The organism is Pseudomonas sp. PB105, assembly GCF_009764655.1.
Lineage (GTDB): Bacteria > Pseudomonadota > Gammaproteobacteria > Pseudomonadales > Pseudomonadaceae > Aquipseudomonas > Aquipseudomonas cyclaminis.
Genome location: NZ_RWIO01000084.1, coordinates 1 through 80843 on the forward strand (window position 1 = coordinate 1; position 80843 = coordinate 80843).

At 61.1% G+C, this 80843-nt stretch carries 75 protein-coding genes and 2 pseudogenes; 39 read left to right on the forward strand and 38 right to left on the reverse strand.

The genetic code is table 11. From position 1 onward, the window contains the following. Positions 1-209: 209 nt before the first annotated feature. Positions 210-1709, reverse strand: coding sequence for a CoA-acylating methylmalonate-semialdehyde dehydrogenase (locus EJD88_RS20030; RefSeq protein WP_099584553.1), 1500 nt, complete (start codon positions 1707-1709; stop codon positions 210-212). A gap of 108 nt (positions 1710-1817) precedes the next feature. Between EJD88_RS20030 and EJD88_RS20035 the strand changes: the two genes are divergently transcribed. The 4 genes from EJD88_RS20035 to EJD88_RS20050 all read left to right on the forward strand — a co-directional run bounded on the left by EJD88_RS20035 (position 1818) and on the right by EJD88_RS20050 (position 5513). Further along, complete coding sequence (locus EJD88_RS20035; protein WP_099584552.1) at positions 1818-2756, forward strand: LysR family transcriptional regulator; 939 nt, start codon at positions 1818-1820, stop codon at positions 2754-2756. A gap of 68 nt (positions 2757-2824) precedes the next feature. Beyond that, complete coding sequence (locus EJD88_RS20040; RefSeq protein ID WP_099584551.1) at positions 2825-3757, forward strand: ornithine cyclodeaminase family protein; 933 nt, start codon at positions 2825-2827, stop codon at positions 3755-3757. Continuing rightward, complete coding sequence (locus EJD88_RS20045; RefSeq protein ID WP_158878829.1) at positions 3754-4887, forward strand: FAD-binding oxidoreductase; 1134 nt, start codon at positions 3754-3756, stop codon at positions 4885-4887. Before EJD88_RS20040 ends, EJD88_RS20045 begins: the two co-directional genes overlap by 4 nt. Next, the gene (locus EJD88_RS20050; RefSeq protein ID WP_099584549.1) at positions 4887-5513 is read left to right on the forward strand and encodes a transcriptional regulator; all 627 of its coding nucleotides are present in this window, start codon (positions 4887-4889) and stop codon (positions 5511-5513) included. Before EJD88_RS20045 ends, EJD88_RS20050 begins: the two co-directional genes overlap by 1 nt. A 43-nt stretch (positions 5514-5556) precedes the next feature. On the opposite strand, the gene EJD88_RS20055 is transcribed toward EJD88_RS20050, so the two are convergent. Beyond that, complete coding sequence (locus EJD88_RS20055) at positions 5557-6327, reverse strand: ABC transporter substrate-binding protein (RefSeq protein ID WP_099584548.1); 771 nt, start codon at positions 6325-6327, stop codon at positions 5557-5559. A gap of 250 nt (positions 6328-6577) precedes the next feature. On the opposite strand from EJD88_RS20055, the gene EJD88_RS20060 reads away from it, so the two are divergent. Then, positions 6578-8260, forward strand: a complete 1683-nt coding sequence (locus tag EJD88_RS20060; protein WP_158878830.1) for an AMP-binding protein — start codon at positions 6578-6580, stop codon at positions 8258-8260. Positions 8261-8286: 26 nt separating this feature from the next. Here the strand turns inward: EJD88_RS20060 and EJD88_RS20065 are convergent, their stop codons facing one another. From EJD88_RS20065 to EJD88_RS20080, 4 genes are all read right to left on the reverse strand, one after another. Then, the gene (locus tag EJD88_RS20065) at positions 8287-8646 is read right to left on the reverse strand and encodes a hypothetical protein (protein WP_099584545.1); all 360 of its coding nucleotides are present in this window, start codon (positions 8644-8646) and stop codon (positions 8287-8289) included. A 2-nt stretch (positions 8647-8648) separates the two neighbouring features. Further along, positions 8649-9638 carry a hypothetical protein gene (locus EJD88_RS20070; protein ID WP_158878831.1) on the reverse strand — a complete coding sequence of 330 codons (990 nt, stop codon included), beginning with the start codon at positions 9636-9638 and terminating at the stop codon, positions 8649-8651. A 243-nt stretch (positions 9639-9881) separates the two neighbouring features. Continuing rightward, on the reverse strand, positions 9882-11936 hold the full coding sequence (locus EJD88_RS20075) for a TonB-dependent receptor (RefSeq protein WP_158878832.1): 2055 nt from the start codon (positions 11934-11936) through the stop codon (positions 9882-9884). Positions 11937-12155: 219 nt separating this feature from the next. Beyond that, complete coding sequence (locus tag EJD88_RS20080; protein WP_158878833.1) at positions 12156-14321, reverse strand: TonB-dependent siderophore receptor; 2166 nt, start codon at positions 14319-14321, stop codon at positions 12156-12158. Positions 14322-14429: 108 nt separating this feature from the next. Here EJD88_RS20080 and EJD88_RS20085 point away from each other — a divergent pair, with 108 nt between their 5' ends. The 14 genes from EJD88_RS20085 to EJD88_RS20150 all read left to right on the forward strand — a co-directional run bounded on the left by EJD88_RS20085 (position 14430) and on the right by EJD88_RS20150 (position 30604). After that, on the forward strand, positions 14430-15602 hold the full coding sequence (locus EJD88_RS20085; RefSeq protein WP_158878834.1) for an MFS transporter: 1173 nt from the start codon (positions 14430-14432) through the stop codon (positions 15600-15602). A 36-nt stretch (positions 15603-15638) separates the two neighbouring features. Next, positions 15639-16154, forward strand: coding sequence for a sigma-70 family RNA polymerase sigma factor (locus EJD88_RS20090; protein ID WP_112194695.1), 516 nt, complete (start codon positions 15639-15641; stop codon positions 16152-16154). Then, positions 16155-17123 carry a FecR domain-containing protein gene (locus EJD88_RS20095; protein WP_158878835.1) on the forward strand — a complete coding sequence of 323 codons (969 nt, stop codon included), beginning with the start codon at positions 16155-16157 and terminating at the stop codon, positions 17121-17123. Positions 17124-17224: 101 nt separating this feature from the next. Next, positions 17225-19588 carry a TonB-dependent receptor gene (locus tag EJD88_RS20100; RefSeq protein WP_158878836.1) on the forward strand — a complete coding sequence of 788 codons (2364 nt, stop codon included), beginning with the start codon at positions 17225-17227 and terminating at the stop codon, positions 19586-19588. A gap of 20 nt (positions 19589-19608) precedes the next feature. Further along, a complete protein-coding gene (locus EJD88_RS20105; RefSeq protein WP_158878837.1) occupies positions 19609-20748 on the forward strand; it encodes an ABC transporter substrate-binding protein in 1140 nt (379 codons plus the stop codon). Then, positions 20745-21779, forward strand: coding sequence for an iron ABC transporter permease (locus EJD88_RS20110; protein ID WP_158878838.1), 1035 nt, complete (start codon positions 20745-20747; stop codon positions 21777-21779). The genes EJD88_RS20105 and EJD88_RS20110 overlap by 4 nt, the downstream gene beginning before the upstream one ends. After that, positions 21773-22537, forward strand: a complete 765-nt coding sequence (locus EJD88_RS20115) for an ABC transporter ATP-binding protein (RefSeq protein ID WP_158878839.1) — start codon at positions 21773-21775, stop codon at positions 22535-22537. Before EJD88_RS20110 ends, EJD88_RS20115 begins: the two co-directional genes overlap by 7 nt. Positions 22538-22789: 252 nt before the next feature. After that, complete coding sequence (locus tag EJD88_RS20120) at positions 22790-24328, forward strand: AAA family ATPase (protein WP_158878840.1); 1539 nt, start codon at positions 22790-22792, stop codon at positions 24326-24328. Further along, entirely contained in the window at positions 24325-25194 is an 870-nt protein-coding gene (locus tag EJD88_RS20125; RefSeq protein ID WP_158878841.1) for an HNH endonuclease, read from the forward strand. Before EJD88_RS20120 ends, EJD88_RS20125 begins: the two co-directional genes overlap by 4 nt. A 397-nt stretch (positions 25195-25591) precedes the next feature. Then, a complete protein-coding gene (locus tag EJD88_RS20130; RefSeq protein WP_099584532.1) occupies positions 25592-26050 on the forward strand; it encodes a (2Fe-2S)-binding protein in 459 nt (152 codons plus the stop codon). Then, a complete protein-coding gene (locus EJD88_RS20135) occupies positions 26050-28275 on the forward strand; it encodes a molybdopterin cofactor-binding domain-containing protein (RefSeq protein ID WP_158878842.1) in 2226 nt (741 codons plus the stop codon). The genes EJD88_RS20130 and EJD88_RS20135 overlap by 1 nt, the downstream gene beginning before the upstream one ends. Positions 28276-28291: 16 nt before the next feature. Beyond that, positions 28292-29632: a cytochrome c gene (locus EJD88_RS20140; protein WP_158878843.1), complete on the forward strand. Its 1341-nt coding sequence runs from the start codon at positions 28292-28294 to the stop codon at positions 29630-29632. A 339-nt stretch (positions 29633-29971) separates the two neighbouring features. After that, a complete protein-coding gene (locus tag EJD88_RS20145; protein ID WP_112194680.1) occupies positions 29972-30253 on the forward strand; it encodes a BrnT family toxin in 282 nt (93 codons plus the stop codon). 3 nt (positions 30254-30256) lie between these two features. Continuing rightward, positions 30257-30604, forward strand: coding sequence for a BrnA antitoxin family protein (locus EJD88_RS20150; RefSeq protein WP_099584528.1), 348 nt, complete (start codon positions 30257-30259; stop codon positions 30602-30604). Positions 30605-30644: 40 nt separating this feature from the next. On the opposite strand, the gene EJD88_RS20155 is transcribed toward EJD88_RS20150, so the two are convergent. From EJD88_RS20155 to EJD88_RS20225, 16 genes are all read right to left on the reverse strand, one after another. Then, positions 30645-31268, reverse strand: a complete 624-nt coding sequence (locus EJD88_RS20155) for a hypothetical protein (RefSeq protein WP_099584527.1) — start codon at positions 31266-31268, stop codon at positions 30645-30647. Beyond that, positions 31268-31966: a hypothetical protein gene (locus tag EJD88_RS20160; RefSeq protein WP_099584526.1), complete on the reverse strand. Its 699-nt coding sequence runs from the start codon at positions 31964-31966 to the stop codon at positions 31268-31270. Before EJD88_RS20160 ends, EJD88_RS20155 begins: the two co-directional genes overlap by 1 nt. After that, the gene (gene pstB / locus EJD88_RS20165) at positions 31966-32727 is read right to left on the reverse strand and encodes a phosphate ABC transporter ATP-binding protein PstB (protein ID WP_217284518.1); all 762 of its coding nucleotides are present in this window, start codon (positions 32725-32727) and stop codon (positions 31966-31968) included. The genes EJD88_RS20160 and pstB overlap by 1 nt, the downstream gene beginning before the upstream one ends. Before the next feature lie 76 nt (positions 32728-32803). After that, entirely contained in the window at positions 32804-33715 is a 912-nt protein-coding gene (gene pstA / locus EJD88_RS20170; RefSeq protein WP_099584524.1) for a phosphate ABC transporter permease PstA, read from the reverse strand. Beyond that, the gene (gene pstC / locus EJD88_RS20175) at positions 33715-34680 is read right to left on the reverse strand and encodes a phosphate ABC transporter permease subunit PstC (RefSeq protein ID WP_099584523.1); all 966 of its coding nucleotides are present in this window, start codon (positions 34678-34680) and stop codon (positions 33715-33717) included. The genes pstA and pstC overlap by 1 nt, the downstream gene beginning before the upstream one ends. Positions 34681-34754: 74 nt before the next feature. Beyond that, entirely contained in the window at positions 34755-35783 is a 1029-nt protein-coding gene (gene pstS, locus EJD88_RS20180; RefSeq protein ID WP_158878844.1) for a phosphate ABC transporter substrate-binding protein PstS, read from the reverse strand. A gap of 124 nt (positions 35784-35907) precedes the next feature. Further along, the gene (locus tag EJD88_RS27270; protein ID WP_371926573.1) at positions 35908-36195 is read right to left on the reverse strand and encodes a hypothetical protein; all 288 of its coding nucleotides are present in this window, start codon (positions 36193-36195) and stop codon (positions 35908-35910) included. A 281-nt stretch (positions 36196-36476) separates the two neighbouring features. Beyond that, positions 36477-38264 (reverse strand): glycosyl hydrolase family 28 protein, encoded by a 1788-nt coding sequence (locus EJD88_RS20185; protein WP_158878845.1) that lies wholly within the window; start codon positions 38262-38264, stop codon positions 36477-36479. Positions 38265-38504: 240 nt separating this feature from the next. After that, positions 38505-39416, reverse strand: a complete 912-nt coding sequence (gene kdgD, locus EJD88_RS20190; RefSeq protein WP_099584520.1) for a 5-dehydro-4-deoxyglucarate dehydratase — start codon at positions 39414-39416, stop codon at positions 38505-38507. A gap of 190 nt (positions 39417-39606) precedes the next feature. After that, positions 39607-40383 (reverse strand): ABC transporter ATP-binding protein, encoded by a 777-nt coding sequence (locus EJD88_RS20195; RefSeq protein WP_158878846.1) that lies wholly within the window; start codon positions 40381-40383, stop codon positions 39607-39609. A gap of 11 nt (positions 40384-40394) precedes the next feature. Next, complete coding sequence (locus EJD88_RS20200) at positions 40395-41234, reverse strand: ABC transporter ATP-binding protein (protein WP_099584518.1); 840 nt, start codon at positions 41232-41234, stop codon at positions 40395-40397. 15 nt (positions 41235-41249) lie between these two features. Further along, positions 41250-42167 (reverse strand): ABC transporter permease, encoded by a 918-nt coding sequence (locus tag EJD88_RS20205; protein WP_160385064.1) that lies wholly within the window; start codon positions 42165-42167, stop codon positions 41250-41252. 32 nt (positions 42168-42199) lie between these two features. After that, positions 42200-43810: an ABC transporter substrate-binding protein gene (locus tag EJD88_RS20210; RefSeq protein ID WP_158878847.1), complete on the reverse strand. Its 1611-nt coding sequence runs from the start codon at positions 43808-43810 to the stop codon at positions 42200-42202. Between the two features lie 39 nt (positions 43811-43849). Beyond that, complete coding sequence (locus EJD88_RS20215) at positions 43850-44863, reverse strand: ABC transporter permease (protein ID WP_371926574.1); 1014 nt, start codon at positions 44861-44863, stop codon at positions 43850-43852. A gap of 45 nt (positions 44864-44908) precedes the next feature. Continuing rightward, entirely contained in the window at positions 44909-46519 is a 1611-nt protein-coding gene (locus tag EJD88_RS20220; RefSeq protein WP_158878849.1) for an ABC transporter substrate-binding protein, read from the reverse strand. Positions 46520-46591: 72 nt separating this feature from the next. Continuing rightward, on the reverse strand, positions 46592-47746 hold the full coding sequence (locus EJD88_RS20225; RefSeq protein WP_099584514.1) for a mandelate racemase family protein: 1155 nt from the start codon (positions 47744-47746) through the stop codon (positions 46592-46594). A gap of 360 nt (positions 47747-48106) precedes the next feature. On the opposite strand from EJD88_RS20225, the gene EJD88_RS20230 reads away from it, so the two are divergent. Then, entirely contained in the window at positions 48107-48832 is a 726-nt protein-coding gene (locus EJD88_RS20230) for an oligogalacturonate-specific porin KdgM family protein (protein ID WP_099584513.1), read from the forward strand. Positions 48833-48918: 86 nt separating this feature from the next. After that, positions 48919-49752 carry an NAD(P)-dependent oxidoreductase gene (locus EJD88_RS20235; protein ID WP_158878850.1) on the forward strand — a complete coding sequence of 278 codons (834 nt, stop codon included), beginning with the start codon at positions 48919-48921 and terminating at the stop codon, positions 49750-49752. On the opposite strand, the gene EJD88_RS20240 is transcribed toward EJD88_RS20235, so the two are convergent. Genes EJD88_RS20240 through EJD88_RS20250 form a run of 3 tightly spaced genes read right to left on the reverse strand, consistent with a single transcriptional unit; the run spans position 49692 to position 52340 of the window. After that, on the reverse strand, positions 49692-50471 hold the full coding sequence (locus tag EJD88_RS20240) for a FadR/GntR family transcriptional regulator (RefSeq protein ID WP_158878851.1): 780 nt from the start codon (positions 50469-50471) through the stop codon (positions 49692-49694). The genes EJD88_RS20235 and EJD88_RS20240 overlap by 61 nt on opposite strands. Before the next feature lie 36 nt (positions 50472-50507). Continuing rightward, positions 50508-51509, reverse strand: a complete 1002-nt coding sequence (locus tag EJD88_RS20245; protein WP_099584510.1) for an NADP-dependent oxidoreductase — start codon at positions 51507-51509, stop codon at positions 50508-50510. 45 nt (positions 51510-51554) lie between these two features. Further along, entirely contained in the window at positions 51555-52340 is a 786-nt protein-coding gene (locus EJD88_RS20250) for an SDR family oxidoreductase (protein WP_099584509.1), read from the reverse strand. A 145-nt stretch (positions 52341-52485) separates the two neighbouring features. Between EJD88_RS20250 and EJD88_RS20255 the strand changes: the two genes are divergently transcribed. Further along, on the forward strand, positions 52486-53052 hold the full coding sequence (locus tag EJD88_RS20255) for a TetR/AcrR family transcriptional regulator (protein ID WP_099584595.1): 567 nt from the start codon (positions 52486-52488) through the stop codon (positions 53050-53052). Here the strand turns inward: EJD88_RS20255 and hpaR (EJD88_RS20260) are convergent. Continuing rightward, complete coding sequence (hpaR, locus tag EJD88_RS20260) at positions 53042-53464, reverse strand: homoprotocatechuate degradation operon regulator HpaR (RefSeq protein WP_099584508.1); 423 nt, start codon at positions 53462-53464, stop codon at positions 53042-53044. The two genes, EJD88_RS20255 and hpaR (EJD88_RS20260), sit on opposite strands and share 11 nt — an antisense overlap. A gap of 172 nt (positions 53465-53636) precedes the next feature. Continuing rightward, entirely contained in the window at positions 53637-54542 is a 906-nt protein-coding gene (hpaA, locus tag EJD88_RS20265; protein WP_158878852.1) for a 4-hydroxyphenylacetate catabolism regulatory protein HpaA, read from the reverse strand. Positions 54543-54719: 177 nt separating this feature from the next. On the opposite strand from hpaA, the gene EJD88_RS20270 reads away from it, so the two are divergent. The 8 genes from EJD88_RS20270 to hpaI all read left to right on the forward strand — a co-directional run bounded on the left by EJD88_RS20270 (position 54720) and on the right by hpaI (position 61990). Next, positions 54720-55379 (forward strand): fumarylacetoacetate hydrolase family protein, encoded by a 660-nt coding sequence (locus tag EJD88_RS20270; protein WP_158878853.1) that lies wholly within the window; start codon positions 54720-54722, stop codon positions 55377-55379. Positions 55380-55391: 12 nt separating this feature from the next. Continuing rightward, positions 55392-56162 carry a fumarylacetoacetate hydrolase family protein gene (locus tag EJD88_RS20275; protein ID WP_112194660.1) on the forward strand — a complete coding sequence of 257 codons (771 nt, stop codon included), beginning with the start codon at positions 55392-55394 and terminating at the stop codon, positions 56160-56162. A 5-nt stretch (positions 56163-56167) separates the two neighbouring features. Further along, positions 56168-57628 (forward strand): 5-carboxymethyl-2-hydroxymuconate semialdehyde dehydrogenase, encoded by a 1461-nt coding sequence (gene hpaE / locus EJD88_RS20280; protein ID WP_158878854.1) that lies wholly within the window; start codon positions 56168-56170, stop codon positions 57626-57628. Positions 57629-57703: 75 nt separating this feature from the next. Then, the gene (gene hpaD / locus EJD88_RS20285; protein WP_112194656.1) at positions 57704-58561 is read left to right on the forward strand and encodes a 3,4-dihydroxyphenylacetate 2,3-dioxygenase; all 858 of its coding nucleotides are present in this window, start codon (positions 57704-57706) and stop codon (positions 58559-58561) included. 45 nt (positions 58562-58606) lie between these two features. Continuing rightward, positions 58607-58999, forward strand: coding sequence for a 5-carboxymethyl-2-hydroxymuconate Delta-isomerase (locus EJD88_RS20290; protein WP_099584502.1), 393 nt, complete (start codon positions 58607-58609; stop codon positions 58997-58999). Between the two features lie 52 nt (positions 59000-59051). Further along, entirely contained in the window at positions 59052-60356 is a 1305-nt protein-coding gene (locus tag EJD88_RS20295) for an MFS transporter (protein ID WP_158878855.1), read from the forward strand. 12 nt (positions 60357-60368) lie between these two features. Beyond that, complete coding sequence (hpaH, locus tag EJD88_RS20300; protein WP_112194652.1) at positions 60369-61172, forward strand: 2-oxo-hept-4-ene-1,7-dioate hydratase; 804 nt, start codon at positions 60369-60371, stop codon at positions 61170-61172. A gap of 14 nt (positions 61173-61186) precedes the next feature. Continuing rightward, entirely contained in the window at positions 61187-61990 is an 804-nt protein-coding gene (gene hpaI / locus EJD88_RS20305) for a 4-hydroxy-2-oxoheptanedioate aldolase (RefSeq protein ID WP_112194650.1), read from the forward strand. An 87-nt stretch (positions 61991-62077) separates the two neighbouring features. Here hpaI and hpaR (EJD88_RS20310) read toward each other — a convergent pair whose 3' ends face one another. Continuing rightward, complete coding sequence (gene hpaR, locus EJD88_RS20310) at positions 62078-62500, reverse strand: homoprotocatechuate degradation operon regulator HpaR (protein WP_099584498.1); 423 nt, start codon at positions 62498-62500, stop codon at positions 62078-62080. Between the two features lie 237 nt (positions 62501-62737). Here hpaR (EJD88_RS20310) and EJD88_RS20315 point away from each other — a divergent pair, with 237 nt between their 5' ends. The 6 genes from EJD88_RS20315 (at position 62738) to EJD88_RS20340 (ending at position 67612) form a co-directional block, all read left to right on the forward strand. Next, complete coding sequence (locus EJD88_RS20315) at positions 62738-64036, forward strand: FAD-binding oxidoreductase (RefSeq protein WP_158878856.1); 1299 nt, start codon at positions 62738-62740, stop codon at positions 64034-64036. A gap of 32 nt (positions 64037-64068) precedes the next feature. Beyond that, positions 64069-64434, forward strand: a complete 366-nt coding sequence (locus EJD88_RS20320; protein ID WP_158878857.1) for a cupin domain-containing protein — start codon at positions 64069-64071, stop codon at positions 64432-64434. A 56-nt stretch (positions 64435-64490) separates the two neighbouring features. Further along, on the forward strand, positions 64491-65150 hold the full coding sequence (locus tag EJD88_RS20325; RefSeq protein WP_158878858.1) for a helix-turn-helix transcriptional regulator: 660 nt from the start codon (positions 64491-64493) through the stop codon (positions 65148-65150). Positions 65151-65234: 84 nt separating this feature from the next. After that, a complete protein-coding gene (locus EJD88_RS20330) occupies positions 65235-66056 on the forward strand; it encodes a molybdenum cofactor biosynthesis F family protein (protein ID WP_099584494.1) in 822 nt (273 codons plus the stop codon). Next, positions 66049-66849, forward strand: a complete 801-nt coding sequence (locus tag EJD88_RS20335; protein WP_158878859.1) for an SDR family NAD(P)-dependent oxidoreductase — start codon at positions 66049-66051, stop codon at positions 66847-66849. Before EJD88_RS20330 ends, EJD88_RS20335 begins: the two co-directional genes overlap by 8 nt. Further along, entirely contained in the window at positions 66842-67612 is a 771-nt protein-coding gene (locus EJD88_RS20340) for an SDR family oxidoreductase (protein ID WP_158878860.1), read from the forward strand. Before EJD88_RS20335 ends, EJD88_RS20340 begins: the two co-directional genes overlap by 8 nt. 50 nt (positions 67613-67662) lie before the next feature. Here EJD88_RS20340 and EJD88_RS20345 read toward each other — a convergent pair whose 3' ends face one another. The 8 genes and pseudogenes from EJD88_RS20345 to EJD88_RS20375 form a co-directional block, all read right to left on the reverse strand. Then, positions 67663-68280: a TetR/AcrR family transcriptional regulator gene (locus EJD88_RS20345; RefSeq protein ID WP_099584491.1), complete on the reverse strand. Its 618-nt coding sequence runs from the start codon at positions 68278-68280 to the stop codon at positions 67663-67665. 15 nt (positions 68281-68295) lie between these two features. Beyond that, the gene (gene feaR, locus EJD88_RS20350; RefSeq protein ID WP_112194634.1) at positions 68296-69258 is read right to left on the reverse strand and encodes a transcriptional regulator FeaR; all 963 of its coding nucleotides are present in this window, start codon (positions 69256-69258) and stop codon (positions 68296-68298) included. A gap of 118 nt (positions 69259-69376) precedes the next feature. After that, positions 69377-69961: a DUF3156 family protein gene (locus EJD88_RS20355; protein ID WP_158878869.1), complete on the reverse strand. Its 585-nt coding sequence runs from the start codon at positions 69959-69961 to the stop codon at positions 69377-69379. Further along, the gene (locus EJD88_RS20360) at positions 69942-71441 is read right to left on the reverse strand and encodes an APC family permease (RefSeq protein WP_158878861.1); all 1500 of its coding nucleotides are present in this window, start codon (positions 71439-71441) and stop codon (positions 69942-69944) included. Before EJD88_RS20360 ends, EJD88_RS20355 begins: the two co-directional genes overlap by 20 nt. A 252-nt stretch (positions 71442-71693) precedes the next feature. Continuing rightward, positions 71694-72005, reverse strand: a pseudogene (locus tag EJD88_RS27600) (methyl-accepting chemotaxis protein); the annotation flags it as partial. Continuing rightward, positions 71991-72584: pseudogene (locus tag EJD88_RS27395) on the reverse strand (PAS domain-containing protein); the annotation flags it as partial. The pseudogenes EJD88_RS27600 and EJD88_RS27395, both read right to left, overlap by 15 nt. A 179-nt stretch (positions 72585-72763) precedes the next feature. Next, positions 72764-73696 (reverse strand): p-hydroxyphenylacetate 3-hydroxylase reductase component, encoded by a 933-nt coding sequence (locus EJD88_RS20370; RefSeq protein WP_158878863.1) that lies wholly within the window; start codon positions 73694-73696, stop codon positions 72764-72766. A 56-nt stretch (positions 73697-73752) separates the two neighbouring features. Beyond that, positions 73753-74922, reverse strand: coding sequence for a p-hydroxyphenylacetate 3-hydroxylase oxygenase component (locus EJD88_RS20375; RefSeq protein WP_158878864.1), 1170 nt, complete (start codon positions 74920-74922; stop codon positions 73753-73755). Between the two features lie 236 nt (positions 74923-75158). Between EJD88_RS20375 and EJD88_RS20380 the strand changes: the two genes are divergently transcribed. The 3 genes from EJD88_RS20380 to EJD88_RS20390 all read left to right on the forward strand — a co-directional run bounded on the left by EJD88_RS20380 (position 75159) and on the right by EJD88_RS20390 (position 79129). Next, a complete protein-coding gene (locus EJD88_RS20380; RefSeq protein ID WP_158878865.1) occupies positions 75159-76646 on the forward strand; it encodes an aldehyde dehydrogenase family protein in 1488 nt (495 codons plus the stop codon). 238 nt (positions 76647-76884) lie between these two features. Further along, complete coding sequence (locus tag EJD88_RS20385) at positions 76885-77748, forward strand: sensor domain-containing diguanylate cyclase (protein WP_158878866.1); 864 nt, start codon at positions 76885-76887, stop codon at positions 77746-77748. A 238-nt stretch (positions 77749-77986) separates the two neighbouring features. Further along, entirely contained in the window at positions 77987-79129 is a 1143-nt protein-coding gene (locus EJD88_RS20390) for a polysaccharide lyase family 1 protein (RefSeq protein ID WP_158878867.1), read from the forward strand. 58 nt (positions 79130-79187) lie between these two features. Here EJD88_RS20390 and gspF read toward each other — a convergent pair whose 3' ends face one another. Both gspF and EJD88_RS20400 read right to left on the reverse strand, forming a co-directional pair. Then, positions 79188-80393, reverse strand: coding sequence for a type II secretion system inner membrane protein GspF (gene gspF, locus EJD88_RS20395; protein ID WP_158878868.1), 1206 nt, complete (start codon positions 80391-80393; stop codon positions 79188-79190). Next, positions 80393-80843 (reverse strand): ATPase, T2SS/T4P/T4SS family (locus EJD88_RS20400; RefSeq protein ID WP_160385065.1); only part of this gene is annotated, 451 nt, incomplete at its 5' end. The genes gspF and EJD88_RS20400, both read right to left, overlap by 1 nt.

Here is an 80843-nt window from a genome sequence, read left to right on the forward strand (position 1 = left end):
GGTCGATCAGCTCTTGGGGAATGGATGGAAGGTCTCGCGGGGCCTCACGGGCCGGTTTCTTTTTGGTCGGCATACATGCACCTCTATCAACATGTTATGCCCGAACACAAAATTTATGACAGTCCCGGTGGGTCAGCCACACATCCATTGACTGACACTCCGCTTTCGCGAGCAAGCCCCCTCCCACACTGGATTTCTACAACCCTGGATTACTTGGACACCGGCATCGCAAACTCCGCGCCCTGCTCGATGCTCTCCGACCAGCGCTGCATGATCGATTTTTGCTTGGTGTAGAAACGCACACCCTCGGTGCCATAGGCGTGCATGTCGCCAAACAGGCTCTTCTTCCAGCCACCAAACCCGTGCCAGGCCATCGGCACCGGGATCGGCACGTTGATGCCGACCATGCCCACCTGGATACGCCGCGCAAATTCGCGGGCAATGTTGCCGTCGCGGGTGAAGCAGCTGACGCCGTTGCCGAACTCGTGATCGTTGACCAGCTTGATCGCCTCGCCAAAGTCGTTGACCCGCACACAGGCCAGGACCGGGCCGAAGATTTCTTCGCGGTAGATGCTCATTTCCTGGGTCACATGGTCGAACAGGGTCGCGCCGAGCCAGAAGCCGTTTTCCAGACCCGCTTCGGTGGGCACGTAGTCACGCCCGTCCAGCAGCAATTGCGCGCCGGACTGTACGCCCTGTTCGATGTAGCCGCTGATGCGTTCCAGCGCGGCGCGGGACACAATCGGGCCCATCTCGGCCTTGAGGTCGCGACCGTCAGTGATGCGCAGCTGCTTGGCGCGTTCGGTCAAGGCTGCAATGACTTTGTCACCGACATCGCCGACCAGCACGGCGACGGAGATTGCCATGCAGCGCTCGCCAGCACTGCCATAAGCAGCGCCCATCAGCGCGTCGACGGTTTTTTCGATGTCGGCGTCGGGCATCACCACCATATGGTTTTTCGCGCCGCCCAGGCCCTGTACACGCTTGCCGTTGCGCGCGCCGGTTTCGTAGATGTATTGGGCAATCGGTGTGGAGCCGACGAAGCTCACGGCCTTGACGTCAGGGTGTTCGATCAGTGCATCCACCGATTCCTTGTCGCCCTGCACCACGTTGAACACGCCTTTGGGCAGGCCGGCTTCACGCAGCAGCTCAGCCATGAACAGCGAGGCGCTTGGATCAGTCGGGCTTGGCTTGAGGATGAAGGTGTTGCCCGCCGCGATGGCGATCGGGTACATCCACATCGGCACCATCACCGGGAAGTTGAACGGCGTGACGCCGGCCACGACGCCCAACGGTTGGCGCATTGTCCAGTTGTCCATGCCTCGGGAGACCTGGTCGGAGTGCTCGCCCTTGAGCAGGTTGGGAATGCCGCAGGCGAATTCCAGAATATCGATGCCACGGTCCACTTCGCCTTGGGCGTCGGTGAAGACCTTGCCGTGCTCGGCGACGATGATGCGCGCCAGGTCGTCCTTGCGCTCACGCAGCAGGTGCAGGTACTGGAACAGCACACGGGCGCGGCGGATGGGCGGGGTGTCGGCCCAGCCGTCGAAGGCGGCTTGGGCGGCGGCAACGGCTTCGGACACGGTCTGGCGGCTGGCCAGCGCAACGCGAGCGGTTTTTTCGCCGGTGGCCGGGTTGAAGACGTCCTGGTAGCGATCATCGCGAGACACGCGCTGGTCGTTGATGTAGTGCTCGATAGTAGTGGTCATGGCAGTCGATCCCGGTGGGTAGCGTTGGGACACACGATAGGCTTTCGCTTTGTTCCAAACCAGAGCAGAATCCTGAACTTATTGTCCACATATGCGAACAATACACCCATGGAAAAATCTGAGATCGAAGGGCTGTGGACCCATATCCACTGGCTTTCCATATTGGAAGAGCAAGGCACTTACACCGCAGCCGCCGCACGCCTGGGGGTGAGCAAGTCGGCGGTCAGCCAGCGGATTGCCGATCTGGAAAAGGCCACCGGCACCCAGTTGGTCACCCGCACCACGCGCAGTGTGCGGCTGACCGATGCGGGGCTGTCGCTGACCCGTGAAGTGCGTAGCGCCTATGCGCAAATCGCCCGCAGTTTCTCGTCGGTGCGTGACTCGGTGGGGGAGATTCGCGGGCTGGTGCGCCTTACCGCGCCAGTGGCATTTGCCCGACAGCAGCTGGTGCCGCATCTGTCGGAATTCCTGCAACGATACCCGCAAGTACGTATCCAGCTGGATGTGTCCGATGCGCTGAGTTCCCTGGCCGCCGAAGGCTACGACCTGGCCGTGCGCCACGGTTTCCAGGTGCCGGAAACCCACGTCGCCTGGAAACTCTGCGACACCGGCTCGGTGCTGGTGGCCACCCGCGACTACCTGCAACACCACGGCGAACCTCGCGAACCCGGCGACCTCTCGACCCACAACTGCCTGTTCTACCCTCGGGGCACCGACCAGCCTGCCTGGACCTTCGAGCGCGGCAGTAAAAACGTCGAACGCCTCACCGTGCCCATCGCCGGCAGCTTTGCCACCAATAACAGTGAGGCGCTGCGCGACTCGGCCCTCAACCACTTGGGCATTGCCCTGCTGCCGGACTTCAGCGCCCATGCCGCGCTGGCCAGCGGCAAGCTGGTGCAGGTGCTCAAGGACTGGACGCTCAAGGGCGCGTTTGCCAATGAGATCTACCTGATTCGGCCGTATTCGCCCCATGTGCCGAAGTCGGTGAGTGCGTTGGTCAGCTATTTGAAGGAGAAGCTGGCGGATGGGTTTCGCTTCGCGGGTTGAGGTTTATCGCTTGATCAACAGGACTAAAAGTCCATAATGGACAAAATAGTTTAGTCGCGGAGATTTTCATGTCCAGCACGCCTCAAGTGATTAACCAGCTCCAGGCTCGCGAATTACTCGCGCAGGTCGATGTAACGCAGATCCTGCGCAAGCTGTTTCGAGACCTGGCGGCCGGGCAAGCGGTGCAGCCGGCGCAACAGTGGGTCGAGTTCCCCCAGGGTGCCGGCGACTTTATCAACTACCTGGGCGTGCTGGCGGAGGAAGGCGTCTATGGGGTGAAAACCTCGCCGTACATCGTGCGTGAGCAAGGCCCGCTGGTCACCGCATGGACGCTGTTGATGTCGATGCAGACCGGCCAGCCGCTGCTGTTGTGTGATGCCGCTGAGTTGACCACCGCACGCACGGCCGCGACCACGGCATTGGCGGTGGATGCACTGGCGCCACAGTCGGCGCAACGGCTGGCGATTATCGGCAGCGGCAAGGTGGCCCAGGCTCACCTGCATTACGTGAAAACCCTGCGGGACTGGCAAAGCATCAAGGTTTTTTCGCCCAGCTTGGCCGGTAAAAGCTCCGCGTTTGAACGCCTGGACCCACGCGCAAGCATCGCCCCCACCTGCGATGCGGCCCTGGAAGATGCCGACGTGATCCTGCTGTGCACTTCATCGGCAGGCCCGGTGATCGACCCTTCGCGCTTGAACAAGCCTGCACTGATCACCTCCATCAGCACCAACGCCCCGCGTGCCCACGAAGTACCGCCGCAATGCCTCAATGATATGGACGTGTTCTGCGACTATCGTCAGACCACCCCAGGTTCGGCCGGCGAGATGCTGATCGCCGCCGAACAGCACGGCTGGAACCCGAGTGCAGTCATGGGCGACCTGGCCGAACTGCTCAGTGACCAGGTACAGCCCCCGTCCTACGACCGCCATGTATTTTTCCGCTCCATCGGCCTGGGCCTGGAAGACATCGCACTGGCCAACGCCCTCTGGAGACGCCTATGAACCACGCAGATTTCATCATCATCGGCGGCGGTATTGCCGGCGCATCCACGGGTTTCTGGTTGTCGCAACACGGCAAGGTGCTGGTGCTGGAGCGAGAATCCCACCCGGCCTATCACTCCACGGGGCGTTCGGCAGCGCTCTACACTGCCGCCTACGGCACCCCGCAGGTGCGGGCGTTGACCCTCGCCAGCCGTGAGTTTTTCGACCAGCCGCCAACAGGGTTCTGCGAGCATCCTTTGCTGACGCCACGCGGCGAGATGACGGTGGACTTCACCGGCGACCCGGCCGAGTTGAACGCGCAATACCTCAGCGCCAAAGCCACTGTGCCGCAGGTCGTACAGTTGAGCATCGACGAGGCCTGTGCGAAGTTGCCGATCCTGCGTCGGGAAAAGGTCCACGGGGCGATCTATGACCCGACCGCCAGCGACATCGACACGGATGCCCTGCACCAAGGGTATTTGCGCGGGATCCGGCGCAACGGCGGTGACGTGCGTACCGACCGCCACGTGCTGGGCTTGAGCCGTGACAGTGCCGGTCTCTGGCACGTCAACACCCAGCACGACACCTTCACCGCCCCGATTATCATCAATGCCGCCGGTGCCTGGGCCGACCACATCGGGGGGCTGGCCGGTGCCGCCTCCATCGGCCTGCAACCCAAGCGCCGCTCGGCGTTTATCTTCGCCGGCCCCGAAGGCGTGGACAGCCACGGGTGGCCAATGCTGGTGGCCCTCGACGAAGCGTTCTACATGAAGCCCGACGCCGGCATGTTCCTTGGCTCACCGGCCAACGCCGACGCGGTCGAGCCCCAGGATATCCAGCCCGAAGAGCTGGACATCGCCATGGGCATCTACCAGATCGAAGAGGCCACCACCCTGACCATCCGCCGCCCGACCCGTACCTGGGCCGGCCTGCGCAGTTTTGTGCACGACGGGGATTTGCTCTCGGGCTTCGACCCGCAGGTGCCGGGGCTGTTCTGGGTGGCAGCGCAAGGCGGTTATGGCATCCAGACTTCACCGGCCATGGGCCAGGCCAGCGCGGCACTGGTGCGCGGCGCGCCGCTGCCGGAGGCATTGGCGCGGTTCGGGCTGGACGCTGGTATGCTCTCCCCCGCCCGCCTGGAGCCCCATTGATGAACAGCGTCGAACCCGACAACGCCTTGCAGAACTTTCGTGCGATTGCCGATGCAATCGCCACCCTGTTTTTCCCCCACGCCGAAGTGGTGCTGCATGACCTGCGCTCGCAAAAGGTCGATTACATCGCCAATAACCTGTCGAAACGCGCGATTGGCGACGACTCGGCGCTGGAGGACATGCTCAGCGATGACGTCAGCGAAGTGAATATCGGCCCGTACGAAAAGCTTAACTGGGACGGCCAGAAAATTCGCAGCCTGAGCACCGTGCTGCGCGACACCAGCGGTCGGCCCCTGGCGGTGCTATGCATCAACCTGAATATTTCACTGTTCGAAAACGCCAAGGCGGCGCTGGACCTGTTCCTGTCGCCCAGCAAGTTGATCCCACAGCCGGATGCGCTGTTTCGCGATGACTGGCAGGAACGCATCAACACCTTCCTGCATGCCTGGATGCGCGAGCGCCAGTTGAGCCTGAACCTGCTGACCCGCGACCACAAACGCGAACTGGTGCTGGCGCTGCATGCCGAAGGCGCGTTCAAGGGCAAGAGCGCTTCGAACTACGTGGCGAACGTGCTGGGCATGGGGCGGGCGACGGTCTACAAGCATCTGAAGGAATTGAAGGGCTGAACCTTCAGCCCTGTTTGGGTTTGGTGGTGAGCGGGCCCGTGCATCAATCGCCGTAGATATCGGCCTTGAAGTATTGCTGCGAAATCTTCTGGTATTCGCCACTGGCGCGAATGCCATCAATCGCCGTATTCAACTCGCTGACCAGCGCCTCGTTGCCCTTGCGCACCGCAATCCCCGCGCCTTCACCCACATATTTCGGGTCCTTGAGTTCCGGCCCGACAAAGGCATAGCCCTTGCCCCGTGGCATTTGCAGGAAGTCATTCAAGGGGATGGTGTCGGCAAAGATCGCATCCAGGCGCCCTGACGCCAGGTCCATGTAGATCTCTTCGTTATTGCTGTAGCGCTTGACGATGATGCCCTTGGGCTCGAACACCTCGGTGGCGTAGCGGTCAGTGGTGGTCGCACGCTGCACGCCGACGGTCTTGCCCTTGAGACTGGCGTACTGGTCATCGACCACGGCGCCGTCCTTCATCACCAGGCGTGACGAGGTGAAATAGTACTTGTGGGTGAAGTCCACCGACTTCTTGCGGTCTTCGTTGATGGTCATGGACGACAACGCCATGTCGATTTTCTTCACCTTGAGGGAAGGAATCAGTCCATCGAACTCACCTTCAACCCACACGCACTTGACCTTCATCTGCGCGCACAGCGCATTGCCAATGTCGTAGTCGAAGCCGACGATCGTGCCTTCCTGGGTCTTGGAGGCAAACGGCGGATAGGCCGCCTCGATGCCGATGCGCAGGGTTTTCTCGGCGGCCAGTACGTGGCTGGAAGCGATCAAGGCCAGCGCGGTGATAAGCAAACGTTTCTTCATGGGTGATCTCGCAGGTTGTTGTTGGTTTGGCAAGAGAGAAGAAAAAATGCAGCAGAAATATTTGTACTTATAATTCCATCCTGGACTTTTATGTATTAATCGTCAATCCAGCCTGCATACACATGACTTTTTTGCACAACGCACCGGTGTTTTTGAGCGTTCATCTCCGGATTTATGCATGCCTATACTCGGTCCAGCCTGCCGGTTTAGCCGCAGGCCGTCCCTACAACAATAATCAAGGACACCGACCATGACGCATCCCTTCCTGGCCGCCCGGGATTTCCTGCTCGCCCATCGCACCGACTACGCCATCGCCGCCCGCGACTTCCGCTGGCCGCAGTTGGATGCGTTCAACTGGGCCCTGGACTATTTCGATGTGATGGCCGAGGGCAATTCGGCCAACGCGCTGTGGATCGTAGAAGAAGACGGCAGCGAGCAGCGCTACAGCTTCCAGCAGTTGGCTGCGCGCTCCAACCAGGTGGCCAACCATCTGCGCGCCGTGGGCGTGCGGCGTGGCGATCGGGTGCTGTTGATGCTCGGCAACGACGTGGCGCTGTGGGAAACCATGCTCGCTGCCTTCAAGCTCGGCGCGGTGGTCATCCCCGCCACCGCCCTGCTCAACCCGGATGATCTGCGCGACCGCATCGAGCGCGGCCAGGTGCGCCATCTGGTGGTCGGTGAGGCGCATGTGGGCAAATTCGACGGCCTGGGCGATGGCTGCAGTCGCATCTGTGTGGGCACGGCACCCGCTGGCTGGGTTGCGCACAACGCTGCGTTTGAATACCCCGAGCAGTTCGACGCCGAAGGCCGCACGTTGGCAATCGACCCGATGCTGCTGTATTTCACCTCCGGCACCACCTCCAAACCGAAGATGGTGCTGCACAGCCACCAGAGCTACCCGGTGGGTCACCTGTCGACGATGTACTGGATCGGCCTGCAACCGGGCGACCTGCACCTGAATATCTCGTCTCCAGGCTGGGCCAAGCACGCCTGGAGCTGCCTGTTCGCGCCGTGGAACGCCGGCGCGTGCATCTTTATCCATAACGTCGCGCGGTTCAGCGCGCCGGCCTTGCTGACGGCGCTGGAACAGTATCGCGTGACCAGCCTGTGCGCGCCGCCCACGGTGTGGCGCATGCTGATCCAGGAAGACCTGGCCAGTCACAAGACGCGCCTGAACCTGCGTGAATTGGTCGGCGCGGGCGAACCGCTGAACCCGGAGATCCTCGAGCAGATCCAGCAGGCCTGGGGTTTGCCGCTGCGCGATGGCTTCGGCCAATCGGAAACCACCGCACTGGTCGGTAACACGCCCGGCCAGTTGCTCAAGCCGGGCTCCATGGGCCGCCCGTTGCCGGGTTACCGCGTTGCGCTGCTCGACCCCGACGGCGTGCCTGCCACCGAGGGCGAAGTCGCCCTGCCCCTGGATGTGCGCCCTCTCGGTTTGATGATGGGCTACGAAGACAGCCCGGAAAAAACCGCTGAAGTGATGCGCGACGGTTACTACCGCACCGGTGACACCGCGCAGATCGACAGCGACGGCTACATCACTTTCGTCGGCCGCGCCGATGATGTATTCAAAGCCTCCGACTACCGCATCAGCCCGTTCGAGCTGGAAAGCGCGCTGATCGAACACCCGGCCGTGATGGAAGTCGCCGTAGTCCCCAGCCCCGACCCGCTGCGCCTGGCCGTGCCCAAAGCCTTCCTGATCCTGGCCCATGACGCCCCCGGCAGTGCCGAGCTGGCCAGGCATATCCTGGCCTTCGCCCGCGAACACCTGGCGCCGTACAAGCGCGTGCGGCGCATCGAGTTTGTCAGTGAACTGCCCAAGACCATTTCCGGCAAGATTCGCCGGGTGGAATTACGGCAGATGGAAGTGCTGCGTCGCCAAGGGGCGACACGGGGTGAACAGGAGCATTTCGAGGAGGATTTTTCCTGAGCCGATACCCGGTATTGAGCGGGCTGTCAGCGGTACCAGACGTTCCAGATAATTAAGCTGGTAAACCATATGAAGCCGAAATTGATCGGCCACAACGCCCAGCGCTTGAGGGATAAGGGGATGGCGGCCAGTTCGGCTTCGGTCACGTCCCCTCGCTTGATATGGGTCTTGGGCATTGCCAACAATTGACTGATCAAGATCATGCGATGAACCCTGTCGAGATGCGTATTTCGGCCCCAAAAACGTTTGTTATCGCAGACCACTTTGTTCTCGCTGAAGTAGCTTTCCAACGCTTCGAGCTTTGTGTATTCGACGTAGAAAGACAGTCCTGAACCAATCAGCGCCCCTGCAAATATAAAGATCGTAAAGACGAGATAAAAATCCATGATTAGGCGCCTTCTGGTTGAAAGATCAAATCACCGTCGATCTCTAGGATTTGGCCGCCAAGAAACGAACCGCGAGCGCCAACTACATCGCCCCCTACATACCCTCCCGCAGCACCGCCAATAACAGCACAAGCCAGCTCACCGTTTCCTTTAGCGGCAACGCCCAAAAAGAGCGTACAGGCGCGACGGGCTAATTTTGCACCGAGCGGCCCGCCCCAATAAGAGCCCGCCACGCCGCCCACCAACTTCCCCGACTCCACATATTTTGCCCGCCGACACTGCATCTCCCGCCCGTCCACACACGCCTCCTTGATCTCCAAACCTGCCACGCCCACATCCAGCGCCAACCCCACATACGTCCCCTTCCCCAACCACTTCGACGTCTGCGCAATCGCCCGCATCCGCTGCGCATACCCGGCGATCTCGCCCTTGCGCAAATAGCTTTTGGTTGAAATCCCGAGCACCGTCTTCAACGCGTGATTGCCCCGCAACCCCGTGCCAAATCGTGCAGCGCCCTGCAACTGCGTTTCCAGCAGCCCAAACAGCACCTGGCGCTGGCGAAAAAACGCTTGCCGGTCCAGGCCGCCGTCCCGCAAACGCTGATGCAATCGCTCGATCTCCTCCAGGGTATGCACCACCTCGTTCAGATGCCGCGACCACGCCGATGTGGCGCTGCCTATCCCCAACGAGCTGTAGCCCAGAAGGCTCTGCAGCAAGTCATAGTCATTGACCACCCGGGCTCCGGCAGCACTCTCCAGTTCTCGGCGAATCGTCTCAGCCTGACGCACCAACCAGGCTTCCTCCAGCGAACAGGTGACGCTGTAAGCATCGGGAATAACGATCAACTGCCCAGGCGTCACCAGCCCATGGCGCAGATGATGATTCAACACATCGAAATGGGCCGAACGTTCCCGGCTTATGCCGCCGCCCATCAAGCGGGATTTCAGGCTGTGATAGTCCGTGGTGCGGTCGTTGATATAGCCCTGCGCCATGCTTTACATCCCTGGATGCAATGAAGATGGCGTCAAAATATAAGCAAGCGAATGCTCCCCGGACACAAGCCCAGAGGGGCTGAATTACATTTGGGAAGTTGCCTACATCGCAGGAACGAGTCACCTACGGAAATGCCGCACTTGGGGCTTAGCGGACAACTGCCCGATCATTCGGGCAGTGCCGCCAAGCTACTTTGCGAGTGCGCGAAACCGGTCACGCGCAAGCAGTGAACACGGTGCCGCCTACAGGTCGTAACGCAGCGCCATACCGAAGGTGCGCGGCGCGCCGGCGTCGATGATTTCGTCATCGCGGTTGTTGGTGACGTAGCGCTTGTCGAAGGCGTTTTTCACGAAGCCCGACACGGCTACGTTCTTGGTGACTTTGAATTCGCTGCTGAAGTTCGCCAGCACGTAGTTGTCGCTCCTGCGCTCGCCGTTGACCTTGCCCGCTGCATCGAATTCGTAGGCGGAAGGTGCACTGCTCTGGTACGTCACATCAGTGTTGAAGGTCAGGCGGTCGTTGACGCGATAAATGCCGCCCACCGAGGCCTTGTACTTGGGCGAGTAGTAGAACGCCTCGCCGCTGCGGTCCTGGCCATTGCCGACGACAAAATCCTTGTACTTGCCATCGGTGATGGCGCCGCCGACGGTCAGCGTCAGTTGCTCGCTGAGGTCTTTCTCGATGAACACTTCCAGGCCCTTGATATCACTGCGACCGGCGTTGTACACGTTGATAATGTTGCTGCCGGCTTGGCGCACGCTGACCTGCTGGTCTTTCCAGTCGGTGTAATACAGGTTGGCGCGGGCGCGCAGGGTATCTTCGAGGAATGAACCGCGGTACGACAGCTCATAGTTGGTGGTGTATTCCGGGTCATACGCCTCGTGACCGCTGCCGGAGCGCACGTTCACGCCGCCGCCGCGATAACCTTTCTGCACCATGAAGCCCAAGTACTGGCCGGTGGCGAGTTCGTAGTTGATACCCAGTTTTGGCAGTACGGCCGCGAACGATTTCTTGACCTTGGCGGCCTCGGACAGGTCGTCCTGCTTGATGTCGGTGTCGTTGGTTTCGTGGTCGTAGCGCAGGCCGGTGACCAGGGTCCAACGCGGGGCGAAGGTCCAGTCGACCTCACCGAACAGCGCCTTGTTTTCGATGACCGTGTCGCCTTTGACCGTGACCGCCAGCACGTTATCGAACAGCAGTCGGTCATGGAAGTTGTTGGAGTTGTGGCCGTAATAGGCGCCGAGGAAACTCTTCACCGTGTCCGAGTTGTAGTTCAGGCGCAACTCCTGGCCGAACAGGTTGCCATCCTGCTGGCGTCGGATGACTTCATTGGCGTCGGCGGTCTGGTCGAAGTCCAGGCGGTTGGTATAGTCGGACCGGGTGTTGGTGGTCAGGCTGGTCAGCGACCATTGGTCATCGAGGCGGTAGTCAACCTTGGCGCTGACGGTGTCCTGGTTGAGGTTGTCGAACGCCTGGGTATCGGAGGAAACCTTGTAGTAGCGGACCTTGTCCGGGGTGCGGATGACCGAGTTGTCACCCTGGCGGTGCTCGTTGTGGGCGTAGGTGAGCAGGACGTCGAGATCGTCGCTGGGCAGGATCAACAGCTTTCCGCGAGCATTGCTGGTGCGGTGCGGGTTGGCGTCTTTACCGAGGGCGATGTTGTCGATGTAGCCATCGCCGTCCTGATAATCCAAGGCGATACGCCCGGCGATCTTGTCATCGACGATGCTGCCACCGCCGGCCACCGCTGCGCCTTTTTCACCGTAGTTGCCCACGTTGGTTTGCGCCGAGAAGGTCGGCTGGAACGTCGGGTTGCGCGTTTGGATCACCACGGCGCCAGCCAGGGAGTTACGCCCCTGGGTGGTGGATTGCGGGCCGAGGAAGACTTCGACCTGTTCCACATCCCACAAGCCGGTCGGGCTCAAGGTCAGGGTACGGTTGGGCTGCACCGCGCCATCGACATACACCGAAACGGCACCGTTGAGGGTGGCCGGGCCCTGGTCGTCGAAACCGGATACCGGTACACCGCGAATACCCCAGTTTTCGTTGCCGGCCTGGCTGTACACACCCGGCGTGCGCGCAAACACGTCGACCAGGCTGTGGTCGGCCTTGTCCCGCAGTTGTTGTTCGGTCACCACCACGACGCTGGATTGGGTCTGTTCAAGGGAGCGGTTGATTTTCTCGCCGCTCACTGTGATCGGGGCGATTTCCATTGTGTTCGGCTCAGCCGCCCAGGCACCGCCAGCCAAGCACACCGACCCGACCGCCAACGCAATTGTGTTCTGTTTGAAATTCACACCCTGCTCCCCTGCCATCCATCGTTATTGTTTTTTGCGGCGGGCTGAAGGCAGCCAAACGCCAGCGGGGCGGAGTCTAAGGGATAAGAATTCCAAAGTGAACATAATTGATAAGTGATCTCATTTGAGATAACTACGCATTCACGTATCAGCTTGAATACATTAGCGTAACGCTGACCGCCCGCTAAAAGGCGGCCCCGACACGCCCTTTACGCCGCCCTAGAAATCCACCGTGGCCGACACCTGCAACGTACGCGGATAACCCGGCGAAAACGCGCCATACGAGGCCACGCCAGACCAATACTCACGGTCGAACACGTTCTGCACCGTGGCGCGGAACGTGGTCGGCCGCCCTTCTATCTTCGTCGCATAGCGCGCGCCGGCATCAATGCGCGTCCAGGAATCCAGCGCCTGGGTGTTGGCCTGGTTGACGTATTGGCTGTCGGTGTAGATTGCCCCGCTGGTGAGGGTAAAGCCTTCCAGCCACGGCGTGTCGTACTCGGCCCACAGGTTGGCCTGGATCTGCGGCACGCCGACCGGTTTGTTGCCCTGGTTGGCCGCCGTGGCGGATTTTGTCAGCTCGCCATCGAGAAAGGTCACGCCGCCCATCAGGCGGGTACCCGGCGCCACTTCACCGTAAACACTCAGCTCGACGCCACGGTTGCGCTGTTCGGCCTGCACTGAATACACACCGTTGGCCCCCAATTCACCGCTGGGCTTTTCGATCTGGAACAACGCCACGGTGGTCATGAAGGTGCCGTGTTCGTACTTCACGCCCAGCTCGTGTTGCCTGGATTCATACGGCGCAAAGGTTTCGCCCGCGTTGCTCGCCGTGCCGGGCGCGATATCGCCCTTGCTCAGGCCTTCGACGTAGTTGTAGTAGAGCGACACGTCGTCCCAAGGCTTGACCACCACACCCACCAAGGGCGTGGTCGCGTTGTCCTTGTAGCGGGAACTGACCGCGCCTGCGGCGTTGTAGTTGCGCGACTCAATGGCCTGGCGACGCAGGCCCAGTGTCAGTTGGATACGGTCATCCAGAACGCCCAGGGTATCGGTCAGCGCTACGCCAGACAGCTCGGATTCGGAAATGCGCAGCACCTTGGGCGTATTGATGGTTTGCTCGGGCCTGTCCACCGGATGGTAGATGTTCGAGCGAATGATCGTGCCGTTGTTGATGCCCCTGGACAGCTCGTCCTGGTAACGGGTCGCCATCAACGTGGTGGTGTGGGTCACCGGGCCGGTGGCGAACAGTGCGCGCAGGCCGACGTCGGCGGTGGAGCGGTCGACGTTGAATTTGTAATAGCCCGGAATGTTTTCGGTGTCACCGGCGTCGTTGAGGATACGCGGCACCTGGTCGGACATGCGCTTCACATCCGAGCGGCCACCACCGGCATGGGCGAACACGGTGAGCGAGTCATTCAGATCATATTCGCCGCCGAGCAACACCGACTGCTCCTTGGTGTCTGACCAACCCCACTTCTGCGGCAGGCTGGTGCGACCGTTCGGCGCAGAGGGCACGTCCACGCCCGGCGCGATGGTGAACGGCCGCGAGGCGCCCTCCCAGCTTTCTTTCTGACTGATGTAGTCAAGGTTCAGGCGCAGCCGTTCGCCGCGATAATCCAGGGCGATGGCGCCGATGCCGACGTCGCGGTGCTGGTCGTCGACGGCGGTGTCGCCGCCCTGGAGGCTGCCGTTGAAGCGCAGGCCAAACTGGTTTTCCTCACCGAAACGCCGGCTGATATCGAGGTGGCCGCCCACTTGGGTATCGGAGGCGTAGCTGCCGGTGAAGCGCGTCAGGTCTTGATCCAGCGGGCGCTTGGGCACAATGTTGATCACCCCGCCGACGCCGCTGTTGGGTGAGATGCCGTACATCAACGCACCCGGGCCCTTGAGCACTTCGACGCGTTCGGCGTACTCGGTAAACGCCCGATAGTTGGGCGCCACGCCATACACGCCGTCATAGGCCAGCTCGCCCAGATTGCCCTCACCAATGGCAAAGCCGCGCACAAAGAACGAGTCGACAATCCCGCCGGTTTGCCCGGTCGAGCGCACCGACGGATCGCGTTCCAGGGCGTCGGCCACGGTCACGGTCTGCAGGTCGGCGAGGGTCTTGGCGGTGTAGCTGGTGACGCTGAATGGCGTGTCCATCACATCCTTGTTGCCCAGCATGCCCAGGCGTGCGCCACGGGCCACCTGGCCACCGGCGAGCACCTCAGGCAAGTCGGTGGGGCCGCTGTAGCGGGCGTTGACGTTGGTCGCGTCAAGGGTCAGGCTCTGCGCGCTGTCGTCAGTCGAGCCGGCGGTGGCGGCCCAGGCGTTGCCGCTGGCAGCGGCGACAATCAGGGCGGTACGAATGGCGAGGGTTAACCGGCTGGCAACAAGCATGGCGTCGGGGTCCTTTGATCAAGAGAAAATGAGAATTACTCCTGATGCCAGCCGACGCGCGAAAAAGTATCAGCCCCTGCGCATTTTTTTGAACACTGAGAGTGATGCATGCCACCGACCCGCGTCCTGATAGCCCTGCTGTTCGCGATCCAGCTTGTGTCCATGGGCGCCATGGAAATGAGCGGGCCGTTCTGGCCCGTGCACCTGCGCGGGTTGACTACCTCCGACAGCCTGTTCAGCTTCGCCAGCGTCGCGGTGTACGTGGGCCCGATGCTTGGCATCCTGCTGACCAGCGCATTCTGGGGTCGCATCGGCGATCGTTATGGCCACAAGCTGATGATGATCCGTGCGCTGGCTGGACTGACCCTGACCCAGTTGGGCCTGGCGCTGTTCAGCGACCTGTGGGCAATCCTGATCCTGCGTTTTTTGCAGGGTGCGTTTGCCGGGTATATCGCCCCGGCCCAAGCCTACGGAGTGAGCATCGAGGTGCCTGCGCGGCGGGCGCGGCTGTTCGCGATCCTGCAGATTTCCACTAACGTCGGCTCACTATTGGGCGCGGTGGTCGGTGGCTTGATCCTCGATCACGCGACGTTCTTCTGGATCAACCTCAGCGCCGCAGCGCTCTGCGCGGTGTGCACGCTGATCGCAGCGGTGACCTTGCCGGATGTGCCGCCGCTGAAAAAATCCGCGCCCGCGCCAAAGAGCGATGCCTGGCAGGCATCTGCCCTGCTGCCGTTGCTGACGGTGATGGGCATTCTGCTCTTGGCGCGGATGCTGCCGCAGACCTCATTCGCGCTGTACGTGAGCACAACGTTCACGCTCAGCAACGCCCTGGTCGGGCTGTGCTACGGCTTGCTGGCACTGGGGTTCATCCTGTCGGCGACGGCGTGGGCGCGCCACTTCGAAGGCCGGACTCAGGCCGACACCTTGCGGCGCCTCACCTGGGTCGTAATCGGTTGCATTGTGCTGACTGCAGCGGCCGGCCTCACCCGCAACCCGCTGGTGTTTGTCATCGGCTACTTCCTGTGGGGCGTGCTGCTGGGCGCCACCACGCCGGTGCTGATGGCCTTGATTTCAAAGACTGCCGACAGCGCACAACAGGGCCACGTACTGGGAATCGCCCAAGGCACCGCGCAGTTCGCCTCGATTGCCGGGATAGCGGCCGGCGGCCTGCTCAGCCAGGCCTATGGCTTGGCGTATACCTACCTGTATGTGTGCCTGGCCTACGCCGCGGCGTTGATTGCGATTCTCGCGTTGCGCTCACGGCAGGTTTCCCCTTAGCATTGGGAATACTTCTCAATTGCACGGTTGCGCGCCATGAGCGAAAGCCTTCCCGCCGATAACTACAATCACCTGCGCGCAATCGAAGCCCTGTACAGCGGGCATCACGGCTGGCTGTACGCCACGCTCAAACGCAAACTCGGCAACGCCATGGACGCGGCGGATCTGGCCCAGGACACCTTCACCCGCATCCTGGCCTCCCAGGTCACGGTCATCGACCAGCCACGGGCCTACCTGACCTGCGTGGCCAAGGGCATCCTGGTCAATTGGTACCAGCGTAAGGCCCTCGAACGCGCCTATCTGGAGGCGCTCGCCCTCGTACCGCAGCAGGAAGCGCCCTCGCCGCAAGCCCATTTCATGGTCATGGAGACCCTGCACGAAATCGACGCAATGCTCGACTCGCTGCCACCGCTGGTGAAGCGGGCGTTCCTGCTGTCACAACTCAACGGCCTCAAGTACGACACCATCGCCGAGCAACTGGGCGTGTCGCTGATTACCGTCAAGCGCTACATGAAGCAGGCGTTCGTGCAATGCCTGATGCTGGTGGAATGAATGCTCAGCCTGCGCAAAGAGCCACCGCTGCCCACGGAAGTCCTTGAAGAAGCCGCCGAATGGCTGATGCGCCTGAGCGAAAACAACCTCAGCGACAGCGAACGCGCCGAGTGGCAACGCTGGAAGGTCAGCACCCCCGAGCGTGATCGCGCCTGGGCGCGGGCGCAATTGCTGCAAAGCAAGCTCGGTGGCCTGCCGCCGTCCCTGGCGATGTCGGCATTGGATCGCCCAAGCCACCCGGAACGCCGCGCCGCCCTGGGCAAACTCGCGCTGTTGCTGGCGTTGATGCCGGTGGGCTGGGGCAGCTGGAAACTCGCGCAATCCCAGCAATGGGCCGCCGACTACCGCACCCGCGTCGGCGAGCGCCGCGAGCTGACCCTGGCCGATGGCTCACACATCACCCTCAACACCGCTACCGCTATCGATGTGCGGTTCGACAGCCAGCAGCGCCGGGTGCACCTGCGCGAAGGTGAAATCCTGGTGCAGACGGCACAGGACGCGTCCCGCCCGTTTCTGGTCAGCACCCGCCAAGGCCGTATGCAGGCGCTGGGCACGCGGTTTACCGTGCGCGAACTGAGCGCGCGCACGCACCTGGCCGTGCTCGAAGGGGCCGTCCAAGTGGTGCTGGCCGACAACCGCCAGACCGCGCCGATAATCGTCAACGCCGGGCAACGCACGGAGTTTTCCGCGCAACAGTTCGGTGCGCTCACCGCCACCGACCGCAATGTCGGCGCCTGGACCCAAGGCATGCTGATGGCCGACAACATGCGCCTGGCGGACTTCGTCGCGGAACTGACGCGCTATCGCCACGGCTTCGTGCGCTACGACCCGGCGATTGCCGACCTGCGCATCTCCGGCGCGTTCCCCATCAGCGACACCCAGCGCACCTTGAACATGTTGGTGCAGACCTATCCGGTGCTCGCCAACGGTCTTTTGAACGGGTATTGGGTCACCCTCTCGCCGGCCTGAGCAGCTGCGAAAAATAAAACCCGCGGCGGCTGATACTTTTTCCGATCTCGGCTGGCAAACACACAGACCCCTTTTACCTCCCGTCCATAGGGCCGCCCTCCATGCTTGTAATTCGCAGCGCGCTGCTCAGCCTGGCCCTGGCCAGCACCGCCCTCGCGGCCGTGCCAGCGCAGCTGGATACGGTGGCGGTGCGCGCCTACCACATTGCCCCGGGCCCACTTGGCGCCACGCTGTCGAGTTTTGCCGTGGACGCCAGCATTGCCCTGTCGTTCCTCCCGGCCCTCACCGAAGGCCTGACCAGCCCTGGCCTGTCTGGCACCTACTCTACCCAGCAAGCCGCTACACGGCTGTTGGCCGGGAGCGGCCTGGAAATGGCGCTGCGCAGCGATGGCAGCTACACCCTGGTGCTGCGCCGGATCACGCTGTCGGACACCACGGTCAGTGCCGCCGAACAACGCGCCAGCAGCCTGCCGCCGCTGTACTCCGGCGGCCAGGTGGCCACGGGCGGACGCCTGGGCATGCTGGGCAATACCGACGTGATGGATGCGCCGTTCAGCGTCAGCACCTACAGCGCAGCGCTGATCAAGGACCAACAGGCAACCACCGTGGGCGATGTGCTGGAGCGTGACTCCTCGGTGCGCTCCACCGGGCAGACCGGCGGGATTGTCGACTCGTTTTTTATCCGTGGTTTCCCGGTGGGCGAAGGCAATCTCGGCGAGCTGGCGTTCGACGGCGTCTACGGTGTGGCGTCCAACTACCGCGTCTTCACCGAATACGCCGAGCGTATCGAAGTGGTCAAGGGCCCCGGCGCGCTGCTGTACGGCATGTCCCCCAACAGTGCCGTGGGCGGCGTGATCAACGTGGTGCCCAAGCGCTCTCTGGACGAAGACCTGACCCGCTACACCGCCAGTTATGCCCAGGATGCCCAGTTCGGTAATCACTTGGATATCAGCCGACGCTTCGGTGAAGAGCGCCGCTTTGGTGTGCGCCTCAATGGCAGCGTGCAGCGCGGCGACACGGTGATCGACGAGCAATCGCGCGAAGTCGGCCTGGGCGCCCTGTCCCTGGACTATCAGGGCGAACGCCTGCGCACCAGCCTGGACCTGATCTCCCAGGAAGAAGCATTTGGCGCTGCGTCGCGGCCGTTCCTGATCGAACCCGGCGTGGCCATCCCCTCTGCCGCCAATGGCCGTACCAACGTGAGCCAGGATTGGGGCTGGTCAAGAACCCGCGATAAGTCCGCCTTGCTCAGCGCTGAATACGACCTCAACGACAACCTGAGCGTATTCGCCCACGCCGGTGGCGGTCAGTCGGCGGTCGCGCGCATGTCCGACCAGACACCGAAAATCGTCAATGCCGCCGGGGACACCTCATCAACCCCCGGCTACTACCGCTTCGAAGTGCAACGCTACACCGTCGACATAGGCGCACGCCTGCGCTTCGACACAGGTCCCATCAGCCACAACGGCACCGTGCAGACCAGCCGTTACCGCGATCAACTGTCACGCGGGATTATTTCCGGGCCACCGGTGCTGTCGAATATCTACCACCCGACCGACCGTCCCGAACCGTCGATCGCCAAGCCCGATGCGCCCAAAGTCTCTGCCAGCGAATTGTCCGGCGTGGCCATCGCCGACACCCTGTCGGTGCTCGATGAGCGCGTCCAGGTCACCGTGGGCCTGCGCCAACAGCGCATCCAATCCAACAACTACAACAGCGCCGGCGCCGTGACGACGGCCTATGACGACGGCAAGACCACCCCGCTGTTCGGCGCGGTGCTCAAGCCGTGGGAGCATGTGGCGTTCTACTACAACTACCTGGAAGGCCTGAGCAAGGGTGACGTGGCACCGTCCAACGCGGCGAATGCCGGCGAAGTCTTTGCGCCCTACGTTTCAAAACAGCATGAGATCGGGGTCAAGCTCGACTACGGCACCTTCATGTCGACCCTTGCCCTGTTCCAGATCCAGAAGCCCAGCGGCGAACTGGCCTCGGGGACGTTCTCCGTGCAGGGCGAGCAGCGCAACCGTGGCCTGGAGCTGAGTGTGTTCGGTGAGGTCGCCCCAGGCACACGCCTGCTCGGTGGCGTGACCCTGCTGGATGCGCAGTTGATCAAGACCAGCGTCGCCGCCCACCAGGGCAATACCCCGGTGGGCGTGCCCGAGGTGCAAGCCAACCTCTGGGCCGAATGGGACACCCCGTGGCTCGAAGGCCTGACGCTGACCAGCGGCGCGATCTACACCGCCAGCCAGTACGTCAACCAGGCCAACACCCAGCAGCTCGATCCCTGGACGCGCTTTGATATCGGCGCGCGCTACAGCACGCGCATCGCCGAGCGGCCGACCACGTTCCGCGCCACGGTACAGAACCTGTTCGACCGCGAATACTGGTCGGGGGTCGCCTCCTACGGCGCGTTTTCCCAAGGCTCGCCGCGCACCCTCCTCCTCTCGGCCACGGTCGATTTCTGACACCTGCAAGGGCTTAATTCATGGTTTCCATTGTTCGACGCTGCCAGGTTTTTGCGGCGCTGCTCTTTACCGGCATGCTGGGGTTGGCCAGCGCCACAATGGCGGCGCCGACCACCGTCACCGATCTGCTGGGACGCAAGGTCCAGGTAAACCTGCCGGTGCAGCGGGTGATTCTCGGCGAAGGCCGCCAGCTGTACCTGCTGGCCGCACTGGACACGCAAAACCCCATCGAACGCATCGTCGGCTGGCGCAAGGACCTGATCCAGTCCGACCCGGACACCTACAACGCCTACCTGCGTAAATTTCCCGGGATCGCCAACATTCCCACCTTCGGCGGCTTTGAGGACGGCACCTTCGATATTGAGCAAGCCGTTTCCCAGCGCCCCGATGTGATCATCCTCAATATCGAGGCGCAACATGCAACTGAAGATGCGCGCTATATCGAGAAGCTCGGCGCCCTGGGCATCCCGGTGGTGTACGTGGATTTTCGCAACCAGCCGATGACCAACACCGAACCGACCATGCGCCTGTTCGGCCAGTTGTTCGGCAAGGAGCAGCGGGCCGAGGATTTTATTGCGTTTCGCAACCAGCAGATCCGCCGCGTCACTGACGTGATTGCGGCGCAACAACCGGCGCGGCCGACGGTGTTCATCGAGCGGATCGGCGGCTACACCGACGATTGCTGCCTGAGTTTCGGCAATGAAAACTTCGGTCTGTTCGTGGAGATGGCCGGCGGCAACAACATCGCCAAAGGCATCATCCCAAGCACCTTCGGCCAATTGAACCCCGAGCAGGTGATCGTGGCCAACCCCGACCAGGTGGTGGTCACCAGCGCCAACTGGGAGGCTTTCGCCCCAGGCGGGCATTGGGTCGGCGTAGGCCCCGACGCGGACATGGCCCAGGCGCGACGCAAACTTTCGTGGTACACCCAACGCCCGGCGTATGCCGGCATCAAGGCCCAGCAAACCCAGGCCTTCCACGCCATCTGGCATCAGTTCTACAACAGCCCTTACCAGTTCGTGGCGATCCAGCAACTGGCCAAGTGGTTTCACCCGGACCTGTTCACCGACCTGGACCCCGAGGCGTCGTTTCGTGAACTGCACGAACGCTTTTTGCCGGTGCCTTACGCACCCGGTTATGCCGTGAGCCTCAAGCCATGAGCGCCGTGACCTACCGCAGCCTGGTGCTGCGCAAACGCCTGATCCTCGCTGCGTTGTTCGTATTATTGCTGTGCAGCGTGCTGCTCGACCTGGCGTCGGGCCCGGCGCGCTATAGCCTCAGTGAAGTGATGGGCGCCCTGCTCTCACCCGACAGCGCGGCGCCGCAAGTGCGCGTGGTGATGTGGGATATCCGCCTGCCCGTCGCGTTGATGGCCGTCGCGGTGGGCGCGGCATTATCCCTGGCCGGGGCGCAGATGCAGACCATCCTCAACAACCCGCTGGCCAGCCCCTTCACCCTGGGCCTGTCCGCCGCCGCCAGTTTTGGCGCGGCCATGGGCCTGGCGTTCGGCGTGGCGCTGTTTCCGTTGGCGGCGCAGTACATGGTGCCGGTCAATGCGTTCATCATGGCGATGCTCTGCGCCTTGCTGATTCATTTCCTCAGCCTGCGCCGCGGGGTCAGCGCCGAGACCCTCGTGCTGCTGGGCATTGCGCTGGTGTTCACCTTCAACGCGCTGCTGGCGCTGGTGCAGTTTTTTGCCACCGAGCAAGCCGTGGCCGCCGTGGTGTTCTGGACCATGGGCAGCCTGACCAAAGCCACCTGGCCCAAACTTGGAGTGATCTGCCTGATCATCCTGCTCACCGCGCCCGTGTTCGCCCGGCGCGCCTGGGCCATGACCGCCCTGCGCCTGGGCGATGAAAAGGCCGCCAGCTTCGGCATTAACGTGCGCAGCCTGCGCTTTCAGACGCTGATCATGGTCAGCCTGCTCGCCGCGTTCCCGGTGGCGTTTGTCGGCACCATCGGCTTTATCGGCCTGGTGGGACCGCACATTGCGCGGATGTTGATTGGTGAAGACCAGCGCTTTTTCCTGCCGGCCTCGCTGCTCACCGGCGCGTTGATTTTGTCGGCCAGTTCGGTGGTCAGTAAAACCCTGATTCCGGGCGCGATCTTTCCCATCGGCGTGGTGACTTCGCTGATCGGCGTACCGTTCTTCATTTCCCTGATCCTGAGCGGGAAGAAACATTCATGGTAACCCTGCAACTGGAACATCTGGGCGCCCGCTACGGCCAGCGCAACATCATCAGCGGCGTGACCACGGCCGCCTTTACCGGCGGCCAGGTGGTGGCGGTGGTCGGCCCCAACGCTGCGGGCAAATCCACGCTGTTCAAGCGCATCGCCGGGCTGATCGACGGGCCGGGCCGGGTGATTTTGCAGGGCTCGCAACAAGGCGCCCAGGCCATCAGCTACATGCCCCAGGGCCTGAATGGCAGCGCCCGGTTGACGGTTTACGAATCAGTGCTGCTGGCGCGCAAACAACTGTCGCCAGGTTGGGTGGTACAAGACGCAGAGCTGCATCTCGTCGACGAGATGCTCGACGCCCTCGGCATCACCGACCTGGCCTTTCGTAACCTGGGCGAACTCAGCGGCGGGCAACAACAGCTGGTGTCCATCGCCCAGACCCTGGTGCGCGAGCCCGAAGTGCTGCTGATGGACGAACCCACCAGCGCCCTCGATATGCACCGCCAGGTGCAGGTGCTGAGCTTCATGCGCGCCCTGGCACGCCAGCGCGAGGTCATCGTGTTTATCGCCCTGCACGACCTCAACCAGGCCCTGCGCTTTGCCGACCAGGTGCTGGTGATCGCAGACGGCACTGCCCAAGGCAGCGGGCCGAGCCATGAAGTGATCAACGAAGGAATGCTGCGGGCGGTGTACAAGGTCGAGGCGCGCATCGAGCGTTGCAGCCGTGATCAGCTGCATATTTTGATCGATGACATCGTGTGCCAAATCTAAGCGGAAGGACTGAGTCTGAAAAAAGCAGTTTGACTTTACAATCCATTGGCTTTCGTAAAAATACTCCTTGGAACGCCCTCCCGACAGCAGTTCAATAGTCAAGAGAAAACCGTATAGCAAAAACCTAAGAACTCCAAAAACAGGAAGTTGCTGGCGGGAACAACGCGTCTAAAGCTTGCAGATGGGGAAAACACAAGCATCGACTCGTTGATAGCGTTTTGATACCATGCCTTCAATTCAAAAGGAGTTGAAATGAAAAATTTTTTTGTTATCAGTGAAATCCAAAAACAAAGATTCAATCAAGTTGCTCTTATACCCAACAGCTGGGACGACTTCAGTTACAAGACACAATTCTATGTACGCTACTATGACAACAATGGAAAAACTCACGACATTGGAAATGTAAAAATAGGATTCAAAGGTCAAACAGAGGGATGGACCAGCGATCATTTAGAAAAACAATTTAACACACTAGACGATAGTTTTTTCTCACTAGGTCAAGATACAGATTACTACTTAAACGCTAGAAATCTACCTAAAGAGTTACGCAAGGATATTCTTGAGGGGTTGCGAGACATCGTGAGCAGCAGTGAACAGCTCCCCCTAATACTTAATGAATCGGTATTCTCGACTTCACTCTTACGCCATACCAGCTTATCCGCAATACACCATCAATATAAACGCATCCTGAACGGCGGCGACGTCCTCACAGATTTTGACTTTTCTTATCAACAAAAAGACACCAAAGACATCTCGGGCTTCAGCTTAAATTTCTCGATATCTCCCGACTCCAAACCCCCTACTAACATGCATGTACTCATCGGTAGAAATGGCGTTGGAAAAACAACATTACTGAATGGCATGGTAACTTCAGTAACTAACAACACATCATCCTCACAGACTCCCGGCGAATTCCAAGACACGTCAGTTCGACGTGCACGCCCCATAGACAAAGATTACTTCAGTAGCGTCATATCTGTATCTTTCAGTGCTTTTGATCCTTTTACGCCTCCAGCAGACCAACCTGACCGTTCCAAAGGAGTACGTTATTTCTATATAGGCCTGAAAGCTACAGACACCAAAATCTCATCACTCAAAGAACCGAAAGATTTATGCGCTGATTTTATCGATAGCTTTGACGCTTGCTTCGCGCAAGAACGAAAAAGACGCCTATGGGAAAACGCTGTCGAAAAATTGAACTCTGACATAAACTTCAAAGAAATAGGCTTACTAAACCTAATTCGTTACGTAGAAGAAGAAAAATTCAAAGAACGACTTATAAAAGTATTCCAACGAATGAGCTCAGGGCATGCAATTGTACTTTTGACCCTCACCAAGTTGATCGCAAACATTGAAGAAAAATCTCTAATATTAATTGACGAACCTGAGAGCCACCTACACCCACCTTTATTATCAGCTTTCACTCGGACGTTGTCGGATTTACTGATTGAGCGAAATGGCGTCGCAATCGTAGCTACGCATTCACCTGTTGTGCTACAAGAGGTACCTAAGTCCTGCGTATGGAAACTCCATAGAATTCGGCTTGAATCCAAAGCTAAAAGACCTCTGAACGAGACGTTCGGTGAAAACGTCGGAACATTAACTAGCGAGGTTTTTGGACTTGAGGTTTCAACTTCAGGCTTCCACGCAATGCTACGACAGTCAGTCGAGGAGGGAAAAACATACAAACAAATCACTGAAGAGTATGGGGGACAGTTAGGATTCGAAGCAAAATCAATAGTCAGGGCGCTAATTTCTGCCAACTCAGATTCAATTGGAGACTCTCAATGAGAATCCTGCCACTGCCTAACCTTGACAACTCCGAAATCTTTCTAGAATGTGTCAAAGGCGTAAGTAACGCAGCACTACGCCAACGATACATGGATGCCGAAGACCTAATCAAAATATGGGCGATTAAATACTCCACAAACGCTCAAACCGCCAAGTTATTCAAATTCGCACCCCATACAGGAAAGAGAAATGAAATCGCCGTACAGACACTTACAAAACTAGAATGCTACAAACTATATGAACAATATTTTAGAGGCAGCACAAAGTCCGCCAGGCGACACTACGACTCGCTACTGCTAAGTATACCAACGCAACTATGTCCTTACTGCGGTTTTGGCCACATATACACCATTGACCACTATCTACCAAAAGCAAAATACCCTCAATTCTCAGTTACCATTCCAAACTTAATACCGGCATGCAGAGATTGCAATGAAGGATGCAAGAACGCGCTATACTCTGTGACTGAAGGTGAGCAGCCACTTCACCCTTACTATGATGGTGGGCAATTCATAAAGGAGCAGTGGCTTTTTGCAAAAGTTGTTGAAACTTCACCTGCTACAGTTCAGTTTTATGTGTCATGTCCTCATCATTGGAGCGACTCAGCAAAAACTCGCACTAGACACCACTTTAAGAGCTTCAGCCTCAAAAGCAGATTTGCTGTGGAGGCGGGAAAAGAGCTTTCCGGATTGAGTCCGAGCCTAGCTAGATATCATGCTAACGACACGCCAAAAAAAATTCGAGACAGGCTACACGAAACCCTTGATGTCGAAATTGAAAATCATATGAACTCGTGGAAAACCGCCTTATATGATGCGCTTATAAAGAGCAACTGGTACTGCAATGGCGGATTCAAAAACAAATAATAGAAACATTCACCAAGGCATTTAAATACAGTAAGATATTCCTAGTTCAATCACCGCCCTTCTTTATTACTCTGATGCCTGAGGGCCTAGCGTTCTTAAGCGGCCATGACTGACTGGGCGGTCACCTCACTCATGTGCTCGGTTTTCTTGCATTGTCCTTCACCGGTCACGCCTTGGTCATCCCAAAAGCAGCACACTCCATAGGAGTGTCTAGTGTTGCCGAAAAAGAAACTATGACCCAATCCTGTTGAATCCTTGCCTGATCCTCTGAACATCACAGCTATGGCATAGATCCGCCCCGCGCAGTGGTCTAGAGTTCGACGATGGGCGACTTGCAGTCGCACCACTCCTATAAGAAATCAGCACCACCAACCGATGATCAGCAGGTGAGCCAGCCATGGAATTACGTATCAACCAAAAGGCCTATCAGGTCGATGCCGAAGCCGACACGCCCCTGCTGTGGGTGATCCGCGACAATCTGGGCATGACCGGCACCAAATACGGCTGCGGCCTGGCCCAGTGCGGCGCCTGTTCGGTGCTGGTGGACGGCAATGTGGTGCGTTCGTGCGTCACCCCGGTGGCCGGGGTCGTTGGTCGCGAAATCACAACCATCGAGGCCATCGAAGCCGATGACGTGGGCAAGCGCGTGGTCAGCGCCTGGGTCGAGCACCAGGTCGCGCAATGCGGTTATTGCCAGTCCGGGCAAGTGATGGCCGCCACCGCGCTGCTCAAGCACACGCCCGCACCCACCAAGGAGCAGATCGACGCGGCGATGGTCAACCTGTGCCGGTGCGGCACCTACAACGCCATCCATGCAGCCATGGATCACTTGGCCACCGGGAAGGAGACTGCCTGATGAATACGCCAGCATTCATCCCGGGTGAGCCTGTCAACCTGTCGCGTCGGCGCTTCCTGGCGAGTACCGCCGTGGGTGCGTTGGTCATCGGTTTCGGCCTGCCACTCGGCTCGGGCCGGGTGCAGGCGGCCACCGGCGCCGCAGCCGAACGCGGTACGCAGGTGCCGGCATTTCTGGAGATTCGCCCGGACGGCACTGTGCGTTTGCTCAGCCCCTTTATGGAAGGCGGTCAAGGCACCCACACCGCCATGGCGCAGATTGTCGGCGAAGAACTCGACGCCGACCCGGCTACCTTCATCGTCGAAGCCGCGCCACCCGGCGAAGCCTATGTGGTGATGGACAACGGCATGCGCATCACCGGCGGCAGCATGTCGGTGCGCATGAGCTACCCGACCATGCGCCGCCTCGGCGCCCTCGCCCGCGCCATGTTGCTGCAGGCCGGTGCCGAGCAACTCGGTGTGCCCGTGGGTGAGCTGACCACCCAACCCGGCCGCGTGATTCACGCTGCATCCGGCCGTTCCCTGGGCTACGGCGAGTTGGCCAGCCGCGCCCTGGACATGCCAGTGCCTGACGCCGCGAGCATCACCTTGCGCGATCCAAGCCAATTCCGCTGGATCGGTAAACCGGTCAAGCGTGTAGACGCCTACGACAAATCCACCGGCAAAGCGCTGTACAGCATCGACCTGAAAGTCGACGACATGCTCCACGCCGCCGTGCAGCACGCGCCACGCCTGGGCATGACCGTGGGCAGCCTGCGCAACCAGGCGCAGGTCGAAGCCATGCCCGGCGTGCACTCGGTGCATCAACTGCCCGGCGCCGTGGCAGTCGTCGCCGAACGCTGGTGGCATGCCAAGCGTGCGGTGGAAGCCATCCAGGTCGACTGGCTGGAACCGACTGCCGACTCCAAAGTCCGTGCCATGCCCGCTGACTTTTCCAGCGATGGTTTTCGCGACTTCCTCGCGGCCCAGCAAGGCCCGGCCCGTGACGACGAAAACGAAGGCGATGTGGCCGGCGCACTGAAAAACGCCAAGACCCAGGTCGAGGCCACCTACCACAACCAGTACGTCAACCACGCCCAGTTGGAGCCGCCTTCAGCCCTGGCGCGTTTCAACCCCGACGGCACCCTGGACATCTGGCTGCCTAACCAGGCGCCGGACATGTTCCGTGCCGACATCGCCAAGCGCACCGGCCTGGCGCCCGAGCAGATCAACCTGCATTCGCCGCTGCTGGGCGGTTTTTTCGGTCGGCACTTCCTGTATGACTCGGCCAGCCCTTACCCGCAGGCCATTGCCCTGGCCAAGGCGGTGGGCCGTCCGGTCAAGCTGATCTGGAGCCGTGAAGAAGAGTTCCTGCGCGATGTGCTGCGCCCGGTTGCGGTGGTCAAGTTCCGCGCCGCGCTGGATGCCGACGGCCTGCCCGTCGCCATCGAAGCGGTCAGCGCCACCGAAGGCCCCAGCGAAGCCATCGCCGGCAAACAGGGCGAAAAACTCGACCCCACCGCCCTCGAAGGTTTGTCGGGCAAGAGCTACGCCATCCCCAACAAACGCATCGCGCAGATTTACGTCAAAGGCCCGGCCATGCTCGGCTACTGGCGCTCGGTGGGTAACTCGCTGAATGACTTCTTCTACGAAGCGTTCCTCGATGAACTGGCGGACCAGGGCAAGCGCGACCCCTATGAGTTGCGCCTGCATCTGCTGCGTGACAACCCCCGGCTGACCACCTTGCTCAAGGCCGTGGGCGAGTTGTCCGGCGGCTGGAAACGCGGCCCCTACACCGCCGAAGACGGCACACGACGGGCGCGTGGCGTGGCCATGGCCTCGCCGTTCGGCTCCCACGCTGCGGTGATTGCCGAGGTGTCGATTGAACACGGCCAGGTAAAAGTGCACCACATCTGGGAAGCCATCGACCCTGGCAGCATCGTCAACCCGGCAATTGTCCAGGCGCAGGTCAACGGCGCGGTGGCCCTGGGCCTGTCGCAAACCTTGCTGGAGGAAGCGGTGTACGTGGACGGCAAGCCACGGGCGCGCAATTACGACCTTTACCCGATCCTGCCGCCGTCCCGCATGGCGCAGGTGCATGTAAAGATCATCGAGAGTGGTGAAAAGATGGGCGGCATCGGTGAGCCTCCGCTCCCCGCTGTGGCGCCGGCCGTGGTCAACGCGGTGGCGCAATTGACCGGCCAGCGCGTGCGCAGCCTGCCATTAAGCCGACACACCTTCAGCTAACCGAGCGAGACCGCCCATGAACAACCGTCGATTCGCAAGAACCGTAGGCTGGCTCGCGCTGCCCTGCGTCGTCGCCGCCGGCCTGCTGGCCTGGTATGTCAGCCGCCAACCCGCTACACCGTTTGAAGCGCCACAGGCAGCCAGTGCCGACCCGGCCCTGGTCAGTCGTGGCGAGTACGTCGCCCGCGTCAGCGACTGCGTGGCCTGCCACAGCCTGGCCGGCAAGGCACCGTTCGCCGGTGGCCTGGAAATGGCCACGCCGTTGGGAGCGATTCACGCCACCAACATCACCCCGGACCGCACCCACGGGATCGGCACTTACAGCCTGGCCGATTTTGATCGCGCAGTGCGTCACGGCGTGGCACCGGGCGGCCGCCGGCTCTATCCGGCCATGCCCTATCCGTCGTATGCCAAGCTCAGCGACGACGATATCCAGGCGCTGTACGCGTTTTTCATGAAAGGCGTGCAACCGGCCAACCAGCCGAATATCCCCAGCGATATTCCCTGGCCGCTGAACATGCGCTGGCCCATCGCCCTGTGGAACGGCGTGTTTGCACCGACCGCCACCTACGCCGCCAACCCCAACCAGGACGCGCTGTGGAATCGCGGCGCCTATATCGTCCAAGGCCCAGGCCACTGCGGCAGTTGCCACACACCGCGTGGCCTGGCGTTCAACGAAAAGGCTTTGGATGAATCCGGCAAGCCGTTCCTCGCCGGCGCCCTGCTCGATGGCTGGTACGCACCCAGCCTGCGCCAGGACCCCAACAGCGGTTTGGGTCGCTGGAGCGAGCCGCAGATCGTGCAGTTCCTCAAGACCGGCCGCAACCAGCACGCGGTGGTCTATGGCTCGATGACCGAAGCGTTCAACAACTCCACGCAGTTCATGGCCGACGACGACCTGGCCGCCATCGCCCGTTACCTCAAGTCGCTGCCCGGCGACCCGCAGCGCGACGGCACGCCTTGGCAGTACGTAACCGCCGCCGTGCGCCAGGACGTCCCCGGCGCCCACACCTACGCCACCCGCTGCGCCTCGTGCCATGGCGCAGACGGCAAAGGCCAGCCCGAGTGGATGCCACCTCTCGCGGGCGCCACTTCGGCCTTGGTCAAGGAGACGGCGTCAGCGATCAACATCACCCTCAATGGCGCACAACGCGTGGTCGCCGCCGGCGTGCCGGATGCCTACCGCATGCCGGCGTTTCGCGAGCAATTGTCCGACCAGGAAATCGCCGAGGTGCTGACGTTTGTGCGCGGCACGTGGGGCAACCAGGGCGGCGCGGTGGACGTCAAGGCGGTGGGCAAACTACGCGGGCATACAGACCCGGCGAGCAGCAGTCCGATTATTTTGCATATGCGTTGAAGGTCGCTCTTGCGACCCTTTCCACGGCGTGGTCATTAACCTGAGCATGCCGCGGAATAAAGGGCAATGTGCACAAACTTGGTATTGACCCGGCCCCGTGCACGCTGACCTATCTGACTACTCGCCGGCTCAAGTTCGCCTCTTCTGACAATCAAAACAGAATCCTTCTACGTAACGGATTGGCCATTACGCGCGCAAATATGTTGGCAATTTCAGCAAGATCGAGACCCAACTGACCGAGCGGAACATGGCAAATTCACACTACCGCTATTTATAGCTGGCCATCTTCCTGACTGACGGTTTCTTCAACTGCTTTTTAATACATATAAAGTATGCATAATGAAGAGATTCAGGATTCAATACGACGAGGCAAAAAACATCGCAAATCAGCAAAAGCACAAGGGCATAACCCTGGCCGACGCAGAACCGGTGTTCAACGATGAGATGGCCCTGACCATACAAGACCCCGATCACGATGAAGAGCGCTGGGTGACCATGGGCAGCGACGCGAGGGGACGAATTCTGGTAGTAACGTACACTTATCGCGATCCAAATTTCGTACGCGTTATCAGCGCCAGGCTCGCATCAAGAAATGAACGGCGTCGTTATCTGGAGGCTTGAACAATGAAAGACGAATACGATTTCACCCATGGCAAACGTGGTGCTGTCGCCAGCAACAAGGGCAAGACCCGCATCACCATCATGCTTGACGACGCGGTAATCGAAGCCGCCCGTGAACGCGCCGAGAGCGCCGGTACGGGCTATCAGACCGTGATCAACAATCTGTTGCGTCAGGCGTTGATTTCGCAACAAGCACACAATCTGGCTCCCGCCCCCAAGAAGCGGGCTAAAACCCTGCACGTTATCAACAATGGCATCAGCCTCTCTGAGGTTGAAGCGCTTGAACAGCAGCTCATCGCTGTCGCTGGCGAGCTGAATCGAGTGCTGGGAACATCCAGATCGGTCGATTGACCAAGGCTTATACCGAGGTCGACCAGGGCATACCTGGCGGTCAAAGCGCCTCAGGCAGAAAAAGCCCGCGTGCGCTCTGCGGGGTTGGTGTGTGCCGGTGCGGTTGCTGACGGGCAAGCTGTGCCTGAAGCTGTGCGACGGCATCCAATACCCGCTGCGCCCACTGCTCATCCTGGGGGTCCACCACGACTACGCGAAAACCGTGGTCCTGGCCTTCACTGTGCACGCCTTCGGAGTCATCCACGTGCAGGTCGATGTCGAAGGCCGGTGGGAATTTCGACGGTGCGTTCGACAGCCCGTGCGCCGTCAGCGCCTGGTTGTGCAGCACGCTGTTGACCACGCCGTCGACGCGGATGCCGTACAGCATCAGCCAGCGCCGGATATAGGACGGCGTACGCCCGGACGAGGTGTAGACCCAGACGCTGCAACCCTGGCGGCGCAGTTCGCGGGTCAGGGAGCGTGTGCCGATGCGCAGCGGCTCACCCAGCCAGCGGTGCACGCAGGCTGGCAGCCGGCTCGGCTCGACGTCGCAGTGGTGGAGCTGGCAGGCCAGGGTGTCGTCTATGTCGAATGAAATACGGATGCGCGGGCGCTTGAGCAACTGCGTCGGGAGGAGGCGCTGCATGGCCTGCCCCGCCCTGGCGAACAGGCGAGAACCGCTCATCAATGGCCCCCTTGATAGGCGGGCACGGGCGTGTCCTGGAGAAAAAACCTCATTGGATCCGGTGCCTGTTCTTCCAGGAAGGCGGCGTATTTTTTCTTGATCTTGGGCAATTCGTACAACGCCTTGACTCCATGTTTGGCTGAGTTGCGGATGACCGACGACGGGTTGAAGTAACCCTCGGCGTTCTCCAGCGACAGCACGAACGGCGGCAAACCCGCACGCATCAGCAGATAGCTGACGATCAGCGAGCCGCTGCGGTGGTTGCCTTCAATAAACAACTGCGGCTTGCTGAGGATGCGCACATACACCCCGGCTGCGCGCTTCCACACCGATTCACTGCGATACGCGCAGTACCAGTTGTACAAGTCCTTGATGCCGCCCTCGACGTTGTTGAAGAAGTGTTCTTCGGTCGCCGCCAGGTGCTGGGCGTATTCCAGGCGACGGCTCGGGTCGCTGCCACAAAGTACGGTGGCGTTGATCTCCAGCATCAGGTTCAGTTGCTGAAGGTCAAACAGGTCGACGCCCCGCGCCACATAATCGTCAATCAGCGCATAGCCTTCAAGCACGTTGTGCAGCACTTCGTCCGTCAGTGGGTCGCGTGGCTCGGTGAAGTCCTGGCTGAGCGCGGCAAAGCGCTGCTGCACCTCACGCAGTGCGCGTTCAATCGCAGGCAGATCAAGGCGTCGCGTTGCAGGCATCAGCTGAACTTACCCGTGATGTAGTCCCCGGTCATTTGCTCGCGCGGGTTCTCGAAAATCTGCGCCGTTGGGCCCATCTCAACCAGATAGCCGGTGCGCGTGCCCTGGGAAATATCCACCGAGAAAAACGCCGTGGTGTCGGCCACACGGATGGCCTGCTGCATGTTGTGGGTCACCAGGGCGATGGTGTAGTCCTTTTTCAGCTCGACCATCAACTCTTCGACCCGGCGCGTGGCAATCGGGTCAAGCGCCGAGCAGGGTTCGTCGAGCAACAGCACTTCCGGCTCGGTGGCGATGGCGCGGGCAATGCACAAGCGCTGCTGCTGGCCACCGGACAGCGACAGGCCGCTGACCTTGAGCTTGTCCTTGACCTCATCCCACAGCGCGGCGCCTTGCAGGGCGTGCTTGACGCGGTCGCCCAGGTCGCCTTTGTAGCGGTTCAGGCGCAGGCCAAAGGCCACGTTATCGAAGATGCTCATGGAGAACGGGTTCGGCTGCTGGAACACCATGCCGATATAGCGGCGCACCACCACCGGGTCTACGCCCTTGCCGTAGACGTCCTGCCCGAGGAAGTGCACATGGCCCTCGAAGCGGAAGCCTTTGACCAGGTCGTTCATGCGGTTGAGGCTGCGCAGCACGGTACTTTTACCGCAGCCGGACGGCCCGATGAAGCCGGTGATCTTGTTCTTTTCAATCGGCACATGGCTGTCACGCACGGCCATGAAGTTGCCGTAGAAGATCTTGTCCAGCTTGCAGTCCATGACCACAGGCGCCTGGGTGACAAACGGAGCGGCTATTTGCGCAGTTGATACGTTCAAGATTCAGGTGCTCCCGTTTTCAATACTTTGGCTTGCCGAAAATACGGCTCACGATGTTCACGACCAGCACGATCATTACCAGTACCAGCGACGCCGCCCAGGCGAGTTCAAGCTGGTTGTCGAAGGGCATGCCGGAGAAGTTGTAGATCAGCACGGCCAGCGAAGCCGTCGGGTTCATCACCGCCAGGCTGCCGTCGTGGTAGATCCAGTAGTTGCTGAACAGCGCGGTAAACAACAGCGGCGCGGTTTCGCCTGCGGCGCGGGCCACGGCGAGCATCACGCCGGTGAGGATGGCCGGCAGGCCGGTGGGCAAGACGATTTTCCAGATCACCTGGGAGCGGGTGCAGCCCATGCCGTAGGCGGCGTCCTTCATGATCTTGGGCACCATGCGCATCGACTCTTCAGCGGTCAGCACCACGATGGGCAGCATCAGCACCGCCAGCGCTACACCACCGGCCGGGGCCGAGTAGGTGCCGGTGGTCATCACCACCAGGGCGTAGGCAAACACACCGGCCAGGATCGAAGGCAGGCCGGTGAGCATCTTCGCGGCGAAGCGCGCGGCGTTCGCCAGTTTGCTCTCCGGGCCCAGTTCGGCGAGGAAGATCGCCGCCATGATGCCAACCGGCACCGCAATGGCTGCGGCGATGCCAACCATCACGAAGGTACCCGCCATGGCGTTGCCGAAACCGCCGCCGGTCTCGAAACCGGTGGGCGGCAGTTCGGTGAACACTTCAAGGCTCAGGCGTGCCCCGCCGCGCATGATCAGCATGTAGAGCACGGAAATCAGCGGCACGCTGGCCAGCAGCGCGCCGGTCCACACCAGGGTCGTCAACACCAGGCTGCGCAGGGCACGGCCTTCGAACCGGCGTTGCAGGCTGGGCAGCGCACCGGCGGGAGACGTCAGGTCGGTTGCAGCAGAAAGATCAGTCATCACTTATTACCCCGTTGGGCGTACATCATGATCATGGAGCCGAAGATGTTGACGATCAGCGTGATCAACATCAGCACCAGTGCGGCGTACATCAGCACCTCGATCTCGTTCGGCCCGGCTTCGGGGAAGTTCAGCGCCAGCAACGCCGCCAGGGTGTTGGCCGGCGCGAACAGCGAAAGCGAGATGTTGTTGGCGTTGCCCACCAGCATGGCCAGCGCCATGGTTTCACCGAGGGCGCGGCCCAGGCCCAACACCAGGGAACCGAAGATGCCGGTAGCGGCGGACGGCACCATCACTTTGAGAATCGCTTCCCAGTGGGTGGTGCCCATGCCGTAGGCGGCCTGCTTGGTTTTCATGGGGACGGCGGTGAGGGCGTCCTGGGACACGGCCGCGATGGTCGGCAGAATCATGATCGCCAGCACCAGCGCGGCTGGGAGCAGCCCCGGCCCGCTCAAGGAGGTGCCGAAAAAAGGGATCCAGCCCAGTTCGCTGTTCAACCATGCGGTCAGCGGCCGAATCGCCGGGATGACCACGTAAATGCCCCACAGGCCGTAAACGACGCTGGGGATGGCCGCGAGCAGTTCGACGATGGTACGAAACACCGCCGCCAGCTTCGCCGGCAAGAAATCCTGAGTGAGAAAAATCGCCATGCTGACGCCAAAAACACCGGCGATCAGCAACGCGATAAAGGCACTGTAGAGCGTGCCCCAGATGGCCGGCAGGATGCCGTACTTGCCTTGATTGACATCCCAGACGCTGCCGAACAGCACGTCAAAGCCGTGCTTCTCCATGCCTGGGAGGGCCTTGCGCCCCACTTCAAACACCAGCGCAAACACCAGCGCCAGCACCAGCACCACGCCTATCCGCGCAAGCGCACGGAAGGTGCGATCAACCAGGAAATCCTTCGTCGAAGGTGGCTGGCAGGCAGAGTCCGGGTTACCCGGTACGACAAACGGTGTGTTCATTGGCTGATTCCGGAACAAGGGGGTAACTCTCCCGGCGGGGCTCACAGCGCCCGCCAAGAGAGGCCACACGAGCGTTACTGAATGTTGGCGGACGCTTTGCGAACCTGATCAACCACCGATTGCGGCAGCGGGATATAGCCCATCGAGTCGGCGATTTTCTGCCCTTCGGTCAGGCTGTATTCGACCATGTCACGCATGGCTTTGGCCTTGGCCGGGTTGCCGTTGTCCTTGCGGAAGATCATCCAGGTGTAGGACGTGATCGGGTAGGACTTGGCACCGTCCGGATCCGGCAGCCAGGCCACCAGGCTTTCCGGCATCTTCACTGCGGCCAGCGCTTCGGCACCGCTTTCGGCGTTAGGGACCACGTACTTGCCGGCCTTGTTCTGCAGCTGGGCAAAGTCAACCTTGGCCAGTTTGGCGAAGCCGTATTCGATGTAGCCAATCGCGCCCGGAGTCTGGCGTACGGTGGCGGTCACACCGTCGTTCTTCGGCGATTTGATGAATTTGTCGCTGGCGGGCCAGTTAACGGTGTTGCCTTCACCCAGGTCCTTCTGGAACTGCGGATTGATGGCCGCCAAGTGCTTGGTGAATACCGCAGTGGTGCCGCTGGAATCTGCGCGCACGACCACGGTGATCGGCATATCCGGCAGCTTCAGGCCAGGGTTGGCGGCGACGATCTGCGGATCGCTCCACTTGGTGATCTTGCCCAGGAAGATGTTGGAGTACACATCGCGGGGCAACTTCAGCTCTTTGGGATTGCCTGGCAGGTTGAACGCCAGCACGATCTCGCCCGCGGTCATCGGCAGAAGCTGCACGCCTTCGGCGACCTTGGCGATGTCTTCATCTTTCATGGCCGAGTCACTGGCGGCGAAGTCCACGGTTTTGTTCAGGAAGTCCTGGACACCCGCCCCGCTCCCCTTGGATTGGTAGTCAACCGTGACACCAGCGGTCTTCTTGCTGAAATCCTTGAACCAGGTGAGGTAGATTGGCGCAGGGAAGCTGGCGCCAGAACCTGTCAGACGGACGTTTTCGGCAGCAAATACCGAGGTGGCACTGAGAGAAACCGCAACGGCGAGTGCAGCAGACTTCATCAGACGTTTCATTCAGGGAAATCCTTGTGATTACGGGCTCCCGGAACTTTGCAGCAGCATTGTTACGCTTTTATGAAAATTGAATGGCAAACCGCTATTTCGTCCCTCATTTCCGCCACAGCCAACTATTTAGCGGTCAGTGGCGCCGGTAACTTTTCTGTCCGGAGGGCGTGAGGCAGAACACCCCGCCCCGTGGCCCGGTGCAGTACGTACCGCTACCGCAGCTGCAACTCTCTGAACGACCTTGCAGCGGTTGCACAGCGGGGCGTGCCAAGCGGTTGCCGGTATAGGCGGTGCAACTTCTTTTCGAGGCGCTGATGGAGCCGTCGTTGCAGAGGAAGACATCGCCATCACACCCGGCAATGCCCCCCTTGCGACCGGAGCAAGGGGTATTGGCCGCCAGGGCGGACAGGCTCGACAGCATCAACACGAGGCCCAGGACAAGTACGCGGATATGGCCAGGAAGCATAAGGAATACTCGAGATAAGTGGCCCAATGCTATCAATCTTTATACGTAACTGCTGGCTAATGTCACACAACCCTGTAGTGAGCGGGCTTGCCCCGCGCTGGGCTGCGCAGCAGCCCCAACAAGGCCACCGCAGAGTGCCAGAATTAAGCGAGGTGAAGGTTTTGGGGCTGCTACGCAGCCCAGCGCGGGGCAAGCCCGCTCACCACAAAAGCCGCTCACCACAAGAATATGGTGGTTCAGGGCGTCGGTTGCACGTCCTTGAAGACCAGCCCTTGGCTACCGCTCACTTGCCACGGGTTGGCGCCGCCGGTCTGGCTGAACACCACGTGCTCGAAGCGTGAGTCTTTCAACCCATCGATACGCGCCTTGGCCGCGCCGCTGAAACGTACGCGCTCAAACACCAAGCCCTCATGGTAGGCGCTGTGCGCAGCATCGCCCTTGACTTCGATCGCCGCGCCTTGGGCGTTTTCCACGCTGACATCGCTCACGCGGATGTCCTTGAACTGCCCGGCAATTGTTGAGCGCTCGTAGTCGAGTTTGGCGTTGGGGTCGTTGTAGTCAAGGGTGAAGATGAAGGCCTGCTTGACCGTGTTGCGAATCGCCGAATCACGGAAGGTGACGTTGCGCGCACCACCGCCCATGAAGTTGGTGCTTTTCATGCGCAGCCCGGCGTCGGTGCCGTCGGAGACGTTGTCTTCAGCCAGGATGTTCTGGATCCATGCGCCTGTATGACTGCCAGCCACCACCATGCCGTGGCCCTTGCGGAAGTAGTTGTTGAAAATCCACGCATCTTCCTGAGGCGGCTGGTGCACGGCATTCGCACCGGTGCCGGCGGCGAAGTTGACGCAGTCGTCGCCGGTGTCGAAGAAGTTGTTGAAGACCATCGCGCCCTTGCTGTTGGCGAATTCGATGCCGTCCCCGTTGTTGGCGTCGTAGGTCTTGTGGGTGGTGTTGGCCAGCACCACGTTTTCAGTCTCCAGGTTCATGATGCCGTGGAACGCCGGGTTGAGTACGGTGAAGCCGCCGTAGAACACGTTCTTGACGTTGCGCAGGGTGATCAACGAGGAACGCATCTGCCCATAGGCGTCCTTGACGTTCATGCCCCGTGCCACGGCTTGCTCGACCTGGGCCTTGGCGAGGATGCCGTCCTGGGCATAGCGGGTGTTGTCGCTGGGCAGGTAGAACGGCAGCGCCTGGCCGCGCTCGTCGATGACGTCGGCGTTGCGCTTCCAGCCATTGCCGTCGAGGGTGCCCTTGCCGACGATGCGGATGTTTTCGAACGTTTGATGCTGGCGCGGATCGCGGGGCAACGCGTTGATCAGCGAGGCTGGGCGCACGGTGGTGGAATACGGGTACTGGATATAACCGGCCAACGGGTAATCTTCAGCGCGTTCGGAACCGAGCAGGGTCGCGCCTTCGGCGATCTCCAGGGTCATGTTGCTCTTGAGGTAAAGCGCGCCGCTTTTATAGGTACCTTTGGGCAGCAGGACTTTGCAGCCTGGGGTGCAGGCATCGATGGCGTTCTGGATCGCCAGGGTATCAAGGTGGCTGCCGTCGCCTTTGGCGCCGTATTTCTTCACGTCAAACAGCGCCGCAACCTGGGTGGTGCGTTGCTGTACGGGGGCGCTGTCTGCCGACTCCTTGCCGTTTGCGTCCACCGAACGCACGGTGAAACGGTAGGCCGTGTCGGGCTTCAAGCCTTGGGCGGTGTAGCTGTGAATGCCGATGCGATGGTGGAAGTTGGCCGTGTCCTGGCGGTAGAACTGGTCGATATAGGGCTTGGCCGGTGACACCTGATCGTTGTTGGCGTTGGCACTGCCCAACAACACGCCGTTGGCGTACACGTGGTAATCCTGGATGCCGCCATGATCGGCAGGCTTCTCCCAGACCAGGATGATCTGCTGATCGTCATAGGCCAGGGTGGGTACTTGCAGTTTTGACGGTGCTTGCAGCGCCCAGGACAGCGGGCTGCAACCGAGGGCGATAAGGGCAAGCGCGCAATGCGCTGAGGGTTTATACGGCATGTTGTTCTCCTTGTTTTTGCCGGTATTCACGTTGAAGGGCTGCATCTGTTGCGTGGAAGCTTCGAGGTATTGGCTGCGGTTGAGGAAGGTTGAATCTATTCCCCCAGCAATCCCCGTAGGAGCTGTCGAGCTTTAGCGAGGCTGCGATGCAGGCGACTCGGTTTTACCGACACACCGCAGCGATCCCATCGCAGCCTCGCTGGGGCTCGACAGCTCCTACATTGGAGGTTCGTACGCGCCTTATTGGGCGCCGAGGGCCTCGATCAGCACCGCCAGTTGCTCCACTTCATCGGGCAGCAAGTCGGTCAGCGGCGCACGTACCGGGCCGGCGTCATGGCCAACCAAACGCGCACCGGCCTTGACGATGCTCACGCCATAACCTTCACAGCGGTTGCGAATCGCCAGGTACGGCAGGAAGAAATCATCAATCAAACGGCCCACGGTCGCGTGGTCGTCGGCAGCCACGGCGCGGTAGAAGTCCATCGCGGTTTTCGGGATGAAGTTGAACACCGCCGAGGAATAGACCGGCACGCCTAGGGCTTTGTAGGCAGCTGCGTAGACTTCGGCAGTCGGCAGGCCGCCGAGGTAGGTCAGGCGGTCGCCCAGGCGACGGCGGATGCTGACCATGGATTCGACCTCACCAATGCCATCCTTGAAGCCGATCAGGTTCGGGCAGCGCTCGGCCAGCTGTTCCAGGCTGTCGGCGTTGAGGCGGCACAGGTTGCGGTTGTACACCACCACGCCGAAATCCACCGAGTTGCACACCTGCTCAACGTGCGCCACCAAGCCCTTCTGGCTGGCTTCGGTGAGGTAATGGGGCATCAGCAAAATACCCGCGGCGCCCAGGCGCTCGGCTTCCTGGGCGTAAGCGATGGCTTGGCGCGTCGGGCCACCGGCACCGGCGAGGATCGGCACCTGACCTTTGCAGGTGTCCACGGCAGTCTTGATGATCTGCGTGTATTCCTTGGACTCCAGGGAAAAGAATTCCCCGGTGCCCCCTGCCGCGAACAACGCACTGGCGCCATAAGGCGCCAGCCATTCCAGGCGGCGAGCGTAGGTGTCGGCGCGGAAGTCGCCGGCGGCATCAAAGTCGGTGACCGGGAACGAGAGCAAGCCGGAAGACAGGACTGTTTTTAGTTCTTGTGGCGTCATGTTCGCAAACCTTTATTCGAAATTTGAATGGAATACCTTAAGAGGTATGTCATCGTACAACTACAAAAATAGTAATGCCACCCTCTAAACGCCTTTCATGGTTTAAATGCCATTAAACCCAATGAAATAAGCGTTTATTCACACCAATAAATAAATCAACTAAAGCCAAGTCATACGATGACTAGTGCTTTTAGCCCACACGTCGCCGCTCCGACTCCTGACTGAAGTCACGGCTGGCCTGCACCAGCATGCGCGTGTAATCGTGCCCCGCCTGGTCCTGGCTCAGGGCCTGACAGTCGAGCAGTTCGACGATCTTGCCGTGCTGCATCACCGCCACCCGGTCGCACAAGTGAGTCACCACGCCCAGGTCATGGGTCACCAGCAAGTAGGTGAGTTTCTCGCGCTGACGCAGGTCCGCCAGCAGGTTGAGAATCTCGGCCTGGACCGACACATCCAGCGCCGAGGTCGGTTCATCCAGCAACAGCACCCGTGGCTCCAGGATCAAGGCCCGCGCAATTGCCACGCGCTGGCGCTGCCCGCCGGACAGTTGGTGCGGGTAGCGAAAACGGAAACTGTCGTTCAGGCCAACCTTGAGCAGGATCTCGTTGATGCGGTCGTCCTTGTCCGCTACCCCGTGGATAATCAGCGGCTCGCGCAATGCGGTGTCGATGGTGTGCCGAGGGTGCAGGGAGCCGTAAGGATCCTGGAAGACCATTTGCACCTTGCGAAAGTGCTCCTTGGAAATTTTGTGATGCAACGGCGCGCCGGCAATGCTCAGCTCGCCGTTCCAGTGCCGGTATTGCCCGGCCAGGCAGCGCAGCACGGTGGTCTTGCCCGAGCCGGACTCCCCCACCAGGCCGAACGATTCTCCGTCGGCGACACTCAGGCTCACATCGTGCAGCACTTGGTTGATGGCAGCGCCTGTGCCGAAGCTCAGGTTCAAGGCGTGCGCTTGGATCATGGGCATGGTCGGGTTCCTTATTGGGTCAGCCAGAGAGGATCGCGCTTGAGCACCGGCAGGTGCGCACGGCGGTTATCCATGCTCGGCAGCGCGGCCAGCAGGCCACGGGTGTAGGGGTGCTCGGCGTAGTGCAGGTCGCAGGCGGCCAGGGATTCGACGACGCGCCCGGCATACATCACCAGCACGCGGTCGCAGTAGTTGCGCACCAGGTTGAGGTCGTGGCTGACGAAGATCAGCCCCATCTGCTGCTGGTCCACCAACTCTTCCAGCACGTTGAGCACTTGTTGGCGCACCGAGACATCCAGGGCCGAGGTGGGCTCGTCGGCGATGATCACTTCCGGACGAGTGATCACCATCATCGCGATCATGATGCGCTGCCCCATGCCGCCGGAGACTTCGTGGGGGTACAGGTTATAGACGCGCTGCGGGTCGCGGATGTGCACCTGCTCCAGCATCTGCAGCACGCGCTCGCGGGCATCGCTGCGGCTGGCCTTGTGGTGGGCCAGGTAGGCTTCGGCGATCTGGTCGCCGACCTTGACCACTGGGTTCAGCGAATACTTGGGGTCCTGCATGATCATCGAGATGCGCTGGCCGCGAATCTTCTGCATGGCTTTTTCACTGGCCGACAGCAGGTCGACCTCGCCAAACGCCATGGCCTTGGCGGTGATCCTGGCGCTGGGCGGATGCAGCTTGAGCAGGCTGCGGCCCACGGTGGATTTACCGGAGCCGGACTCACCGACAATCGCCAGTTTTTCACGGCCCAAAGTGAAGGACACATCGCGCACGGCGTGGGTTTCTTTCTGGCCACTGACGAAGCGCACGTTAAGCCCTTCGACATTCAGTTTGATGGCGGACATCAGGTGTTCCTCCGATTATTCGCTGCGCGGATCAAGGATGTCCCGCAGGCCATCGCCCAACAGGTTGAAAGCCAGGCTGACCAGCATGATCGCCGCCCCTGGCACCGCCACCAGCCACCAGCATTCGAGCATGTAGCGGCGGCCAGTGGAGATCATTGCGCCCCACTCCGGCAGCGGCGCCTGGGCGCCCAGGCCGAGAAAGCCCAGTGCCGCAGCGGTGAGGATGATCCCCGCCATGTTCATGGTCAGGCGGATGATCACCGAGGACAGGCACATCGGCACGATATGGCGCAGGATAATCCGCGCCGGCGAGGCGCCTTGCAGCTCCACCGCGACGACGAAATCAGCGTTACGCAAGGACAGGGTTTCAGCCCGCGCCAGCCGCGCAATCGGCGGCCAGGAGGTCAAGGCTATCGCCACCACCGCATGTTCCAGGCCAGGGCCGAGCGCCGCGATAAAGGCCAGGGCCAGGACCAGGCTGGGGAAGGAGATGAAGATGTCGGTCAGGCGCATGAACACGGTGTCGACCGCGCCACCGAAGTAGCCCGATACGGTGCCGATAAACAACCCGATCGGCCCCACAATCACCGTCACCAGACCAATGATGTACAGCGTGATCCGCGAGCCGTAGACCAGCCGGCTGAAGATGTCCCGGCCATATTCATCGGTGCCGAACCAATGCGCCGAGCCCGGTGCCTGCAAGGCATTGGCAAGATTCTGCGCCACCGGATCGTGGGTGGCGATCCACGGCGCAAAGGCCGCGACGACCACCAACAGCAGCGCCACCAGCAGGCCTGCCAGGGTCATGGGGTTGCGCAAAAGGTGACGCAACACCCGCAGGCCACTCTTGCAAAAAGCATCGAAGCTGGAGCCTGGCGAGCGATCCACCGGGCGCTTCGTCGCCGATTCGATGGAAGACAGATTGGCATTCATAAGCATCTTCTCTGTGTGAATTCTGGAAGCACTCAACGCTGCTTGTAGACACCCAGGTAACGGGTGGCCTCGGCATCGTCACCGGTGAAGCCCTTGACGTCGGCAGCGCTGACCACGGTGTCGGTCATCTGCGAAATCATCAGGATCGGCCCCACTTGCTGGTCGTAGAGGTTCTGCGCCTGGTGGTACAGGCTGACCCGCTGCGCCGAATCACGCGTCACGCCGGCCTGGTCGATCAGGCTGTTGATCTGCGGATTGAAAAACGAAGCGCGCCAGCCCTGGAAGTTCGGCAGGCCGGCGTCATCGCTGTTGTTGGGGTTGTAGGCAAAGGTGCGCAGGCTGAAATACGGGTGCGGGTAACGCTCGGCGCCACGGGCCACGATGATCTCGAAATTGCGCGCGCGCATCGCGCCGTACACCTGGTTGCCGGTACCGGTGACGATACTGGCCTTGATCCCGCCTTCGGCCAGCGTGGCTTGCAAGCGCGCAGCGATATCAATGAACGGCGGCTCCGACAGCGTGCGAATGGTGGTGTTGAAGCCCTCGGGGTAACCGGCCTCTGCCAGCAGGGCTTTCGCCTTGGCCACGTCCATGTGATAGCCGGGATCCGGCAGCCGCGCTTCCAGGCCCAACTGCATCGGCTGCTGGTTGAGCTTGCCGTAATACGGCATCACTTGTTGGTCCAGGCCTTTGTAGTCGATCAGGTTGCGCACCGCTTCGCGCACCTTGGGCTTGGCGAATTCCGGCTGCTTCATGCTCATGGCGACGTAGTACATGGTACCGCGTGGCAGCGACTGCACCTGGATCTTGTCCGAGCCGTCGATGGCGCGAATGTCCGGTGCGGCCATGCCGTAGGCCAGGTCCAGATCGCCGCGTTCGAGCATCAGGCGCAGGGACTGGGATTCGGTCATGTGCCGCACCACCACGCGCTTGAGCTTGGCCGCGCCGCCCCAGTAGCCATCGAAACGGGTCAGCAGCAGCGAGTCGTTGGCGCTCCATTTGGTCAGCACGAAGGGGCCGCTGCCCGCCTCGTTCGTCACCAGCCAACCGGCGCCGAGGTCACCGTTTTTTTCATGGGCCAGGGCGGTCTTGCGGTCCACGATCACGGCGCTGGGCGAGATCGCTAGGGAGTCCACCAACAACAAGGGGTCCATGGTCTGCGGCAGGTCGACCACCAGGGTGTGGGCATCCGTGGCGCGGATCAGCGCCTGAATGTTGTCGACGCTGTAGCCGTAGGCTTTCCAGGTGGTCGCCAGGCCGAAGTTGAGCTTCATCACGCGGTACAGCGACCACGCCACATCTTCGGCGGTCAGCGGGTTGCCCGAATGGAATTTCACGTCCTGGCGCAGATGAAACGTCACCTGCTTGCCGTCCTCGCTGATGTCCCAGCGTTCGGCCAGTTGCGGCAGGTGTTTTTCCGGGCTGCCCTGGTCACGCTTGATCAGCGTGTCGTAAAGGTTGGCATTGACGCCGGACGCATCCAGGCCGGGCGCGTTGGCCGGGTCGATGGAGAACAGGTTGACCATGCTCATGCCGACAATCAGTTGATCGGCCGGGGTCTTGGCGCTGGCCAGGGTCATCGGGCCGATGGCGAGGATGGCGGTCAGCAGGCCGAGGTGCAGTTTCGAAAATACAGTCGTCATTAAAGAATCCTTCTTTTTATAGTTTTTTTGCGTAGCGCCTTAACGAGTGCGCGGATCGAACACCTTGTACAAGGCATCGCTGATCAGGTTGAGCGCGACGAAAATCAGGCCGATCACCAGCACGCAGCCCATCACCGCGTTCATGTCACCGAGCATCAGGCTGCTGGTGAGGTATTGGCCGAACCCCGGCCAGGCGAACACGGTTTCGATCAGCACCGCACCTTCGAGCAGCGAGCCGTAGGCCAGCGCAACCACGGTGAGCAACTGCACGAGGATGTTGCGAAATGCATGCCCCCACACCACTTGGCGCCGGGACAAACCCTTGACCCGTGCCGTGATGATGTACTCCTGGGACAACTGCTCCAGCATGAAACTGCGGGTCATGCGGCTGATGTACGCCACCGAGTTCAGGCCCAGGATCAGCGCCGGTAACACGATATGCCGCAGAGCGCTGGCGAAGGCATCCCAGTCGCGGGCGAGTGAGGTGTCGATCAGCAACAGGCCGGTAACCTCGGGCACCATGCCGTCGTAGGCCAGGTCGATGCGCCCCGCGCCGCCAGCCCAGCCGAGCCAGGCGTAGAACACCAGCAGGCCCATCATGCCCAGCCAGAAAATCGGTGTGGAATAACCGAACAGGGTGATCACCCGCGCCACGTGGTCGCCGAGCCGACCTTGATTGCTCGCCGCACACACGCCCAGCGGCAAGCCGATCAGCACGCCGAACAGGATCGCCAACGTGGCCAGTTCGATGGTCGCCGGGAACACGCGCAGGATGTCATCCAGCACTGGGTGGCCGGTGAGCAGCGCATTGCCGAAATCACCGTGGAGCAAATCAATGAGGTAAAGGCCGAACTGGGTCCAGATCGGCTTGTCGAGGCCCATCGACCGGTACACCTGGTCGTAGGTGGAGCTGTCGGCGTCCGGCCCGACTACCGCCAGCACGGGGTCAAGCGGCATGACCCGGCCGATGATAAAGGTCAGCGCCAACAGGCCGAGCAGCGTCACCAACACGGTGCTGGCGCGCCGTAGGGTATTGGAAGCGCGAGCGCCCATGACAGAGGCAGTCATAACAAACATAGTGAGCTCCTGGTAAATCGATCAGCGCTTTTTGTAGACGTCTTTGTAGCGCGTGGTCGCAGCGGTATGGCCCTGGAAGTCGGCCACGTCGGTGTACACCACCACGGTGTCGGTCATCTGCGAGACCGGCAAAATGGCCCCGACCTGCTGATCGACCTGCGCCTGGATCTCGCGGTACTGCGTCAGCTGTTTGTCGGCATCCGGTTCAACTTCTGCATGCTCAATCAACTGGTTCAGTTCAGGGCTGTAGAACGAGGTGCGCCAGCCCTGGAAGTTGGTCAGTTTGGCTTCATCGCGGTTATCCGGGTTGTACACCAGGGTGCGCAGGCTGGAATGGGGATGACGCTCCGCCCCGCCACCGCCGCGACCGACGATGATGTCGAAGGTGCGCTCGCGCATGGCGCCGTAGATCTGGTTACCGGTGCCGGTAATGATGCTGGCTTCGATGCCGGCCTGGGCCAGGGTCGATTGCAGGTTGGAGGCAATGTTGATGAAGGGCGGTTCGGCCAGCACGCGAATGGTGGTCTTGAAGCCGTTCGGGTAACCGGCCTCAGCCAGCCAGGCCTTGGCCTGCTCGACGTTGAGTTTGTAGCCGGGATCCGGCAGGCGCGCCGCCAGACCCAACGGCATCGGCCGCTGGTTGATCACGCCGTAATGAGGCATGACCGTCTGGTTGATGCCCTGGTAGTCGATCAGCGAACGCACGGCCTTGCGCACACGCGCATCGGCGAACATCGGCTGCTTCACACTCAGGGCCACGTAATACAAGGTGCCACGTTGCAGGGTCTGGGTGCGCACCTTGTCACTTTTTTGCAGGGCTTCGATGTCCGGCGCCGACATACCTTTGGCAATGTCCAGGTCGCCGCGCTCGATCATCAGGCGCAACGACTGCGACTCGGTCATGTTGCGCATCACGATGCGCTTGAGCTTGGCCGGGCCGCCCCAGTAACCGTCGAAGCGGGTCATCAGGATGACGTCGTTGGCGCGCCAGTCATTGAGCACAAATGCACCGCTGCCGGCGGCGTGGGTCACCAGCCAGGCGGCGCCCATGTCGCTGCCTTTCTGGTGTTCGAGGACTTTTTTGCGGTCGAGGATGAACGCACTCGGCGAGGTCGCCAGGGTGTTGAGCACCAGCAGCGGATCGGTCGGCCGTGGCAGTTCGATCACGAACGTATTGGCATCCGTGGCGCGCATGTAGCGCTCGACGTTTTCGGCGGTGAACCCGTAGGCCTTCCAGGTGGAGGCCAGCGCGAGGTTGAGCTTGAGCACCCGGTGCAGCGACCAGGCGACGTCTTCGGCGCTCAAGTCATTGCCGGACTGGAACTTCACCCCACTGCGCAGGTTGAAGGTCAGGATCTTGCGGTCTTCACTGACCTGCCAGCGCTCGGCCAGCGCCGGTACCAGGCGATCTGGCTGGGCGACGTCCTGCACCAGCAACATGTCATACAGGTTGGCGTTGATTTCCGACACGTCCAGGCCGGTGGCGGCCGCTGGGTCGAGGGACAGCAGATTGATCATGCTCATGCCGACGATCAGTTGATCGGCCGGGGTTTTGGCAAAGCTTGCAGGTACGGCGGTAACGGCCAGGGCGGCAACGAATACCCGCGCCCACAGCGAAGGGAATATGTTCATAGCGAGAGTGCCTTTTTTATATTTATAGGGCTCTCGGCCAGCTCAACCTATGCCGAACTGACCGTTTACACGTCAGAAGCTCTTGAGCGTATTGGTCTCGATGTAGTTGAAATTGATGTCCTCGCCCAGGCCCGGCGCGTCGGACAGGTGCACAAACCCATCGTTGTCCATCGGGTCCACCAGGCGGTTGAGGTAGGCCGGTACTTCGTCGTAGTCCAGGTACGGGTGCAACAGGCCACGCTCATACCAGGTGCAGTTCTTGATCGCGCCGACCACCGCCAGGTTGGCAGCGCCGTTGCCGTGGATTTCGCAGTCCATGCCAAACGATTCGGCCAGGTGCGCGACCTTCAGGCACGGCGCAATGCCGCCGACGCCCGCAACACCGGCACGCAAGATATCGCACACATCGTGCTTGACCCAACTGGCGCGGGCGAGGTGTTTGCCGGACAGGGTTTCCGGGCCAAGCACCGGAATATCCAGCTGCCCTGCGAGCCAGGCATAGGACTCGGCGGACTCTTCCATCATCGGTTCTTCGAACCAGGCGAAGTCGAGTTTCTCCAGCTCGCGACCGATGTACAGCGCCTCGGTGCGGCTGTACCAGTGGTAACCGTCGAGCATCAGCGCGATGTCCGGGCCAACCGCTTCACGCACGGCCGCGCAGGCTTTGACGTCGATGCGCGGGCTCGGCGCGAAGGACACCGGCGGCATCCAGGTGTGCAGCTTGATGGCCTTGTAGCCGCGCTGCACCAGGGTCTCGGCGAAGCGCCCGTAATCTTCGGGGGTAGCGAGGCCGCCCGGCAGCTCGTCGCCACACATGGTCGAGCCGTAGGCCGGCACCTTGTCGCGGAAACCACCAATCAACTTGTGCACCGGCACGCCGAGTTTGCGCCCTGCCCAATCCCACAGCGCCTGCTCAACCAGAGCCAAGGCGCGGTCGGTCAGTTGGCTGGCACTGCCACGCTGCCAATGGGCGAGGTCCTGCCAGATCTTTTCGCGATCAAAGGCGTTCTGCCCCACCAGCACTTTGCGCACGAACCCATCCAGCACATACGGGCGGATCAATTCAGGGGCGCCGAACGCAAAACCTTCCTGGCCGTCTTCAGTCTGGATGCGCAGCAAAGCCATCTGCGCCTGGGTGACATCACCGGGGTGGGCATGGCCGGCGCTGTCGACTGCGCGGCGGGTCGGGTAGGAAAACACCTGGACGTTGACTGCTGTGATTCTCATGGACGTCTTAAGCCTTCTTATTGGATTTGAGACAGGAATGTCGTCTGTTGCGACCGATCATAGGTCATCGTACAACACTTGAAAAGACCCAATAACCTGCCCCACCTCAACGTGAATTTCCCGCAAAACACCGTAAAACCCCTATTTTTAAAGACAACCAAGGAATAACAGCGGTTGCTGTAAAGACCTATTCATAGGGCACATATGTTTCAAAGTGTTTCAAAACGACCGATAACCGCTAGACGAGTCATCTTGTCGTACGATAACGTATATCGGTACCTTAGATGAGAGCCACACGCAACAACGCATCGCCGTAGCAACCGTCAAACGACCCTAACAAAAACAAAAAAAGAAGACCGTATGAACACCACCCTACGCACGCTCGTTACTGCCCTGGCCCTCGGCCTGCCGCTGTATGTCAGCGCTGACTCTGCCAGCATCAACTACCGCCACCAGTTCACTGAGGAAGACAGCGCCCACGCTGACCGAATCAAGCTCAACTACCGCCTGGACAGTGGCCTGGGTTTTGAAGCGGAAATGAAATACCGCACGGCCGGGGACCGTGAAGATGTGGCCTACGACAACATGGTCAACAACGGGCATGAGTTCACTGTGAGCTACAACTACAAGCTCAGCCCGCAATCGACGTTGACCCCGGCGTTCCAGATGGACAGCTCGAAGGACTCGACCACCTACAAGCTGGGTCTCAAGTACAACTACAAGATCAACGATGCCTTCTACGCCGCCACGCGCTATCGCCTGGACACCAAGAAACTGGACCGCGACCAGGTCAATGAAGACCTGCCTGACCACATCAAGGATGACCAGACCACCCATCGTTTCGAAGGCTGGCTCGGCTACACGCCGGCCAGTAAGTGGGCGTACGAATATCAGTTCATCTACTTCAAGACTGACTACATCCGCTACGACAACAAGAAGAGCGACTACGAACAGAACCTGATCGTCAAATACAAGCTCACCAAGGAATGGGCCCCATTCATGGAGATTGGTGATGTGAAGGTCAATTCCACCACTGAGGACCGCCAGGCGCGGTGGCGCCTGGGCATCCAATACAACTTCATGTAACGCCCCCTCCCCGCGACTTGCCTGGCGAACGCGCATCGCTCGCCAGGCAACGCCTATGCCTTCAGCGCTCAAAGGAAGACCTGACCATGACCACACAGCCCAAACCCTTCACCCGCATTCTGCTCACCGGCGCCGCCGGCGGCCTGGGGCAGATCCTGCGCGAAACCCTGCAGGCCCACGCCCACATCGTGCGCGCCTCGGACATCAGCGCCATGGCGCCCAGCGCGGGCGCACACGACGAAGTGATCCAGTGCAACCTGGCCGACAAGGCTGCCGTGGCGGCGCTGGTCGATGGCGTTGACGCGATCGTGCACCTGGGCGGGATTTCAGTGGAGCGGCAGTTCGAGGAGATTCTCGACGCCAATATTCGCGGCACCTTCCATATTTACGAGGCGGCGCGGCAACAGGGGGTCAAGCGGATTGTGTTCGCCAGCTCCAACCACGTCACCGGTTTTTACCCCCAGGACGTGGAACTGGATGTGCACGCACAGCGCCGCCCGGATGGTTACTACGCGCTCTCCAAGGCTTACGGCGAAGACCTGGCGGCGTTCTATTTCCATCGCTACGGGATTGAAACCGTGAGCTTGCGCATCGGCTCGTCGTTCCCCGAACCGCGTAACCGACGGATGCTGCACACCTGGCTGAGCTATGCGGACCTCGATCATCTGGTAGCGCGCGCCCTGCTGGCCAAGGACGTAGGGCACAGTGTGGTGTATGGCGTTTCAGCCAATAAGGAGCGCTGGTGGAGCAATCGGCATGCCGAGCACCTGGGCTTTGCGCCGCAGGACAGCTCGGAGCAGTTTCGCGCCAAGGTCGAGCAGCAACCGCAACCGGCGGCGGATGAACCCGGCGCCGGGCTTCAAGGCGGCGCGTTCACCGCAGCGGGGCCGTTCGACAATTCGGCGGCCGCCGCTTCATAGGCCCGGCGCATACGTTCGCGACTGTTGGACAGATGCAGGCGCATAGCGGCGCGAGCGGCGTCTGCGTCGCGGCGCAAAATGGCTTTGTAGATGTCCTCGTGCTCGCGGCTCAGACGCTCCAGGTAGGGCTCTTTATTGGCGTTGGCCAAGCGCTTTGAGTGCAAGCGTGTACGCGGCAGGATGTTGACCCCGAGGTGCAACATGATGTCGGTGAAATAGCGATTGCCGGTGGCCAATGCGATCTGCTGGTGAAACTGGAAGTCTGCCGTCACCGCGTAATCGGCACTCACCGCCCGCGAATTCAGCGCATCCAGTGAGTCGCGCATCACCTGCAATTGCTGGTCGGTGCGGCCCACACAGGCCAGGCCGGCCGCCTCCACTTCCAGGCAGATGCGCAGCTCCAGCACCGCCAGCACGTCCTGCAGGGTGACGATGGTGTCCGGGTCGATCCGAAACCCGCTGGGGCTGGGAATATCCTTCACAAACGTGCCGACGCCGTGCCGGGTTTCCACCAGGCCAGAAGCTTGCAGACGCGAGATGGCCTCACGCACCACGGTGCGACTCACGCCGTGTTCGGCCATCACTTCGGATTCGGTAGGCAGTTTGGTTGCGCGCGCAAGTTCCCCGGTGCAGATGCGCCGGGAAAGCTCGGTGACCAGTTCTTCAGCCAGGCTGCGGTGCCGGCGGCGAACGGTGGGCTGGACGTTCGGGTTGTCCATCAAGAACGGGTATCTCGGTTGGCGAATGAATGCCCATCATAGCGCATTCAGTTGTACGACAACCTTCCCTTTAGCCCGCCCCGTCTCCACATAGGCCAACGCCTCCGCTGTCGACTCAAACGCGAAGGTGCGGTCCACCACCGGCTTGATCGCACCCGACTCCACCAGTGCGGTGATCTCACGCAGTTGCTCGCCATTGGCCCGCATGAACACGAATGAGTAGCTGACCCCGCATTGACGCGCTTTGCGTCGAATGCCGTAGCTCAATAGACCCATGACGCGCTTCAAGACCCAGGACAAGCCTTGCTCCTGGGCAAACTGCGGTGTCGGCGGGCCAGCGATGGAAATGAGCCGTCCGCCGGGCTTGAGGACTTTGAGCGATTTCGCCAGTACGTCTGCGCCCAGGCTGTTGAGGACCACGTCATAGCCTTGCAGGACACTATCGAATGCCTGCTTCTGGTAATCGATGACCAGGTCCGCCCCCAAAGCCTTGACCCATTCGACATTGCGCGTACTGGTGGTCGTCGCCACAAACGCGCCCAAGTGCTTGGCCAGTTGAATCGCGATCGTGCCCACACCACCCGAGCCTGCGTGAATCAGCACCTTCTGGCCTTTTTTGAGCTGGGCGGTTTCCACCAGCACCTGCCACGCCGTCAAGCTGACCAGCGGTAGCGCTGCCGCCTGCGTCATGTCGAGGTTGCCGGGCTTGAATGCCAACGCATCTTCCCTCACGCAGACCCGCTCGGCGAAGGTGCCGATGCGCTCGTCATGAGGCCGCGCATAGACCTCGTCGCCCGGCTTGAAGCGCTTGACCTTGGCCCCTGTCCGCACGACAACACCCGCCAAGTCATTGCCCAGCACCAGCGGGAACCGATACGGCAGGATCAGCTTGAACTCGCCCTTTCTGATCTTGGCATCCAACAGGTTGATGCTGGCGGCATGCACCTGCACCAGCACCTCGTTATCCCGCACTTCAGGCTCGGGCAACTGGCCGATCCGACCAGGGTCTTTGTAGCGTTCGATGAAAAATGCCTTCATGGGATCAGCTCTGTACGGAGTAAGTCGGCGGTACGCGATTGCACATTATTGAGGACGATAGCGCTCGGCGGCGTGGGCCTGACGCAGTTCCGACAGCAACCCCTGACGCGCAGACTGGAGGCTGTCCCAGCGCGCCGCGTCATGCAGCGGCGGTATGGTCACGAGTTCGCGGCGGTCGAAGCCGATCAGTGCGGCATCCACCAGCTCGCCCACCTCCATGACCTCCGGCAGCGTGTTGATGTCGATGCCCGAGCGTTCCCAGATTTCCGTGCGAGTGGCTGCCGGCAGTACTGCCTGTACATAAACGCCCTTGCCGGAAAGTTCCAGACTCATGCCCTGGGACAGGAATTGCACGAACGCCTTGGTCGCGCCATACAGCGTCATTCCCAACTCCGGTGCCAGGCCGACCACCGAGCCGATATTCACGATGGCGCCTTCGCCGGCCTCTGCCAATCTCGGGGCAATTGCCCGGGCGAGCCGCGTCAGCGAGGTGACGTTCAGCGCGATCAGTTGCTCGATGCTTTCGCCTGTCTGTGCCATGAAGTCTCCCGTTTGGGCGGCGCCTGCGTTGTTTATCAGCACGCCGATGCGCGTGTCATCGCGCAGGCGTGCTTCAACAACAGCCAGGTCCGCTTGCTGAGTGAGATCGGCCTGCAGCACATCCACCGCCACGCCATGTTCCTGACGCAAGCGCGCAGCCAGGGTGTCCAGCCGCGCCTTGTCGCGGGCAACCAGCACCAGGTCGTGGCCGCGCTGGGCAAAGCGCTCGGCGTAGGTGGCGCCAATACCGCTGGACGCGCCGGTGATCAGGATAGAAGAAGCGTTCGTCATGGCTGTGCTCTCTAGGTTAACAACGATTAGGTGGGACGGCCTTTATGATGTCGATCATAATCTTATTCGTCAATGGTTTTGATGCTGATCGACATCAATGTATAGTAAGGCGCAGAAAACAGTGGTCAGCAGCGAGGGTCAGGGTATGAGGGTCAGCAAGGCACAAGTGCAGTTAAACCGGGCGCACATCGTCGAAACGGCCTCCCGGTTATTCCGCGAGCGCGGTTATGACGGCGTCGGCGTGGCCGACCTGATGGCCGAAGCCGGATTCACCCATGGCGGGTTCTACAAGCACTTCGGGTCAAAGGCCGACTTGATGGCTGAAGCTGCCGCCAGCGGGCTGTGCCAATCGCTGACCGACAGCGCGGGGCTTGGCGCCGATGAGTTCTTCAATCGTTACGTGTCCAGGGAGCACCGGGATGCGCCCGGCCAGGGTTGCACGATGTCAGCCCTGTGCGGGGATGCCGCGCGCCAGTCAGAAACGGTCAAGGCGACGTTCGCCGAAGGCATCGACAACGCGCTGGCCGCCCTTCAACAGGACGCTGGCGGGCAGGATGAGGACGTTCGGGCACAGATGATCAACCGGTTCGCCCATGCCATCGGCGCCATTGTGTTATCCCGCGCCTGCCCTGACGACTCGCCATTGGCGGATGAAATCCTGGAGGTTTGCCGCAGGGCGTTGCTCGCTGACGAATCAGCCCTCAAGGCTTGATATTTTTCAGCTCATTGAGCAAGCCCAGCAATTGCTCCATTTTCTCCGCGCCAAACTGCGCCTCGATTTTCTGGTAGTTGCTTTCCATGCCCGCACTCATGGAGACGAAGCACTGCTGGCCGCGTTCGGTCAGGTCGACAAACACACGGCGCTGATCCTGGCTGGACTTCTGCCGACGCACCAGGCCATCACGTTCCAGGCGGCTGAGCACGCCGGTCATGCTCGGCTTGAGAATGCACGCCTGCTGGGCCAGTTGATGGCTTTCGAGTTCACCCTGCTGGTGCAGTATGCGAATGACTCGCCACTGTTGTTCGGTCAGTTCGTGCTGGTTCAGCGCGGGTCGGAAAAAAGCCATTGCGGCTTCACGCGCTTGCAGCAGGGTCAGGGTCAGCGACGGTCGGGGGTTGGCCATATCGGCACCAGTTGGAGGGGCGAGTCGGCAGCTTAGTGTCGCGGGCCAGCAGGTGCAAGCCTGTGAAAAGTGCAATCGGTTCCGTGTAAAAGCCATTCTGTCCCACCGCTGAGCTGGTCATGCTGATCCGTACAAGATCAACAAGACCAAGGCGCACTCCCCCATGCCTGGCTCAACGCAAACCCAATTGCCGCTGGCGGTACTCCCCCGGAGTGAGCTGTGCGTAGCGCTGGAAAAACCGACTGAAATAGGCCGGGTCCTTGAAGCCGAGCCGGTAGCAGATTTCATTGGCGGAGCTGCCCGTGAACATCAGCAGCCGCTTGGCCTCCTGCATGAGCCGCTCCAGAATCAGGCGCTTGGACGGCAAGTCGGCGATACGCCGGCACACATCGTTGAGCCGTGCCTCGGTCACCCCGATGCCTTGCGCATACCGCGACAACGGCCAGTGCTGCTGGTAGTGCGCTTCAATCAACTCGTTGAAACGGTGGAAAATCCTCAAGTCTTCATGCCGCGCCGGCGTGGCTTTGAGCGAGTGGGAGCACAGCCGCAACAGGCTGATCATGATCAAGCGCGTCAGGCTGTCCAGGGCCGCACTGTGCCCTGGACGCGGGGCCTCGACCTCTTCGCTGAGTGCCTCGAACAAAAAATCCAGGCGGCGGATTTCACTCGTGTAGTGCGGCCCCAACTGCGCCAGCGCCACACACGCGGCCGGCAGTTGCGCGCCGGCTGGCGCGAGGCTGGGGTCGGCATCAATCAGTTGCCAGACCAGTTGCTGACGCACCGTCAACACATGCCCGTCGCTGTCGGCCTCAGTCACAAAGGCGTGCGGCACGGTAGGCGGCGTGAGAAAGAACATCGGCCCCGACTCGACGTACTGCTGGTCATCCAGATAGACGCGCACCGTGCCGCTTTTCACGTAGTGCACCTGGAAGAACCGGTCGTGGCGGTGGACCGGCATATTGCGCCCGAAAAACCCCGCCAGGTTGGCCAGCCGGTCGTAATGGACCTGCGCGTCGCTGTAGCGCTGGTCGTACACCTGGCCAATGTTGATGTTCGGGATGGGTTGCCGGTCGGTCATCGCACGCTACTCGTTTTTATTCTGATTGGCGGGGTGCTGCCACGCTCATCCTGCATCGATTCGGGCCGCACAACCACCGCATCGAGAGTGTGCCACGCTTGACGATAGTTAACATCTTAATTATAACTGTTAACACATTAACGAAATACAGGGCCCATGGCTCTGCCAGGAGAACGCATGAGCCGCGCCTTGCATGACGTCGCGACGGGCACCCTTTTTGGGGTCGCGCTGAACTACCAGGGGTTGCTGAAACAGCACCTCGCCGAATTCGAACAACCGCCGTACCAGAAGCCTCCGGTCAAGCCGGTGCTGTTTATCAAGACGCCCAATACGCGCAACCAGCACGGCGCCAACGTTGTGCACCCAGGCCAGGGCGAACGCTTGCAACCCGGCCCGGCCTTGGGGGTGGTGATGGCCAAGAGTGCCAGCCGCGTCAGCCAGGCCGACGCGCTCGATTACGTCGCCGGATTCACCATTATCAATGAATTCAGCCTGCCGGAAGACAGCTACTACCGCCCCGCCGTCAAAGCCAAATGCCGGGATGGTTTCTGCGCCATCGGGCCAGAGTTGGTACCCACCGCCCAGGTCGCCGACCCGCACAGCCTGGCAATCACGCTGTACGTCAACGGCGAGATTCGCCAGCACAACACCACGGCAAACTTCGTGCGCAGCATTGCGTTGCTGATCGCCGAAATCAGCGAGTTCATGACCCTGCACGCCGGCGACGTGCTGATCACCGGCACACCGGAAGGTCGCGTCGATGTGCAGCCGGGTGACACCGTCGAAGTCGAAATCAGCGGTTTGGGCCGCCTCGTCAACCACGTCGTGGCCGAGTAAACAGGAGCTTCCATGAAACACGCCCGTATCCAGTTTGAAGGCCAGATCCACCTCGCCCACGTCGAAGACCACAACGCCGTGCGCCTGGCCGATGGTCGCCTGCTGGCCGAAGACCAAGTGCAATGGCTGCCACCGGCCACCGGCAGCATGTTTGCCCTGGGCTTGAACTACGCCGATCACGCCGCCGAGTTGGCGTTCAAGCCACCGACCGAGCCGCTGGCTTTCATCAAGTCGCCAGGCACCTACACCGGCCACAACCAGGTGACCTGGCGCCCGGACAACGTCGCCTACATGCACTACGAGTGCGAACTGGTGGCCGTCATCGGCAAGCCGGCACGCAACGTCAAACGCGCGGACGCGCTGGACTACGTGGCGGGCTACACGGTGTGCAACGACTACGCGATCCGCGACTACCTGGAAAACTACTACCGCCCCAACCTGCGCGTGAAAAACCGCGACGCCACCACGCCGGTCGGTCCGTGGATCGTCGACGTGGCCGACGTGCCAGACCCGAGCAACCTGACCCTGCGCACCTGGATCAACGGTGAACTGCGCCAGGAAGGCAGCACCAAGGACATGATTTTCGACATCCCTTACCTGATCGAATACCTGTCCAGCTTCATGACCTTGCAGCCCGGCGACATGATCGCCACCGGCACGCCGGAAGGCCTGGCAGACGTGGTGCCCGGTGATGAAGTGGTGGTGGAAGTCGAAGGCGTCGGCCGCCTGGTCAATCGAATTGTCAGCGAAGCGGCGTTCTTCAGCGCCCGTAAAGAGGCTTGAGCAGCATGATCAAACACTGGATCAACGGCCGTGAGGTCGAAAGCAAAGACGTGTTCGTCAACTACAACCCGGCCACCGGCGACGCCATCGGTGAAGTCGCCAGCGGCGGCGCCGAAGAAGTGGCGCAGGCCGTAGCCGCCGCCAAGGAAGCCTTTCCGAAGTGGGCAGGCACGCCGGCCAGAGAACGTGCGCGCCTGATGCGCAAGCTGGGTGAACTGATCGAACAGAACGTGCCGCACCTGGCCGAGCTGGAAACCCTCGACACCGGCCTGCCAATCCACCAGACCAAAAACGTGTTGATCCCCCGCGCTTCGCACAACTTCGATTTCTTCGCCGAAGTCTGCACGCGCATGGACGGCCACAGCTACCCGGTCGACGACCAGATGCTCAACTACACCCTGTACCAACCGGTGGGTGTCTGCGCGCTGGTGTCGCCGTGGAATGTGCCGTTCATGACGGCCACCTGGAAGACCGCGCCATGCCTGGCGCTGGGCAATACCGCCGTGCTGAAAATGTCCGAACTGTCGCCATTGACCGCCAACGAACTGGGGCGCCTGGCTGTGGAAGCCGGCATTCCCAACGGCGTGCTGAACGTGATCCAGGGCTACGGCGCCACGGCCGGTGATGCGTTGGTGCGTCACCCGGATGTGCGTGCGATTTCCTTCACCGGCGGTACCGCCACCGGCAAGAAGATCATGCAGACCGCCGGCCTGAAAAAGTACTCCATGGAACTGGGCGGCAAGTCGCCGGTGCTGATCTTTGAAGACGCCGACCTGGAACGCGCACTCGACGCGGCACTGTTCACGATCTTCTCGCTCAATGGCGAACGCTGCACCGCCGGCAGCCGGATCTTTATCCAGGAAAGCGTGTACCCGCAGTTCGTCGCCGAGTTTGCCGCCCGCGCCAAACGCTTGATCGTCGGCGACCCGCAAGACCCGAAAACCCAAGTCGGCTCGATGATCACCCAAGCCCACTACGACAAGGTCACCGGCTACATCAAGATCGGCCTTGAAGAAGGCGCCACCCTCCTCGCCGGCGGCCTGGAACGCCCGGCCAACTTGCCGGCGCACTTGAGCAAAGGCCAGTTTATCCAGCCGACGGTGTTCGCTGACGTGAGCAACAGCATGCGCATTGCCCAGGAAGAAATCTTCGGCCCGGTGGTGTGCCTGATTCCCTTCAAGGACGAAGCCGAAGCCCTCAAGCTGGCCAACGAAACCGAGTATGGCCTGGCGTCGTACATCTGGACCCAGGACATCGGCAAGGCGCATCGTCTGGCCTACGGCATCGAAGCCGGCATGGTGTTCATCAACAGCCAGAACGTACGCGACCTGCGCCAGCCGTTCGGTGGCGTGAAAGGCTCCGGCACCGGCCGTGAAGGCGGCCAATACAGCTTCGAGGTGTTCGCCGAGATCAAGAACGTGTGCATCTCGATGGGCAGCCATCACATTCCACGCTGGGGCGTCTGATTAAGACCGGCGAGGGAGCTTGCTCCCTCATCACCCGAAGCCCCCAAGACAAGAATAATATTCAGGAGAATCATCATGGGCGAAGTCGTCCTGGCTGCGAAAATCTGCCACGTACCCTCGATGTATTTGTCGGAGCTGCCCGGCAAGCACCACGGCTGCCGTGAAGCGGCGATTGCCGGCCACAAGGAGATCGGGCGCCGCGCCCGCGAACTGGGCGCCGATACCGCCGTGGTGTTCGATGTGCACTGGCTGGTCAATAGCGCCTATCACGTCAACAGCGGCGAGCACTTCAAGGGCACCTACACCAGCAACGAGCTGCCGCACTTCATCAAAAACATGGACTACGAATACCCAGGCTGCCCGGAGCTGGGCGAACTGATCGCCGCCGAAGCCAACGCCGCCGACGTGCGCACCCTGGCCCACAACATCCCCAGCCTGGAGCTGGAATACGGCACGCTGGTGCCGATGCGCTACATGCACATGGGCGTGCCTGAAGATCAGAAATTCAATGTCGTGTCGATCGCCGCCTGGTGCGCCTGGCATCGCCTGCAAGACAGCTTCACCTTTGGCGCCGCCGTGCGCCGGGCCATCGAAAAGAGCGACCGCAAAGTCGTGGTGCTGGCCTCGGGTTCTCTGTCGCACCGGTTCTCCGACGACCGCAATGCCGAAGCCAATATCCATAACTGGACGCGGGAATTCGACAAACAGGTCGACCTGCATGTGGTGGAACTCTGGCGCCAGGGCCGCTGGAAAGAGTTCTGCGCCATGCTGCCGGACTATGCCGAACACTGCTTTGGCGAAGGCAAGATGCACGACACCGCAATGCTCCTCGGGCTGCTTGGCGGGCCGGATTATGACAAGCCTGCCGAGATCATCACCGCGCCGTTTGGCAGCTCGGGCACCGGGCAGATCAACGCTGTTTTCCCTGTTTGACCGTATGGCCGCACGGTGTCGCCGTGTGGCCTGAAGGAGCCATTCATGCCCCATTTCATCGCTGAATACACCGACAACATCGAACAGCAGGCGGACTTGCCCGGCCTGTTTGAAAAAGTCCACGCCACCCTGGGCGACAGCGGCGTATTCCCGCTGGGCGGCATCCGCAGCCGTGGCGTGCGTCTGGACACCTGGCGCATGGCCGATGGCAAGCACGACTACGCCTTCGTGCACATGACTCTCAAAGTCGGCCACGGTCGCGACCTGGCAACCCGGCAGAAGGTCGCCGAACAGCTCTTCGAGGTGATCACCGGGCACTTTGCCGCGCTTCAGGCCCAACGCCTGCTGGCCTTGTCGTTTGAAATGATCGAACTGCACGAGCAGCTCAACTTCAAGCAGAACAACGTGCACGCCTTCCTCAAGGCGCAGGTGGGCTAGCACGCCCCGCCTGCTCACGCCATCGGCCTTCTCAGACAAAAAGTATAAAACCATGAGCACAGCCAATACCGCCGACAGCCTCGGCAGCGTCGTCCGCGACCGCACCCACGGCACCATCACCTGGCGGCTGATGCCGCTGTTGCTGATCTGCTACCTCTTCGCCCACCTCGACCGCATCAATATCGGCTTTGCCAAGATGCAAATGAGCGCCGACCTGAATTTCAGCGACACGGTCTACGGCTTCGGCGCCGGTCTGTTTTTCGTCGCCTACGCGCTGTTCGGCGTGCCGAGCAACATGGCCTTGGACCGTGTCGGCCCGAGGCGCTGGATCGCCACACTGATGGTGGTGTGGGGCGCATTGTCGACCTGCATGTTCATGGTCGACAGCGCCACGGGCTTCTATGTGCTGCGCTTCTTGCTCGGGGTGGCCGAGGCGGGTTTCTTCCCTGGCATTCTGGTGTTCTTGAACCGCTGGTATCCCGCCGGTCGACGTGCGCAAGTCACCGCGCTGTTTGCGATTGCCGTGCCCATGGCCGGGGTGATTGGCGGGCCGCTGTCGGGCGGCATCCTTGAGCATTTTCATGACCTGGGCGGCCTGCGCGGCTGGCAGTGGATGTTTGTCATCGAGGGCGCGCCGGTCATCCTGCTCGGGCTGGTGGTACTCAAGTGCCTGCCGGACAGTTTCGAAACCGTCACCTGGCTGACGCCTGGGCAAAAACAACAATTGCGCGAGCAACTGCACACCGAGGAACAGCGCAAATCCATCACCTCGTTTTCCGCGATTCTGCGCAACCCGCAAGTGTGGCTGCTGGTGGCGGTGTATTTCGCGGTGATGCTGGCGGTCAACACCCTGGCGTTCTGGATGCCGACGCTGATCCACGGCGCCGGCGTCGGCAGCGACGGCAAGGTCGGGCTGCTCAGCGCGGTGCCCTACCTGGCGGGCTGCTTTTTCATGATCGGCTGCGGGCGCTCGTCGGATCGCCAGCGTGAACGCCGCTGGCACCTGTGCGTGCCCTTGCTGATGGCGGCCGCCGGCATTGCCATCGCCGGGCTCGCCCCCGCCAATCCGGTCCTGGTGCTGGGCGGCCTGATCCTCGCCGGCATGGGCGCCAGCGCCGCGTTGCCGATGTTCTGGCAGTTGCCGCCGGCGTTCCTGTCCAACACCACCCAGGCCGCCGGCATTGCCTTGATCAGCTCCTTCGGCAGCATCGCGTCCTTTTTCGCGCCCTACCTGATCGGCTGGGTGCGCGACACCACCCACAGCGCCAGCCTGGCCCTTTACGCCCTGGCGCTGCTGATTGCACTCGGTGGTTTGCTGGTGCTGCGCACCCAGGCCGCCATCGTCAACCCTCACTGAGAGACCCTTGTCATGCTTGATCAACAGCTTATCCAGCAAGCCGCCGCCCGCCTCGACCAGGCCGAACGGTCACGGGAACAGGTGCGCCAGTTTTCCCTGGAGCACCCGGCGATCACCATCGAAGACGCCTACGCGATCCAGCGCGCCTGGGTCGCCCAGAAGATCAAGGACGGGCGCAAGCTGGTCGGCCACAAGATCGGCCTGACTTCCCGCGCCATGCAGGTGTCATCCAACATCACCGAGCCGGATTACGGCGCGCTACTCGATGACATGTTCTTCGATGAGGGCACCGATATTCCCTTCGAGCGTTTTATCGTGCCGCGGGTCGAAGTGGAATTGGCGTTCATCCTGGGCAAACCGCTCAAAGGGCCGAACGTGACGGTGTTTGATGTACTGGACGCCACCGAGTGGGTGATCCCGGCGCTGGAAATCATCGACGCCCGCATCCAGCAGATCGACCCGCATACCAATGCCACGCGCAAGGTGTTCGACACCATCTCCGACAACGCTGCCAACGCTGGCGTGGTCATGGGCGGACGCGCCGTGCGCCCCACCGAAATCGACCTGCGCAAAGTGCCCGCAGTGCTCTACCGCAATGGCGTGATCGAAGAATCCGGCGTGTCGGCCGCTGTGCTCAATCACCCCGCCAAAGGCGTGGCCTGGCTCGCCAATAAACTCGCCGCCTATGACGTGACCCTGCAACCTGGGCAAATCATCCTCGGCGGCTCCTTCACCCGGCCGGTGGCGGCCAACCCTGGCGATACCTTCCATGTCGACTACGACATGCTGGGCTCGATCGCCTGCCGTTTCGTTTAACCGGAGATTGCTCGATGGATATGCCTATCAACACCTTCAAGCAACGCCTGCACAGCGGCGAACCGCAGATTGGCCTGTGGCTGGGATTGTCCGATGCCTACTGCGCGGAACTGGCCGCCAACGCCGGCTTCGACTGGCTGTTGATCGACGGCGAACACGCCCCCAACGACCTGCGCGGCATGCTCGGTCAGCTCCAGGCCGTGGCACCCTACCCCAGCCATCCGGTGATTCGCCCGGTCATCGGCGACACCGCGCTGATCAAGCAAGTGCTCGACATCGGCGTACAGACGTTGCTGGTGCCGATGGTGGAAAGCGCCACGCAGGCCCGGGAACTGGTCAAAGCGATCCACTACCCGCCCAACGGCGTGCGCGGCGTCGGCAGCGCTCTGGCCAGGGCTTCACGCTGGAACAGCATCGCCGGTTACCTCGACAAAGCCGACGAGCAGATGTGCCTGCTGGTGCAGATCGAAAGCCGCGAAGGCCTGGCCAACCTGGATGCGATTGCGGCGGTAGAGGGTGTGGATGGGGTGTTTATTGGCCCTGCTGACCTCAGCGCCTCAATGGGTTATCGCGGCAACCCCGGTCACCCTGAAGTGCAGGCGGCGATTGAAGATGCCATCGCCCGTATCCGCCAAGCGGGGAAAGCCGCCGGTATTCTCAGCGCCGATCAGGCATTGGCCCGGCGTTACATCGAACTGGGTGCCGCGTTTGTGGCGGTAGGCGTGGACACTACGGTGCTGATGCGTGGGCTGCAAAGCCTGGCGGCGGCGTTCAAAGATGCACCGGCGCCCGCAAGCACCGCCGGTGCTATCTATTGACGATGCGAAGGTCACCGAGGCCTTAGAGCCGAATATCAGTCCAAATGTGGGAGGGGCTTGCCCCCTCCCACATAGGGAGATCGGTTATCAGCGCTTCAGGGTTTTGAGCTCATTGAGCAACGTCAGCAGCGTCTGCAACTTCTCCTCGCCGAACCCGGCCTGCAAACGCTGATAATTGGCCTCCATACATTGGCTCATCGAAGCGAAACAGGCCTGCCCCTTCTCGGCCAACCGCACCAGCACCCGCCGCTGATCCTGCTGCGCCTTGCGCCGCTCAACCATCCCTGCCGCCTCCATGCGCACCAGCACACCCGTCATGCTTGGTTTGAGGATGCACGCCAGCTCTGCCAGGCGATTGATCTCCAGCTCATCGTGCTGGCTCAGGATGCGAATGACCCGCCATTGCTGCTCGGTCAAACCGTGCTGGTTAAGGGACGGACGAAAAAAACCCATGGCGGCTTCACGCGCATGGAGCAAAGTAAGGGTCAAGGATTGGCGCGGTTTGGGCATGGGCACTGGCGTCGCAATTAGTTAACAGATTAACAACATTCTAGCATTGGCCATCAGTCGCCGTGTGCAGCTTTACCGCCGTGCGGGATCCATGGGTGACATTGGCAGCCACGGTCAAGACCGGCGGCACACAGAATCAAGACACCTACCGCTCGGAAGGCAGTTAATACACCCCAACAGGCACAGAGCTGTTTATCGGCTCTGCGGTGAGTTCCCCTTCACTTTCCAGGCTGCGCCATGATCAATATCGAAACGCCGACCTACTACTCGGCAACCAAGAAATACAACCTCAGCTTCCCGACCCTTGAACAGGACGTGGAAGCCGACGTGGTAGTGATTGGTGGCGGTTTCTCCGGCATCAACACCGCCCTGGAACTTGCTGAAAAAGGCATCACCAACATTGTGGTGCTCGAAGCGCGCTACCTGGGCTTTGGCGGCACGGGCCGCAACGGCGGGCAGATCATGGCGGGGATCGGCCATGACCTGGAAAAGATCAAGCAACAAGTGGGCGATGAAGGCCTGCGCCAGATCTTTGAAATCAGCGAGCTGGGCGCCGGCATCATCAAGGACCGCATCGCCAAATACGCGATCGACGCCGACTTCTGCCACGGCTACGGCTACATGGGCTTCAACGCCCGCCAGGAAAAAACCCTGCGCGCCTGGGAGAAAGACTTCAAGTCGATCAATACCCAGGATGAAATCCGCTTTCTGGGCGGCTCCGAGGTCAAGCAGATCATTGGTTCCGACGCCTATACCAGCGCGTTGCTGCACATGGGCGGCGGGCATGTGCACTCGCTCAACCTGCTGCTGGGCGAAGCCAAGGCGCTGGCCAGCCATGGCGTGCGCATCTATGAGCACAGCCCGGCGCTGGAAGTAAGTTATGGCGAGCGCATCACTGTGCGCACCGGGCGCGGCTCGGTCAAGGCGTCCAAATTGCTGTGGGCCTGTGACAGTTTCCTCAACAAACTCGAACCCGAGCTGCACAAGACCACCGTCAACACCTACGCCTTCCAGTTGATGACCGAACCGCTGTCGGACGAGATGATCCAGCGCATCAGCCCGATACGCGGCGCCTACAGCGACATTCGCCCGGTGATCGACTACTACCGCGTCACCAACGAAAACCGCCTGTTGTTTGGAGCCGCCACGCCGTTTGTCGAGCACATCCCGCTGGACCTCAAGGCCTGGAACCGCAACCTGATGCTGAAGATTTTCCCGTACCTCAAGGACGTGAAGATCGACCTGGCCTGGGGCGGCCCGATGGCGACCGGGACCAACCTGTTTCCGCAGATCGGCACCCTCAGCGGCCGCCCGAATGCCTTTTACGTGCAGGGTTACGCCGGCTTTGGCGTCACGCCCAGCCACATCATCTGCAAGGTCCTGGCCGAAGGCATGAGCGAAGGCTCATCGCGCTACGACCTGATCAGTTCGGTCAAGCATGCGCAGATCCTGGGCAAGGACCATATCCGCCCACTGCTGCTGACCGCCGGCAAAAGCCTTCATCAACTGTCGGGTTACTTCAACGGTCGTCGTTGATGCCCACCGTTTCATTCTCAAGGAGAACTGCCATGCCCATTACCACGCTCAAGAAAGACATCCAATTATCCGACCTCGATGCCTGGGGCACTGTTGCCGACCTCGGTTCCGAAATCCTTGAAGGCGAAGTCAACGCCTTTGGCAAAATGACCTTTGGCGCACCGACCGACGCGGTCAGCAGTGCCTATTTCGGCACCACCCAAGGCAAGTTCCGCATGGTTTACCCATTCGCGGAACAGGCCACCGTGGTCACCGGCGAAGTGGTGTTGACCGATGAAAGCACCGGCCAGAGCACCCGCTACAAGGCCGGCGACAGCTGGTTCGTGACCAAGGGCACGGCGGTGCTGTGGGAGGTTGTGAGCGAGAGTTTTGTGAAGCATTATTTCGCAGTTGTCTGATGGTTCTGGCTGCCGGCTTCGGTCGGCAGCGTTTTCTCCGGCGCAGGTGACCGACCATGCACGCCATCCCCGCTCAGGAAGTCGCCGGCCATTGCCTGCAGGCGTTCACCCAGCTCGTGCCCGCCAGCCAGGCGGCGTTCTATTGTGTCGACCGCCAGCTTCAAGCCCGCGACTTCCGGCTGCACGGCATGAGTGGCGAGATGCACCGCGACTACCTGGACAACTACCGACAGTTCGACCCGTTGCAACCGCGCAATTGCCTGTCCACCGGGCTCGCCGTGGTCCCGCTGGGTCTGGCCATGGCCCGGCAACCCCTGCGTGACAGTCGCCGCTATCGGGACTTTCTGGCGCGTTACGGAGTGGTCGACGTGGTGGAAATTGTCGCCCATCGCGCCCACCAGCCCCAGGCCGCCATTTCGTTACTGCGCACCGCCGCACAAGGCGCCTTTACCCCCGACCAATTGGCGCAACTCAATGCCTTGCAGGCCTTGCTGCAAATGGCGGTGGTCAACATGCAGCCCTGTGACGATGCATTGGCTGCCTTCACCCCCAAAGAACGCCAGATCGCGTGGTTGTTGCGGCAAGGCGCAAGCAACAAGCAACTGGCGCTGGAGCTGAACATCGGCCTGCCCACCATCAAGACCCACCTGATCCATCTGTTCCGCAAGGCGGGCGTGAGCAACCGCACCGAACTGGTGACGGCACTGTTTCTATAGCGGGCTCAACCATTCGGTTGATAGGCGGGTGCGCGGCTCCAGCCCATGCTCCGGGTTGTCCATCCAACCCACCGGAGCCATGCTATGACCACCCCATCCGACTGGATCACCGTAGGCGCCCTCGCCGACGGTTTCGCGCCTGACGCGTTCATCCTGCCCAACCTCGCCGACCTCAACGGCAAGACCTTCACCCTGCACTTCGCCAATGGCTGGCAGATCGAGCACCGCTTCGAGACCGAAGCGCTGCACTGGCATGCCGCCGATGGACATTCCAGCGGTTCGGCGGCCTACCGCGCCACGTCGGTGCGGCCGGGGCTGTACCTGGTCGACTTCATCAAGCACGAAGCCGGCCAGGCGTGGTCGATCAGCCTGGTGCTGGACACCGCCACGGCGTCGTTCACCGCCGTGATCGGCCGCATGCCGCGCCGCGAGCAGACTGAAGAAGGCCTCTACAGCCGCGCCCTGGCCGGCAAGGCATTGACCTCGGTTGAGGTGGACTTCCTGCACGGCAGCCTGGATCAACCCTGGCAGCCCGGGATGTGCCCTCACGCGCCAACCCAGGAACTGACCGGTTTGCGCAATCTGTATCGCTACAGCCCCAGCGAAGTGTACGAGCACATCTACTTGAACGATCAGTTCTACGCCTGGCAATGCATCAAGGGCGTTGAGCAAGGCCTGTGCGATACCGACCGCTGCCACTACTACAAAATCGCCGAGGAGCTGTACCTGTTTGTCTGGCGCGAAAAAATCATCCCGACCTTGGGCCTGGTCTTGATCGACCTGCAACAGCACCGCAGCGACGGCAAGATTTTCGGCTATGCCGATGCGTCCTTCGCTGAGCTGTCGAACTTTCCGGTCAGTTCCTATTGCCAAGTACTCAACCGCACGGAGTATCCCGATGCCTGACCCACGCACCGTCGTCATCACCGGCGCAGGTACCGGCATCGGCGCCGCCTGCGCCCGGTTGTACGCCGCCGAGGGGGCCAACCTGGTCCTGATCGGCCGGCGCCGCGAGCCGTTGGAACAGGTGGCCGGGGAAACCGGAGGCCTGGTCCTGGTCGGCGATGCGGCCTGCCCCGATACCTGGGAAGGGTTTATCGCGCACATTCGCACGCGCTATGGCCGACTCGACGTGCTGCTGGCGTGTGCCGGTGGGCACGGCGTCGGCAGCGTCAGCCAAACCAGCCCGTCCACCTGGGAAGCCGCCTTGCGCAGCAACCTGGACAGCGCGTTCTACAGCGCCCGCGCCTGCCTGCCGCTGCTGATCGAAAACGCCGGCAATATCGTGCTGCTCGGCTCCATCGCCGCCCTGGCCGCCGGGCCTGAAGTCTGCGGCTACACCACCGCCAAGCATGCGCTGCTCGGGCTTAACCGCTCGTTGGCACGGGACTATGGGCCGCGTGGAGTCAGGGTGAACGCAGTGTGCCCAGGCTGGGTGACCACGCCGATGGCCGATCAGGAGATGCTGCCGTTGATGGACTTTTACGGTGACACCTTGCCGCAAGCCTATGCCCGCGTCTGCGCCGACGTGCCGTTGCGCCGCCCCGCCAGCGCTGACGAAATCGCCAAGGTGTGCCGCTTCCTCGCCAGCCCCGATGCCTCGATCATCACCGGCGCAAGCGTGGTCGCGGACGGCGGTTCGAGCATCGTCGACGTACCGACGCTGGCCTATGCCCATCTGGAGACTGCCCATGGCTGAAGACTTGAATTTCAGCGGCAAAACCGTGCTGGTCACCGGCGGCGCCCAAGGCATCGGCCAGGCTATCGTCGAGGCGTTCGCCTGGCGCGGCGCGCGCGTGATGATCGCCGACCTGCGCCTGGCGCAAGCCCAGGCACTGGCCGAAGACTTGTGCGTGCGGGGCTGCCGGGTCGAAGCCATGGCACTTGATCTGGCGAATACCACCGCCGTGTTCGACGCCGTCAAGGCCATAGACCAGGACTGGAGCCGCCTGGATATCCTGGTGCACAACGCCGGCTACTTCCCCTTGACCCCCTTCGCCCAGATCACCCCCGCCGTGCTGGAACGCACACTTGCGGTCAACCTCTCGGCGCTGTTCTGGCTGACCCAGGCCGCCTTGCCGATGTTCCAGCGTCAAGGCGGCGGCTGCGTGCTGGTCACCTCATCGGTCACCGGGCCGCGGGTGGCCTATCCGGGCCTCAGTCACTACGCGGCGTCAAAGGCCGGGGTCAACGGGTTTATCCGCAGCGCGGCGCTGGAACTGGCCGGCGATGGGGTACGAGTCAACGGCGTGGAACCTGGGATGATTGCCACACCGGCCATGGGCAACCTGGGCGATGGGCAAGTCAACGCCGACATCGCCAACCGCGTGCCACTCGGAAGGCTCGGCGCGCCGGAGGATATTGCCGGGGCGATGCTGTTCCTGGCATCCGACCTGGCGGCTTACATCACCGGGCAGACTATTGTGGTAGATGGCGGGTCGACGTTGCCGGAGGTGAAATAACCGCTGCCGGGTCAACTGCGGGAGGGGGCTTGCTCCCTCCTACATTTTGATCAGGGTGTGTTCGTGGAATAACGCCCGGCCCTTTCCAGCATTGACAGTGAATCACCGAACACCCGCGACAACGCCGCCAACCGCTTTACGTAACCCTGTGGCGTCGAATAGATCAACTCCACATGCAAGCTGTCGACGATGCCCAGGTAGGCATCGCAAAACACCTGCAGCGCCTCGGGCTCTACCCTGCTGTACCGACCTCGTGCTGCACGCTGGAAGTCTTCACGGATGCAGCCCAGATACCCCTCGAATCCTGCGGTAATCACACCGCGAATCTGCGCTGGCGGAAAGTACGCCGTGCGCAGCAGAAAGCGCAGGTGCGCCGAGCCTTCATAGCGGCCAATCAAGCGCTCAAGGTGCAAGTGCCCTGGCATCCCCGTGCCCCCGGACTCGTCCTGGAAGCACCCCGCGATGTAGTGATGTTCGTGGTCCAGGGCAATCTGAAAGACCGTCTGAAACAGCGCATCCTTGCTCACAAAATGCGCGTACAGCGACGCCTTGCGCATGCCCGCACCGGTCGCGATGTCGTTCAGCGACGAGGCGTCGTATCCATGATCGGCAAAGTGGTCGACCGCCACCGCACAAATCTTACTGGCCGACAGGCTGAGCGCTTTCATTGATCAACCGATAACCTAAGCCGCGCCGACCGCTTGTTGCAGGTGGGTCGACCGAAAGTCCTTGGGCGACAGCTCGAATTGCTTCTTGAACGAGCGGCTGAAGTGCGCCGAATCGGTGAAGCCCCACTTGTAGGCAATCGAGGTGATCGACTCGCTCTTGAGGAATGGGTTGGTCAAGTCATCCGCGCTGCGCTTGAGCCGCGCCCGCTGGATGTAGCGGCAGACGCTGTCGTCCTGCTCTTCAAACAGGCGGTACAAGTGTCGCACCGAGATGTTCAGCCGATTGGCCAGGCCCACGGGGCTCAAGCCCGGTTGAGTCAAGGACTCATCGATGACTTTCTGCACATAGCTGCGCAGGTTGCTGCCTTGCAATGAAGCGGCGCTGTCACCCTGGGTGTTATCCACGTCAAACGCCGAACCCAGCAAGGACACAAACGCCGCCTGCAAGGCCTGGGCCTCTTCCATCGAATCCTGACCCTGCAGCCCTTCCCGGCACAGTTGGTCCATCAGCACATGGAGCATCCGCCCACAGGCCTTGCTCGATGAGATCTTGCCGAAGGTTTTCGAGGCGTTGCCCAGTTGCTTGCAGACTTCGTTGCGCGAGAGAGACAGCGACGCGTGTTCGATCAGGCCAAACGGGCTGATCTCGATTGAGCCGGTGGAATCCATCAGCAGCATGTCACCTGGCGCCAACTGGATAACCTCGTCGTTCTGGGTGATCTGGCAATAGCCGCTGCGCTGGCTGACGAGGAAGCAATGCTGGTCGTTGTCGTGATCGGGGTTGGCCCGTACGCGCTTGATCAGGCCGGCATTGGTACGCAGGGAAGCCAGTGACAGGCAGCCCCGTGAGAGCGTCGACACCTCGCCGATGAACAGCGAACGGTTGAAGGCCAGTTCAGTGTCGAAATGGCCGCAGGCCGCTCGCAAATCCTGAGTCCAGGTATCCAATCCAGGGTGCGCAGATTGATAGGTGCTCATGGCAACTCCACAGTGGCTTCTTGTTTTTGTCGGCCAATAGTTAACATGTTATCTATATAGGCGCAACAACTACGTAATGCCGTGTGTAGAAGCAGTAATGATGCCAAGTAACCAAAAATCAGAACGCGCCCAGCGCCCGCTTCAATCCCGTCAGGACATCGAACAAAGCCTCTCGCTGCGCACCGCTCAAGGCGATATAGCGACGAAACGCGGGCATGCGGTTGACCACCTCGCTGCCTCCCATGTGTTCAAGCCGTACCTGCCAATGCAGGCCGTCCAGTTCGATGCGCAGGCGCTTGAAATCCAGCACCATCAACGCGTGATGCAGTGCCTGATCTTGCTTCAACGCAACTTCCAGCCTGGGCAGCAAAGTCGGCGCACCCGCCCGTTGCCGAAACCCCAGCCCCGTGCGCCGAATCGACCCGCGGTGGTGCAGCTCAAAGCGTGCATTGCCCTGCTCTGAGGCGGGCACTTTGATCACGAATTCAGTCATGACCAGGTGCATCAGCAACTGCGATTCAGTGCGCTCGCCAACCGCCACTTGCAGGCCGCCATCACCCAGTCCGAACACCGCGCCTGTCGGTCCCGTCGAGGTAAAACCCGCCAGGCCAAGGTTGCGGCGCAGGTACTCAAGCGTGACGCCGGGGCGGTAGCCGGCCGGGGCGCGTTGGGCACTGAACAGCTCAGACAGCTTTTGCAGCATGCTCGATATACCCGTAGTGAGGGTTGCCAGGCTCATGGGAAAACTCCTTGGCCAGCACGTCTTCTACCGACGCCGGCTTGAATGGATTGACCTTCTGCACCACCAATGTCCAGAACAGCGCATAGGTCGCGGTGATCCCGAGCATCACGCCAAACGGCACATAGATGTCGGCGGGATTCATGCCCGGTGGGGTGATGAACCACATGCCCAGCAAGATGCCGACGCTGGACAGGATCTGCGGCAACGGGAAGAACGGCGAACGATAGGCCCGTGGCAGATCAGGACGACGAATGCGCAGGATCACCACCGACAGCGTCACCAGCAGGTAAGAGAAACTCCACGCACACACCGCAGCCAGCACCAGGTGCATGATGTTGTCGGTATTGCCGCCCAGCCACAGCGCATACAGGCACGGGATCAGCATCGCCACCAGGATGCACACCAGCGGTGTCTTGAAGCGCGGGTGCAGGTAGGTGAACACCTTGGGCAATGCACCGTCCACGGCCATGCCGTAGAGAATCCGCGGTACACCGGCCATCAGCGTGTTGATAGTGGCGGCACCGGCAAACAGAAAACCGATCCCCAGCCACAGCGGCCCGACCTGCCCCATGACCTGCTCGGCAAATCGGGGGATCGCCATCGGCGTGTCGAGCAGGTGCACGCCCGAGGCGGCGTCCAACAGCACGTTTTCGACTTGGCGCTTCATCGCCGCGCCATAGATGAACATGCAGGTGGCCACGCTCAGCAAGCCCAGAATCATCGCCTTGGGCATGACCTTGGCCGAGTTGCGCAAGTCCGGGGCCAGCGGCGTGACAAACTCACAGCCGACAAACATGAACATCGCCATGCCCACCAGCGACAGAATGGTGATCAGGTCAGTGCCCACCAGCGACACGCCGAACCAGCCATCCAGTTGCACCGCCGGTGCCGCAATCAGGCCCATCACGCCAAACACCATCAGCGTGGTCCACATGCCGAAGGTCAGGATGATCTCGGCCCGGCCAAAGGCGCTGACCCCGAAGGCATTGAGGATGCCGAACACCACGACGAACCCGACCCCCAGCAACCAGGAACCGCCGGCCGATTCCGCGAGGGTATTGAGGTGCTCGAAGTTCACCAGGGCCATAACGCCGGACAGAATGGTCTCGGCGGTGCCGGCGAACACATGCACGATCAAGTAGGCCGACAAGGTGCCGGTGATCGCAAAGAAACGCCCCATGCCGCAATTGATGTAGTCGTAGACCGAACCGGTGGTCGGCAGGATCGAGGCGGCTTCGGCAAAAGTGGTCGCCTGGGCCAGCATCATCACCACCGCGATCAACATCGCCACCGCAAAGGCGCTGCCGCCGATCCCGAACCCCATGGTCGCGGTAAGAATCACCGGGCTGGCCATGATCAGGCCAATGGTGCTGGCCAGCGCGGTCGGAAAGCCGACGCTGCCTCGTTTCAAATGCTGTGTGAGCCGGTCATTGATCGACATGGTGCGGATCCTCGAAAGCGGATTTCTTAGTGGATGCATCGAGCCGTACAAGGAGCCGGCGATAACGCCCTCCCCAGCCAGTCCCTGATCGAAACGGCATCGAGCCAAATCACTGTGCGCCCAGGACATACCGAGCGTCTTGTCCATGTCTGCCGCCGCTTTTGTTGCTGCCTGCCAACGCCTGCGGCTGGGCTGCCTCAAGGCGACCACGTTGGAAAGCCTCACGGTCGTGCCCGCTTTCTAGTGTTTGTGCTGATGCAACATCGTCTGAATCTGATGGGTCGCCTGGCGGGTGTTTTCCGCCAGCTTGCGTACCTCATCGGCCACCACTGAAAACCCACGGCCGACCTCACCCGCCCGCGCCGCTTCAATAGCAGCGTTCAAGGCCAACAGGTTAGTCTGGTCGGCGATGCCCTTGATCACACTCACCACGGTGGCGATCTGGCCGTAGGTTGCCTGATTGTGCTCCAGCAACTGCTGATGGGTGGTCTTGGCCGACTGTTCATCACTGATGTCGCGCACCGCGCCGATTACCCGCGTCAACTGCCGCTGGGCATCGCGCACCGCCCGCCCACGCTCGCGACACCAGATGTAGCCACGGCTCTTGTGGCGCATCCGGTATTCGAATACATACTCGCCGCTGCCATGGGACGCGAGGATTTCCCGGTCGAAGATCGCCATGATCTTGGGTAAATCATCGGGATGGGTGACGCTCACCTGAGCATCCCAGCCATCGGGCAGCTCATGGGGAGCATAGCCCAGCAGCAGGCGAAACTGATTGAAAATCCGCATCTGGCTGCCGGGGTTCTGCACGTCGCCGTTGACCACCGTGATGTCCCAGCAGCCTTCAGTCATGGTGGAGAGCAGCAGCTCCCAGATCTGCGTTTCGTGTTGATGCTGATCGCAAAGCTGCCGGTATTGGTGCACCTCAGCGTCCAATGTCCCCTCACGCTGGCGGGCCTGCTCCAGTTGTTGTCGAAGGGTTTGAAGCGCCTGTTCGCTGATTGCCTGCTGGGTAGCCTGGTCCCTGGCGGCGGCCTCGGCGAGAAGCCGTTGGTGGTCTGCCTGTGCAAGCTGTTGAGCGAGCTGTTGCCTGAGAGACTCCGCGAGGTCCTGCATCGGCTTTTTTTTCCTGAAGAACATCGGTCTGTCCTTTGCGCATCGAGTCTAAACCCTGGATCTGATCGCAAACCGACCGTGATTGCTTGTACGAGCCTGCAAGGGACTTGCGCCTGGCTGCCACACACGATGTGGGAGGGGCTTGCCCCCTCCCACATTTGACCGGCTGTGTCTGCAGGACCGGTGAACTGCTCACCCGCTCATCAGCACTGGCTGATCAACTGCTTGAGCACCGTCTTGAAGGTTTCGATCTGGTCCTGGCTGAACTCGGCAAACACCTTCTCCTGCTGCTCCCGCGCAATCGCCCACAGGTCTTCGGTCTGCTCGACGCCGGCTGCGGTGAGGCGTACGCCGTGTTCATCGTCGTCCACCAGGCCCTTGCGCTTGAGGTTCGCCACCGCATCTTCAATTTCCCGCACTGGCATCGCCACTTCCCGCAACAGCTCGCTGGGGCTTAGCCGGGCATCATTCTCCAGCACCATCAGCATCCGCGCCTCGTTGGTGCGCAGGCCGGTGGACAGTTGCCGGGGCTGGTAGCTGGATTGGTAGGCGCGTACCGCCTGGGTCATCAGGTAGTACAGGTTGTGGCGCAGTCGCCCTTGGAAATGGCTGCTCGGAGGTTGGCTTTCATCACGTTTGGTCATGCGCGTATGGGGCAGGACCATGGAGTACGCGCCCTGATGGTAGAGCAGCGGCGCGCGGCCGAAATCGTCGAAGGCCACCACCTTGCCGATCATGATCCAGTGATCACCGCCATCCACTTGCTGGTAGTTCTCGCAGTGAAACCGCGCCGAACAATCGGCGAACACCGGTGCACCGCCCGCCCCTGGTTCGTACGCGATCTCGGCGAAACGGTCGTCCTTGGGCCGCGCAAAATTGTTCGACAGGTCAATCTGGTCTGCCGCCAGCACGTTGACCGCAAAATGGCTGGCCTGCTCGAACACCTCATGGCTGTTGGAGCGTTTGTCGAGGCTCCACAGCACCAGCGGCGGGTCGAGAGACACCGAGTTGAAACTGTTGGCGGTAACACCCACCTGGCGCCCGGTAGAGTCGGCGGCGGTGACCACGGTGACGCCCGTGGCGAAGTTGCCCAGGGCGCGGCGAAAGGCCCGTGGGTCGAAGATCGATTCAGACATGCAAGACTCCCGGGCTGCGTCAGGCGCAGCCCTGATTGTTGTTTTCAAAAGCAGCTTCAGATCATGCTTGGATCGGGCTCCAGGCCCATCAGCTCGCGGCCGAGGATCTGCGCGCAGACGTCGTAGTCGGTGTAGGCATGGGCGCCGGTCATGTGCGAATCGCGGAACAGGCGCTGCATCTCGTTGTGTTCGAACCAGGCATTGCCGCCGGCGGCTTCGAACAGGCGATCCACCGCCTGGATGCACATCTTGGTGGCATACGCCTGGTTGGTGCGCCAGAACGCCAGGGTTTCGCGGCTGGGGTAGCGTTGCTGTTCACTGTGCTCGGCATGTTCGGCCCAGGTCTTTTCCAGAAACGCCCGCGCAGCGCCGACCTGGTGCGTCGACTCGGCCAGCCGCATTAACGCCGGAGTCGCCGCACCGACCGCAGCGCCGGTGTAGGCACGCACCCGCGTCCTGGTCTTTTCGCGGAACACCTCCAGCATCCGCTCGGCGACGCCCAGGCTCACTGTGGAAAAACCGCTGGCGAAATACGGACGGTAAGGCGAGTAAAATACCTTGCTGTCCGGGTACAAGCCGAAGCCTGCAGACTTGCCCTCCATCATGTCCTTGGCCTTCTGGATGCGGTGCTCCGGCACGAAGGCCTTGTCGATGATCAGGGTCTTGGTGCCGCTGCCTTTCATGCCCGCCGCAAACCAGTCGTCGCGGATCTGATAGTCGCTGCGCGGCAGCACCGCAAAGCAGTAATCCTGAGTGCCCTCGGCAGTGGGCCGACGGAAACCGACAATCGCCCATTCAGCGTGGTCGCAGCCGCTGCTCCAGCCCATCTCACCGCTGAACAACACACCGCCCTCGACCGCCTCGGTGCGACCGAACGGCGCGATACTGCTGCTGGCCGTGGCATTCGGGTCCAAGCCCCAGACTTCCTGCTGCAACCGGGCCGAAAACAAGGCCAATTGATGACTGTGGGTGCATAGCAAGCTCATGGCCCAAGCCGTGCTGGCGCAGGCTCCGGCGAGCAACGCAATACAGTCGGCAAATTGTGGCAGCGACAACTCCATGCCACCGAACGCCTTGGGCTGGAATGCACGGTGCAGGCCGATGCCTTTGAGCAGCGCAATGTTCTCGGCAGGCACCTTGCGGTCCTGCTCGGCCTGGAAGGCATTGGCGGCGATGGTCGGCAATACGGACTTGAGGTCTTCGAGGAGCGGGTTTGGCTTTTTCATGGATGGCCCTGCTTATTATTGGATGTCCGGGCAACCCCATGAAGCGAGGCGTGGCGCCGGATGCAGGGCCAGTATGGAGCGCGGCTTCCCCGCCGAACATGCACCTTCCAGAGTCAAGATTGTACTTTTCACAGGGCTGGCAGCCACAGACATAGCGCTCGGCAGGCACAGTCAAGCCGGGCACTCCCGTGAGGATTAACCTCGGGGCTTTCTTTGTTCGCGATCAGGAAAACCCCATGAGCGATATTTCACTGCTGCCTCAGGTCGACGCCTTCCTCGCTCGACACCACGCGCTGTTTATCGACGGTGGCTCTGTGCAAAGCCACTCCAGCCGCACGCTGGACGTGATCAACCCGGCCACCGGCCAGGTCATCGCCCAGGTCGCCGATGCCGACCCGGCCGATGTCGATGCGGCTGTAGCGTCGGCACGGCGTGGCTTCAAGCAGTGGTCCCAGGTGGCACCGGCCGTGCGCGGCAATGTGCTGCTCAAACTGGCCGACCTGCTGGAGCAACACCGCGAAGAACTGGCGCAGATCGAAACCTGCCAATCGGGCAAGATCATCCAGATTTCCCGCGCATTCGAAGTCGATCAGGCCGCGCATTTTTTGCGTTACTACGCCGGCTGGGCCACCAAAATCAGCGGCCAGACCATCACCCCGTCGCTGCCCTCCTTCGCTGGTGAACGCTACACCGCATTCACCCTGCGTGAGCCGGTCGGGGTGGTGGTCGGCATCGTGCCGTGGAATTTTTCGACCATGATCGCCATCTGGAAGCTCGCCTCGGCGCTGGTGACCGGTTGCAGCGTCATCATCAAGCCCAGCGAGTTCACGCCGCTGACCATCCTGCGCATTGCCGAACTGGCGATTGAAGCCGGCCTGCCTGCCGGTGTGCTGAACGTACTGACCGGTGGCGGCCTGGTGGGCAAAGCCCTGATCGAACACCCCGGCACCAACAAAGTGTCATTCACCGGCTCGGTGCCGACCGGGATCGCCGTGGGCCAGAGCGCCATGGGCACCGGACTGACCCGCACTACCCTGGAACTGGGCGGCAAAAACTCGGCCGGATTCCTGCGCGATGTGGATCTGGACAAGGCCGTCAACGGCATCATAGAGGCGGGTTTCCTGCATTCCGGGCAGATCTGCGCCGCCGCCGAGCGCTTCTTTGTACATCGTTCACAGATCGAAGCGGTCATGGACTCACTGGCCAAACGCCTGAGCAGCCTGAACATCGGTTCGCCCCTGGATGAGCGCACCGAATTCGGTCCGGTCACCAACCGCCAACATCAACTCAAACTCGGTGAGTTCTTTGCCAAGGCCCGCGCCGAAAACAACACCATCATTCACGGCGGCCACCTGATCGACCGTCCGGGCTGCTACGTCGAGCCGACGATCATCCTCGCCAACACCGTCAACGACACCTTGCTCAACGAGGAGACCTTCGGCCCGATCGCCACATTCTTCCCCTACGACACCGAAGAAGAGCTGCTGGCCTTGATGAACAACACGCCTTACGGCTTGAGCGCCAGCCTCTGGACCAATGACCTGGGCAAGGCCCTGCGCATGGTGCCCGCCATCGAAGCCGGCACGGTGTGGGTAAACATGCACACCATGCTGGACCCGGCGGTGCCGTTTGGCGGCAATAAATCCTCGGGGATAGGCCGGGAGTTCGGCAGCGCATTCATTGAGGATTACACCGAGCTGAAATCGGTGATGATTCGCTACTGAACCCAACCGCGAGATTTTTCGGTTTCCTTGTGACGGCCTTTACGGTTCTGGCTATCAAACAACGCGCGCCTGGAAAAAAGCATACAAGGTGTCCCATGGGACAGAGTCAAGCATGTCCGGGCCTGACTCCACCTGCCTCGACCGCTGCACCGGCCATCAAAAATGTGCAGAATTGCTCGTCGCGCCCCGCCATGATCGGGCTATGATCGGCCGATATGAACCGGATGCTCGATGCCCCATGCCCGTAGACCTGCAAGCGCTGTACCCCAAATTGATCCACCTGATGCTGGATACGGTGTTTGTCGTCGACAGTGATAACCAGATTGTCTTCGTGAGCGACGCCTGCGAAGCCCTGCTCGGCTACCGTGCCGAAGAGCTGACGGGCACGCTGATCACCCGGTACATGCACCCGGAAGACCTGGCACGTACGCGGGCCTCGATTGTCCGGGTCATGAATGGCAAACCCCATGTCGACTTTCGCAACCGCTATATCCGCAAGGATGGCAGTGTCGTGCACATCCTGTGGGCGGCGTTCTGGTCCCAGGAAGTCGGCGCGAGGATCGGGGTCGCACGGGACGTGACGGCGCTTACCCAGGCCGAAGAAGAATTACGCTTCCTTGCCCATCATGATCCGCTGACGGCGCTGACCAACCGGTCGCTGTTCAATGATCGACTGGACGGCGCCCTGCTCGCCGCACGGTCTCACAACAGTGCCCTGGCACTGCTGTTTCTGGACATCAATGACTTCAAGGGCATCAATGACGTGCATGGCCATGCCATGGGCGACCGGGTGCTGTGTGTGATTGCCCGCCGGTTGGAACGCTGCGTGCGCGAGAGCGACCTGGTGGCCCGGATGGGCGGGGATGAATTCACCGTGCTGTTGGCGGATGCGCCGTCGCGGGACGCGATTGGCGCAAAGGTGGCGCAGATCCTCGCGGTCATGGCCGAGCCGCTGGGCGCTGAGTTTGGTGGGGTAAAGATGCCGTCCTGCAGTATCGGCGTGGCGATCTATCCGGCGGACGGAGAAGACGCCGATACCCTGCTCAGCCATGCCGACGGTGATATGTACCGGATCAAAAGACACCGGTCTGCCGCTGAGTGACGAGGGGCATTGAGGCGGCTGGGCCTTGTAAACGACCCATCGCCAACCACACCTCGCCATTTGCGAAAGAAAGCACATCATTACGCAATCAGTGGTACGACAACATTCAAATCACATGATAGTATTTCTCATGCAGCGGACGTTCGATTCGCTGCACCAGTGGCAAGGACGTCCGCTCGAGAAACGCGCATGCCTGTGCGCGTTCAACTACTCAAGTTAATCAAGGATCTGATTACTCATGACAAAACCCTCAGCTTTCACTGCTTGCAAACTGGCTAGCGCCGTTGTCGGCGCCCTGCTGTTTTCCAGCGTTCCAGCCCACGCAGCGGACATTTGGCTGGATTCGGCCACGACTGGCTGGGCCACTCAGAACGGCGGGACCAAGGGTGGTTCCCGTGCAGCAGCGAATAACATCTACACGGCAAAAAACGCCGCCGAACTGAAAACCGCACTGAAGGCTTCGGTCGGCGCCAACGGCCGCATCATCAAAATCACCGGCATCATCGACATCAGCGAAGGCAAAGCTTATACGACGACTGCCGATATGAAAGTACGTGGTCGCCTGGATATTCCCGGTAAAACCACCATCGTCGGCACCACCAGCAATGCCGAAATCCGCGAGGGTTTCTTCTATGCCAAGGAAAACGACGTCATCATCCGCAACATCACCATCGAAAACCCTTGGGACCCTGAGCCGATCTGGGACAAGGACGATGGCAGCGCGGGCAACTGGAACTCCGAGTACGACGGCCTGACCATCGAAGGCGCCAACAACGTATGGGTCGATCACGTGACCTTCACCGACGGCCGCCGCACCGATGACCAGAACGGCAGCGCCAATGGCCGTCCGAAGCAGCATCACGACGGTGCGCTGGACGTCAAGAACGGCGCCAACTACGTGACCATTTCGTATTCGGCGTTCAAGTCCCACGAGAAGAACAACCTGATCGGTTCCAGCGACTCACGCACCACCGATGACGGCAAGCTCAAGGTCACCATCCACAACACGCTGTTCGAAAACATCTCGGCCCGTGCGCCGCGCGTGCGTTTCGGCCAGGTGCATCTGTACAACAACTACCACGTGGGCAGCACCAGCCATAAGGTCTACCCGTTCTCGTACGCCCATGGCGTGGGCAAGAACTCGAAGATCTTCTCCGAGCGTAACGCCTTCGAGATCAGTGGTATCAGCGGTTGCGACAAGATCGCCGGCGACTACGGTGGCAGTGTCTACCGCGACAGCGGCTCGACCCTCAACGGCAGTGCCCTGAGCTGCTCATGGAGTTCGAGCATCGGCTGGACCCCGCCTTACAGCTACACCCCACTGGCTGCCGACAAGGTCGCCGCCGACGTCAAGGCCAAGGCCGGCGCCGGTAAGCTCTAAGTGACGGAGCAACATCAGTGAAAGGAAAGCCCTCGGTGACGAGGGCTTTTTTGTGCGCCTACTGCACCAATTGGTTGATCTCGATGATCGGCAACAACACCGCCAGCACGATCACCAGCACCACCGCGCCCATCACCACGATCATCAGGGGTTCAAGCAGTGCGGTCATACCCATCGCCCGGCGCTCGATATCGCGGGACAGCGTTTGCGCTGCACGATCCAGCATCGGCGGCAGCGAGCCGGTTTTTTCGCCGCTGGCGATCAGGTGGATCAGCAATGGCGGGAACACTTTCTCCACCGCCAGCGCCGTGGCCAGACTGACGCCTTCACGCACTTTGGCAGTGGCTTCGTTGACACTTTGGCTCAGGCAATCGTTGGACAGGGTCTGGCGCGCAGCTTCCAACGCACGCAGCAACGGCACCCCGGCGCCGCCGAGAATCGCCAGGGTCGACGCAAACCGCGCGGTATTGAGCCCCAGCACAAAGCGCCCGATCAACGGCAGGCGCAATACCCGACGATGCCAGCGCAAACGCGCCACGGAGTTGCGCAGGTACACCCGCCAGCCCCATAACCCTGCCACCAGCGCGCTGAAACACAGCCACCCCCACCCGCGAATGAAATCACTGGCGTTGAGCATGACCAAGGTCAATCCGGGCAAGTCTTGGCGCGCCTGGGAAAATGCGCTGACCACCTGCGGCACCACGTAGCTGAGCAGGAAGATCACGATAGCAATCGACACCAGCCCGACGACTCCCGGATAGATGAACGCGGTGAGGATTTTACTGCGCAGGTTGTTACGCTCTTCGATGTAATCGGCCAGCCGCTCCATGACCTGGGCGAGGTCACCGGACTCTTCCCCGGCCGCAATCAGCGCCCGGTAAATCTCTGGAAAGTCCCGTGGCCGTGCGGCCAAGGCATCGGCCAGGCGCATGCCACCGCGCACATCGGCACGCACCGCAGTCAGGGCCTGGACGATGTGCTTGCGCTCGGCCTGTTCCACCGTGGCACTCAACGCTGCCTCCAACGGCAGGCTGGCGCTGAGCAGGCTGGCCAACTGTCGGGTGGCCCAGGCCAGGTCGTTGTCGGACAGCTTGGCGCTGAACATCCCCCCGCGCCCAGGCTCACTGTTCTCAAGCTGGACTTGCAAGGCGGTCAAACCGCGCCGGTGCAACAGGCTGAATGCTTCGCGCTGGCTGTCGGCCTCCAGGTGCCCGGTCTCAACCTTGCCCGTGGCGTCGGCGGCCTCAAAACGGTAGCGGTTCATCAGGCGTCCCGTGTCACGCGAAGCACTTCTTCAGGCGCGGTCACGCCGCTGCTGACCCAACGCTCGCCGTCTTCACGCATGCTGAACATGCCGGCGTTGCGCGCTGCGGCTTTAAGCGCCTGTTCGCCGGCGCCCTGATGGATCAGCGTGCGAATGTCATCGTCAATGCAGAACAACTCATGAATGCCGGTGCGGCCGCTGTAACCCGTGTGATTACATGCAACACACCCCAGCGGGCGCCAGGTGCCTGGACTGGCGGAATCTTCTTCCTTGCAGTGCGGACATAGCCGGCGTACCAGGCGCTGCGCCAGAACGCCGAGCATTGACGACGCCAGCAAGAACGGCTCGACCCCCATATCGATCAAGCGATTGACCGCCGACACCGCGTCGTTGGTGTGCAAGGTGGCCAGCACCAAGTGCCCGGTAAGCGAGGCCTGCACGGCGATCTGC

Bases quoted from the DNA above. Each gene is read 5' to 3' on its own strand.
- EJD88_RS20030 (WP_099584553.1), bottom strand. From the start codon at position 1,709: ATGACCACTACTATCGAGCACTACATCAACGACCAGCGCGTGTCTCGC.
- EJD88_RS20035 (WP_099584552.1), top strand. From the start codon at position 1,818: ATGGAAAAATCTGAGATCGAAGGGCTGTGGACCCATATCCACTGGCTT.
- EJD88_RS20040 (WP_099584551.1), top strand. From the start codon at position 2,825: ATGTCCAGCACGCCTCAAGTGATTAACCAGCTCCAGGCTCGCGAATTA.
- EJD88_RS20045 (WP_158878829.1), top strand. From the start codon at position 3,754: ATGAACCACGCAGATTTCATCATCATCGGCGGCGGTATTGCCGGCGCA.
- EJD88_RS20050 (WP_099584549.1), top strand. From the start codon at position 4,887: ATGAACAGCGTCGAACCCGACAACGCCTTGCAGAACTTTCGTGCGATT.
- EJD88_RS20055 (WP_099584548.1), bottom strand. From the start codon at position 6,327: ATGAAGAAACGTTTGCTTATCACCGCGCTGGCCTTGATCGCTTCCAGC.
- EJD88_RS20060 (WP_158878830.1), top strand. From the start codon at position 6,578: ATGACGCATCCCTTCCTGGCCGCCCGGGATTTCCTGCTCGCCCATCGC.
- EJD88_RS20065 (WP_099584545.1), bottom strand. From the start codon at position 8,646: ATGGATTTTTATCTCGTCTTTACGATCTTTATATTTGCAGGGGCGCTG.
- EJD88_RS20070 (WP_158878831.1), bottom strand. From the start codon at position 9,638: ATGGCGCAGGGCTATATCAACGACCGCACCACGGACTATCACAGCCTG.
- EJD88_RS20080 (WP_158878833.1), bottom strand. From the start codon at position 14,321: ATGCTTGTTGCCAGCCGGTTAACCCTCGCCATTCGTACCGCCCTGATT.
- EJD88_RS20085 (WP_158878834.1), top strand. From the start codon at position 14,430: ATGCCACCGACCCGCGTCCTGATAGCCCTGCTGTTCGCGATCCAGCTT.
- EJD88_RS20090 (WP_112194695.1), top strand. From the start codon at position 15,639: ATGAGCGAAAGCCTTCCCGCCGATAACTACAATCACCTGCGCGCAATC.
- EJD88_RS20095 (WP_158878835.1), top strand. From the start codon at position 16,155: ATGCTCAGCCTGCGCAAAGAGCCACCGCTGCCCACGGAAGTCCTTGAA.
- EJD88_RS20100 (WP_158878836.1), top strand. From the start codon at position 17,225: ATGCTTGTAATTCGCAGCGCGCTGCTCAGCCTGGCCCTGGCCAGCACC.
- EJD88_RS20105 (WP_158878837.1), top strand. From the start codon at position 19,609: ATGGTTTCCATTGTTCGACGCTGCCAGGTTTTTGCGGCGCTGCTCTTT.
- EJD88_RS20110 (WP_158878838.1), top strand. From the start codon at position 20,745: ATGAGCGCCGTGACCTACCGCAGCCTGGTGCTGCGCAAACGCCTGATC.
- EJD88_RS20115 (WP_158878839.1), top strand. From the start codon at position 21,773: ATGGTAACCCTGCAACTGGAACATCTGGGCGCCCGCTACGGCCAGCGC.
- EJD88_RS20120 (WP_158878840.1), top strand. From the start codon at position 22,790: ATGAAAAATTTTTTTGTTATCAGTGAAATCCAAAAACAAAGATTCAAT.
- EJD88_RS20125 (WP_158878841.1), top strand. From the start codon at position 24,325: ATGAGAATCCTGCCACTGCCTAACCTTGACAACTCCGAAATCTTTCTA.
- EJD88_RS20130 (WP_099584532.1), top strand. From the start codon at position 25,592: ATGGAATTACGTATCAACCAAAAGGCCTATCAGGTCGATGCCGAAGCC.
- EJD88_RS20135 (WP_158878842.1), top strand. From the start codon at position 26,050: ATGAATACGCCAGCATTCATCCCGGGTGAGCCTGTCAACCTGTCGCGT.
- EJD88_RS20140 (WP_158878843.1), top strand. From the start codon at position 28,292: ATGAACAACCGTCGATTCGCAAGAACCGTAGGCTGGCTCGCGCTGCCC.
- EJD88_RS20145 (WP_112194680.1), top strand. From the start codon at position 29,972: ATGAAGAGATTCAGGATTCAATACGACGAGGCAAAAAACATCGCAAAT.
- EJD88_RS20150 (WP_099584528.1), top strand. From the start codon at position 30,257: ATGAAAGACGAATACGATTTCACCCATGGCAAACGTGGTGCTGTCGCC.
- EJD88_RS20155 (WP_099584527.1), bottom strand. From the start codon at position 31,268: ATGAGCGGTTCTCGCCTGTTCGCCAGGGCGGGGCAGGCCATGCAGCGC.
- EJD88_RS20160 (WP_099584526.1), bottom strand. From the start codon at position 31,966: ATGCCTGCAACGCGACGCCTTGATCTGCCTGCGATTGAACGCGCACTG.
- pstB (WP_217284518.1), bottom strand. From the start codon at position 32,727: ATGGACTGCAAGCTGGACAAGATCTTCTACGGCAACTTCATGGCCGTG.
- pstA (WP_099584524.1), bottom strand. From the start codon at position 33,715: ATGACTGATCTTTCTGCTGCAACCGACCTGACGTCTCCCGCCGGTGCG.
- pstC (WP_099584523.1), bottom strand. From the start codon at position 34,680: ATGAACACACCGTTTGTCGTACCGGGTAACCCGGACTCTGCCTGCCAG.
- pstS (WP_158878844.1), bottom strand. From the start codon at position 35,783: ATGAAACGTCTGATGAAGTCTGCTGCACTCGCCGTTGCGGTTTCTCTC.
- EJD88_RS27270 (WP_371926573.1), bottom strand. From the start codon at position 36,195: ATGCTGTCGAGCCTGTCCGCCCTGGCGGCCAATACCCCTTGCTCCGGT.
- EJD88_RS20185 (WP_158878845.1), bottom strand. From the start codon at position 38,264: ATGCCGTATAAACCCTCAGCGCATTGCGCGCTTGCCCTTATCGCCCTC.
- kdgD (WP_099584520.1), bottom strand. From the start codon at position 39,416: ATGACGCCACAAGAACTAAAAACAGTCCTGTCTTCCGGCTTGCTCTCG.
- EJD88_RS20195 (WP_158878846.1), bottom strand. From the start codon at position 40,383: ATGCCCATGATCCAAGCGCACGCCTTGAACCTGAGCTTCGGCACAGGC.
- EJD88_RS20200 (WP_099584518.1), bottom strand. From the start codon at position 41,234: ATGTCCGCCATCAAACTGAATGTCGAAGGGCTTAACGTGCGCTTCGTC.
- EJD88_RS20205 (WP_160385064.1), bottom strand. From the start codon at position 42,167: ATGAATGCCAATCTGTCTTCCATCGAATCGGCGACGAAGCGCCCGGTG.
- EJD88_RS20210 (WP_158878847.1), bottom strand. From the start codon at position 43,810: ATGACGACTGTATTTTCGAAACTGCACCTCGGCCTGCTGACCGCCATC.
- EJD88_RS20215 (WP_371926574.1), bottom strand. From the start codon at position 44,863: ATGGGCGCTCGCGCTTCCAATACCCTACGGCGCGCCAGCACCGTGTTG.
- EJD88_RS20220 (WP_158878849.1), bottom strand. From the start codon at position 46,519: ATGAACATATTCCCTTCGCTGTGGGCGCGGGTATTCGTTGCCGCCCTG.
- EJD88_RS20225 (WP_099584514.1), bottom strand. From the start codon at position 47,746: ATGAGAATCACAGCAGTCAACGTCCAGGTGTTTTCCTACCCGACCCGC.
- EJD88_RS20230 (WP_099584513.1), top strand. From the start codon at position 48,107: ATGAACACCACCCTACGCACGCTCGTTACTGCCCTGGCCCTCGGCCTG.
- EJD88_RS20235 (WP_158878850.1), top strand. From the start codon at position 48,919: ATGACCACACAGCCCAAACCCTTCACCCGCATTCTGCTCACCGGCGCC.
- EJD88_RS20240 (WP_158878851.1), bottom strand. From the start codon at position 50,471: ATGGACAACCCGAACGTCCAGCCCACCGTTCGCCGCCGGCACCGCAGC.
- EJD88_RS20245 (WP_099584510.1), bottom strand. From the start codon at position 51,509: ATGAAGGCATTTTTCATCGAACGCTACAAAGACCCTGGTCGGATCGGC.
- EJD88_RS20250 (WP_099584509.1), bottom strand. From the start codon at position 52,340: ATGACGAACGCTTCTTCTATCCTGATCACCGGCGCGTCCAGCGGTATT.
- EJD88_RS20255 (WP_099584595.1), top strand. From the start codon at position 52,486: ATGAGGGTCAGCAAGGCACAAGTGCAGTTAAACCGGGCGCACATCGTC.
- hpaR (WP_099584508.1), bottom strand. From the start codon at position 53,464: ATGGCCAACCCCCGACCGTCGCTGACCCTGACCCTGCTGCAAGCGCGT.
- hpaA (WP_158878852.1), bottom strand. From the start codon at position 54,542: ATGACCGACCGGCAACCCATCCCGAACATCAACATTGGCCAGGTGTAC.
- EJD88_RS20270 (WP_158878853.1), top strand. From the start codon at position 54,720: ATGAGCCGCGCCTTGCATGACGTCGCGACGGGCACCCTTTTTGGGGTC.
- EJD88_RS20275 (WP_112194660.1), top strand. From the start codon at position 55,392: ATGAAACACGCCCGTATCCAGTTTGAAGGCCAGATCCACCTCGCCCAC.
- hpaE (WP_158878854.1), top strand. From the start codon at position 56,168: ATGATCAAACACTGGATCAACGGCCGTGAGGTCGAAAGCAAAGACGTG.
- hpaD (WP_112194656.1), top strand. From the start codon at position 57,704: ATGGGCGAAGTCGTCCTGGCTGCGAAAATCTGCCACGTACCCTCGATG.
- EJD88_RS20290 (WP_099584502.1), top strand. From the start codon at position 58,607: ATGCCCCATTTCATCGCTGAATACACCGACAACATCGAACAGCAGGCG.
- EJD88_RS20295 (WP_158878855.1), top strand. From the start codon at position 59,052: ATGAGCACAGCCAATACCGCCGACAGCCTCGGCAGCGTCGTCCGCGAC.
- hpaH (WP_112194652.1), top strand. From the start codon at position 60,369: ATGCTTGATCAACAGCTTATCCAGCAAGCCGCCGCCCGCCTCGACCAG.
- hpaI (WP_112194650.1), top strand. From the start codon at position 61,187: ATGGATATGCCTATCAACACCTTCAAGCAACGCCTGCACAGCGGCGAA.
- hpaR (WP_099584498.1), bottom strand. From the start codon at position 62,500: ATGCCCAAACCGCGCCAATCCTTGACCCTTACTTTGCTCCATGCGCGT.
- EJD88_RS20315 (WP_158878856.1), top strand. From the start codon at position 62,738: ATGATCAATATCGAAACGCCGACCTACTACTCGGCAACCAAGAAATAC.
- EJD88_RS20320 (WP_158878857.1), top strand. From the start codon at position 64,069: ATGCCCATTACCACGCTCAAGAAAGACATCCAATTATCCGACCTCGAT.
- EJD88_RS20325 (WP_158878858.1), top strand. From the start codon at position 64,491: ATGCACGCCATCCCCGCTCAGGAAGTCGCCGGCCATTGCCTGCAGGCG.
- EJD88_RS20330 (WP_099584494.1), top strand. From the start codon at position 65,235: ATGACCACCCCATCCGACTGGATCACCGTAGGCGCCCTCGCCGACGGT.
- EJD88_RS20335 (WP_158878859.1), top strand. From the start codon at position 66,049: ATGCCTGACCCACGCACCGTCGTCATCACCGGCGCAGGTACCGGCATC.
- EJD88_RS20340 (WP_158878860.1), top strand. From the start codon at position 66,842: ATGGCTGAAGACTTGAATTTCAGCGGCAAAACCGTGCTGGTCACCGGC.
- EJD88_RS20345 (WP_099584491.1), bottom strand. From the start codon at position 68,280: ATGAAAGCGCTCAGCCTGTCGGCCAGTAAGATTTGTGCGGTGGCGGTC.
- feaR (WP_112194634.1), bottom strand. From the start codon at position 69,258: ATGAGCACCTATCAATCTGCGCACCCTGGATTGGATACCTGGACTCAG.
- EJD88_RS20355 (WP_158878869.1), bottom strand. From the start codon at position 69,961: ATGCTGCAAAAGCTGTCTGAGCTGTTCAGTGCCCAACGCGCCCCGGCC.
- EJD88_RS20360 (WP_158878861.1), bottom strand. From the start codon at position 71,441: ATGTCGATCAATGACCGGCTCACACAGCATTTGAAACGAGGCAGCGTC.
- EJD88_RS20370 (WP_158878863.1), bottom strand. From the start codon at position 73,696: ATGTCTGAATCGATCTTCGACCCACGGGCCTTTCGCCGCGCCCTGGGC.
- EJD88_RS20375 (WP_158878864.1), bottom strand. From the start codon at position 74,922: ATGAAAAAGCCAAACCCGCTCCTCGAAGACCTCAAGTCCGTATTGCCG.
- EJD88_RS20380 (WP_158878865.1), top strand. From the start codon at position 75,159: ATGAGCGATATTTCACTGCTGCCTCAGGTCGACGCCTTCCTCGCTCGA.
- EJD88_RS20385 (WP_158878866.1), top strand. From the start codon at position 76,885: ATGCCCGTAGACCTGCAAGCGCTGTACCCCAAATTGATCCACCTGATG.
- EJD88_RS20390 (WP_158878867.1), top strand. From the start codon at position 77,987: ATGACAAAACCCTCAGCTTTCACTGCTTGCAAACTGGCTAGCGCCGTT.
- gspF (WP_158878868.1), bottom strand. From the start codon at position 80,393: ATGAACCGCTACCGTTTTGAGGCCGCCGACGCCACGGGCAAGGTTGAG.